This is a genomic window from Pseudomonas fluorescens (assembly GCF_002022275.1).
Lineage (GTDB): Bacteria > Pseudomonadota > Gammaproteobacteria > Pseudomonadales > Pseudomonadaceae > Aquipseudomonas > Aquipseudomonas fluorescens_AJ.
This window is the reverse complement of sequence record NZ_MSDF01000013.1, coordinates 205,332-317,977: the sequence shown is the minus strand read 5'-3', so window position 1 is coordinate 317,977 and position 112,646 is coordinate 205,332. Positions and strand designations below refer to the sequence as shown.

Below are 112,646 nucleotides of genomic sequence, written 5' to 3'. Positions count from 1 at the left end.
ATTGGAGTCCCACTGAATGGCCCGTATTGCAGGCGTTAACATTCCAGATAACAAGCACACTGTTATCTCGCTGACCTACATCTATGGTGTTGGTCGCACTACTGCGCAGAAAATTTGCGCAGACACTGGGGTAAACCCAGCCGCAAAGATCAAGGATCTGAGCGACGAGCAGATTGAAGCGTTGCGTGGCGAAGTGGCGAAGTTCACCACTGAAGGTGACCTGCGTCGCGAAATCAACATGAAAATCAAGCGTTTGATGGACCTCGGTTGCTACCGTGGTCTGCGTCATCGTCGTGGTCTTCCAGTACGCGGTCAGCGTACCAAGACTAACGCGCGTACCCGTAAAGGTCCGCGTAAGCCGATCCGCAAGTAATCGCCCACGCGAATCGACAGGAAAATTATCATGGCAAAACCTGCTGCTCGTCCTCGTAAAAAAGTTAAAAAGACAGTGGTTGATGGCATCGCCCACATCCATGCATCTTTTAACAACACAATCGTGACCATCACCGACCGTCAAGGTAACGCGCTTTCTTGGGCTACCTCCGGTGGTTCGGGTTTCCGCGGTTCCCGCAAGTCCACCCCGTTTGCTGCTCAAGTAGCTGCTGAACGTGCTGGTCAAGCTGCGCTGGAATACGGCCTGAAAAACCTCGACGTCAACGTCAAAGGTCCAGGTCCAGGTCGTGAGTCTGCTGTCCGTGCTTTGAACGGCTGTGGCTATAAGATCGCCAGCATCACCGACGTGACGCCAATCCCGCACAACGGGTGCCGTCCGCCGAAGAAGCGCCGCGTGTAATCCAGGAGATTGTAAAGAATGGCTCGTTACATTGGTCCAAAATGCAAACTCGCTCGTCGTGAAGGCACCGATCTCTTCTTGAAGAGCGGCGTGCGCGCGATCGAATCGAAGTGCAACATTGAAGCAGCACCTGGTATCCACGGCCAACGCCGCGGTCGCCAGTCCGATTACGGCACCCAACTGCGTGAAAAGCAGAAGGTCCGTCGTATCTACGGCGTTCTCGAGCGTCAGTTCAGCGGCTACTACAAAGAAGCTGCTGGCAAAAAAGGTGCAACCGGTGAAAACCTGCTGCAACTGCTCGAATGCCGTCTGGACAACGTTGTATACCGTATGGGCTTTGGTTCGACTCGTGCCGAATCCCGTCAGCTGGTATCGCACAAATCCGTCAGCGTAAACGGCCAAACCGTTAACGTCCCGTCTTACCAGGTTCGTGCTGGTGACGTGGTCGCGATTCGCGAGAAAGCAAAAAACCAACTTCGCATTGTCCAAGCTCTCGATCTGTGTGCCCAACGTGGCCGCGTAGAATGGGTAGAAGTAGACACTGAGAAGAAGTCGGGCGTTTTCAAGAACGTTCCTGCTCGCAGTGATCTGTCCGCCGACATCAACGAAAGCCTGATTGTCGAGCTCTACTCCAAGTAAGGGCTAGAAAATAGGTGCATCCATGCAGATTTCGGTAAATGAGTTCCTGACACCCCGCCACATTGATGTGCAGGTTGTCAGTCCAACCCGCGCCAAGATCACTCTCGAGCCTCTCGAGCGTGGTTTTGGCCACACCCTGGGCAACGCGCTGCGCCGCATCCTGTTGTCCTCAATGCCCGGCTGTGCAGTAGTCGAGGCCGAGATTGACGGTGTGCTCCACGAGTACAGCGCCATCGAAGGTGTACAGGAAGACGTAATTGAAATCCTGTTGAACCTTAAAGGTCTGGCTATCAAGCTGCACGGCCGTGACGAAGTTACGCTGACCTTGTCGAAGAAGGGTTCGGGGGTGGTTACCGCTGCCGATATTCAGCTGGATCATGATGTCGAGATCGTTAACCCCGATCACGTAATCGCTAACCTGGCGTCTAACGGCGCCCTGAACATGAAGCTCACCGTAGCTCGTGGTCGTGGTTATGAACCGGCCGACTCGCGTCAGAGCGATGAAGACGAAAGCCGCAGCATTGGTCGCTTGCAGCTTGACTCTTCGTTCAGCCCGGTTCGCCGTATCGCATACGTGGTGGAAAACGCCCGTGTCGAGCAGCGTACTAACCTGGACAAGCTGGTTATTGATCTGGAAACCAACGGTACTCTGGATCCTGAAGAGGCTATCCGCCGCGCTGCAACCATTCTGCAACAGCAGTTGGCTGCGTTCGTCGACCTCAAAGGTGACAGCGAACCAGTGGTAATCGAGCAGGAAGACGAGATCGATCCGATCCTGCTTCGCCCGGTTGACGATCTGGAACTGACTGTACGTTCGGCTAACTGCCTTAAGGCGGAAAACATTTACTACATCGGCGATCTGATTCAGCGCACCGAAGTAGAACTGTTGAAGACTCCGAACCTGGGCAAGAAATCCTTGACTGAAATCAAGGACGTTCTGGCCTCCCGCGGTCTGTCCCTCGGCATGCGCCTCGACAACTGGCCGCCTGCAAGTCTTAAGAAGGACGACAAGGCGACTGCCTGATCGTCGTAATCACCGAACGTGAGTTTGGTAAGGAATGAACCATGCGTCATCGTAAAAGTGGTCGTCACCTGAGCCGTACCAGCTCGCACCGTAAGGCCATGTTTCAAAACATGGCGGTGTCGCTGTTCGAGCACGAGCTGATCAAAACTACACTGCCGAAAGCTAAAGAACTGCGTCGCGTTGCTGAGCCGCTGATCACTTTGGCCAAGACAGACAGCCTGGCTAACCGCCGTCTGGCTTTCGACCGTACTCGTTCGAAAGCTATCGTTGGTAAGCTCTTCAACGACCTGGGCAAGCGTTACGCTACCCGTGAGGGTGGCTACCTGCGCATCCTCAAGTGCGGTTTCCGCACTGGCGACAACGCGCCTATGGCGTACGTCGAGTTGGTTGATCGTGCTACTGCCGGCGAAGCTGTAAGCGCCGAGTAAGACGACAAGCTGCAACGAAGAACCGGGCCTAGTGCCCGGTTTTTTGTGGGCGCAATAAAAGCCGTCTATTCTCTTCACGTCACTGCCGGTCGTGATTAAACCAATAGCTATTTGCTCTGGTGGTTCGTTAGTTATTCTCTATCAATGTCCATGATTTAATGAATTTGATGGTGTCATCTTGATGGTCAATACTCCCTCCAAGCCGATTAGCCGGCAGTTCCTAGACTGATTTGAGGAAGATTGAGCATGAGCCAGAAAATCCTTACCACCGCCAGTGGCGCTCCCGTCGCTGACAACCAAAACTCCCGCTCTGCCGGCCCGCGCGGTCCTTTGCTGCTTGACGATTTCCACCTGATCGAGAAGCTCGCGCACTTCAACCGGGAAAACATCCCGGAGCGTCGTGTGCACGCCAAGGGGTCGGGCGCCTACGGTACTTTCACGGTTACCAAAGACATCACCGAATACACGCGTGCCAAGTTGTTCGAGACCGTTGGTAAGCAGACCCCGACTTTCCTGCGATTTTCTACTGTAGGTGGTGAGCGTGGCTCTGCGGATACTGCACGTGATCCACGTGGCTTTGCTTTGAAGTTTTATACTGAAGAGGGTAATTGGGACATCGTCGGCAATAACACTCCGGTGTTTTTCATCCGTGACCCGCTTAAATTCCCGGATTTTATCCATACCCAGAAACGTGACTCGCAGAGCAATGTCCCCACCAATCAGCGGAAATGGGACTTCTGGTCGAAATCACCTGAGTCTCTGCATCAGGTCACCATTCTGTTTTCGGATCGCGGCATTCCGGACGGCTATCGCCACATGCACGGCTTCGGTAGCCATACCTATAGCTTGATCAACGCTAAGGGTGAGCGCCACTGGGTTAAATGGCACTACAAGACCAAGCAAGGTATCAAGAACCTGGCTCCCGATGTGGCTGCACGCCTGGCCGGCACCGATCCTGATTACGCCCAAAGTGACCTGTTTGGCGCGATTGAACGGGGTGATTTCCCGAAATGGCGCGTTTGCATTCAGATCATGACCGAAGCCCAAGCGTCGGCTCACTATGAAAACCCTTTCGACGTCACCAAAACGTGGTCGCAAAAGGAGTTTCCGTTGATCGAGGTGGGTGAGCTGGAGCTTAACCGCAATCCGCTGAACTACTTTGCTGAAGTGGAGCAGGCTGCCTTCGGCCCTAGCAACATGGTCCCAGGCGTGGGCCTTTCGCCCGATCGCATGCTGCAAGGTCGCGTGTTTGCCTACGCCGATGCGCACCGCTATCGCGTAGGCACCAATCACCAGCAGTTGCCGGTAAACGCCCCGCTTAGCCCAGTGAACAGCTATCAACGTGACGGTTCCATGGCTTTCGGTAGTAATGGTGGAGCCTCACCTAACTATGAGCCTAACGGTTTCGCTGATGCCCCGAAGCAAGCGCCTCAGTACGCAGAGCCAGCTCTGGCCTTGAATGGTTCGGCTGATCGTTATGATCACCGTGAAGATACTGACTACTACAGCCATGCAGGTGCACTGTTCCGTTTGATGGATGACGCTCAAAAAGCTCTGCTGGTTAATAACATCGCAGGTGCAATGGCCGGCGTTACCAGCGACATTGTCCAGGTCCAACTGCAGCACTTCTTCAAAGCTGACCCTGCTTATGGCGAAGCAATCGCAAGGGCACTGGGCGTAACGCTTAGCTGACTCTAAACGAGAAGCAGAACCGCCCTCATTTGGGCGGTTTTTGCGTTATTTCAGCTACTTTTCTCAGAATATCTTCGCTTTTCTGCCGTTGGTCCCGTGACCTTCGAGTCATCATGGTTCAAACTACAGACTTTCAAGCAGGGAGATGTAGGGCGATGCAAGGTCACCCCGACGTAATCGATTACCTCAACACGTTGCTGACGGGCGAACTGGCAGCTCGTGACCAATATTTCATCCATTCGCGCATGTACGAAGACTGGGGCTTTACCGAGCTCTACGAACGTATTAACCACGAAATGGAAGAAGAGGCACAGCACGCCGACGCACTGATGCGCCGTATCCTGATGCTCGAAGGCACGCCGCGTATGCGTCCCGACGACCTGGACACCGGCACCACGGTGCCTGAGATGCTCGCCAGTGACTTGCGCCTCGAATACAAGGTGCGTGCCGCACTCTGCAAGGGCATTGAGCTCTGCGAGCAGCACAACGACTATGTCACCCGCGAGATTCTGCGCGTGCAGTTGGCAGACACCGAAGAAGATCATACCTACTGGCTTGAAAAGCAGTTGGGCCTGATCAAGCTGATCGGTCTTGAGAATTACCTGCAATCGCAGTTCTGATTCCCGGCCACAAAAAAGCCCCTGTCACCGCAAAGTGACAGGGGCTTTTTCATGCGCCCGATAAATCAGGCTTTGTCACGGGCCAGCAACGGCTTCAGGTAGTAGCCGGTATGCGATTGCGGCATTTCGGAAACCTGCTCCGGCGTACCCACCGCAATGATCTGACCACCTTTCGAGCCGCCTTCCGGCCCCAGGTCGACCAGCCAGTCGGCGGTCTTGATCACGTCCAGGTTGTGCTCGATCACCACCACGGTGTTGCCGTGGTCACGCAGGCGATGCAGTACGTCCAGCAATTGTTGAATATCCGCGAAGTGCAGGCCGGTGGTCGGTTCATCAAGGATATACAAGGTCTTGCCGGTGTCGCGCTTGGACAGCTCACGGGAAAGCTTCACCCGCTGCGCCTCGCCACCGGACAGCGTGGTCGCCGATTGCCCCAGCTTGATATACGACAAGCCTACATCCATCAACGTCTGCAGCTTGCGCGCCAATGCCGGAACCGCGTCGAAGAACACCCGCGCCTCTTCGATGGTCATCTCCAGAGTTTCGTGGATGTTCTTGCCCTTGTACTTGATTTCAAGGGTTTCACGGTTATAGCGCTTGCTCTTGCACACATCGCAAGGCACGTAGATGTCCGGCAGGAAGTGCATCTCAACCTTGATCAGGCCGTCGCCCTGGCACGCTTCACAGCGACCGCCCTTGACGTTGAACGAGAACCGGCCCGGCCCGTAACCCCGCGAGCGAGACTCCGGGACGCCCGCAAACAGCTCACGAATCGGCGTGAACAACCCTGTGTAGGTCGCCGGGTTGGAGCGCGGTGTGCGGCCAATAGGGCTTTGGTCAATGTCGACCACCTTGTCCAGAAGCTCCAGGCCCTTGATGCTGTCGTGTGCAGCGGCTTCAAGGGTGGTCGCGCCGTTCAGCGCAGTGGCACTTAGCGGGAACAGTGTGTTGTTGATCAGCGTCGATTTGCCCGAACCGGAAACGCCAGTCACGCACGTCAGCAGGCCCAGGGGGATTTCCAGGTCGACATTGCGCAAATTGTTGCCGCGCGCACCTTTCAAATGCAGCGCCTGCTTCTTGTTGCGCGGCGTTCGTTTGGCCGGCACTTCAATCTTCACACGACCGGACAAGTACTTGCCGGTTAGCGAATCCGGGTGAGCCATGACTTCGGCGGGCGTGCCCTGGGCAACAATATGCCCGCCATGCACGCCAGCACCCGGGCCGATATCGACGACGTAATCGGCCAGACGAATTGCATCCTCGTCATGCTCGACCACAATCACCGTATTGCCGATATCCCGCAGGTGTTTCAGCGTGCCCAGCAGCCGGTCGTTGTCTCGTTGGTGCAACCCGATCGACGGCTCATCAAGGATGTACAGCACACCCACGAGCCCTGCACCGATCTGGCTGGCCAGACGAATACGTTGAGCTTCACCGCCAGACAACGTATCGGCACTGCGGTCCAGAGACAGGTAGTCCAAGCCAACGTTGACCAGGAACTGCAACCGCTCACGGATTTCCTTGAGGATCTTGTCGGCGATCTCACCGCGACGTCCTGTCAGCTTGAGCACGCCAAAGTATTCACAGGCGTCGCCGATCGGCAGGTTGGTCACCGCCGGCAGGGTTTTCTCGCCGACCCACACATGCCGTGCTTCGCGACGCAGGCGAGTGCCACGGCAATCCGGGCACGGTTGAGTGCTGAGGAACTTGGCCAGCTCTTCGCGCACGCTCGCCGATTCTGTCTCGCGATAGCGACGCTCCAGGTTCGGCACAATGCCTTCGAACGGGTGAGAGCGCTTAACGATGTCGCCTCGGTCATTCAGGTACTTGAAGTCGACGTTCTGCGAACCACTGCCATGCAGAATGACTTTCTGCTGCTCGGCCGGCAGTTCGTTGAAGGGCACTTCCAGGCTGAATTTATAGTGAGACGCCAACGACCCGAGCATCTGGAAGTAGTAGACGTTACGCCTGTCCCAGCCGCGTATCGCACCCTCCGCCAGCGTCAGGTCGCCATTGACCAGGCGCTTGATGTCGAAGAACTGTTTCACCCCCAGGCCGTCACAGGTCGGGCAAGCGCCGGCCGGGTTATTGAAGGAAAACAGCTTGGGCTCCAGCTCGCTGATGGCGTGGCCGCAGATCGGGCAAGCGAAACGCGCCGAGAAGATGATTTCTTCGCCCGGCTCATCGTCCATCGGTGCGACCAGCGCAATGCCGTCTGCCAGTTTCAGTGCGGTTTCGAAGGATTCCGCCAGGCGCTGCTGCAAGTCGGCGCGCACTTTGAAGCGGTCGACCACAACGTCGATGGAATGCTTCTTCTGCTTGTCGAGTTTCGGTGCTTCATCCAGCTCGTACAGTTTGCCGTTGATGCGCGCGCGTACAAAACCTTGCGCACGCAGCTCTTCGAAGACGGAAAGGTGTTCGCCCTTGCGCTCACGAATCACCGGCGCCAGCAGCATCAGCTTGGCGCCTTCCGGTTGGGCCAGCACCAGGTCGACCATCTGGCTGACGGTCTGGGCTTCCAGCGGAATGTCGTGGTCCGGGCAACGCGGAATACCCACGCGGGCATACAGCAGGCGCAGGTAATCGTAGATTTCGGTAATGGTGCCCACGGTGGAGCGCGGGTTGTGGGAGGTCGACTTTTGCTCGATGGAAATGGCCGGCGACAAGCCTTCAATGGTGTCGACGTCGGGCTTTTCCATCATCGACAGGAATTGCCGGGCATAGGCCGACAGCGATTCCACATAACGGCGCTGGCCTTCGGCGTACAGCGTGTCGAATGCCAGGGACGATTTGCCGGACCCCGACAAACCGGTGATGACGATCAATTTGTCCCGGGGCAGGGTCAGGTCGATGTTCTTCAGGTTGTGGGTTCTAGCCCCACGAATCAGGATCTTGTCCAAGATGGCCTCGCACGGCGGGCGTAAATAATGCAGGAGTATACGGCTAAAGACTGGATGAATATACACTGTCAAAGTGCCGGGTGCAGCCTTACATGAAAGCTGCGCGGCAAAGCGCCGCATATACCCTCTCAATCGATGGGACTGGTAGAATCGCCGCCGGTTCACACGAGGTTTTTCCATGCACGATCCCCACAGCGAACGCATGAGTAGCGGCGAGACCCGAGCAGCAAGCGGTCTGGCCCTGGTGTTCGCCTTCCGTATGCTTGGCATGTTTATGGTGTTGCCGGTACTGGCGACCTATGGCATGGATCTCGCGGGCGCAACCCCCGCCCTGATCGGCCTCGCCATTGGCGCCTATGGCCTGACCCAGGCACTTTTCCAGATTCCATTCGGGATCATTTCCGACCGCATCGGCCGTCGTCCGGTGATCTACCTTGGGCTGATCGTGTTCGCTCTCGGCAGCGTACTCGCTGCGCAGTCCGACTCGATCTGGGGCGTGATCGCCGGGCGCGTCCTGCAAGGCGCGGGCGCGATTTCCGCCGCCGTGATGGCGCTGCTCTCGGACCTGACCCGCGAACAACATCGCACCAAGGCCATGGCCATGATCGGCATGACCATCGGCCTGTCGTTTGCCGTGGCCATGGTGGTCGGCCCCTTGCTGACCCGCGCGTTTGGTTTGCACGGCTTGTTCCTGGCCACCGGCGGCATGGCGCTGTTCGGTATCGTGATCGTTGCTTTTATGGTGCCGCGTTCGACCGGCACGTTGCAGCACCGCGAGTCCGGCGTCGCACGCAAAGCCTTGCTGCCGACGCTCAAGCATCCGGACCTGCTGCGCCTGGATTTAGGTATCTTCGTATTACACGCGATGCTGATGTGCAGCTTCGTCGCCTTGCCCCTGGCCCTGGTACAAAAAGCCGGCCTGCCCAAGGAACAGCACTGGTGGGTCTATCTGACCGCGCTGCTGGTTTCGTTCTTCGCCATGATCCCGTTCATCATCTACGGCGAGAAGAAACGCAAAATGAAACGAGTTCTGCTCGGCGCCGTCGCGACATTGATGCTCACTGAGCTATTCTTCTGGCAGTTCGGCGACACCCTGCGGGCACTGGTAATCGGCACGGTGGTGTTCTTCACCGCGTTCAACCTGCTGGAGGCTTCACTGCCGTCGCTGATCAGTAAAGTTTCACCGGCCGGCGGCAAGGGCACGGCGATGGGGGTGTATTCCACCAGCCAGTTCCTCGGTTCGGCGCTTGGCGGCATCATGGGCGGCTGGATGTTCCAGCATGGCGGTTTGTCGGTTGTCTTCCTCGGATGCGCCGGGCTGGCTGCACTTTGGCTGGCCTTTGCTGTTACCATGCGCGAACCTCCGTACGTCACAAGCCTGCGCCTGCCATTGTCGCCCGAAGCCATTCGCGAAGCTGGCTTGGTCGAGCGCCTGAAGGCCGTCGTTGGAGTAACGGACGCTGTAGTGATCGCAGAAGAAGCTGCGATTTACATCAAATTGGACACCGAATTATTGGATCGCGCGACGCTTGAGCAACTGGTCAACCCAGTGCCGACAGCGCGCCCAGCCTAGGAGAACGTTATGGCCCGTGGGGTTAACAAAGTCATATTGGTCGGTACATGCGGCCAGGATCCCGAAGTTCGCTACTTGCCTAACGGTAACGCCGTGACCAACCTGAGTCTGGCGACCAGCGAACAGTGGACCGACAAGCAAACCGGCCAGAAGGTCGAGAAAACCGAATGGCACCGTGTGTCGATGTTCGGCAAGGTTGCAGAAATCGCCGGTGAGTACCTGCGCAAAGGTTCGCAGGTCTACATCGAAGGCAAGCTGCAAACCCGCGAGTGGGAAAAAGACGGCATCAAGCGTTACACCACTGAAATCGTGGTCGACATGCAAGGCACCATGCAGCTGCTGGGCGGCCGTCCACAGCAGGGCGACCAACAAGGCGGGGGCAACAACTACCAGCAGTCCGCTCCGGCTCCACGCCAGCAGGCTCCGCGTCCGCAGCAATCGGCACCGCAACAGTCGCGTCAGGCGCCGGCTCCGCAACAGGCTGCTCCACAGCCGGCTCCGGATTTCGACAGCTTTGATGACGATATCCCGTTCTAAGGTCTCACCCCCGGAACGTGCAAACCCCCGATGGCTCAAGCCTCGGGGGTTTTTTATTGCCTGGATTCAGGCCTCCGTCGACGCCGCCGTTATCACCATCTCCTTGAACCGGCGCAATACTGCAGAGCTGTCGCCGGCACGCGTCGCCAAATGCAACGGCGCGACCAGGCTGCGGCACTCCGTCAGCTCGCGATAGACGATGCCGTCTCCCCGCAAGCGCTGCATGGACGCCGGCACAATTGACACGCCGAGGCCCGCCGCCACCAGGCTCAACGTTGCTGTCATGCGCGGTGCTTCCTGGACGACCTGCGGGCTGAACCCGGCTTCACGGCAGCCCACCAGAATCGCGTCATACAACCCCAGCCCCACGCGGCGGCGGTAAAGCACAAAGGATTCGTTCGCCAGCGCGGCCAGGGGCAGCGCGCCCGTGTCTGTCGCCAGCGGATGGTCAGTGGGCAATGCCAATAACATGGGCTCCACCAAAATCGGTTCGTCGTGCAGCGACTGGGTACCGCTGAGTGGGGAACGGATAAACGCCGCGTCGAGTTTCTCATGCACCAGAGCGTCGAGCAGTTCGCCGGTACCGGCTTCCTCCAGCACCACCGACACGCCTGCAAACGTTTCGCGAAACAGCCGCAGTACACCTGGCACGAACGGATGCAGCGCGGCGGAACTGGTAAAGCCGATCGCCAGGCGCCCGCGCTCCCCCCGGGCGGCGCGGCGCACCACATCGGCCAAGCCCTCAGCCTGAGCAAGTAATGCCCGCGCTTCCTCCAACAAGGCCAGCCCCGCCGTAGTAGGGCGCACGCCACGGGGCAGGCGCTCCATCAAGACCACCCCCAGCTGCGCCTCAAGGCTTTGCAACAGCCGCGTCAACGGTGGTTGTTGCATGCCCAAACGCTCGGCCGCACGAGTGATGTAGCCTTCTTCGGCGATCGCGACAAAGGCTTTAAGCTGGCGAAGCTCCAACATAGGAATACTTTTGAGGTATGGGAGGGTTCCAATCCTGGCATTTGTTCTCATGGCTCACAAGATTTAGGCTGTGCCCAACCTCAAAAAGAAGGAAAGCCGTGATGACCTGGTCCGCCAAGCAATACACGATGTTTGAACAACAGCGCACTCGTCCCGTCCGTGACCTGGTGGCGGCGATTCCAAACAGCGAAGTAAAAACGGCAGTGGATCTGGGCTGCGGCCCGGGCAATTCCACTGAGGTATTGGCTGAGCGCTTTCCTCACGCGCACGTCACGGGCATGGACAGCTCGGACGACATGTTGGTGGACGCGCGCAAACGGCTACCGGCGCTGAATTTTGAGCTGGCGGATATTGGCGCCTGGAATCCCGCACAGTCTTTCGATGTGATTCTGGCCAACGCGTCCCTGCAATGGCTGCCGGACCACGCCACGCTGTACCCGCACTTGGTCAACCAGCTGACGCCTGGCGGTACGCTGGCCGTGCAAACCCCGGACAACCTCGATGAGCCCGCCCACCGGCTCGCTCGCGAAGTCGCGGCCGATGGCCCTTGGTCGGCCAAAATCGGTGCGGTGAAACACAACGAACGGCACACCGCGAGCTACTACTTCGAGCTGTTGAGCAAACACTGCAGCACCGTGGACGTGTGGCGCACGACCTACCAGCACCCACTGGCGGATCATGCGGCGGTCGTCGAGTGGTTCAAGGCTTCGGCACTCAGGCCTTTCCTCGCTCCTTTGTCCGATGACGAAAAAGCTGCGTTCCTGCGCGACTATCAGGCGCGGATCAGCCAGGCCTACCCGGCTCTGGCTGATGGCACGGTCCTGCTGCCATTCCCGCGCCTGTTCATTATTGCTACCCGCTAAAGCCAGCCGAGCAAGTGGCGGTCAAGCCGCCGCCGCTTGCGTCGTCAGGTATTCATCCGCCGACACCACTTCAGCGTACCCAAACCCCAGCGATGCCATATAAGCCGCATGCGCCTGCGCGGCCGGGATTACCTGCCCGTTGAATTCCAGGTCGCGCGTTGCGCAGGCGTCATGGATGACGGTGACCTTGTACCCCAGGTCCGCCGCCGCCCGCACCACGGCATCGATACACATATGGCTCATGCTGCCGACCACCACCACGTCGGTGATTGCGCGCTGTTCCAGCAACTCACGCAGATTTGTTTCGCGAAACGCGTTTACGAAATGTTTAAGCACAACCGGCTCACTGCCTTCATTCAGCACCTTGTGATGCAGGTGCGCGCCTTCAGAGCCCGGCGTAAAAAACGGTGCGTCCTCGGAGGTGAACTCATGGCGCACATGAATCACCGGCTTGCCCGCCTGACGAAAGGCCTGCAACACCTGCGCGGCTTTGTCTGCCGCCGCTTCCACACCGTTAAGTGGCCATTTGCCCTGAGGGAAGTAGTCGTTCTGGATATCGATTAGGATGAGCGCTTGCTTGGCCATGTGTGTTGCCTCGTGATGGGTTGATGGGTCCAGTATGTTAGCTGGCGTTAACACCGGGGATTGGCTGCACCGACAATAACAGGGGGAAAACTGACAATGGCGGTTGTTGAGCTGGGGGTATTGATCTATCAGGGGGCGCAATTGGCCGCCGTGCATGGCTTGACCGACCTGTTCGGCGTGGCCAACCGGATCGCCGCCGAGCATCAATCTGCGCAACTGCCTATGCTGCGGGTCAGCCACTGGCAGGTGGATGGTCAGGGTATTCCAACGCGCGTATTCGACAGCCACCCTGGCCCGGAACAGCCCATGATGGCGCTGCTGGTGCCACCCTCCATTGGCGAGTTCACCGAAGATCAGGCGCCGCCTGCTTTGCTTGAATGGATCCGCGAGAAACACGCAGCGGGCACGGTGCTCGGCGGCGTATGCATCGGCTCGATCATGCTGGCGCGCAGCGGCCTGCTGGATGGGCGCAGCGCCACGACGCACTGGTCGTCCGCCGACTATTTCGCCGCGCGCTACCCGGCCGTGCGCCTGGAGGCAGATAAACCGATTGTTGATGACGGCGACCTGATCACCACTGCCGGGCTGATGGCCTGGTCCGAATTGGGCCTGCGGCTGGTCGACCGCCTGATGGGGCCGAGCCTCGCCGCCGACACCGCGCGTTTTCTGGTGATTGAGCACAGCGGCAGCGCGAGCCGGTGCGGCAGCAACTTTGCGCCAATCCTCGGGCATGGCGATGGCGCGATTCTAAAGGTGCAGCATTGGTTACAGGCCAGCGGCGCGGTGGATGTTTCTGTGGCGGCGATGGCGCAAGAGGCGGGCCTGGAAGAGCGCACGTTTCTGCGGCGCTTTCGGAGTGCAACCGGCTTGAAGCCCACCGAGTACTGCCAACATCTGCGGGTGGGCAAGGCGCGACAAATGCTGGAGTTCACCAACGGCACTATCGACCACATTGCCTGGACAGTCGGTTACCAGGACCCCAGTGCCTTTCGCGCCACCTTCAAAAAAATCACGGGCCTGGCACCCAGTGATTATCGCAGTCGCTTTGGCGTGTAAATCGTGCAGAACGCCGCGCGTTTACAGCGGCGTCGTGCAGAATAAAGCAGGCTAACTGCCATCGTTTTTATCGCAACCGGTTGATTTTAAAACCATCCTCTGCAGACGTGTGCTGGCCTGATCCCTGCAACCTTCGGTCTACACTCATGGCAGGAAAGCCAAGGGGGACGTATGACCCCGACTCAACGCAAGAAACTGGTCGTCGCTCACTCCACCCGCGAGGGCGCGCCGCAACATGAAGTCGAAACCAACCGCGCACTCGCGCGCTGGCTGGCGCAGATCCTCGGCCTGAAGTTCGGCGGCAGTTACGACCCGCAAAAGCATGCCGGGCGCGACCTGTACCTGCTCCCCACCCAAACACTGGTCGGCTTGCACCAGGCCCGTGAACTTAATATCAATGGCCCGCAAGACCTGTGGGGCGGCTATGTCGATCACGACTTTATCTGCACCAAAGCCATCAGCCATGGCCTGCTGAGCCCTGAAGCGACAGCGCCCGAAGGTTGGTCGCCGCTGTTCGGCGAGCGCGTACGCAGCGTGGTGCTCGACGGTCTGAGCGTATTCGCCCTTGAAGACGCGTTGCCCGCTGCCACGCGTCTGCTCTACAGCGGGCCAATCCGCCTGAAACCCGTGCACGCCTGCGCCGGGCGTGGCCAGCAAGTTATCCACAGCCTCGACGAATTCGAAGCCGTACTGGCGCGCCCGGACGCGGCGCAGTTGTTCAGTGACGGCGTGGTGCTGGAGCAGGACCTGCACGACGTGATCACCCACAGCGTCGGCCAGAGTTTTATCGGCGATCACGTGTTCAGTTACTGCGGCGAGCAATACCTGACAAAAGACGGGCAGGGCGAAGACGTCTACGGCGGCTCAGACCTGCTGGTGGTACCCGGCGGCTACGCAAACCTGTTGAAGCTCGATTTGCCTGACGATGTGCGCGAAGCCATTGAGCAAGCCCAAGTCTTCGACACGGCGGCCGATGAAGCCTACCCCGGTTTCTACGCGTCGCGGCGCAACTACGACATTGCCCAGGGCCTGGACAGCAACGGCCAGCGCCGCAGCGGTGTGCTCGAGCAGTCCTGGCGCATGGGCGGGGCCAGCAGCGCGGAAGTCGCGGCGCTGCAAAGTTTTATCAACCACCCGGGGCTGCGTGCGATCCATGTGTCTTCGGTGGAAACCTACGTAGACCAGGCGCTGCCGGCGGATGCCATTGAGGTGTATCGCGGCCCCGCGGAAAACAGCGACTTTCTTCTCAAGTACGTGACGGTTAAATCTTATGACGGCTAGAAGCGAAAGCATTGCGATCGACATAGACGACGAGCAAATGAGTGGCACCTTTCTGAGCCCCAAATCCAAAGTACCCGGGGTGTTATTTGTGCACGGCTGGGGCGGCAGCCAGGAGCGCGACCTGGAACGCGCCAAAGGCATCGCCGGGCTCGGTTGCGTGTGCCTGACCTTCGACCTGCGCGGCCACGCCGGCACCGGTATTCCGCTCAACCGTGTGACCCGCGAAGACAACCTGCGTGACCTGTTGGCCGCCTACGATCGCTTGCTGTCGCACCCGGCCATCGACACCTCGGCGGTGGCGGTGGTGGGCACCAGTTACGGCGGCTATCTGGCGGCGATTCTCACCTCATTGCGCCCGGTGCGCTGGCTGGCGCTGCGTGTGCCGGCGTTGTACCGCGATCAGGAATGGCTCAAGCCCAAGCGCGACCTGGATAAAGCTGACTTGATGGATTACCGCGGCACACTGGTGCACGCCGAGACCAACCGCGCGTTGCACGCTTGCTCGGCGTTTACGGGTGATGTGCTGATCGTCGAATCGGAGACTGACGACCACGTGCCCCATGCCACGATCATGAGCTACCGCGCGGCGTGCCAGCAGACGCATTCGCTGACTCACCGGATTATCGATGGGGCGGACCATTCATTGAGTGACCCGGTGTCGCAGCAGGCATACACCTCGATTTTGGTGGACTGGATTACCGAGATGGTGGTGGGTGAGCGGTTGAGCATTATCCAGTCTCAATAATGTGCAGCTCTCTAGACCGCTATCGCGGGCAAGCCCGCTCCCACATTTGAATGGCATTTCCCTGTTGAAACGCATTCCCCCTGTGGGAGCGGGCTTGCCCGCGATAGCGCCAGTCCCTTCAACATCTGATCAAGCCGGCGCCTTCTTCACCCGCAACGCCTTGGCCTTGGCTTCCACCGCGAGGTACATCACCAGCGCAATCAACAACGGCAAAATAAAGTAAATCGCCCGATACGCAATCAACCCCGCCAGCAAACTCCCCCGCGACGCCTCATGCTGCAACAGCGCCACAAACACCGCCTCCAGCACCCCAAGGCCCGCCGGAATATGCGTGACCACCCCGGCAATCGCGCTGATCAGCAACACCCCCAGCACCAGCGGGTAATCCAGTTTGGCCGGCAACAAGGTAAAGATCACCGCCGCCATCAGCGACCAATTCAACGCCCCCAATGCCAACTGCAAACACGCCATGCGCAACGACGGCAGGTTGATCTCGATGCCCTTGATCGACCACGCGCGCTTCCTCGAAAACTGGCACGCCGCCAGATACCCCAGGCTCGCCAGGATCAACAGCGCGCCAATCCCCTGCAACGCCGTGCTGCTGACCTTCCAGCCCGGCGGCATCGTCACCAACCCGCTACTGAACACCACTCCGGCCAACGCCATGTAGCCAAACCAATTGGTCGCCAGGCTCAGGCCCAGAATCTTGGCGATGTTGCTGGTGCTTACGCCAAGCCGCGAATACAGCCGGTAGCGCATGGCAATCCCGCCGACCCACGCGCTCAGGTTGAGGTTGAACGCATAACTGATGATCCCCACCGGCAAGATCTGCTTCCAGCCCAGCGGCTGGCGAATGTAGGTGCGGCCGATCAGGTCGAAGCTGGCGTAGACGAGGAAACTGCACAGCGTCACCGCGCCGGCGATCAGCAATGTGCGTATCTTGAAATCGCCCAGCGTCTGCACCACCTCGCTCCAGTCGATACGCCGGGCGAGCAGGGTGAACAGCACGATCAGCAGCAGGAAGAACACGATGGTCAGTGGTTTCTTCCAGCGTTTGAAGCGTGAACCGCCAGCTTCAGAGGTCATGGGCCTGGCGCTCGAAGGGTTTCAGTCGCGGCTTGTGCGCGGGCAGCCAACCGGTCAGCGCAGGGAAATGGCGCATCACATGAAACACCAGAAAACCCACGGTTAAACGCCATAGCCAAAGGCGTGGCTTGCGGTTTTCCGGCATGGTCTGGCAGTGGTTTTTTGCAAGCAGGTCCAGGCGCTCATACAGCTGCTGATTGAACGCGCGGTCGCGAATCAGCACGTTGGCTTCCAGGTTCAGCGACAGGCTCAACGGGTCCAGGTTGCTGGACCCCACGGTGCTCCAGGTGTCATCCACCAACGCGACTTTGCCGTGCAGCGGGCGCTGGCAATACTCGTGAATCACCACGCCGTCCTTGAGCAGATAATCGTAAAGCATGCGCGCCGCCAGTTTGGCCAGCAGCACATCGGGCTGGCCTTGCATGATCAGTTGCACCTGCACGCCACGGCGCGCGGCGTTGCGGATTTCACGCAACAGGCGGTAGCCGGGGAAGAAGTAGGCGTTGGCGATCACCACGCGTGTTTGTGCTTTGCTCAGGGCGTGGATGTAGGCTTCTTCGATATCATCGCGATGCTGCACGTTGTCGCGATAAATCAGGCGCACCAGGCCTTCGTCGTTGTCGGTTGACCACAGCGACGGGCGTTGCTGGCGCCGCCGCCAACCGCGCCGGGTGCGCACCTGGCGGCCGCTTTGCGCCAGGGCGAAATGGTGCAAATCGGCCACTGCCGGGCCCACCACCTGCACCGCATAATCCTGTTTGGCCTCGGGGCCGAAATCGCCGAGGTGGTCGGCGGAAAAATTGATCCCGCCGATAAACGCGACCGTCGCGTCCACCACCACAATCTTGCGGTGCAGGCGGCGGAACCAGTTGGTGCGGATCCCCAGCATTTTTGACGCCGGGTCAAACATCTGCACCGTCACCCCGGCTTCTGCCAACTCGCCAAGAAACCCCGGGCTCAGTTCGCCGCAGCCAAAGCCGTCGAGGCTGGCGACCACCTTCACACCACGCTGCGCCGCTTCGATCAGGATGCCTTGCAGCTCATGACCGACCTTGTCTTCAAACAGAATAAAGGTCTCCAGCAGGATCTCGCGCTTGGCCTCGCGCATCGCCGCAAACACCTTGGGAAAGTACGCCTCACCATTCTCCAGCAACTCAACGCGGTTGCCCGGCTGCCAGCCGTAATCCAGATCACGGGCCTTGGCGTCATCCGGCGGCTGGTCGGTGGAAATATGCTCGACCGCAACGTTCATAGCTCAATCTCCACCGACAGCGGCACATGGTCTGACAGATGCGACCAGGGGCGAGTGGTCAGCACCCGGGGGTTGTGGATCTTCACGTTGCGCACGTAGATGCGGTCCAGCGGCAGCAGTGGCAGGCGCGCCGGGAAGGTACGCGGCAGCTTGCCGTGGGTTTCGATAAACACTTCCCGCAGGCCGCTGCGGCTGAGGTCGGCACGCTGGCGCCAGTCGTTGAAGTCGCCGGCCACCACTAAAGGCGCATCCGCCGGGATCTCGCTGACGCGCTGCTCCAGCAAGCGCAACTGTTGCTGGCGATGTACCTCACGCAAGCCCAGATGGATACAGATCGCATGCACTTCCTGACCACTGCCCGGCAGGCGTAACACGCAATGCAGCAGGCCACGGTTCTCATGGCCGCTTTGGGAAATATCGAGGTTGTCGTAGCGCACAATCTGGAATTTGGAGAGCAACGCGTTGCCATGGTCGCCATGAGGGTAAACCGCGTTGCGCCCATAGGCGTACTGCGGCCAGATGCTGTCGGCGAGAAACTCGTACTGCGGCATGTCCGGCCATTCGCTGTAGCGCTGCGGATGGCGTTCGTGGGTGCCGTGGATTTCCTGCAGGAACACCATATCGGCGCCCACACTGCGCACCGCTTCGCGCAGCTCGGGCAGGATGAAGCGCCGGTTCAGGGCGGTGAAGCCCTTGTGGATATTGACCGTCAACACCGTGAAGCGGGTGATGGCGACGCTGGGAGTCGTGGGCACCCAGTCGGGGTTCGCAGCCATAAAGAGTCCTGTGAAGAATAAGCCAAGGCTTCATTGAATGGCTGACTGCGGGCGACTGAATAAAGTTTCGGGCGTTCTACGGACGGTGCCGACAAGGAAGCGGCGCATTGCGCGGCTAACAAAGAGTTACAAATAGTATTGAAATGCCATCACTGCCGTGATCAAATTCCGCGCGATCTGTTCAACTCAATGATTTTGCAGGGCCTGTTCATGGATGATGCCGCTGGCGCTTTTGGCGTTGGCAGTGGGGTCGGCGGCTCTTTTTCAAGGCCGGAACCCGCCCAATGACTACCTCCCTTGCTCGAAATATCAGCCTGCTCGCGGGTGCAATAGCGCTCAGTGGCTGCGCGACACTTAATGACGCCGGCAAAAACTACGGCACGGCGCTCGGCTGTGCAGGTGGCGCGATACTCGGCGCCGGTTTGACCTACGCGATCACCGGCGATGCCAAAAAGGCCATCATCGGTGGTGGTGTTGGTGGCGCCGCCGGCTGTGTGGCCGGCAACCTGTGGCAGAACCGTTTGCAGGAACTGGAGCGCGTCGCCCGCGAAGAACACCTGAATATCCAGGTGCAAACGTTGCAGAGCCAGGACGTTGCCACCGGCACTGCGCGAGCGCCTGCGCCGACAGACGCGGGGATCGTCGCTCAGGTTCAGGACGAAGGCATGTTCGCCACCGGCAGCGCGCAGTTGAGCGTCGATGGCCAGCGGCAGGTGCGCAAGCTGGCGGCGGCCTTTGCGCCAAAACCGGGGCAGAATTCTCAGGCTGCGATTCTCGTCGTGGGTCACACCGATGGCACCGGCAGCGCGGCGACCAATCAGCGGTTGTCCGAGCAGCGTGCGCGTGCGATCGCGTCGATCCTTGCCGAACAGGGTATTGCCGCGCAGCGCATGTTTTTCCAGGGCGCGGGCGCTTCCCGGCCGATCGCCGACAACAGCGACAGCCAGCAGCGCGGCAAGAACCGCCGGGTTGAAATCGTTGAGGTCACCGACCGCAACATGCTGGTCAAGCGTGTCAACGCAGAACAGAACAACACCAAATACTTGGCGCACGGCACCTCCACCGAGCCTGCGCGCACGGTTACCACCACCTCCAAAAGCAAACCTGCCGTCGCGTCCAAAGCCGCGAGCGAGAGCAAACCCACCGACTCGGGCACCGCCCTGGTGGATTTCGGCGGCCAATCGGCCAGTGACACCGCCTGGACACTCGGCCAGGCCATCGCGCCGAAAAAGGCCGGCTTTGCCCTCGTGTCCAGTGCTCACGCCAGCGACCTGCCGTCCAGCAGTTGCGAGGCAGACCGCCCGCGTGAAAGCGGCAAGGTGTTCAACCTCGCCAGCGGGCAAGCGCTGGAGACACAAACCACCACCGAGTACCTGCCGGGGTACAACAACCGCGTGTGGGCCAACCTGGTCAACGGCCACTTGGTGACGCTGTCGCCGGTCTCGATCCTGCGCGATGGCGCGAGCGTCGATCGCCAACCCTTCATTGAAGTGGTCAAGGGCTACGACCAGGGCAATCGCAAGTCGATCAAAAGCAAAGCCGTGGCCAACACCTATGAAGGTGAGGACCTGGTGCTTTATCGCGTATTCACCCAGGACCCCAAGGCACCGGTGTCGTGTATCGACGTGGTGTTCAGCAAGAAAAATTCCGAAGCCACTGACGGTGCGTTGTTCTACCCGCGCAGCCGTGAAGCCTTCACCACCCGTTTCGTGCCGATTCGCGCGTAAGCCTCAAGGAAATACACCATGGAAGAGTTCAGCTTCAATGCGCTGACGGCCCTGCTTTGGGCCAACAAACTGATCACCGGGCTTGTGCTCTCCACGCTGCTGGCGGCCATTTTGATTCAAGCGTATTGGGACAAGGTCGGGTATTTCGTCATGCGTGTGTGGCATGGCGTTCCGCTGATCGGCAAGGTCGCGCGCCTGTCCAGGCAGAGCCTGATGCTCGACTCCCACGGCTGGCCGAAATCGGAAAGCGAGCTGTGCGACGCCTACTATTCGCGCTATGAAAAGATCGGCGCGAAAAACGTCGAGTTCTTCAACAAGAGCGAGTCCTACCTGCGCACCATCGGCGAGCGCGGGCGCCGCGAACGGCCGTTCTGGGTGTTTGCGCTGATCTTCATGCTCATCATGTTCGAGGCCGTGGGTTTTGCTTACGTGCTGGTGCCGTTCATCAACCAGAACCTGTCGGCCAACGATCAAAGCTGGATGGGTTGGCTGTTCGCATTCCTGCTGGCCGTCGCCTCGGCGATCCTGGCCGAAGTGACCGGCCGCGCCGCCCACAAGAATGCGCTGATCAGCAAAGCGCGCCACTGGTGGGAAAACGACGCCGACAGCAATCGTCCGTCCCAGCTCAAAGAGCTGCCGGGCATTGGCATCAAAGACACCGACAGTGACAAAGGCGGCAAGGATTACGACCGCATCCTGGCGCGCATCAATACCAACCACACGGTGACCCCGAGCCGTGGCTGGATGATCACCACCGGCATCTGGATTGCGATCATTGCGATTGCGGCGTTCGGCATCCGCACCATGCAGCTCAAAAGCATCGAGACCGAAATGGTCGGCAGCCCGCATGCGTTTGCCCAGCAGAATTACGATTCGGCCAGCCCGTTTGAATTGCCAGCCGATTCCGCGGCGATCAACGATCAGGCCGACAAGCAAACCCTCACCGACAAGATGGACGCGATCCGCAAGGCTTCGCTGATTACCTTCATCGTACTGTCGGTGATCTATATCGCGATTCAGATCACCAGCATCTGGCTGGCGTCGATCTTCGGCTTTGCCGGTGTCGAGTCCAAGACCGCCTGGGAGCACACTCACAAGTTCTCCAGCGGTGAAGCCCTGGAAAACTCGATGCAAAGCGAGCGTGTGGACATTGCGTCCCATGCCGATCACAAGTTGAGCAAGTTGCAACTCAAGCTGGCCGGGCGGTCGACCACCAACGCTCAGCAACAGGCGGCGTTGACCAGTGCGCATAACCGCAACTTCGAGACCTACCTGGCCCGCAAGCAGGCGTTGCCGGCAACTCCGGACGTTGCGGCCAAGCCGGTCAGTGCAGCTGCCGCGACCATTTCGCCTGAAGTGGCGGCGCCGGTTCAGCCTGTGGTGTCGTCGACAAACCTCGATGCCCTGCGCGGCAAGGACCTGACCGCCTACAGCGAAGAACAACTGGCAACCATCAGCCGCGTCAAAGGCCATGCGCTGGAAGACCTGCTGGCGCTGCGTGCCGAGCAGCAGTTGCTCAAAGACTTTGATGCGACAGGTGCCTGAATGACCAAGCCAGGCTTTTTTTGTGCCCTGTTGCTGGCGCCTCTGATGGCGGTGGCCGGTGAGCGCAACGACGTTCCGGACTGCTACGCCTTCGCCAAGGTCGGGGAGTTTCGTCCGGTTGAGACGGGCCGCGAGCTGACGGTGATCATCGATCAGACGATCCCCATGCCCGAGGTCATTCAGAAAGCAACTTGGGCGCAGGTGCAACGTTTCGTCCAGCCGGGTGACAAGGTGCGGCTGTACAGTTTCTCGGCCTTTGTGCCGGGGCAGTACATGCAGCTGCGCTTTGCCGGCGCGCTCAATCGAGGGATCGATGAGAAGGTTCGCAACGGCGTCGGCATGCAATCGCTGCGCACCTTCGATACCTGCCTGGGCGAGCAGCGCAGCTTTTTCAACAAGACCCTGGGCAAGGTGTTTGTGACCACGCTGCGCGAAGCGTCCGAAGATATTGCGCGTAGCGAAATCTTCCATTCATTGCGCGAGATCGGCAAAGACCTGGGCCAGCAGCCCGCCCAGGAACGCGTGGTGTTATTGGTCTCCGACATGCTGGAAAACAGTGATTTCGGCAGCTTCTACGCCAACAACCGCATCCGTGACCTGCAGCCCGCGGCTGAACTGAAACGCGTCGCCGACAAAGGCTTGTTCGCTGACCTGCAAGGTGCGCGGGTGTATGTGACGGGGGCTGCGCTGCTGACAGAGGACGTCAAGCAGGCCTATCGCTCCGGCAAGACCATTCAGGCGCTCGAGGACTTCTGGAAAGGCTGGTTTGCCGGTTCCAACGCGCAATTGGTGGCATTTGGAGCGCCAAGCCTGAATGTTGACTTGAAGTGAACCATCGAAGCTCAAACCCGTCAGTTCCTTACAGACCTTCTGAAGGAGCCCGGTGTTTTGCTGAACTCAAAGACCGCATTACTGCTCGGCGCGCTGCTGTTGTTCGGCAACGGCGCCTTGCACGCCGCGACTGCACCGGCAGCTGCGGCACCGGCACCGGCTGCCACGCCAGCGCCCGCCGCCAAGCCTGAGTTGCTGGTGGAAGGCGGCCTGCTCGGCGCCATCAGTTCCAGCATCGACGACGTCCAGGACAAACTCGACCTCAATCAAAACCTGATCGATGCCTGGCGCTTGCGTGCCGATCGTGCGGCGGATGAGGTGGGGCGGCTGGTGGACCAGACCGCCGAGCGCTCGCCGTGGAGCGTGGCCGGTGACTTCCTGTTGCTGTCGGGGGTGTGGATCGGCGCCTTTGCAGTGTTGACCTTGCTCGGGCGCTTTCTTGTTCAGCGTCTGAGTCGACGCACCTTTGTCGAACAGCGCAGGCGCTTGCAAGGGGTACTCGGCTATGTGGTGCCCTACACGATTCCTGCGCTGATCTGCCTGCCGCTGACGCTGTATGTCAGCCATTTCCTGCCCACCTCGGTGGGCCGCGCGCTGGCGCTGTGTTTCGCTTATGCGACCAGCAGTGGCATCTTTTCCACCTCAATGCTGTTGTGCGTCATCGTGATGTTCAACGTGGGCCACAAGCGCCCGGCCGTGCAGATTATTCGCGACTACTGCCCCAAGCCGCTGTTCCTGATCGGCTTTCTCGCGGCCCTCAGTGACGCCCTGACCAGCCCGCAAATCGCCCGCCAACTGGGTGGCAACATCACCAGCAGCATCGCCGTCTTTACCGGGCTGTTCGCAGCAGTGATTTTCGGCATGCTGGTGATTCGCCTGCGGCGTCCGGTCGCGCACCTGATCCGCAACCGGCCACTGAATCAGCGCCTTAAACACCCGGCATTGCAGCAATCGCTGCGAATCTTTTCCGGCCTGTGGTACTGGCCGATTTTGTTGATGGTACTGGTCTCGGCCATCAACCTGATTGGCGCCGGCGACGATAACCAGAAGGCCCTGCGCTGCGCGTTGTTCACCACTATTCTGTTGATCGGCACGGTGTTTCTCAGCACGGTGTTGCAACACCTGTTCAAGTCCCGCAGCCAGGTGGCGATGCAACGCAGCAGCGCCTACAAGGAACGTTTCCTCAGCTTGCTGCACGCGATTCTGCGGATTGTGATGGCCGTTGCGTTTATCGAGGTCCTGGGCCGTATCTGGGGGGTGTCGCTGTTCGAGTTCGCCCAGCGCAACTCGGTGGGCCGCGCCATCAGCGATTCCCTGAGCAGCATCGGCCTGATCCTGTTGATGACCTGGCTGTTCTGGGTGGTGCTCGACACGGCGATCCAGGAAGCGCTGAAACCGCCAGTGAATAAACGCTCCAGCCGCCAGCCGAGCACCCGCGTCAAAACCATCCTGCCACTGCTGCGCAATGCGGTGAAAATTATCCTGGTGGTGATCTGCGCGATCACCACCATGGCCAACCTCGGCATCAACGTCGCGCCCCTGCTCGCCGGTGCCGGTGTGGTCGGCCTGGCCATTGGTTTCGGCTCGCAGCAACTGGTGCAGGACGTGATCACCGGCCTGTTCATCATCATTGAAGACACGCTGTCGATTGGCGACTGGGTGGTGCTCGACTCCGGCCATGCCGGCACCGTTGAAGGCCTGACCATTCGCACCCTGCGCCTGCGTGACGGCAAGGGCTTTGTGCATTCGGTGCCGTTCGGGCAGATCAAGGCGGTCACCAACCAGTCGCGGCAATTTGCCTACGCATTTTTCTCGGTGCAGTTCACGTATGACACCGATGTGGACAAGGCCGTGGAGCTGATCCGTGACGCGGGCCAGTCGATCCGCGATGACGTATTCCTCAAGTACAACCTGCAAGGGCCGCTGGAGGTGTTTGGCGTCGACAAGATGGACCTCAACGGCGTCGTACTCACGGCGCAGTTCCGTACCGTGTCGGGCGGGCAATACGCCGTAAGTCGTGCGTTTAACCAGCGTTTGAAAAAGCTTGTGGATAACTGTGACGAGGTGCACTTCGCGCAGACTTATCCACAGCAGGTGTTGCTGCCCAAGCGCACCGCGCAGGTGGATGAGCCGGATGAAGAGGTGCCGGCGTCGGTGGTGTTGACCGAACAGCCCAGGCCTCAATAATCAGGGGGCTGTACGGGCGTCATCGCAGGCAAGCCAGCTCTCACAGTGGGAATGCGTTCCATGTGGGAGCCGGGCTTGCCCGCGATGAGGCCGGTGAGGTCAATACAAATTTCAGTGCCTGATCAACTTCTCCTGCACCGCCAACTGATCCACCTCCACCCAAATCTGCTGCTTGCCTGCGACCATCACCGCCGCCAGCAATCCATCCCGATACACCACCCGGTTCCCGCTTACCGCCGGCACTTTGTCCCCTGGCAACAGCGTACCCACCAGATTCAACGGATCCGCCCCACACACCGCAACCAGACTGCCGTCATGGGGCCGCCGCCGAACTTCACGCAGCAACGGAATCGCCTCTGGCAGCGCAAACTGTTCTCCCGCCAGCCCACTCACAAACCGCCCGCCGCGAATCTCCCCGCGCGCCTCCAGCCGATGGAACGTGCGCAACAATTCACGCCAGCTCGGCAACCAGTCCGCCTCACGCGCAAGCAAGCGCCAGAACACCACGCCGTAGCGGCGCAGCAAGGTCATTGCGACATGCTCCAGGGTCTCGGCCGAGTGCGGGCCGGCGGCGGTGGGTGAACGCCGAACCAGCGCCCAACGCCCGGCATCGTCCATGCCGCCGATAAACGCGCCGCGCCCACGTCGGCTGCTGCGTGCCTGGCGTTTGCTGGCAGGCGTGGTCAGGGCGCGCAGGCCGGCGAAGCTGTCGGCATTCACCAACCCGGCGCCAACCAATTCCTGCAGGGCGGTTTCCAATTCGCTGCGCAGCAGATGCGCCTCGTGCATCAACTCATCGAAAAACAGCGCACCCTGATCGCGCAGGGCCTGGTGGACTTTCTGCGCCTTGGGCGACAGTGTCGAGCTGTCCGTGAGTTCAGTCAGCCCGCTCCACAACGCCACCTGGCTGCGCGGCAGTAACACCACCGGCGTGCTGCGCAAGGCCATTGCGCTGGCCTTGTGGCTCAGGCGCGTCCACACCAGCTTGCCGCTGCGGCACAGCTCGTCGAGCCAGGTGGATGAGTAATCCTTGACCCGCGCGCCAAGCAGGTCGCTGTCCCAGGCCGAAGTGGCGGCGGCATAGCCTTCGAATTGCGCAACGATCTGCGCCAACATGCCGCTGCCCTGGCCGCGCGTGCCGGCGGACAGGTGCTGCCAATCAAACAGAAAGCGCATGAAGTCCTGCAGCACCACCGGCTCGATTTCCCGACGCAGACGCTTCACCGTGTAGCGATGAATGCGCGCCAGCAGGTGTCGCTCGCACCATTCTTCAGTGCTGGCGCCAGGTGTGAAATAGCCGCGCATCACGTAGCCTTCCTGCTCCAGGCGGGCGAGGGCCTGGGTCACGTCCGCCACCGGCAGGGCCAGCGGCGCAGCAATCTCGATCAAGGTCAGCGGGCCGAAGCCACCGAGGCGCGCGCGCAACACTTCTGTGATCGCCTCATCAAAAGTCCACGGCTCATCGAAGCCGGGCAGCAGCGGCAAGCCGTTGGGGTAGATCGCCTGCAAGCAACTCAAACGTTCCACGGCGACCCACAGGCCGCTGCTCAATTGATAGGCGCGGCCACCCTTGGCCAGCACGTGCAGCCATTGCGCCCATTGCGGCGTGACTTCACTGGCGGCGATACACGCCAGGCTCATCAGCGCTTCGTGCATTTCATCCAGGCCATGGGGTGCCGGCCAGGCTTCTTCGCGCACCCCGGCGATGGCGTCGAGGTCCAGTGCGCCGAGGTCGTCAGTGCTTTGCGGGTCGCTCCAGCGGCGGTTGAGCACGGCCTGGGTGCGGCGTTCTTCCAGCGGTGCGTCGTCGAGAAAGGTGTAGGGGCGCGCGCTGAGAATTTCCGCGGCCATGGGTGAGGGCGCGGGCAGGTCGCGGCTGATCAGGCGCACCTCGCCGCGCTCGATGCGTCGCAGCAGGGCCAGCCAGCCGTCGCTGTCCATGGCTTCGTGCAGGCAATCGTCGAGGGTCTGTTCCACCAGCGGGTGCTCGGGCACTTCGCGTTCGCCGGCGAGGTTTTCCAGGCAGGCGATCTGGTCGGGAAAGACGCTGGCGATCAGGTCTTCGCTTTTCATGCGCTGGACCTGCGGCGCTACTTTGCGCCCGCCGGTAAAGCGCGGCAATGCCAGCGCCACACCGGCGTTCCAGCGCCAGCGCACACCGAACAGCGGCGCATCGAGTACGGCCTGGATCAGGAGGTGTTCGGCGCTGTGGCTGTTGAGGTAACGCCAGACTTCATCGAGCTCAAAACTGTGGCTGGTCGACAGCGACAACACGATTGCATTTTCGCTGGCCGCCGCCTGCAATTCAAAGTTGAACGTGCGGCAAAAACGCTTGCGCAGCGCCAGGCCCCAGGCACGATTGATACGGCTGCCGAACGGCGTGTGAATGATCAGTTGAGTGCCACCGGAGGCGTCGAAAAACCGCTCCATGATCAACGTGTCCCAAGACGGCAAAGCGCTGAGAGCCAGGCGGGTACGGGCCAGGTAATCGAGGATTTGCTCAGCGCTGGCGCGGTTCAGGCCGAGGGTTTCGGTGAGCCAGTCTTGCGCGCCTTGCAGGTCGCCGGGCGTGGCGCCCAGCAGTGCGTCCAACTGCCCCTGAAACCGCGCCAACGCCGCCGACAATTCGTTGCTGCGCCCCGGCGCTTCGCCGAGCCAGAACGGGATGGTCGGCGGCTGGCCATGGGCGTCTTCAACCCGCACTTTGCCGGCCTCCACGCGCAAGATCCGGTAGGAGGTATTGCCGAGCTGGAAGATATCCCCGGCGATGCTCTCTACCGCGAAGTCTTCGTTGACGCTGCCGATGTTCAGGCTCTGAGGTTCGAGCAGCACGCTGTAGTCGGCGTTGTCAGGGATGGTGCCGCCGCTGGTCACGGCGGTCAGCCTGGCACCCCGGCGGCCGCGCAGGGTGTGGGTCACGGCGTCGCGGTGCAAGTAGGCGCTGCGGATGCCCTGGCGACCGTTGTAGCCGTCCGAGAGCATTCGCAGCAGCGCCTGATAGTGCCGTTCATCCAGATCGGCGTAAGGTGAAGCGCGGCGGATGAGCGCGAGCAGCGCCTGTTCCGGCCATTCCCGGGTGCTGACCTCGGCAATGATCTGCTGGGCCAGCACGTCCAGCGGCGCGACGGGGATGTGCAGGGTGTCGAGTTCACCCCGGCGCACGCAATCGAGCAGGGCGGCGCATTCGATCAAGTCATCGCGGGTGGTGGCGAACAAGCGCCCCTTGGGCGTGCCGCCGACCTGGTGGCCGGAGCGTCCGACCCGTTGCAGAAAGCCGTTGATGGAGCCCGGCGAGCCGATCTGACAGACCAGGTCCACCTCGCCGATATCAATCCCCAGCTCCAGCGACGCGGTGGCGATCAACACTTGCAACTCGCCGGCCTTGAGGCGTTGCTCGGCGTCCAGGCGCATTTCCTTGGCGAGGCTGCCGTGGTGGGCGGCGACACAGGGTTTGCCCAGGCGTTCGCTCAAGTGCCGCGCCAGGCGCTCGGCCAGCCGCCGCGTGTTGACGAACACCAACGTGGTGCGATGTTCGCGTGCCAGGGCCGCGAGGCGGTCGTAGACCAATTCCCATACGTCGTTGGCCATCACCGCGGAGAGCGGCACCGGCGGCACTTCGATGTCCAGGTCGCGCGGGCGGGCGTGGCCGATATCAACAATCGCGCAGTCACGGCCGGTGCCCACCAGAAAGCGCGATACCGCATGGATGGGCTTTTGCGTGGCCGAGAGGCCGATGCGCGTCAACGGCTCGGCACACAGGCCTTGCAGGCGCTCCAGGCTCAGCGCCAGGTGACTGCCGCGCTTGCCCGCTGCGATGGCGTGGATTTCATCGACGATCACCGTGCGCACGCTGGCGAGCATCTGCCGGCCGGAGTCTGAACCCAGCAGCACATAGAGTGATTCCGGGGTCGTCACAAGGATATGCGGCGGGCGTTTGCGCATCAGCGCACGGTCTTTTTGCGGGGTGTCGCCAGTGCGCACAGCGGTGCGGATGACCAGCGGCGGCAACCCTTGGCGTTGCAACTGCTCGGTGATCCCGGCCAGCGGGTTTTGCAGGTTGATCTGGATATCGTTCGAGAGCGCCTTGAGCGGCGACACGTAGACCACCAGCGTCTCATCCGGCAGTTGCCCGCCGTGGGCCAGGCCTTGGTGGACCAGGTCATCGAGCACCGCGAGAAAGGCCGTCAGCGTTTTACCGGAGCCGGTGGGCGCGGCGATCAGGGTTGAGCGGCGCTGACGGATCAACGGCCACGCCCGGGCCTGTGCGCCGGTCACCGCAGGGAATGTACTGCCGAACCAGGCGCTGACGGCAGGGTGGAAACCGTTCAAGGCCGTGTCGGTGGATTCAGGAAGGTTCATCCAGTGATTGATAACCCCAGCTTCAACAAGTTGCAATCGCGCACTTTATCCGTGACGGTTGCGCTACAAACCCGCAAAATGCAACGATTCTGGCAACTACCTACGGCTGGCTTCACTCGCCTGCCGACAATAACCATCGTTCCAAACAGACCGGGCCTGCTCAATCTATGCGAATGCGCCTTATGTTACTGGGCGGCGGGAATGCCCTCGGGCAGGCGCTGATTCGCCTCGGTGCAGAGGAAGACATCGGTTTCCTCGCACCCAAACCGCCCCAAGACGGCTGGGATGCCGCGAGCCTCACCCAATTGCTCGACGACACCCGTCCCGATGCGTTGATCAACCTCGCCTACTATTTCGACTGGTTTCAGGCCGAAGCTGTCAGCGAAACTCGCCTGGCAAGCCAGGAATACGCCATCGAGCGCTTGGCCGAACTGTGCCAGCACCACAACATCACCCTGGTGCAACCGTCCAGCTACCGTGTGTTCGACGGCTCCCGTGCCACCGCCTACAGCGAGAAAGACGAGCCCGTCCCCCTCGGCCTGCGCGGCCAGGCGTTGTGGCGCATCGAACAGAGCGTGCGCGCTACTTGCCCGCAACATGTGTTGCTGCGCTTTGGCTGGTTGCTCGATGACAGTGTCGACGGCACCCTTGGGCGCTTTCTGGCCCGGGCGGAAAAACCCGATGAATTGCTGATGGCGGATGACCGTCGCGGTAATCCGACGCCGGTGGACGATGCGGCGCGGGTGATCATTTCGGTGCTCAAGCAGCTCGATTGCGCGGCGCCGTTGTGGGGCACCTACCACTACGCCGGGCATGAGGCGACCACGCCTGTCGCGTTGGGCCAGGCGATCCTCACCGAAGCGCGCAACTTCCACCCGCTGGCGATCGAATCGCCCACCGCCCAAGCCCACGCTGCCCGGCCGGATGCGGCGGATGAACCGCAACATGCGGTGCTGGCCTGCAAGAAAATCCTGCACACCTTTGGCATCAAGCCACGGGCGTGGCGGGCCGGGTTGCCGGCGTTGCTGGATCGGTTTTACCGTCATAGTTAAATCGCCACTTTTTTCAACGGTGGGCGGCAACGCCCATCTTTGAATCTATCCCCGCACTTGTCGCTCACTGCGTTTATTTAGCTGCGCTTACCAATAAGTCAGCTGCACTGATTTATAACGTGTGGGCGGTTCGTATTCCATGAAGGCATGCCAAACTCACTCAAATGTCATTTGCACTTAACAGCTGCGCTTAATAGATTGCCTGCATACCAAAAACCTGTATGCCTATGGACACTATCAATGACACTTGCACACAATAACTTGTCATCCCAAGGTTCTCTAAGTACAGAAAGTTTGCCTGCGGTATTGACCCACAAAGTTGCGGGTGGCGAAACCGGTCCGGATATTTTGATCGCCACCATGCACGGCAAGGAAGTGGTACTGGGCCCGGTATTGGCCGCACTTGGTTTTCAGGTATTACTGCCGATTGGTTATGACACCGACGCACTTGGTACTTTCTCTGGCGATGTTCGCCGCCCTGGCACCGCCTTTGACGCTGCGTTGGAAAAAGCCCGTCGCGCCTGCGATGCCACCGGGGTCGCGCGCGCGGTCTCCAGTGAAGGTACCTACCGGCCATCCCAGTTACTGTTCCCGGGTGCGCGCAACGCAGAATTGCTCGCCTTTGTTGACCGTGAGACGGGTTTTGAATGTGTTGAATACGTAACAGACACTCCGACACGTTTTGACAACGGCCGTGTTCCACCCGATATAAATGCCCCCGAGGTGCGCGCGTTGCTGGCGTTGATTGGCTGGCCGCAGACCAAAGTGCTGGTGGTGCCCCATGATCCAGGTGTCGGCGTGGTCATGCCGGAGTGGGTGTACAAGGGCATCGGCGACGAGCAGGCCCTGGCCGAAGCTTTTGAGGTCTGCGCCAGGCACTCCACGGATGGCTGGGTCCACCTGGAAACCGACCTGCGCGCCCATATGAACCCGTCCCGCATGATTTCGATCGCACAGGTAGCCGAGCGCCTGAGCGCTCGCCTGGCGAAGGAAGGTTACCGGGCCCGCGTGGCGTGATTACACCGCTGGCGAGAAGCCTTGCGCGTTCACCACCAGTTGGTAGGGCAAGGCTTCGCGCGGTACCAAGGGCTCATCGGGCGAATTGAACGCGTTCATCATCCACTGCACCAACAAGTTCGTGGCCTCGTTAGGGCGCGCGCCCTGGCAGATATAGAACGAGCGCGGGCTTTTTACACGAGTCGCCAAAGGCGCCACCAGCAACCCCTCGTCCAGCAAGTGATTGACGAGCGGCGAAGTGCCCAGCGCCACGCCATGGCCCATGCTGGCCGCGTGAATCATCTGGTCGAAATGGCTGAAGCGAAGGCCGACATCGGCCACCGGCACCGAGGGCCTTGAGGCGTTGAGCCAGTTGGCCCACTGCAACCAGGGCCAGGCATTTTGCGAATCACTCAAATGCAGCAGGGTGTGATGTTGCAAGTCCTCGATGCAATTAATCGTTCGCCCACTTCGGCGTAATAACAGAGGGCTGCACACCGCAAACACCTCCTCGGTCGACAGGCACACATCCGTCTGCGGGTTTATCTGGTCTGACGAGCAGTAGCGAATAGCGAGGTCAACAGAGCCCTGCTTGAGGTCCACCACCCGATTGTCCGCTTCAAGGTGGATGGCAATCTCCGGGTGCAGCTCCCGAAAACGCGCCAGGCGCGGCACCAGCCACAATGAGGCGAAAGAGGTTGTGGTGGAGATCTTGATGCTCTGGTGGCTGGGCTCTTTGCGCAGGTTGTAAACCGTCTGTGACAGGCGCGCCAGCGTTTCACTGACCACCTCAAACAGCTCACGCCCCGTTTCCGTAAGCTCCAGCGAGCGATGCCTGCGCTCGAAAAGCGCACTGCCTACAAACTCTTCAAGTTTCTTGACCTGCCGACTGATTGCCGACTGCGTCACAAAAACTTCATTGCCCGCCTTGGAAAAACTAAGTTGCCGCGCCGCGGCTTCAAATCCAATCAACAAGTCCAACGGTGGTAGCGGTCTAGACATCTGACATCATCCCTTTTCACCACGAACCATGAAGTTAAATGTCCCTATATATGGGAAGTAGCGCCGTCAATATCACTGCCGAAATTTGAGTCTAAATGTTTCGCAAGGGAAAGTAATGTGAATTGATGTGAAGTGTTTTACAAAGTGGATCCAAACTTACGCATTCCCTGGCTGCATGCATCACCTGCCAAAAGGTTGTTTGAGCGCCCGCAACTCTCCGATCACTATTTATTACCCCGCCGTGTTTCATGCACAGGAGTGACGATGTGAACTTTCAGCGCAGTGCCAGGTTTTTGATGAGTCAGGGTGAAGTTATATGCTTGAGTCATCCAATGGGTTACACGATTAAAACCATTATTGGGCGTCTTCAGGTTATCCAGGAGGAAGTTATTGGCAACTTAATATTAAGCGCCGGGCAAGTCTCGACCGTCGATACTTCCAGCGCCCTGACACTTAAGGCAATGAGCCATACATTTGTTTCAGTGACACATTCAAACTATGCCTCATTGCCGGACATGTGGCCCGGCCTGCGGCTGCAGGAGTGCAAGGCATGAAGCTACCAGGTCACTTGACCAGCCCTTCGGTACAACTGGGTATCAGTATCGGCGTGCTGATGTATGCCAGCTATGGCCTGGCCCATGCGGCCTTTGCCAATAGCGTGCTGATCGTACTCTGTGCGTTTATCGGGCTGTTCATTCCTTATTATTCAAAGTTGAGCAACAAGCTCGAAGAAGTCATTAATTTGCGCACAGCGCTGGTCAGCCTGGGGCGTTTGGGGCGTTTTATCCCTCAGCTTGCCTTCAACATTGGCGTGTTCGTCGCGCTGGTGGAAGGCGGCGTGTTCCCGCCCGGCAACCTGTCGGACCTTGGCGGCGTACCGGGGATTGCGCTGCTGACCACCTGTGCTTCCCAAGGCATGCAATACATCGCGCTGGCGCTGGCTAACCGGGAAATCGGCGATAGAAACCGCAATGTGTTGATCGCGCTGTCCGCCAACATAGTGGTGACCTCGCTCGCGACCCTTGGCCTGCCCTGGCTCAAGATGGCCTTCCTGGTCTTTGGCCTGGCGTTTGGCGTGGCGTTGTTTGCCATCGGCCTGCTGTCGGATTTGCGCGGCAAGCTGCCCAAGCGCGGCGGCGTGGGGGTGTTCTTCGGAACATTCAACCCGATTCACCGAACCCACCTGGCGTTGATCCGTGACGCCATCGAGTCCAGGGGCCTGGAAAAGGTCTACCTGCACAGCACCATCGTGCCCAAGCTCCATGCCCAGGCGCTGGAGCGCGGCGAAATCCAGATTGGCCGCTACGAACACGGCATGCGGGTGTATGAAAAAACCCGACGCGCCGACGTGCACCTGAACTACTTCCCGACCGGCTCGCGGTTTTACGAATACGAAACCCGTGAGGCCATGATGCGTGTGGCGGTCGAGGAGGCCGGCCTCACGGGCAAGGTCGAAGTGCTGTCGCTGCCCGAAGCCTATGCTGGCGGCGGTTTTTACGCGGTACTCAAACACATCAAGGGCCTGGCTCAAGGTCAGCCGATTCACGGTATCCATGGCAGTGACCTGGGTGGCATGTGGGTGCGCGGTATTTATGACGAGTCGGGCTGGCTCTACCCCTATCCGGTGGTGCGGCGCGACAAGGTGTCGGCCACCGCCATCCGCAACGGCGCCAAGGGCCAGACCACCCAGACCGTCCAAAGCATGATCGAGTCGCTTCGCGATACCACTTCCCTGCAGGGCCATTGAGGAATTCGCCGTGTCCGTTTCCATTCACAGCTCACAGTCCGACGTCAAAACCACCGCACGCCCACCGCTGACCATCAAGATTGTTGAAAGCGAAGATGAGCGAATCAAAGCCATGCTCGTGCGGGCCATCGTCTACATGCATGAGCAGCAGTGCCCGTTCAGCGAAGAATTCGACCTCAATGACCATGCCGCCACGCAGGTGGTAGGGCTGATTGCCGACGAGCCGGTGCTGACCGCGCGCATCCGTTACTTCAACGGTTTCGCCAAGCTTGAACGCCTGGCCATCCGCGCTGAATTCCGTGGTCGTGGTTATGCCCATCAACTGCTGGCGTTCTTGCTGAACATCTGCCGGCAGAAGGGGTTCTCGCGTTTTTACCTGCACGCTCAAGTCCAGCTGGAGTCGTTTTACGCCGGCTACGGGTTCAGCAGGACGGGCACGCAGTTCGCCTTTTCAGACCACGGCTACACCGAAATGCTGATGGAGGAAGAAAGCCCTCAAGCTCAGCCGTCGGCCTGGATCGGCTACCAGCCCATGCTGCTCAATCGCCCGGAGAACAACGTCTACGCTGCCGGCCCCCTGGAGCAACGCCCGATCAATGTGCTGCCGCAATTGATCCGCACCGGAGCCGTGGCATGAAGCAATGGTCATCCGCAGTTCTGTGTGCGCTGGCACTCACTATGGGCAATGCCTACGCCGATGAGCCCATCCCGCCACGGTCGCTGCAATTGCTGCAGGAAGTGGTGAACATCAATACCGACTCCAAAAACGCCGAAGGCCTGACGCAAGTCAGGAACATCCTGATTCCCTACTTCGAAGCCCTCGGGCTGGTGGTCACGCATCACCCCCTGGCCGATGGCCGCGACGTGCTCAGTTTTGAAACCGCCAACGCCACGCCGAGCATTTTGCTGATTGGCCACCTGGACACGGTATTCCCACCGGCGAGCCCGTTTCAAAGCCTGTCCCAACAGGATGATCGCCTGATGGGCCCCGGTGTGATCGATATGAAAGGCGGTGTGGTGCTGATGCTTGACGCCCTGGAGCAACTCAAGAGGTCCGGGCACCTGGGCAACGTGCGCGTGGCGCTTAACGACGACGAAGAAATCGGCTCGAGCGTTTCCAAACCTGTGCTGCAGCAGCTCGCGCAAGGCCTGGCCTATGGCCTGGTATTTGAGCCGGGTCTTGAGGATGGCGCTTACGTGAACAGCCAATCAGGCATCCGCTGGATGAAGCTGACGACTTCGGGCAAGGCATCCCACGCCGGGCTTGAGCCCGAAAACGGCATCGACGCGTGCCTGGACCTGGCGATCAAGGTGAAAAAACTCGCCGAACTGGCCCGGCCCGCAGACGGCCTGCTGATCAACCCCGGCGTCATCGAAGGCGGCACAAAACCCAACGTGGTGTGCGACCACGCCAGCGTGACGGTTGACGTGCGCTTCCAGAAAATGGCGGATTGGGAGCAGACCTTCACGGCCCTGAAAAACATCAGCGACCACAGCGACGTCTACAACGAAAAACTCCAGCAAGGCACCCACACCGAGCTGACCAAGCTCGCTGAAATGCCGTTGTTGGCCGCCACCAATACCCAAGCGGTGGTCACCCAGGCCCAGGCAGTCGCCGACGCATTGGGCCAACCGTTCAAGGCCCGCGCCGTGGGTTACGGCAGCGACGGCAACAACGTCGCCAACCCCACGATTCAGATTCTGGTGGGCCTGGGCCCCTATGGCGGCGGCATGCACTCGGAGAAAGAGTTCATGCAGATGTCGTCCTATGGCCAACGGCTCGCCTTTGCAACAGCCCTTATAAGAAAACTGAACCCCACTGTCAGGAGCACCCCATGAAAGCACTCGTCGTGATTGATATTCAGCGTGAATACATAGCCGCAGGGCGCAAGTTTCATATCGAGTCCATCGGCCCGTCGCTGCAAAACGCCTATGCGATGCTGCAACATGCTCGCGATGAAGGCTGGCCGATTGTGCATGTCCAGCATCTGCAGGACGGCGATCTGTTCAACCGCGACTCAGACACGTCAGACTTTATCGACGGGTTCGCTCCTGAAGCCGGCGAAGCGCACGCGACCAAGGGCAACTACTCGTCGTTCTCTTCACCGGCGTTCGTTGATTTCGTCAACCGGCACGCGGACCACGAATTCCTGGTGACAGGCTACGGCACCACCATGTGCTGCCTCTCCACCATTGTGGAGGGCTACCACCGGGGTTACCGCTTTGCGCTGGTTGAAGATGCCACTGCAGCGCTGGCTTCCAATGGCCTGTCGGAAGCCTCCTTGCAACAGCATGCAACGACCATCCTGAAAACCTTCGCGCGGGTGACCACCCTGGCGCAGGAAACGCTGGTGCTTGAAGCCGCAAGCTGATTACAGCTTTGCCAAGGGCATAAAAAATGTGGGAGCCAGTTTGCTCCCACATTTTTTTATGCAGTGTGGCTGGAATCGGGCTTAGAACTTGTAGCCGATACCCACCATGTACACCATCGGGTCAACGTCCACATTGACCTTGGCGCGGGTGCCCTGGCCGAGCGCATTGTTATCGACCGTGGCCTTGGTGCTGATGTCGATGTAGCGCGCCTGGGCGTTGATCATCCACTTGTCGTTGATCATGTAGTCGGCGCCGATCTGCGCGGCCCAGCCCCAGGAATTCTCGGCCTTGAAGTTGGTGAAACCGGCTTGCTCGGCGCGGCTGCCCACGTGTTCGTCGTAGATCCAGGTGTAGTTGATACCCGCGCCCACGTACGGCTGGAAGGCGGACTTGTGGTCCAGCGGGTAGTACACGACGCTCAGGGTCGGCGGCAGGTGTTTCAGGGTGCCGAGCTTGCCGTTGGCGGCGCCGAGGGCGGTGTTCTTGATCTTTACGTCGTGCTCGAACGGTGTGGCCGCAAGCAGTTCGATACCGACGTGGTCGGTGATCATGTAGGCGAAGTTGAGGCCCAGTTGGGTGTCGCTGCTCATGGTCGCCTTGCCGCCCAGGTTGGTGCCGGCCAGCGGGCCCTGGTCAACCTTGACGCTGCTGCTGTCAGCCTTCGGATTCACGGTGATTGCACCGGCGCGAATCAGAATGTCGCCGGCTTCGTGAGCCTGTACAACGGGGGCGGCGAGGGCGAGCGCGAAGAGAGACGCGCCGAGCAGGGACTTGTTCATGGGAGCTCCAAAAGGACGTTAAAAGTTGTACGTCCAATGGTAAAGATCGTTCCGGGCGATCTTTTGACTCAGCTCAATGAAAGGGTGATCACTGCCTTGCACCGCTGATCAAAACTGTGGGAGCGGGCTTGCCCGCGAAGGCGTTGGGCCAGCCAACTTATCTTTTGCTGACAGACCGCTTTCGCGGGCAAGCCCGCTCCCACATGGGATTTCGGTGTTCTTGAGTAGGGCTTATTCCTGCAATTCGTACATGTAAATCTTCTCGGCATCCATCTGGTAACCGGCATCCGCCAATTCACTGGTCGACGCTTTGACCTGCATCGCACCCTCGACCCAATAAGGCTGATACAGCTCATCAAGCTTCACGCCGACTTCGCTTTTCACATGCACGATCTGGTTCGACGGTGGTGGCGGCACGTGGATGCACGCGCCGAAATACGGCACCAGCAAAAACTCGGTGGTGCGGCCTTCTTCGCTGACTTCCAGCGGCACGATATAGCCCGGCAAGCGGATGTGTTTACCGTCGAGGCTCTGCACCACCGGCGCGTTGGGCAAATCCTGTTTGGCCGCTGGCGCCGCCTCGACCGACAAGGCATCGGCCATGTTCGACAGGTCGTGCAGCGGCTTCATGTTGGGGATTTCCGGCGGCGCGTCCGGCGGGATCATTTCCTGCCACGACAAATCCTTGGGCTGCTCTTCGGCCCAGGCGGGCACGGCCACCAGCAGCAACAGCGCAAACAGGGCACGACGCATCAACACCTCTTTCATAAACGAATCGACAGGCCGTCGGCCAGGGATTGCCGATAGGCGCGCCACGCAGGCACGGCGCCCATCAACAGCGCTGCGGCGAGGATACCGGCGAGCAGTGTCCATTCATATTCGCTCGGCCACGACATTGGCAAGTCCAGGCCGTAGTTGGCCTGCAAATACCCGCGCGAGGCGGCGATGCACACGTAGAGCAAACCCACGCCCGCCACCACGCCGGACAGCGCCAGGGCGAAGGCTTCAAAAATCAGCAACGTCGCGATATGCCAGGGCCGTGCGCCCACCGAACGCAAGATCGCCATCTCGCGGCGGCGCTCGTTGAGGCTGGTGAGGATCGCCGTGAGCATGCCGATCAAGCCGGTCAGCACCACGAACAGCGAGATCACGAACAGCGCTTTTTCGGCGGTGCCCATCATGCTCCACAGCTCCTGCAGCGCCACGCCGGGCAGGATCGCCAGCATCGGCTCGCCACGGAATTCATTGATTTCGCGCTGCAACGCGAAGGTGGAAATCTTGTTGTTCAGGCCGAGCATGAACGCAGTGATCGCCTGGGGCGTCAGGTCCATGTTACGTGCCTGATCGGCGCTGATGCGGCCTTTGCCCTGGGCCGGCACGCCGTTGTGCCAGTCGATATGGATCGCTTCCATACCGCCGAGGCTGATGTGTAACGTGCGGTCCATCGGGGTGCCGGTGCGCTTGAGAATGCCGACCACAGTGAAGGGTTTGTCGTCGTGTTTGACCAGGCTGACCACTGCCACACCGTGGGCGAGCACCAGCTTGTCACCGAGTTTGTAATGCAATGCGTCGGCGACTTCGGCACCGAGTACCACCTCGAACGGATCGGTGGCGAAAGCGCGGCCACTCGCCAGTTCCAGGTTCTGTTTGCGGCCGTACTGGTAATGCTCGAAGTAGGATTCGTTGGTGCCCATCACACGGTAGCCGCGGTGGGAGTCGCCGAGGGAAATCGGGATCGCCCATTTCACCTGAGGGCTGGCGGCGAAGTGTTCGAAGCTGTCCCAGCGAATGTTGTTGGTGGCGTTGCCGATACGGAACACCGAGTACAGCAGCAGATTCACCGAGCCCGAGCGCGCGCCGACGATCAGGTCGGTGCCGCTGATGGTGCTGGCGAAACTGTTGCGTGCTTCAACGCGCACGCGCTCCACCGCGAGCAACAAGCAGACTGACAGCGCAATGGCGAAGGCGGTGAGGATCGCGGTAAAGCGGCGGTTAGCCAGGCTGGCCATGGCTAGACGAAACAAATACATCTCAAACCTCTGCGGGCGTGGCGGCGCGATTGAGTTCGGCCAGCGACAGGTGGCGGTCAAACAGCGGCGCGAGGCTCTGGTCATGGCTGACGAACAACAGGCTGGCGCCCGCGTCGCGGCATTCGGCAAAGAGCAAACGGATGAAGGCTTCGCGAGCGTCGTAGTCGAGGGCCGAGGTGGGCTCGTCGGCGATCACCAATTCCGGCTGGCCGATCAACGCGCGGGCGGCGGCGACCCGTTGCTGTTGGCCGATGGACAGCGAATCGGCGCGGCGCTCGAGCAAATCCTTGTCCTTCAAGCCCAAGTGCGCGAGCAAGGTCGCGGCGGCTTGATCGACGCTGCCATGGCGCTGCTTCGCCCGCTGCGCGCGCAGCTTGGAGAAGTGGCACGGCAGTTCGACGTTCTCGCGCACCGACAGAAACGGCAGCAGGTTGAACTGCTGGAAAATGTAGCCGGTGTGATCCACGCGAAAGCGATCGCGGGCGCCGGCGCTGAGTTCAGTCAGCTCCTGGCCGAGCAGGCGGATGCTGCCGCGACTGGGTTTTTGCACGCCGCCGAGCAGGCCGAGCAGGGTGGTTTTGCCACTGCCGCTGGGGCCTTTGAGAAACAGGGTTTCACCCGCTTCCAGACGGAATGCGGGGATGTCCAGCAACTGCGGATGACCGGGCCAGTTGAAGCCCAGGTCGTGCAGTTCGATTAACGCTTGAGTCATGGGAAATCACAGGTCTCAAAAAATGGCGCAAAACCCTGTGGGAGCTGGCTTGCCTGCGATGCAGGCGGCGCGGTGCGTCAGGTAACACCGCGGCGATGCCATCGCAGGCAAGCCAGCTCCCACATTGACCGGATTGTCAGATCAGAATTTCAGGGTGGCTGCGCTGGCCGTCGCTTCAACGCCTTGCTGGCCACTCGGGCCGATCAGTTGTACCTGAATTTTCTGGGTGGCGGGGAAGGTCTTGAACACCTGGGTCAGGTCCAGGTTGCTCAGTGCCGTCGGCGTGGCGCAGTTGAACTGGTAGTGGGCGTGGATTTCGCTGTGGTCGTGATGATGCTCGTGGGCGGCCGCGCCTTTGCCGTCGGTGGCGTGGTCGTCATCGTCGTCGTCATGGTCGGCTTCAGGTTTGTCGCCGAACAGCGGGCTGTTGAGCTCCTGGGTGCTGATTACGCAACCCGCGCCCTTGGGCAGGTTGAACAGGGCCAGCGGGTTTTCCAGCTGCTTGCGTGCGGCGGCGACCTTGGCTTTGTCCGCTGGCGTGGTTGCCTGGTGTTCAAAACCCACGAGGTTCATGGCCGGGCTGTCGAATTCCAGTTCCAGTGCCTGGCCGTCGAGTACCGCGTTGAGGCGGCCGACGCCGTGCTCGTGCGCACCGAGGCTGGCGTGTTCGTGGTCGTGATCGTGCTCATCGGCAGCCTGGGCAATGGCGAGTGGCAGCAGGGCAAACGGCAAAGCGAGCAGCAGACGGCGCATGAGAAGGCTCCAGAATATGAAAGTTTTGTTATGTGATCTTATAACAATAATGACAGGAGTTTGAACGCCCGCTTGGCGTTGCGCAAGTCGCGTGGGAGCATGCTTGTCGGAAAAGCGCGGGAGTAAATGTGATGTTACGAATTCGTGGAACCGTCGGCGACCTGCCGGTGGACCTGACCCTGGAGCTGGACGACGGCGATTGGGCGCGGCTGGGCGCGCAGTTACAGACGGCCCCTGTGCAAGCCGCGCCGGCTGCGGCACCGGTCAAACAAAATGATGACCTGTGGCAGAACGCCCAGGACCTGTTGCGCAACGCCGGGCAGCTCAGCGGGCTGGAGTTGATCGATCAACTGGAAGGCTTGGCCGGCGATGCCGCGTCCGGCAAGCGCCTGTTGGTGCGCCTGCGTCACAGCTCGAACGTAAAAGTGGCCAGCGGCGGGGATACGCCGCTGTACAGCTGGGTCGGCGACTAGTACAGCGCCGCGAACAGCTTGCGACGGTACACAGTCACCAGCGGGTGGTCGTTGCCCAGCAGTTCGAAGACTTGCAGCAAAGTCTTGTGCGGCAGACCTTCGCTGTAGCTGCGGTTACGGACAAACAGCTTGAGCAGGCCTTCCAGCGCCGCGTCGTATTGCTGGCGCGCCAGTTGCTGGATCGCCAGTTGATAGGCCGCTTCGTCGTCCTGCGGGTTTTGCCCCAGGCGGCTTTTCAGGTCGGCAGCGTCCGGCAGGTCGGCGGCCTGGCGCAGAAACGTGATCTGCGCCTTGGCCCCGGCGAGGGCGGCTTTGTGGTCGTCGCTTTTGACCGCGTCGAGCACGGTTTGGGCTTCGCCCAGCTCACCGCGTTCGGCCAGGCAGCGCGCGTACAGGATCAGCGCAGCAGCGTTGGTGTTGTCTTCGCCCAGCAACGCAACCAGCACGGCTTCGGCATCGCTGATGCGGCCTTCGGCAAACAGCGCTTGTGCCTGTTCCAGTGGATCAGCGGCCGGTGGCGGGGGCATTTTCACGTGAGGTTCCAACATCGCCCGCACCGCCGATTCCGGCTGCGCCCCGGCAAAGCCGTCCACCGGCTCGCCATCCTTGAACAGCACCACCGTCGGCAGGCTGCGAATGCCAAACCGCGCGACGATGTCCTGCTCGGCATCGCAATCGACCTTGGCCAGCAGCAGTTCTCCCTGATAGCTCTCGGCGATCTGCGCGAGCATCGGCATCAACGCCTTGCAGGGCGCGCACCACTCGGCCCAGAAATCCACCAGCACGGGTTTTTCGAATGAGTTCTGAATCACCGCCTGGTCGAAGGTGGCAGTGGTAGCGTCGAAGATGTAAGGCGTGGGCTCACTCATGGGGCGTCTCAAATAAAGCGGGAATGGGGCAACTATAAGGGCTGGCGCGGGCTATCGGAAGCAGCACGGCGCTCAGGTACCAGGCGTGTGCCAAAAAGAGTCTTGATACCAGTCGGCAGGGAACCCCATCGCTTTCAGGCTCACTTCAGGGAATTCATGGATGAGTTGATACAGGCGTTGGCTCCAGCGAGCGTGCGGACTCACTTGATGCATCAAGTGATTCAGAATGCAGAGCGCTGCAAAAATGCGCGTATGGGGCCCCGGCTGAAAGAGATGACCCGGCCAAGGAAAATTGGCTTTTTTCGGCAGTTCGGGGCGAATACCCAGCTCTCGGTTCCACATCCGCGAATGGTGGGCGCAGAGGTTTCGGATGGTAGTCAGAGTGTGCAGCCAGGATTGCATCAAGGGAGCCGCCAGTCCCAAGCGCTTGGCAATGGCCTTTTTGTCTGAATCTCTGGCCAGGCCTTTGTAGAGGTGAGACAAATCGCCCAGCGTCAACTCCTCCAACATGGCCCAGCCGGGCATCAAAGGCGGATGGCTGTAAGTTGTCGGGTAATGGCGGGCATAGCTTTCTTTCGCTCTCTGGCGTTTAAGAATGGCTTTTCTTCCTTCATCAGCCTGCAGCCTGTCGATGCGTTCGCATTCGCGCTGGTAGTCACGGTTTGCATTGGACTGTTTGATCGCAAGGGTTGTGAGCAAGCGTTCATGATCAAACGCCGGATGAAACATCTGTGGGTTGATATACCAATGACAACCATGGGCAGGTCCCATGTGGTTACTGATAACGGCGCGCGATGCGATTTCGACTCTTTCGATGGCATCCATCGTCAGTAAGCGAAGCCGCCGGTCAAAATCGTAGAGTCGGGTCAATTGACGAAACTGGATACCCTTGCGAAAGCGATGATCTCTGTCTTCTGGGTGTTGAAAGGGCCGCATGTAGGGGCTTAATCGAAAGAAACTGACGGACTGCAAAAAAGAGGCGGCGCGAGTCTCATTTTGAATCAGCAAGCCGCGGTGCTTGAGCAGTTCCAACTGAGAAGGAACGTCGATGGCAGGCTTGCTGAATAACCTCATACCCAAAAAGTACCGGGCATAAAAAACCCGCACAATTTGTGCTTGGCTACTGACGTAGCTAGAGGCATGGCGGGTGTATTGCCGCGAAGATTAGGCAGCTGCCCGGCGCTTTGCAAGGTTTTTATAGGAGGGTTAACACGCGAAATTGTAAGGCGAAGCATGCTGGTCAATTACCCGGGTCGAGTGCGAAAGGAGCGTATTGTTCACCGCGCTCCCTGGCCTGTCTCAACCAAGCTATTGCCAGAAATTTGTAACGTGCGCACTTATCGCCGCGAGTGGTACAGGCTCACCTTGCGAAATTCCCAAGGCTCGGCCAGATCCGGCAGCGTCAAGGCATCCAGAATTTCCAAGCGTCGGTAAGCCGGGTGCTGGAAGTCTCTTACCCGCGAATCCGCCACCAACGCTTCACGGCCACGGCTTAGGAAGTGATCCAGCAACGGCAGGTTGGCGCGGTCGTAGAGCACATCGGCGACCAGGATCAGGTCGAAGCGATCGGCTTCGGCGAAAAAATCTGCTGAGTATTTCAGCTCGACACCATTGAGTTCAGCATTCGCCCGGCAAGACGCCAGCGCCAGCGGGTCAAGGTCGCAGGCCACCACTTCCAGCGCGCCCGCCTTGACGGCGGCAATCGCCGCCACACCAGAACCCGCGCCGAAATCCAGCACACGCTTGCCCGCGACCCACTCGGGGTTTACCGCCAGGTAGCGCGCCAGCGCGAGGCCGCTGGCCCAGCAAAAGCTCCAGTAGGGCGGTTCATGCAGGATGCGTCGGGTTTCTTCCTGGCTGAAGGCGCGGTCCATGTTGTCGGCATCCAGCAACCACAACGACAGCTCGGTGCCCGGCAGCGGGCAGGGCACCAGGTGGGCGTCGCCGATCAACTCGCTTAAGGCCGCTTGCAAGTGCAGCGGTGGCGTCATGGCGCCGGGACGAGTTGCAGGGGGCCGGTGGTTTGGGTGATCGCCTGGGTGATACGCACGGCGGGCAAGTGCAGGATCAACTGGCCGGACTGGCTGGCGCGGCCGCGCAATTCAACGCGCGCACCGGCCGGGAAGGCTTCAGGATTGAAACGCAGGCGGAAGGCAATGGGCTTGCCGTTGCCGGTCAACACGCTGCTGGCCAGCAGTTGTTCTGGGCGGTTGCGCTCGTCGATCACCAACAACGCCAGTTCGACTTCTGCATTGGCAGGCACGCCATTGAGGATGCCGCTGATTTCACGCTGAAACGCCGGCAACGGGCCGAGGTCTTCGATGCCGGGCACTTTTTTCTCTTGTGCCGGTGTCGGTTGGGGGGCGGCTGGCTTGGGGGCTTCGCTGCTGCAGGCGACCAGAAAACTGAACAGGGTGAGTAAAACAAGTGGTCGTAGCTGCATGTACGGCTCCAGAAAGGGCAAAATCCGTGACTTTGAAATAAACAAACATAGTAAGCCTGCCTATATACCGCAAAGGCTATGGCTTGTCTTGCCACGGGGATGCGCTACCATGGCCCTCCCTTTATTTGTTGCCTGCCAACCATGCACTGTCCCTTCTGCGGTGCCAACGACACCAAGGTCATTGACTCGCGTCTGGTCGCCGAGGGCGATCAAGTGCGTCGCCGGCGCGAATGCCTGGCCTGCGGTGAGCGTTTCACCACCTTCGAAACCGCCGAACTGGTATTGCCACGTCTGATCAAGTCCGACGGCAGCCGCCAGCCTTTCGACGAAGACAAACTGCGCGCCGGTATGCAGCGCGCCCTTGAAAAACGCCCGGTGAGTGTCGAGCGGCTGGAGGCGGCGCTGGTGCATATCAAGCACAAGCTGCGGGCGACCGGCGAGCGCGAGGTCAAGAGCCTGGTGGTGGGAGAACTGGTGATGGGCGAGCTGCAAAAGCTCGACGAAGTCGCCTATATCCGTTTCGCCTCGGTGTATCGACGCTTCCAGGACCTCAACGAGTTCCGCGAAGAGATCGACCGCCTGGCCCGTGAGCCTGCCAAAGAATGAATTCTTCGTCTGCCGAACAAGCTGTGCTCGACGCCCATTACATGGCCCGTGCCCTGGAACTGGCGCGCAAGGGCCGCTACACCACCCACCCCAACCCACGGGTCGGCTGCGTGATTGTGCGGGACGGGCAGATTGTCGGCGAAGGCTGGCACGTGCGCACCGGCGAACCGCATGCCGAGCCCAATGCCCTGCGCGCCGCGGGCGACAAGGCGCGTGGCGCCACGGTGTACGTGACCCTCGAACCCTGCAGCCACCACGGCCGCACGCCGCCTTGCGCGGATGCGCTGGTGAGTGCCGGTGTGGCGCGCGTGGTTGCGGGGATGCAGGACCCGAACCCGGAAGTGGCGGGGCGCGGCATGCAGCGCCTGGCCCAGGCCGGCATCGAGATCCGCAGCGGTGTGCTGGAAAAAGAAGCGCGCGCACTCAATCCGGGTTTTCTCAAGCGCATGGAACACGGCCTGCCGTTTGTGCGGGTCAAGCTGGCGATGAGTCTGGATGGCCGCACCGCCATGGCCAGCGGCGAAAGCCAATGGATCACCGGCCCGGCTGCCCGCGCCGCCGTGCAGCGCTTGCGCGCCGAGGCCAGCGTGGTGCTGACCGGCGCCGACACGGTGCTGGCCGACGGCGCGCGCCTGACCGTGCGGGCCGCCGAACTCGGTTTGGATGAAGAAACCACCGCGCTCGCCATGTCGCGCCCGCCCTTGCGTGTGCTGATCGACGGCCGCCTGCGTGTGCCGCTCAATGCGCCGTTCTTCAAGGCGGGCCCGGCATTGGTGATCACCTGCGTTACCCCGGAAAACCAATTTCCCCGTGGCCCCGAGTGCCTGGTAGTGCCGGGCGTTGAAGGTCAGGTCGACCTGCGTTCGGCGCTGGTGGCGCTGGCCGCTCGTGGCGTCAACGAAGTGCTGGTCGAAGCCGGCCCAAGTCTCGCCGGCGCGTTTGCTCAGCAAGGGCTGGTGGACGAATACGTGATATTCGTCGCCGGCAAGTTCCTCGGCTCCGCCGCGCGGCCTTTGCTCGACTGGCCGCTTGAGAAACTGGCCGACGCCCCCCAACTCAAGATCATTGAAATGCGCGCTGTAGGCGACGACTGGCGAGTCACTGCCATCCCGGTGCCAGCAGCGAGCGTATAATTCTGACCGGGCGCCCAAGCGCCCGTCCCGTTTTCCAGGAGAAGGCCATGTTCACCGGCATTATCGAATCCATCGGCAGCATCCGCGCCATGACCCCCAAAGGCGGCGACGTGCGCCTGCTGGTTGAAACCGGCAAGCTCGACCTCGGCGACGTCAAACTGGGCGACAGCATCGCCGTCAGCGGCGTGTGCCTGACCGTCATCGAGTTGCCAGGCGACGGCTTTGCCGCCGACGTCAGCCGGGAAACCCTCGACTGCACCGCGATGAACGATCTTGCGGCCGGCAGCCCGGTCAACCTGGAAAAAGCCCTGACGCCGACCACCCGCCTGGGCGGCCACCTGGTCAGCGGCCACGTTGATGGCGTTGGCGAAGTGGTTGCTCGCAGCGAAAACGCGCGTGCCGTGGAATTCCGCATCCGCGCGCCGAAAGAGCTGGCCAAGTACATCGCCCACAAAGGCTCGATCACCGTCGACGGCACCAGCCTGACCGTGAACGCCGTGAATGGCGCCGAATTTGAACTGACCATCATTCCTCACACCCTCAGCGAAACCATCATGGCGTCTTACCAGCCAGGTCGCCGGGTGAACCTGGAAGTGGACTTGCTGGCCCGTTACCTGGAGCGCCTGTTGTTGGGCGAAAAGGCCGCAGAGCCTGCTGCCGGGAACATCACTGAAAGCTTTCTGGCCGCTAACGGCTACCTGAAATCCTGACCCAAGGGGGTGCCGCGTGGCGCTCAATAGCATCGAAGAACTGGTTGAAGACATCCGCCAAGGCAAGATGGTCATCCTGATGGATGACGAAGACCGCGAGAACGAAGGCGACATCATCATGGCCGCCGAGGCGTGCAAGCCTGAGCACATCAACTTCATGGCCAAGCACGCCCGCGGGCTGATCTGCATGCCCATGAGCCGCGAGCGCTGCGAACTGCTCAAGCTGCCGTTGATGGCGCCGCGCAACGGGTCGGGTTTTGGTACCAAGTTCACCGTGTCCATTGAAGCGACCACCGGCGTCACCACCGGTATTTCCGCCGCCGACCGCGCGCGCACTGTGCAAGCTGCCGCCGCGAAAGACGCCAAGGCCGAAGACATCGTCAGCCCGGGCCACATTTTCCCGCTGATGGCCCAACCGGGCGGCACGCTCGCGCGCGCGGGCCACACCGAAGCCGCCTGCGACCTGGCGCGCATGGCCGGTTTCGAGCCGAGCGGTGTGATCTGCGAAGTGATGAACGACGACGGCACCATGGCCCGTCGCGCTGAACTCGAAGCCTTTGCCGCCGAACACGGCATCAAGATCGGCACCATTGCCGACCTGATCCACTACCGCATGATCCACGAACGTACCGTTCAGCGGATTGCCGAGCAGCCACTGGACAGCGAACTGGGCCAATTCAATTTGGTGACCTACCGTGATTCAGTGGAAGGCGACGTGCACATGGCGCTGACCCTGGGCAGCATTTGTGCCGAAGAGCCGACCCTGGTGCGCGTGCACAATATGGACCCTTTGCGTGACCTGCTGATGGTCAAGCAACCCGGCCGCTGGAGCCTGCGCGCCGCCATGGCTGCGGTTTCCGCGGCAGGTAGCGGTGTGGTGTTGTTGCTCGGTAACCCGGTGGATGGCGACGTGTTGCTCGCGCATATTCGCGAAACGGCCGAGCACACTCAGGTCAAAACACCGACCACCTACAGCATCGTCGGTGCCGGTTCGCAGATCCTGCGTGACCTCGGCGTGCGCAAAATGCGCCTGATGAGTGCGCCAATGAAATTTAATGCGATATCCGGTTTCGATCTGGAAGTTGTAGAATACGTGCCCTCCGAATAAAGGCTGGCGATTGTTGCGCCTTGTTCGCGGTAAAAACATCACTGAGGGACGCACTTTTCGCGTCCCTGCTCTTTAAGAGATTTGTCGAATGACCCTGAAGACCATCGAAGGTACCTTCATCGCCCCCAAAGGCCGCTACGCCCTCGTAGTTGGCCGCTTCAACAGTTTCGTGGTTGAAAGCCTGGTGAGCGGTGCCGTGGACGCCCTGGTTCGCCACGGTGTGAGCGAAAGCGATATCACCCTGATCCGTGCCCCTGGCGCCTTCGAAATTCCACTGGTTGCGCAAAAAGTTGCACAGCAGGGTGAATACGCAGCAATCATCGCCCTCGGCGCGGTCATTCGTGGCGGCACTCCGCACTTCGAATACGTGGCGGGCGAATGCACCAAGGGCCTGGCCCAGGTGTCCATGGAGTTTGGCGTGCCGGTCGCTTTCGGCGTACTGACCGTGGATTCCATCGAGCAAGCCATCGAGCGTTCCGGCACCAAGGCCGGTAACAAAGGCGCTGAAGCCGCCTTGTCCGCCCTGGAAATGGTTAGCCTGCTGTCGCAACTGGAGGCCAAATGATTTCCGACGAGAGCGATCGTTTCAACCCGCGCGACGAGCGTCCAGCCGACGCCGGCAAACCGTCCAAGAACGAGAAGCGTCGCGCTGCCCGCCAATTGGCGACTCAGGCGCTGTATCAGCGTCAGATGGCCGGTGCATCGCTGAACGAAATCGAAGCACAGTTTCGCGTCGATAACGACTTTACCTTCGCCGACCTGCCGTACTTCCACGACATCCTGCACGGTGTGTATGCGCACCTGAGCGAGATCGACACGGCTCTGGCGCCTTGGCTGGACCTGACCATCGAAGAGTTGGACCCGGTTGAACTGTGCGTCATGCGCCTGTCTACCTGGGAACTGCTGTATCGCGTCGACGTGCCGTACCGCGTGGTGATCAACGAAGGCATCGAACTGGCGAAAGTCTACGGTTCGACCGACGGCCACAAGTTCGTCAACGGCGTGCTCGACAAACTGGCCCCGCGCCTGCGTGAAGCTGAAGTGAAAGCGTACAAGCGCTGAATGGGCGAGTTTGAGCTGATCCGCCAGTTCTTCGCCGCCGCGCCCTGTGCGCAAGGCGGCGAGGGCATTGCACTGGGGATCGGCGACGACTGCGCCTTGCTGGCACTCCCCGCCGGGGAGCAGCTGGCCATTTCTACCGATACTCTGGTGGCCGGCGTGCATTTCGCCGACCCCTGCGATCCCTTTCTGCTCGGCCAGCGCTCGCTGGCGGTGGCAGTCAGCGACTTGGCCGCCATGGGCGCCAACCCCCTCGCATTTACCCTTGCACTCACCACCCCGACGGTCGATGCCGATTGGCTGCAACGCTATGCCCAGGGTTTGAACGCCATGGCGCAAAGCTGCGGCGTAGGCTTGATCGGCGGCGACACCACGCGCGGGCCGTTGAGCCTGACCCTGACCGTGTTTGGCCGCGTGCCCGCCGGGCAGGCGTTGACGCGCAGCGGCGCACAGCCGGGTGATTTGCTGTGTGTGGGCGGTGAACTGGGCGATGCCGCCGGCGCCTTGCCGTTGGTGTTGGGCCAGCGCAGCGCTGACGCCGCAATCGCCGAGCCGTTGCTGGCGCATTACTGGTCGCCGCAACCGCAGTTGGCGTTGGGCCTGGCGTTGCGGGGCAAGGCAACGGCTGCGCTGGATATCTCCGACGGGCTGTTGGCTGATTGCGGGCATATCGCCAAGGCATCGGCTGTCAGCCTGTTTGTCGAGCGGCAGAAATTGCCCCTGTCAGCGGCATTGCTGGCGTTTGTCGGCGATGACGAGGCCCGTGTGGCCGCGTTGAGCGGGGGCGACGACTACGTGTTGGCGTTCACCTTGCCGCCTGCCGAACTGGCGCCGTTGCTGGCTGCTGGCTGGCCAATCCATGTGATCGGCCGGGTGGAGGCCGGGCAGGGCGTGACGCTGCTCGATGCCGACGGGCAGGACATCACCCCGGCCGTGCGCGGCTATCAGCATTTTCGCGAGACGCCCTGATTCGCAGAGCTGCGCTACCCTCTATAGGTTCTTGTGCTGTAGGAGGTTGCCGCTATGGATGTGCGCCGCTGGCTGCTGGTCGGGTTGTGTGCAGTCGTTTCGCTGGTGCAGGCGGAAGAAACCCAAGTCCCTGGCAAGGTCATGCTGGCCAGTGAGGAGTGGAACGACTACACCAACAAAGACGGCAGCGGCCTGGCCTGGGATGTATTGCGCCAGGTGTTCGAGCCGGCGGGTATCACCGTGCAAACCCGCAGCGTGCCGTATACCCGCTCGGTCGGCCTGGCCCAGCGCGGTGAGGTGGACGGCTGGGTTGGTTCCTACCGCGACGAAGCCAGCGACGTGCTGTACCCGCGCTGGAATTTCGATTCCGACCACATCTACGCCCTTGGCCTTGCAACAGGCCCGACGCCGAGCATCGCCACGTTGGGCAACTACCGCCTGGCCTGGGTGCGCGGCTACAAGTACGAGGAGTACTTGCCAAATGTGCGCCGCTTTAACCAGGTCGAGCGCCGCGATGGAATTCTGCCGATGCTGCAGCACGGCCGGGCGGACTTCTACATCGATGCGCTGACCGAAGCCAACTACGTATTGAGCCAGTCGGACGACCCCGCGCAATTCAAGCTCACTCACATCGCCGAGCTGCCGCTGTACGTGGGTTTTGCCGACACCGATCGCGGGCGTGCATTGATGGCGGTGTACGACCAGCGTTTGGCGGCCCTGATCAAAAGTGGCGAACTCAAACCCATTTTCGAGCACTGGAAACAGCCGTATCCGTTCTGACCTGCATAGAACCGGGACGAAGGCCAATCGAACCTATTGATCTTTATCAGCGATAATTCAGCTTAAGCGTCTGTAGGAACCTGCTGTTACAATGACGCCCTCTGTGAAATCTGAAATCAGGAGCACACGGTGCCCGTCGTTTTCGTCGCCGCTTCCAAGCTGCCTACCCCTTTTGCCACGTTCACCATGAACGGCTTTCTCGAAGAAGCCACCGGCCGCGAGCACGTTGTGCTCAGCCTGGGCGACATCGCTGATGGCGCGCCGGTGCTGGGCCGCGTGCATTCCGAGTGCCTGACTGGCGACGCACTGTTCAGCCAGCGCTGTGACTGCGGTTCGCAGCTGGAAGCCGCCATGCGCGCCATCGCCCGTGAAGGCCGAGGCGTGTTGCTGTACTTGCGTCAGGAAGGCCGTGGCATTGGCCTGATGAACAAGATCCGCGCCTACGAGCTGCAAGACGGCGGCGCCGACACCGTGGAAGCCAACGAGCGTCTGGGTTTCGCTGCCGACCAGCGCGATTACGCGATCTGCCTGCCGATGCTGGAGCACCTGGGGGTTAAATCCCTGCGCCTGATGACCAACAACCCGCGCAAGGTCAAAGCCTTGACCGAAATGGGCATCACCGTGGCCGAGCGTGTGCCGTTGCACACCGGGCACAACCCGCACAACAAACTGTACCTGGCCACCAAAGCCAGCAAGCTCGACCATATGATGGGCAACGAGCATCAGGGCGAGGTCGACCGCGCGTGACCCGTGGCCAGGTGAAACGGCGACTGTCCTTCAACTGGTGGCAGTACCTGGCCCTGGCATTGCTCCCGCTGTTCGTGCTCAACCTGGTGTTTGGCCAGGCTGAGCCGCTGCTTCCCGTATTGGCCATGCCGTTCTTTATCGCCGGCGTGGCCTCGATGTTTTTGAGCCTGCGCTATTTTCACGGCTATAAACACGCGCTGATCGCCACTTCAAAAGCCCTCGATACCCCTGAAGAACCGGCTGCCTGGATTACTCTGGCGGCCCGTCGGCGCACGGCGCTGCTGGTGGCCGCGCTGCCGGCCTGGATCGGCGCGCTGGCGGTGTTTGTCGGCCTCGAGGCAGTGCCTCTGTTTCTGCTGGCGCTGTCGACGCTGGTGCTGTTTTACCTCTACCGCATCCCGCGTCAGTTGGGATGATGCGTCACTGGCGGGCGATTCTGCTGCTGGCATTCAGCGCTCATGCCTTAGCGGCGGAACGCGTGGTCAGCCTGGCGCCGTCGCTGTCTGAAATCGTGGTGGAACTGGGTGCTACCGACAGGCTCGTGGGCGTGCTCGATGGCGGCGATCGGCCGGCGGCATTGGCGAACGTCCCATCGGTGGGCCATTACGGCCAGTTGAACATGGAACGCCTGCTCAGCCTCAAGCCCGACCTCATACTGCTGTGGCCCGGCAGCGTCGGCCCGGCCCAGCGCGAACAGTTACAGCGTCTGAATATCCCGGTTTACGTCGCCGAACCCCATAGCCTTGAGCAGCTCACTACTCAGGTGCAGGCTATTGCCGAGCAATTGGGGCGCCAGGAAGCTGGCCGGCAATTGGCTGCGCAGTTGCGCCAACGCCTGGCCGAACTGCGCCAGCGTTATCAGCGCGCTGAGCCGTTGCGGGTGTTTTACCAAGTGTGGAACCAGCCGCTGTACACCGTGGGTGGTGGGCAAATCATCAGCGATGCGCTGACGGTGTGCGGGGCGCGCAATGTGTTCGATGACCTTGAGTTGCCTGCGCCGCAGGTCAGCATTGAGTCGGTGCTGCAGCGGGATCCCGAGGTGATTCTGGTGGGCGACCAGGCCCAGAAGGAGGACTGGAAGGTCTGGCCAGCGATGGCGGCGCGGGTGCGGCTGGTGCCCGACAAAGGTCTGGAGCGGCCCAGTGGGCAGATGGTGGAGGCGGTGGCGCGGTTGTGTCAGGTGATATCGCCTGACCTGTGAGACCGCTTTCGCAGGCAAGCCAGCTCCCACCTTTTTGAATGTATTCACAGATCAAATGTGGGAGCTGGCTTGCCTGCGATGAGGCCGGTACTGCCCATTCAGATTTCGGGTGTCCAAGTGACCCCAAACATCCACACCCGACCCTCTTCGCGGTAGTTCTGATTGTTCTGGAAGTTCGGATCCTGATAGTTATACATCGCGCGGGAGTAAGTCTTGTCCAGCAGATTATCGACCTTAACCGACAGCAAAACCTCCCGGTTCAACGCCCAACTGCTGCGCAGCCCCAACACGGCATAACCGCCCAGGCGATTGCGATTGTCCTCAGCGTCATAGCTGCTGCTGATTGCCTGCCAGCTTGCACCTACCCCCAGCTTGTTGAATTGCCGGTCGAGGTCGAGGCTCAAGGTGCGCCGCGCGCGGCGGGCCAGGGTGTGGCCGGTATCACGGTCGCGCGGGTCAATCAGCGATAAGCCCAGGTTGCCCTGCCAACCGAACAGTTCCTGTTTGAGCGCCGCCTCAAAGCCGTTGATGCGCGCCGACGCCACGTTTTGCGGTTTGCTGGTGCTGTCGAGGATGATCGCGTCGCTCAAGTTCGTGCGATACAGAGAAGCTTCCAGGCGCGTGCTGTCACTCAACTGGCTGCGCCACTGCAGCTCGTAGCTCTTGGATGTCTCAGGTTTCAGGTTCGGGTTGCTGTACTGCGTGTCCGGGTAATAAAGGTCGTTGAAGGTGGGCGCGCGGAAGCCTTCGCTGTAGCTCAGCAACAGGTCATTGTCCGGGTTGATCGGCAACGTGAGCGTGCCGCTCCAACTGTTTTGGCTGCCGAACTGCTGATTCTGATCGCGGCGCAGGCCCAGTTCTGTGGAGAACCATTCACCATGGAAGCGATGCTGTACAAAGGCAGCGCGGTTCCAGCGGCTGTTTTCGGTAAAGGCGGTAGAGCCGTGGAAGCGGTCTTCATACCAGTCGCCGCCGAGGATCAGGCTGTTCTGGTCATTCAGCGTCAGGTCGTTTTGCCAGTTGACCGAGTCGCGGTAGGTGTTGAACACGCTGAAGTCATCACTGAGCGTGTCGCGCTTGGTGTCGCGGTTCTCGCTGTGGCCCAGTTCCAGACGCGACTGCCAGCGCTCATTGAGCTTGGCGTCGACATAACCACTGGCGCTACTGACGGTGTAGTCGGTGTAGGGTTTTTGCCCAACACTTTGCTCCGTGGCGAAGTCGTAGCGGCCGAAGCTGTTGTCGTACTCCGACTTGCCGCGGTTATCCAACAAATTGAAACCCGCCTCCAGTTCATCGCTGAAGGCATGGCTGAGGTTCAAGCTGATCGATTGATTGCGGTAGGCGTCATGGTCGCCGTCGCTGGGAAATGATTCGTGCGTGGAGTTGATGCCGGCCGTGTCATCCAGGCTGGCACCCAGGTTGAAGCGGGTGCGCTCATCGCCGCCTGATACGCCCAGGCTGCGTTCCCAGGTCTGGTTGCTGCCAAAGCCCAGGTGCAGGCGCGGGTGAATACCCGCCTGTGCATTACGCCGAGTGAAAATCTGGATCACCCCGCCAATCGCATCACTGCCGTAGATGACCGAGCGTGAGCCGCGCAGCACTTCAACCCGCTCAATCTGATCGACGCTCAAATACTGCAACCCGCTGTCGCCCGAGGTGGCATTGGCGATGCGCTGGCCATCCACCAGCACCAAGCTCTGGGCGGTCTTGGTGCCACGGATGAAGATCCCCGGCAAACTGCCGCGCCCGCCGGTTTGCGCCACTTGAACGCCGGGGACGCGGCTGAGCAGGTCGGTCACGCTGGTGGGTTGCAGGCGGTCGATGTCGTCGCGGGTGAACACGGTGCTGGCGGCACTGCTGTCGTTGCGTGCCTGGACCTGGCGGTTGGCGCTGATGACCACGTCGGGAAGCTTCAGGGCGTCGTCGCGCTCGAAGGTGTCGGCCAGCAGGTCGGCGGCGGGGAGTAACAGCAGGGGCAGGGCGAGGCGCAGGCGGGGCATGGGCTGTCCATAGCATTTAGCAGCAATACAAAACATATGTGGGAGCTGGCTTGCCTGCGATGCAGCCACCTCGGTGTTTCAGTAACACCGAGGTGATGCTATCGCAGGCAAGCCAGCTCCCACAGGTTGATCCAGTTTCTACCGGGAGGCCGGGTTACAGGCCCAGCAGCGTCATGCGCTCGCGCACCGAAGCCTCAATCCCGGCTTCATCCAGCCCGCACTCAGCCAGCATCTGCGCCGGCTTGGCGTGTTCGACGTACACATCCGGCAAGCCCAGGTGCAGCACTGACTTGAGGATGTTCTCCCGCGCCAGGAACTCACTGACTGCCGCGCCGGCGCCGCCCATGATGGCGTTTTCTTCGACGGTCACCAGCAGCTCGTGGCTAGCGGCGATTTCGCGTGCCAGCGCTTCATCCAGCGGTTTGACGAAACGCATGTCGACCACGGTGGCGTCGATCTTTTCGGCGACTTTCAGCGCTTCGGCCAGTTGCACGCCGAATACCAGGAATGCAGTTTTGCTGCCTTGGCGACGCACGATGCCCTTGCCAATCTCGATAGGCTCAAGGTCCTTCTCGATCACTGCATTCGGGCCATTGCCACGCGGGTAGCGCACGGCGGCCGGGCCGTTATAGAGGTGGCCGGTGCTGAGCATCTTGCGCAGTTCGTTTTCGTCGCTCGGCGTCATCACCAGCATGCCGGGGATGCAACGCAGGTAGGACAAGTCGAAACTGCCAGCATGCGTCGGGCCGTCTTCACCGACCAAACCGGCGCGGTCGATGGCGAACAGCACGTCGAGGTTCTGCACCGCCACGTCATGCACCAGTTGGTCATAGCCGCGCTGCAGGAAGGTGGAGTAGATCGCCACCACCGGCTTGGCGCCTTCGCAGGCCATGCCGGCAGCGAATGTGACGGCGTGCTGCTCGGCAATCGCCACGTCGAAGTAGCGCAGCGGGAAACGCTCGCTGAACGCCACCAGGTCCGAACCTTCCTTCATCGCCGGGGTAATGCCCACCAGGCGCGGGTCGGCGGCGGCCATGTCGCACAGCCATTCGCCAAATACGCCGGAATACTTCGGCCCGCTGGCTTTTTTCGGCGCGGCGGCAGGAGCGTCCACAGGTTCAAGCTTGGTGATGGCGTGGTAACCGATCGGGTCGACTTCTGCCGGGGCGAAGCCTTTGCCTTTCTTGGTGACGATGTGCAGGAACTGCGGGCCTTTGAGGTCACGCATGTTGCGCAGCGTGGCGATCAGGGTGGGCAGGTCGTGGCCGTCGATCGGGCCGATGTAGTTCCAGCCCAACTCTTCAAACAGGGTGCCGGGTACCAGCATGCCCTTGGCATATTCTTCGGTACGCCGGGCAATTTCCCACGCGCCGGGCAGACGCGAGAGCACCTTCTTGCTGCCTTCACGCATGCTGGCATACGTGCGGCTGGAGAGGATTTTGGCCAGGTAATTGGACAAACCGCCCACGTTGCGCGAAATCGACATGTCGTTGTCGTTAAGGATCACCAACATGTTGGCGTCCACTTCCGGCGCATGGTTCAGCGCTTCGAAGGCCATACCGGCAGTCAGCGCGCCGTCCCCGATCACCGCAATCGCCTTGCGCTCGCTGCCTTGCAGACGGGCGGCAATCGCCATGCCCAGTGCGGCACTGATGGAGGTGCTGGAGTGGCCGACGCCAAAGGTGTCGTACTCACTCTCGGAACGACGCGGGAAGGCGGCCAGGCCGTCCTTCTGGCGCAGGGTGCCCATGCGCTCGCGGCGGCCCGTGAGGATTTTATGCGGATACGCCTGATGGCCCACGTCCCACACCAGCCGGTCGTCCGGGGTGTCGAACACGTAATGCAGGGCGATAGTCAGCTCGATGACGCCCAAGCCGGCACCGAAATGCCCACCGGTCTGGCCGACCGTGTAGAGCAATTCCAGGCGCAACTCATCGGCCAGGGTTTCCAGCTCGGCTTCACCCAGTCGACGCAGGCCGTCCGGCGTGGCAGCACGGTCGAGCAGGGGCGTGGACGGGCGTTTGCGGGGAATCTCTTGAAACGTCGTGGGCATCAGGCGAATCGTTATAGGTATAGAAGAGGCGGCAGTTTACCTCAAGCATTGCAAACTGCCCACGCAGAGCGCCGAACTTGGCCGATATGCGGCTGTAATAGCCGCCGTGATCAGTGGCGACGTTCGACGATATACCGCGCCAGGTCACGCAATGGCTCGGCCGCTGCGTCGAAAAGTCGCAGCGCGTCCAGCGCTTGATCACGCAATTGCAGCGCATAGGCCTTGGCGGCGTCCAGCCCGAGCAACGCAGGATAAGTCGGTTTGTCCCGTGCGATATCGGCGCCCTGGCGTTTGCCCAGGGTGGCGGTGTCACTTTCTACGTCGAGAATGTCGTCTTGCACCTGAAACGCCAGGCCGACGGCCCGGGAGTAGGTCTGCAAGGCCGCCAATTGCGCGGCGGTAGCGCGGCCGCTGGCCAGTGCGCCCAGTTCCACCGAGGCTTCAATCAGTGCGCCGGTCTTGTGGCGATGCATGTGTTCGAGGGCGGGCTGATCCAGCTTGAGGCTGACCGAACCCATGTCGATCGCTTGGCCGCCGACCATACCCGCCGGGCCCGCCGCGTGAGCCAGTTTGGTCAGCATGCGCAGGCGAGTGTCGGCGTTGACGCTGCTCAGGCTCGGGTCCAGCAATGCGCTGAACGCCAGGCTTTGCAGGCCGTCGCCGGCCAGAATCGCATAGGCTTCATCAAAGGCTTTATGGGTGGTGGGCTGGCCGCGACGCAGATCGTCATCGTCCATGGCCGGCAAATCGTCATGTACCAGGGAATAGGCGTGAATCAGCTCCACAGCACAGGCAGCGCCATTCGCCTCTTCGGCCGGCGCACCGAGGGCTTCGCACGCGGCATACGCCAGCAATGGACGCACGCGTTTGCCGCCATTCATCACGCTGTAGCGCATGGCCGCGTAGAGGCGATTCATTTCCGGGCTCGGCGCAACAAACAAGGGTTCCAACGCCGCATTGACCCGGGCTTGGCTACTGGCCTGATACGCGTCGATCATTCCGGCTGTTCCGCATCGAAAGGCTCTTCGGCTAACTCCCCGTCACGTTCCAGCAGCACTTGCACCTTCTGCTCTGCCTGCGCGAGCGCGCTCTGGCAGTCGCGGGTCAGGCCGATGCCCTGCTCAAACGCTGTCAACGAGTCTTCCAGCGATAACTCGCCGTTCTCCAGACGCTCGACCAGAGTTTGCAGGTCGGCGAGGGATTGTTCGAAATCGAGTGCAACTTTTTTGCGGGCCATGGCGGCTATTCCGGTAGACGGTAAACCGGCGCGACACTAGCAGACATGGGGGATTGGGGCAAATGAGCGGGGTGGTTTCGCAAGGACGTGAGCCGAATGGAATAGTTATTCGGCTCACCGAATGAGCCGATTAACCATTCCATTCGGCTCACTGGTCTTTCAGGCTAAAGGGGACGTATACGTGCGTCGACAAGAACGTCACGCTGGCTATCGCGTCGCCGCAGCCCGCAAATAGTTGTAAACACTGGCACGGGAAATCTTGAAGTAGTCGCCAACGTAGTCGACAAAATTACGCACATCCAGCAGCCCATGCTCGCGCGCCTGCACCAGCACCTGGATGATTTCTGCACGGCCAAAATCGTTCGGCTTCAGGCTGTTGGAGGCTGCGATGGCATCAACAATCTCATTGAGCTTTTCCCGCCAATCGCCGCTGAACAACGACTCGGGGCGTGCCTGGGACTGCTGGCCGATGGCAAAACCGCTGATCAGTTTCTGCACCTGGGCCAGCGCGGTCACGTCGAAATTCAGGCACAGCAGCGTGTGCGGCTCCGCGTTTTCACCCCGCGCCACCAGGGTGATCGAGCGCAGTTTGCGGCTGTTGGGGCCGGTCTTTTCATAGGGGCCGACCACGTCCGGCCCGGCGGCCAGTTCCGGCAGATCGGTGATCAGCGATTCATCGCCGACCTGGCGCCTTGAGAAGCCGTTGGCGATGTGGGCAATGCGCCCGCTGCGCAGGTCATGCACCACGGCTTCCAGGTCGGGATAGAGCAGGGCGGCGATGCCGTCGGCGGTTGCCTTGATAAACGCGATATCGACCATGGGGTAACCGGGCGCCGGAAAAAGGAAAGGCGATTGTACGCAAGCGCCTAAACGGTTGTCAGTGTGCGGCCTGCATCCGTTCTACTGCGAGTGTTGCCAACGCGACGTCCTGGGCGGCGAGGCCGGTCAGGTCGGCAATGGTCAGGTCGTCGTCGCTGAAACGCCCGCAGGCTTTGCCGGCCAGCACGTCACCGAGGGAAACGTCGGCGTGGTCGGTAATCAAACCGGCTTTTACTGCGTGGCTCATTTCGCCATGGTCCAGGCATTGGGCGCGGTCGTCGGTCATCAATACGCGCGCCCGTTGCAGCAAGGCGGGGTCGAGCTCCTGTTTGCCCGGGCTGTCGGCACCGAGGGCGACGATATGCGTGCCGGCGCGGACCACGGCGGACGGGACCAGCGCTTCCGATGAGGGTGTGCAGGTAATCACCAGATTGCACTGTGCGAAAACGCCTTCGACGCTGTCGGCGGCTTGTGCTTTCAGGCCGTGATGCGCAAGGCTCCTGGCCAGGTGCTGCGCCTTTTCTGCGCTGCGCCCCCAGATCACCACGCGCTCGATCCCGAGCAACTCACAGGCCCAGCGCGCTTGCAGTTCAGCCTGGTGGCCGCTGCCGATAATCCCCAATGCGCTTACCCGTGAAGGCGCGCCCGCTCGCGCCGCCAGGGCGCCGGCTGCGGCGGTGCGCCAACTGGTCAGCCAGCCTTCGTCATTGAGTATGGCCAGGGTCTTGCCGGTGTGGGAATCAAACACCAGCACCAGTCCGTTATTGGTCTCGAGGCCGCGTGACGGGTTGTTGTAAAACCCCATGGCCAGTTTGACCACAAACACCGAACCGTCCTTCGCGTAACCGGCCTTGATATGACAGTCCCCCGGCGGGTTTTCAAACAGCAACACCCCCGGCGGCGGTGCGACGATGCGCCCGTCGGCGTGGCTGATCAGTGCCTGTTCCACGGCTTGCAGCATCTCTTTGCGCAGCATCGCGGTGCGCAACTCGCTGAGCCCGTAAACCGCCAGTGGCACCGGGCTCATCAACTGCGCTCCCGCAGGTAATCGGCGAACACGCCCAGGCCTTCTTCCATGTGTGCGCGGCCGTAGCCGATACGGAATCGGTCCTGCGGCACCGGCCCCAACTCCGAGTGATAAATACTCGACGGCAGCAACAGCACGCCAGTGCGTTCAACCAGCTCATTGCAGAACACCTCGACCCCTTCCGCGCCCAGGTAGCGCGGGTAGGCGATGCAACCGCCATCCGGGTGGGACCACTCAAACTGCTCGGCGAACTCGGCGAAAAAGCCGTCGAGCAAGCCCAGGTTGTGGCGCATCAATTGATGAATGCGCGCAAGGATCTTCTCCCGCGCCTTCAGCGCAATGATCGACAGCACCTCGCTCGGCCCCGAATTGCAGATCGACAGGTAATGTTTCATACGCTCCATGCGCTGCAGCAGCTCACGATCCTGACAGGCGATCCAGCCAATTCGCAGGCCCGGCAAGCCGTACGGCTTGGACATCACCGCCAGCGACACCCCGCGTTCATACACATCCGCCACCGCCGGCAACTGCTCGCCAAGACCCAGCAGGCGATACGCCTCATCGCTGAACAGATAAATCCCGTGTTGGCGACACAGCGCCACCAATTGATCGAAGCGCTCGCGCTCCAGGATCTTGCCGGTAGGGTTATGGGGGAAGTTGATGGAAATCAGCCTGGTGTTCGGCCGAATCGCAGCGGCCACCGCATCAATGTCCAGCGTCCAGTTGTGCGCCGGGTCCAGTGCCACGCCGGACACTTCGCAAATGCTCAGCGGGATGGTTTCCGCCGACTGATAATTGGGCGTCACCACAATCGCGTGGTCGCCCGCATCGAGCAGCGCGTGCATGGCCACGTACAGGCCTTCCTCGGCGCCGGCAAAACACAGCAGGTCCTTGGGTTTAAGGCGCTCGTACGTCGAGGCAATCACCTCCAGCAACGCGGGCGGGCCCCAGGTTTGTGTGTAGCCCAGGGACAGATTCTCGAATGCCTCCCGGTCATCCGCGTCCGCCATCGCCAGCAACTCCTTGATCGTCAGGCTTTGGGCATCGGAAGCGGTCATGTGATAACGCGCAGAAAACTCCCACTTGGAAAAGTAGGTTTCAAGCTTGAAATCGGGAAGGGTGGCCATGGCGCGTTCCTGAAAGTGGACGGGGCAGAAGCACGACACTAGTTGGATATGGAATTTATGTCCAATTTATATTTTTTGTGCAATTTGAAATTCCGGGGGAAGGTTTCAAGTGCCAGCAGGACGATTCCGTAAGTCGTGGAAGGCTATTCCTGGAGCGCTTGTAGCGCCTTGTGGCCGCAAAGGTACGTGACTAGCCTGCCCCTTCAATGATCGGGTTTTGCGGTGTGTAGAGCGAAGCCCACGCCACGAACTCAAGAGTGAAACTGGCATGAGTGAAACCTCCATCGGCTTGAGCGCGCCTCCTGCGGGGTACAGCGATTGGCTGAGTGACCTTAAATTCCGCATCCACACAGCCCAGCAGCGTGCGACGCTGGCGGTTAACCGTGAGCTGGTGTTGCTCTACTGGCAAATTGGCAACGATATTTTGACCCGCCAGGGTGAGCAGGGTTGGGGTAGCAAGGTTATTGATCGTCTCTCTCAGGATCTACGTGCAGCGTTTCCCAAAATGAAAGGCTTCTCGCCACGTAACCTCAAATACATGAGGTCTTTTGCCGAGGCGTGGCCGGCCTCGGAATTTGTGCAAGGGGTGCTTGCACAATTGCCGTGGTACCACCAGCTAGCTCTCCTGGACAAACTCCCCGGCCCGGAAACCCGGCGTTGGTACATTGCTCAGGCGATCGAACACAACTGGTCCCGTAACACACTTGTGATGCACATCGAAAGCCGCCTCTTGGAACGCAGTGGCAAGGCAGTCAGCAACTTTGAAAGTCATCTTCCCAAACCCCAATCAGACCTGGCGCGGGAGTCGCTGAAAGACCCTTATCGCTTTGACTTTCTCAGCCTCGCCCTGGATGCGCAGGAGCGCGACATAGAAAACGCGCTGATCAAACACGTCACCGACTTTCTGTTGGAATTGGGCGCCGGGTTCGCCTTCGTCGGCCGGCAGGTGCTGCTGAATGTGGGCGGTGATGAGTTCTTCGTTGACCTGCTGTTCTATCACTTGAAGCTGCGTTGCTATGTCGTCATCGAACTCAAGGCAGGAAAATTCAAGCCAGAACACTTGGGCAAGTTGGGTTTCTACCTTGCAGCTGTGGATGCCCAGCTCAAACATCCGCAGGATGGGCCGACGATTGGCCTGCTGCTGTGCAAGGGCAAAAATGAAGTGGTCGCTGAATACGCATTGCGCGATAACAATCGACCTATCGGCGTTGCGGAATATCAGTTGGTGGAGTCTTTGCCTGCGGAGCTGCAAACAAGTTTGCCAAGCATTGAACAGATTGAACGGGAGTTGGCGGGTTAGCGAAGGTCAAAGCGATACCTGTGGCGAGGGAGCTTGCTCCCGCTGGGCCGCGAAGCGGCCCCAAAGATGGGACTGCTACGCAGTCCAACGGGAGCAAGCTCCTTCGCCACAGGTACGGCGTTTACACGCAACTCACGATATGCGCATCAAGCCGGTTTCTTGCTCCCCGTATCCATATCCGTACTGCCCCAAGGCCGCCAGTCATCGGTGTGGCGTTCACTGCCATGCGGGCCGCTGGAGCTGGTGCCGCCTGCGAGGAATTTCTCCCACAGGTTTTTGCTCTCGGGGTCGCCGTCTTTGTGCAGGTGAGGCGCCAGGCGTGCCAGCGAGCTGCCTTTTTTGTCTTCGGACTCCTTGAAGTGTTTCCACTCGTCCGACTGATATTCGAACATCGACTTGTCGTCCGGCGTGTCCCGGCCGCCGTACATGTAGCTGGCGTAGCGGGCGTATTCGAGCTTGTCGCCCCAGTCGTCCTTGGTCACGCCGGCGGCAGCGAGGTCCTTGAAGAACTGGCCTTGGGAATCGGTGAGCTTTTGCATTTTGGCGTGCTCGACCGCCTCGGCAATCAGGGTGCCTGCAATCCCGAAGATCACACCTGCCACGGCGAAAACCGGCCCAGCAATACGGGCGCCCATGGCGAGCCCGCGTATAACGGTCGAGGCAACATCACCGGCCAGTTTCCCTGCCAGGTGGGCGCCTTTGGGGGCGAACATCGAGATCGTGTTGGAAATGGCCATACCGGTACCGGATGCACCCCCACCCAGTGTGAAGGCGGCGTCGGTTTTTTCCAGTGCGGTCTTGGCATTTTTCAGTTTGCGCGCGCCGGAAACGATGTCCATCACGCCGCCGGTCAAATCCAGGCCGGAGCCCCCCATAAAACGCAGGAACGAGCGCCCGGAAGCGATTGCAATTTCGGATTTTGAAGCCGGGGTTCCTTTGCCGGGGATGTCCTTGACGCCCATCTGTTCACCTAAGGACTTGGCAGCGTTGTCGTACTCCTTAACCTCATCGGCCGACAGGTTGCCCACGTCGAGTTTCTTGAGGGTTTCGGAAGATTCCTTCACTTGGGTACTGATGGAAGCGGCCAGTGCGTCAGATTTTTCAGTGGCTTTCTTGCCCCAGATATCCGGCAGGTTCTCATCGATCAGGCCGAGCCATTCAGTGGCTTTGATTTTGGGCGGGCCTTTACCGTCTGTGTCCACGGCAGGGTCATAGGTTTTTGTGCCACCCAGGGTTTCCACAATGTTCGAACCGAACTTGAGGAAGTCATTGGTAAAGCTCAAACCGGAAACCAGGTCTTTCGCGGCAGCGATTTTCTGGTCGTCGGTCATGTTGCCGCCGCCATTGGCGAGCTGCAGGGCGCCGCTGACCAGGCTCATCGTGCCGGCCATGGCACTCAGCCCGCCGGTGGAGCTGGCGGTGTGCAGCATCGTCTTCAAGGAACCGGCGGCCGCTTCGCGGTTGGCACCCAGGCCTTTCAGTTGAGTATCGACGATCTTGTCGATGGCTTTCGGGTCGCCGCTGGCCGCCGCGATCCGAATGGCCGCGGAGATCTGTTTGTTTTCCCCCGGGGTCAGCCCTTTGATATGGCCATCAAGGATGTCGATTTCATCCTTCATCTTTTTGTACATGTCGTACGCTTTGTCGCCCTTGTCCAGGGCGCCCAGCGTGGCGTTGATACCGCCCTTGACCATGGTGAACGTGGCTTTCAGCCCGCTTTCGGCATTTTCCGGCGACACCTTGTCGGGGTTTTCCATGTAGGTGTTGAGTTGGTGCGTCATCATGTTCTGGTCGAACGTCTGACGGCGCGCCGTGTAGCTGTCCGGTTCCAGGATGCGCAGCGACTCGAAATACCGGTCTACGTCCAACTCCGCCGTTTCGGACTTTTTCGGATCACCTGAATCGTTCATGGCAATCACGTACTCTTCAAAGTTCAAGTTGGCATCACGGGTACCGTCCTTGAACAGTGCAGGGAATACTTGCTCGCGGACTTCACTCAAACGCTCTTCGGACAAGCTGCCGACACTTTTCTTTAGTTCAGCGTCGTAACGGTCCTTAATGCCTTCTTTGCCCATAAGAGTGGAAATTTCTTTGGCGAGTTTGTCCTCATCGACCATTTCCTTGACGTCTTTGCCATTCAGTTTGGTCGGGCTCTTATCGGTCTCACGGTAAGTGCCGCTGCCCAGGTTAATGCTCTCTGCATAACCGTAAAGATCGTAACCAGTGTCGAGCGCCGCCTGGGCGTCCATCAACTTGACGATCTTCGCTTCGTCCGAGTCTTCGGTCAGCTTGCCGCTCTTGATGTCATCACGGATGGCCTGCACGAAGTTCTCGGCAGTTTGGCCACCCACGGTCTTGTCGTTGGGCAGCTCCATGTCCATCAAGCCTTCGGCGCCAAAGGTCGGGATGTTGTATTTGTCACGCAAGGCCTGCACGTCCTGAGGCTCATCCGGCGGCGCGGCCTTGTCGGTATGGGTTTTGTCTTTGACGTGAACCAGGTCGCCCTTGAGGCTGGAATAACCGTATTTGCCGAAGTCCTGCAAGCGCCCGGCCTCGGTGCCGTGGCGGGCTTGTTTTTTGGAGGTGAAGCCATCGATCTTGTCGTTGTCTTTGTCCCGGGCGTCGTAGCCGGTCAGCATCTTGCCGTTTTCATCAAGGCTGACCACATGTTCCAGCACCTGGGTGGCGCGGTAGGCGGCGTCGGCATCGTTCTCGAAATCACCGACCTGTTTCTTCAGGTTTTCCTTCACATCGCTTTGGTTGCCGAGGTTTTTCAGCAGGGGGGTAGCGTCGATAATTTCCTTGGCCGAGCGCGTGTCGCCGTCGGGGCGTTTTTGTTGGTCGCCCAGGTCCGACTTCACCACCTCGCCGCGCAGGCTGGAGTAACCGTACTTGCCGAAGTCCTGCAGGCGGCCGGCCTCGGTGCCATGCCGGGCTTCGCCGTCCTTGGTAAACCCGTCGATGCTGTTGTTGCCGACATTCTCGCCATCAGTGAGCTTGCCGTTTTCGTCGATGTATTCGACGTGCTCCACTACCTTGGAGGCGCGATAGGCCGCGTCGGCGTCTTTTTCATAATCACCGACTTGTTTCTTCAGGTTGTCCTTCACTCCGCTTTGATTGCCCAGTTGGGCGAGCAGCGGCGTGTCCTTGATGATTTGCTCTGCCGAGCGGGTATCCCCTTCGGGGCGTTTCTGGCCTTTGCCCAGCTCATCCGTCGGCTTGGTTTTGGGCGTCGTGGCGGCGTTTTTAACGGACTTTTCCCAGGCAGCGACCGTGGTTTTATCAGTGCCCGTGGCGTCCTTTGGGGTGGGTTCTACCTTCGCTACCATGGTCATTCTCCTGAGTTAATTGTCGCGCCGAAAGCGCCGCCAGCACGCGTCTAAACGTGTTTATTCTTTTAATGCGAACAGGGCTCTACAACTTCCCGGGCAAGTGCCCGGAACTAATTAGTCAATAACAAGAACCTGCCGCTAGTTGCTCAGCGGCTGTAGGTGAACGCTGTGAATCAAGGTGATTTGGAACTTAGCACGGGGCATTCACCAATTCGCAAAGCCTTCACAACAATTCACAACGGCGGTCACCATTTTAGAACGTTGATGGAGTAATACCGGCCCACGCAAAAAAGCCCGCGCATCAGCGCAGGCTTGTTGTAGAGCGGGGTGTGGCTTAGTTCTGACGTGCGGTCAGCGCCGCGTAACCGTTCATCAGGTTGCGATAGTTCGGGATACGCTGGGACAACAGATTGCCCAAGCCTTCCATATCGTTGCGCCAGTCGCCTTGCAACTCACACGCCACCGAAAACCAGTTCATCAGTTGCGCACCGGCCTGCGTCATCCGGCTCCACGCCGCTTGTTGCACCGTGGTGTTGAAGGTGCCCGAGGCGTCGGTCACCACAAAGACTTCAAACCCTTCCGCCAGTGCTGACAGCGTCGGAAACGCCACGCACACGTCCGTGACCACGCCGGCAATGATGATCTGCTTGCGCCCGGTGGCCTTGACCGCCTTGACGAAGTCTTCGTTGTCCCAGGCATTGATCTGGCCAGGGCGAGCGATGTACGGCGCGTCCGGGAATATTTCCTTCAGCTCCGGTACCAGCGGGCCATTGGGGCCTTGCTCGAAACTGGTGGTGAGGATGGTCGGCAGGTTGAAGAACTTGGCCAGGTCAGCCAGGGCCAATACGTTGTTCTTGAACTCGTTGGGCGAGAAGTCCTGCACCAGGGAAATCAGGCCGGTCTGGTGGTCGACCAGCAACACGATGGCGTCGTCTTTGTTCAGGCGGCTGTTGGTTGGAGTGCTCATGGTTGAATCCTTTTTTGTTTAAGTGGGTTTGGCGTTGCTTTCAACATGGGCACAGATTAATGGGTGGGCTCAGGAGGATAAATCGGCTCTGATGAGTAATACCGTCAACTCATAGGAGACAATCAGAATAAAAGTAAGACAAAAAATCTCACGCGTGAGCTATTGAGCCTTTCCAGAATTGCCTGTAGATTTTCTCACGCGTGAGTTTTTCACAACGAGGTCAGTACATGAAAAGCAGCTCTCCATCGAGCCCGTCGGAAGGGCCCGAGACCGATTCAGCAAGCCTTCAGGGAGAGCGCTTGAAGCCGTCCGCGAAAAAACCGTCGAGCTTTTATATGAAGCAGATGCGCGCGGGCCTGGCGGCTGCCGGTTATGTGAAACACGAGACTTGGGTGCTTCCCGAAAACCGAAGCCTGCTCAAGCAGATGGAGAAACAGCTTCGCCAGCCGATTCTGGCTGGCTCATTCATGTCGGAGAATTTCATGAGCGCAGGTACCAACTGGAATATCGATCGCCTCTTCAGCGCGCTGCAGGCCCTGGACGACGTGGTCTCCAATGACATTACGCTTTCTCTGGTTCAAGGCTCCGAGTCCAGCATCAAGCTGGAAATGAACGACTTCGGTGGCTTGCCGATTTACATCGCCGTGGTGGGCGAGCAAATCATCGTCGACACCGTGCTGGTGGACGTCGAGTCGATCAACGACGTAACGGCGTTCAACGACGCCGTGCTGCGCAGCCGGGAAATGTTCCCGCTGTCATCGATCGGCATCGAGTCCATGCCAAACGGGCAAGTGGTTTACAACATGTTCGGCGCATTGAGCTCCGACTCCAGCCTGACCAACATCGTGACCGAGGTGAAAACCCTGGTCGACAACGTGCAGCGCGCGAGCGAAGCCTTCGAACGTTTCTTCAATTAAGTATTCGGGAGTATCCAATGACTCAGTCCATCTGGAGCAAATTGTTCACCGCGCTGCGTGGCGGTGCCAGCGAAGTCGGCGAATCAATCGTTGATCAACAGGCCCTGCGCATCCTTGACCAGGAAATTCGTGACGCCGACACCGCGCTGGCCAATGCCAAGCGTGAGCTGGTCAGCATCATGGCCAAGCACAAACTGGCCAATGATCGCGTTGGCGAGTACGACGCCAAAATCAAGGACCTCGAGTCCAAGGCGATGGCCGCCATCCAGGCCAATCGAGAAGACCTCGCACTGGAAGTCGCCGAAGCCATTTCGACCCTGACCAACGAGCGCGACACCGAGCAAAAGCAGACCACCGAATTCGGTGGTTACGCTGAGAGCATGCGCAAGGACATCACCAAGGCCGAAAGCCGGATCAAAAGCCTGCGTCAGCAAGTGGACATGGCCAAGGCGCGCGAAAGCGTACAAAAGGCTCAGGTCAGCGCGTCCATCGCCAGTGGCGGTGCCAACGGCAAGCTGGAAACCGCCGTCGGTACGCTCAACCGTTTGCAAGCCAAGCAACAGCAGCGCGCCGCTGAGCTGCAAGCCCAGGACGAATTGGCTGAGGCTTCGACGGGTACTGATCTGGAGCGCAAACTGCGCGAGGCCGGCATCACGCCGGACACCGGCAGCGCCAATGCGATTCTGGAACGCCTGAAGCAAAAGTCGGCTGAGTAAATAAAGCCGCAACAGGAGGGGCCTATTCTCGGCCCTTCCTTTTTTATATCGAGGTCAGGATGGACGCCCTCAAGGGTTTCAAGACAATCGCAGGCCTGGCCCTGTTGATGGTTGCACTGCAACTGTTCAACGTGGCGACCGGCTACAGCCTGATGGCCTTCGGCCTGATCCCGAGAACGGTGCAAGGGCTGTTCGGCATTCTTACCTCGCCGTTTTTGCATGGGTCTTTTGCTCACCTGAGCGCGAACCTGATTGCCTTTCTGGTACTGGGCACCCTGGTGATTATCGAAGGGTTCAACCGGTTCGTTACCGTCAGCACGATCATCATTCTGCTGGGCGGCTCGCTGGTCTGGCTGTTTGGTTTTTCCGGCGTACACATCGGTGCCAGCGGCTGGGTGTTCGGGCTGTGGGCCTACTTGTTGTCGCGCGCCTGGTTTCACAGGAGCTGGGGCAACCTGATCACGGCCGGTGTGGTGGCGCTGTTGTATGGCGGCCTGGTCTTCGGTTTCCTGCCGCGTCAGGGTGTTTCCTTCGAAGGCCATCTTTTTGGGGCGTTCGCCGGATTTATTGCAGCCAAGGTACTTCTCTCCACGCCGCGCAGCAGGTTTAATGCCGGCTGAACGCACTTGAGCCTCCCGACGTTGAGGTGACGGCGTCAGGAACCAGGTACCCAGGGAGTCAGGGGCGAAATGTCGATTTTCCTTTTGTTGCGCATGTATGCCTCCTCTCTCTTTCACCGTTTCGGTTGGGCAGGGCTGGTCATCGCCTTGGGTGTTCACCTGAGCACGGCGTACCTGGGCCTGATACTTCTGGGCGAGCAACACCTCACCGCAGCCGCCACGTTTATTTACTTCTACCTCACCACCACGCTCACTGTCGGCTATGGCGACCTCGCGCCGCAGACTTCCGCCGGGCGAATTTTCGTGGCCACCTGGATCATGCTCGGGGGCATTGCGCTGCTCACGGCAGCCATCGGAAAAACCACCACCAGCGTTATCGATGCATGGAGAAAAGGCATGAAGGGCAAAGGTGATTTCACCGGCAAGGTCGGCCACACGGTGCTCATTGGCTGGGAGGGCGCGTCCAGCGAGCGAGTCATCGAGTTGTTGCTTCAGGACGAAACCTCGAACGACAACCTGATCGTCATCTGTGACTGCACCCTCGAAGAAAACCCGATGCCAGGCAAAGCGGCATTTATCCGCGGTGAAAGCCTGTCCTCCACCGCGTTATTACTGCGCGCAGGTGTGCCCGGTGCCGAGCGCGTGCTGGTGCGAACCCCGTCCGACGACCTGACGCTGGCCACCGTGCTGGCGGTGAATCAATTGAACCCTGTGGGGCACGTCGTCGCCCACTTCAATGAAAGTGAAATTGCCGCACTCGCCAGCTCCTATGCGCCCCGCCTGGAATGCACTTCAAGCATGGCCATCGAGATGCTGGTGCGCGCCTCTCAGGACCCGGGCTCGTCCGTGGTTATCAATGAACTGCTGTGCGTGGGCCAGGGCGCCACCCAATACTTGATGAGATTGCCCGAGGCATTTGAAGCCACGTTCGGCGATCTGTACACGCAGATGAAAGAACGCCACAACGCCACCCTCATCGGCTATCGCGCCAAAGGTGCCCAGCAACCGTCGATCAACCCGCCCAGCGCCACACGCGTTGAAGGCGGCGAACTCTTCTATATCGCCTCCACCCGCCTCAAGGAAATCTCCCATGGGATGGCTTAAACAGTTGATGGGGCTTGAAGCCCCGAATGCGAATACCGAATCGAAACTGGCCGTGCCGGTCACCGGCCCGCTGGGCCTGGCGCCGGGCAAAGGCGTGATATTCGACGCGACCCTGAAATTGTTGCTCGATGAGAAAACCTCGGTGGTCATCCCCGGCGCCCAGGAAATCTGGAGCAACGGCACCGTTGACCTCGGCCAGTCCACCTGGCTGTCTCGCTACTACATGAATGACGAGGATTACTGGCTGCAGGTGCACACCACGGGCGACATCGCCGGTCAGGTCGAGTCGGTGATCCTGTTCAACTACTTGAGTTACGTCACCATCAGCAGCGAAGCGGAACTGCGACGGCTGGCCGGGCCACAGAGCCCTATCGGCTTGCCGACCTACACCCACAACGGCGTTGAATACGCGCGCGTGTGGGGCAGCGAGGCTGGCCAGACAGAACTGGTGGCGATGACTGAACAGGTGATCAATCCCGAAGAGTCCTACAGCGTCGAGCACCGTTCGATGCTGTACGCCCGCGACACCGGCCTCACCGATCGTCGAGAGTTTCTGCTGTTTTCCGTCGAAGAGGACGCCGAGGGCACTGTCAGCCTTAGCACGTCACTGGGTATTTCGCTGTACACAACCGACTTGAATGCGCTCTAAAAAAGGAAGAAACACATGCTAGAAGCTCTCTCCATTTCCCTGAACAAAGCCGCCGTGCTCGGGTTTGTCACCTACCTGCTGGGCGCCGCCGTACTGTTCGGCCTGTTCCAGTTCATCTACACCCGCGTCACCCCGCACAAGGAGTTCGAACTGATTCGCGCGGGCAACGTCTCGGCGGCGGTTGCCCTGGGTGGCGCCATCATCGGTTTCGCGATTCCGGCCAGCAACGTGATTGCCTACTCCATCAGCATCCTCGACTTCGTCGTGTGGGCCGTCATCGCCGCCGTCGTCCAGTTGTTGGCGTTTCTGGTGACCAGCCTGGTGCTCAAAGGCACTTCCGAGCGCATCAAGAACGGCGAGCTCGCCGCCGGCATCTACGTGGCCGCCGTGGCCATCAGCGTCGGCATGCTGAACGCCGCCTGCATGACGCCTTCCCAGAACTGATCCCGTACGGAGCTCCCGATGAAACGAAGCAAGTACGTTCAGCTGTCGCTGGCAGCGTCGGTCGCCATGGCGATATCCGGCTGTGGGCCGACGGAAAAAACCTACGATGTGCAGAAGAAATACAACTTCCAGTCCGTGCAGCAATGCGCCGATGAAAAGCTCCCGGTAGACGTCTGCTCGGACGCCTACATGACCGCCATGGCCGAGCACCGCCGCATCGCCCCGGTGTACGACAGCCAGGCCGAGTGCGATGCCGACTTCGTCGCCGACTGGTGCCAGCAAGACTCCACCGGCAAGTTCATCCCCAAACTCGGCGGTTTCGAACTGACCGCTCAAGGCCAGGTGACCCAATCCCAGGTCGACGCGGCCAACGCTCAAGTGGCTGGCGCGCAAGCCAATGGTGGCGGCTCAGGCTTCTCCACCACCAGCCTGCTGACCGGGCTGCTGATCGGCAACATGCTGAGCAACAATCGCAACAGCTACCGCTCCGAGCCGGTGTATCGCTACCGCGATGATCGCGGCAATTACGGCTCCTCAACGCTCAACCAGCGTGCCTCGAACGGCGCGACCTTCGGCCGCTCGAACCAGGCCCGTTACGGCAGCAGCAATTACTCGAACACGCTGCGCTCCTCCAATACGTCGAGCACCGTCTCCTCGGCCACCTCCCGTGGCGGCTTCGGCAGCAAAGCCAGCGCCCGCAGCGGCTGGGGCGGCGGCGGGTCGAGCAGTTAAGGAAGGGCCATGAAGAAAATCCACTGCGCAGAACGTCACGACTGGAAACAGACCGCCGACAGCCTCGGCTTTCTGTTCCACACCATCGACGACGAACCCTACTGGGACGAAAGCGCGTACTACCAGTTCACGCTCCAGCAAATCGAGCGCGACCTCGAAGACCCGACGACCGAGATCCATGCCATGTGCATGGACCTCGTCGCCCGCGTGGTCCACAACGAAGAACTGCTGGAACGCCTGAGCATCCCCGCGCCGTTCTACGACATGATCCGCACCTCCTGGCTCGAAGGCCACCCGCACCTCTACGGGCGCATGGACTTCTCCTACAACGGCACCGGCCCCGCCAAACTGCTCGAACTCAACTACGACACCCCCACCAGCCTCTACGAAGCCGCCGCGTTCCAATGGGGCTGGCTGGAACAATGCATCGAGCGCGGCCTGCTGCCCAAACACGCCGACCAATTCAACAGCATCGACACCAAACTGCACCAGGCCTTCGCCCAGTTGCAGGTCAACCAACCGTTCTACTTCGCCTCGATGAAAGACTCCATCGAAGACAAAGGCACCACCGACTACCTGCGCCTCGTCGCGGAAAAAGTCGGCATCGAATCGCGCCACATTGACATTGAAGACATCGGCCTCACCGCCGAAGGCCGCTTTGTCGACCTCGAAGATCGCTGGATTCCCCACCTATTCAAACTGCACGCCTGGGAGTTCATCTTCCACGAACCCTTTGGCGCCGCGATTGCCGAGAGCGATACGCAGTTTTTTGAGCCCGCGTGGAAATCCATCATCTCCAACAAAGGCATCCTGCCGCTGTTGTGGGAGTTCAACAAAGGCCACCCGAATCTACTCGCGGCACACCTGGATACCGACCCGGGCAAAGCCGTGCCGAAAGGTTGGGTGCGCAAGCCGTTCTTCTCGCGGGAAGGAGCGAATATCGAGCTGCAAACCGCCGACGGGCTGATCGTGAAAGAGGACGGGCCCTACACGGACGCGCCGTTTATCCTTCAGGAGTTTGCGCCGCTGCCACGGTTTGGGGACAGCTACACGCTGATTGGGTCGTGGGTGATTGGTGATCAGGCGGCGGGGATTGGCGTGCGGGAAGATAATAGTTTGATTACCAAGGATTCGAGTCGGTTTTTGCCGCATTTGATATTGGATTGAGGCCTGAGTGTTAAGGGCCAGCAGGGCTGATCCCTTTCATTTGCAGGACGTTTCCGAGAGAATCCCAAGTGCATTGCGCCAGCGAAATTCCGGGACTAGGCTGCGGTCCGTCACTGACTATTCAGTGATCGGGTTTAGTCGCCCGGATTCGATTGGCGCATTAGCACTCATGAGTCAGGCACCCCTTCGCCTGCATCTTATGGTGGCTGTGCGCAGGGCACCTCCGGGTGCGCCGGGTTCCCAATCGACCGGTCGACTAACCTGCGTACAGCTGCCGCCTTTCGTTTAGTCGCGTGTCGTGGCAGCTCCAAATTATCGATTGGAGTTTGGCTATGGATAATGTTGTTTCGGATTCGCCTGCGAACCCATTTACCGTCAATGAAGAACTGAGCTTCGAAGACGCGTGGGTACGTGTGGCTGAGTTGCTGCAGTGTGCGGTGGCGACATCGCAAGCGCTTGGCGAACCGCTGGGTGCGCCGCATAGGGCGGTGATGCATTTGGTGGAGATGGCGAAGATGGTGGCGGATCGGGCGGTGGAGTGTTTGCAACCCACGTAAGGCGAGCCGCTTTTAATTGGCCACTTGTCCAACAGGCTGTTGGACAAGTAGGCCACACTTCTTGCAGACATTAAAAAGCCGGCTTGTGGCCGGCTTCTCGGGGACTGCTTCAGCTTGTTTTTGACAAACCTCACCAGCCTTCAAATCGCTCAGCCTACGTCACGTCGGGCTGAATAGTAGGGGCATCCGCGGGAACTCCTCCGCTTCGCCAGGCAGGGTGGATAGCCTTGAGCCACCCCCTGCCAAATGTGGGCCGCATGATACCCGCATTCACCTCAGTTGCCCACCTCCGGATCCGGTTTAGAGCCTTCCCAGCCCAATAAATGCTCATCCAGCGGCACCGGTGGGCGGCGGTTGTTGAGGGTGGACCACCAGAACACCCAGCCGACGATCTGGAAGTCCTCTTCGAAGCGTTGTTCGTGGGTGAGGTATTCGTCGGGGTGTTCGCCGGTGTTGTGGCTGCGCATGCGCAGGCCGCCGCCGGGGCGGTTGTAGAGGTATTTGATGCGTAGCATGCCGCCGTGTTCGACGGCGTAGATTTCGCCGTCGATGATTTGGGTACGGCCAGTGTCGATGCCGAGGGTGGCGCCTTGCTGGATGATGTCGGTCATGCTGTTGTCGACCATGTAGGCGCCTACTGCGCGGTCGGGGTTGATGTTGAGGGTTTTGAACGTGTGCAGGGTGACGCGGATGCGTTCGACGGAGGTGAAGGTAGGGTGGAGGGGGATTTCCACGTCGGTGCTTTCTGGGCGGTTGATTGGGCCTGTGAGGTATTTGCCCGCGTCTTCGCGGATGGGGATCACGTTCCTTGTGTCGTGGCCTTCGAGCAGGAAGTTGGCCGGTGGGTGTTTGGGGCCTTCGCCGGTGCGTAGCCAACGGCTGGAGATGCACAGCAGTTCTGCGATCTCGTTGAGTCGGCCCATGGGCACGCCGCGTTTGAACCAGTTGTTCACGTGTTGAGGCGTGACACCACGGTTCTTGGCGAAGTCGGAGGCGGAAAGATGAACTTCCCGAAGTAGTGCTTTTAGTCGATCACCTGATGTATTCATAAACGCAGAGTTTACCGGCCGGAAAACTCCATCAAATAAACCATGCGTTGAATTGCGCGCGTAGGAGTTTGCTTAGTTGTAGCCTGATTTATCAGTTATAAAACTTAGTTGAACGTTGGGTGTTAAACATTGAACCGGGTGTTTAATTTTTCCCACAAAAAAAGCCCCGAATGATCGGGGCTTTTTTGATTGCCGGGGCAATGAGTAGCGGTATCAGCCTTTGTAGGCAGCGACCGACTTCATGATCTCGGCGCGGGCGGCTTCTGCGTCGCCCCAACCGTCGATCTTCACCCATTTGCCTTTTTCGAGGTCTTTGTAGTTCTCGAAGAAGTGTTTGATCTGCTCCAGCAACAGTGGCGGCAGGTCGGTGTATTCCTTCACGTCCACGTACAGCTGGGACAGCTTGTCGTGTGGTACCGCGATAACTTTGGCATCGCCGCCGCCGTCGTCGGTCATGTTCAGGATGCCGACCGGGCGTGCGCGGATAACCGAGCCTGGGGTCACCGGGTAAGGGGTTACCACCAGCACGTCGAGGGGGTCACCGTCGTCGGCCAGGGTGTTCGGGATGAAACCGTAGTTGGCCGGGTAGAACATCGGGGTGGCCATGAAACGGTCAACGAACAGGCAATCGCTGTCTTTGTCGATTTCGTATTTGATCGGCGCGTGGTTGGCCGGAATTTCGATGGCGACGTAGATGTCGTTCGGCAGGTCTTTGCCAGCCGGAATCTTGCTGTAGCTCATTGGGCGATGCCCCCGTAGTTGGCCATGAAACATGGCCGGATTGGCCTAAAAGTGGCGGCGATTATAGGCATATTCTGACGCCGATGCCATGCGTCAGACGTCGTACGGCGCGTGGCGTTCCGTCTGATACCGCACGTCGCTGGCCTGCAGTCGGGTGAGGCGGGCCAGGGGATCCTGGCGATAAAACTGACTCAGTTGCGCGTACACCTGTGGATAAGTGCTGACCAGCAAATCCGGGGCACTGAAAAAATACTCGCTGGTGACGGCAAAGAACTCCGCCGGGTTTTCGGCGGCGTAGGGGTCTATGTCGGTATCGGCGTCCGGGTTGGCGTCGAGCTGACGGTTGAGGTCGTCAAACGCGCTCTGCATCACGCTGGCCCAGTCTTGCACGCGCATGTCGCTGTGCAGCGGCGGCAGGCCGTTGGCATCGCCGTTGAGCATGTCGAGCTTGTGCGCGAGTTCGTGGATCACCAGGTTGTAACCTTCCCAATTGCCACTGGCGAGCACGCCGGGCCAGGCGAGGATCACCGGGCCTTGCTGCCACGCTTCGCCACTGTGTTCGCCTTCCCACTCATGTTCCACGCCACTGGCGTCGCGATGGCGCTGGGGGCTGAGGAAGTCGTCGGGGTACAGCACTATTTCGTGGAAACCCTGATACCAGTCGAGGTCGCCGAGGTTCATCAGCGGCAGTTGTGCCTGGGCGGCGAGCAGCAGGTGTTGTTCCTGGTGCAGGTCGACGCCGGGCAGGGCGGTGAGGTGTTTTTCGTCGAGGAAGACTACGCAGGCTTCGCGCAGCCATTGGTCTTGCTCGGCGCTGATGCCATCGAGAAAGGTCAGGTGCTCGCGCACCCGCTGCCAGGTGTCATCGGCAATCGGGTGCTTGGCCAGCAGGCGCCGGCGACGCCAGGCGCTGAGGGACCACACGGGCAGTGCTTACGACTTGGCTTCGGAGGACGTGCGACCGAAGCGGCTGCGGACCACACCGATGATCATCGGCACCAGCGACAGCAGGATGATAAACACCACGAGCAGCGACAGGTTCTTCTTGATAAACGGCACGTTGCCGAAGAAGTAGCCCAGGGTCACGAGGCCGCCGACCCACAGGATGGTGCCAAACACGCTGAACCCGAAGAAGCGCGGGTAAGGCATTTTGGCGATACCGGCGACGAACGGCGCAAACGTGCGCAGGATCGGCAGGAAGCGCGCCAGGGTCACGGTTTTGCCGCCGTGTTTGTCGTAGAAATCGTGGGTTTTTTGCAGGTAGTCGCGGCGGAAGATTTTCGAGTTCGGGTTGCTGAACAAGCGTTCCCCGGCTGTTCGTCCTATGACGTAGTTGGTGCTGTCGCCGAGAATCGCCGCCAACATCAACAAACCGCCCAGCAACACCGGGTCCATGCCGCCGCCGGCTGCGATGGCGCCAGCGATGAACAGCAAAGAGTCACCCGGCAGGAAGGGCATGACCACCAGCCCGGTCTCGCAAAAAATGACCAGGAACAGAATGGCGTAAATCCACACTCCATAGTTTCTCACCAGCATGTCGAGGTAAACATCGAGATGCAGGATAAGGTCGAGCGGGTTGAAATCCATGTAGGGCACCTGTGTGAATGGCCCGGCTCAGCAGGCCTGTGCGGGGGCGTCGGGTAATAAGGCTACAAGTGTATGCCCAATTTCTTACAAGACTGAAAGGTCCGCATTATACGGATTGAGTCGTGAAAAGCGTGTTGGTTTTGTAGCGGGGGATGTCGCGTTTATCAAGGATGTACACGGAACAAAATGTGGGAGCTGGCTTGCCTGCGATGGCGGCGTGTCTGTGACATGGGCGCTGACTGGTCCACCGCTATCGCAGGCAAGCCAGCTCCCACAGGGATTTGTGGTGATTGTGGTGTGGGGTCAATCTTCGCTGATCGGCAACGTATAGTTCTTGAACTCCGTGTCCTCACGGAACCCGATCGACTCATACGTCTTCTGCGCCACTTCATTGTCACTGCTGGTCGACACCCGCAACCGCACGGCCTGGGTGTCCTTGGCCATTTTTTTCGCGGTGCGCATCAGGTTATCCGCCACCAACTGCCGCCGGGCGTCTTCAGCCACGTAGATGTCATTCAGAATCCAGACGCGTTTGAGCGATAAAGACGAAAAACTCGGATACAGCTGACAAAACCCCAGCAACTTCTTGTCATCATCATCCGCCAGCGCCAGGTAAATCACCGATTCCTTGCGTCGCAGGCGCTTTTCCAAAAAGTCCCGCGACGAGTCCGGGAATGGCAACGCCCCATAGAACTCGCGGTATTTGACGAAGAGCGGGGTCAACAGGTCCAGGTGTTCCAGGGTCGCTTGAGTAATCCGCATGCCAGGCCTCAACTTCCAAAGGGGGGGATGACCACACAAGCGGCCGTGACTCGATGCTGCCTAACGTCGCGAAAAAGCGCAATCGTGCAGCGATCAGTCATCCGGTGAGCTGAGCAGGAAATTGCCCTTCATCAGGTCAGGATCATCCGACTCAATCGTCTGAACCTGCGCCTCGTCCTTGAGATTGACCCCCGACAGCTGCCGGCGACACGCCTCCTTCATCAAGTAAAGCAGGCGATGCGCTGCCATGCCGTAGCTCAAGCCTTCCAGGCGCACGTTGGAGATGCAGTTACGGTAGGCGTCGGTGAGGCCGACCTTGGGGTTGTAGGTGAAATACAGGCCCAGGCTGTCCGGCGAGCTGAGCCCAGGCCGTTCGCCGATCAGGATCACTACCATCTTGGCACCGAGCAATTGGCCGACTTCATCCGCCACCGCTACGCGGCCCTGTTCCACCAAAATCACCGGCGAAAGGGACCACCCTTCGGCGTGGGTCTGTTCTTCCATGCGTGTCAGAAATGGCAGCGTGTGTTTATGCACGGCCAGTGCCGATAAACCATCGGCGACCACCACGGCCAGGTCCACGCCGCCGGGGTTGGCGGCGGCGTAATTGCGCAGGCTCTGGGCGGATTCATCACTCAACCGCCGCCCGAGGTCCGGGCGCTGCAAATACATATGACGGTCGACGGCCGCGCTGTGCAGCAACACGCTTTCGCGCCCGCGTTCGGCCATCTGGCTGCTCAGGCCGGCGTGGTCGAAGGGCAGGTGCACCGCGTCGCGTGCCTGGGCGTGGGCGAACTGAAAATCCAGCTGTGCGCTGGTGGGGATGCTGGTGCCGGTGCGGCCCAGGGCGATGCGCGCCGGGGTCAGGCGGCGCAGTTCCAGCCACGGGTTTTCAGGCGTGGTTTCAAGAGGTTCGACGTGCACGGGCGGCTCCTTCATCCCAATTGCGCCAAGGCTTGGCGAAACGCTGGTGGCAGGCTGTTGCCGAAATGCACCTTGCCGTCGGCTTGCGTGAAGATGCCCATTTTCGCCAGCCACTGTTCAAACTCCGGCGCCGGTTTTAAACCCAATGTTTGCCGGGCGTACAAGGCGTCGTGGAACGAGGTGGTCTGGTAGTTGAGCATGATGTCGTCGGAACCGGGGATGCCCATGATGAAGTTGATCCCGGCCACGCCGAGCAGGGTCAGCAGGGTGTCCATATCATCCTGGTCGGCTTCGGCGTGGTTGGTGTAGCAGATGTCGCAGCCCATCGGCACACCGAGCAGCTTGCCGCAGAAGTGGTCTTCAAGGCCCGCGCGGATGATCTGTTTGCCGTTGTACAGGTACTCCGGGCCGATAAATCCTACAACCGTATTCACCAGAAACGGTTTGAAATGCCGGGCCACGGCGTAGGCGCGGGTTTCGCAGGTTTGCTGGTCGACGCCAAAGTGCGCGTTGGCCGACAAGGCGCTGCCCTGGCCGGTTTCGAAATACATCAGGTTGTTGCCCAGCGTGCCGCGATTCAGGCTCAAACCCGCCTCGTAACCTTCCTGCAGCACGCTCAGGCTGATGCCGAAACTGGCGTTGGCGGCCTCGGTGCCGGCGATCGACTGAAACACCAGGTCCAACGGCACGCCCCGGTTGATGGCTTCGATGGAGGTGGTGACGTGGGTCAGCACGCAGGCCTGGGTCGGGATTTCGTAGCGCTGGATGATTGCGTCGAGCATTTCCAGCATGGCGCAGATCGAGGCGATGCTGTCGGTGGCCGGGTTGATGCCGATCATGGCGTCGCCGTTGCCATACAACAGCCCATCGAGAATGCTGGCGGCAATGCCTGCCGGTTCATCGGTGGGGTGGTTGGGTTGCAGGCGGGTCGACAGGCGCCCGCGCAGGCCCATGGTGCCGCGAAACTGCGTGACCACGCGGATCTTCTGGGCCACCAGCACCAAATCCTGCACGCGCATGATTTTCGAGACGGCCGCCGCCATTTCCGGTGTAAGACCCGGCGCCAATGTGCGTAGGGAGTGTTCGTCGGCCGCGTCACTGAGCAGCCAGTCACGCAGGCCGCCGACGGTCAGGTGGCTGACCACGCCAAACGCCTGTTTATCGTGGGTATCGATGATCAGTCGGGTAACTTCATCGCTTTCGTAGGGAATCAGCACTTCTTCGAGAAAATGTTTCAGCGGGATATTCGCCAGCGCCATCTGCGCCGCCACGCGCTCGCCGTCGTTTTGCGCGGCTACGCCAGCGAGAAAGTCACCGGAGCGCGCAGGGCTGGCCTTGGCCATCACGTCCTTGAGGCTGTCAAAGCGGTAGGTCTGTGCACCCACCGCGTGGGAAAAGCTTGCCATACAGTGTCTCCTGGGCGACGCAGGCCAAGGCCTGCGTCGAGGTTTTCGGCAGTTAGTGCAAGGCGGCCTCTGCGGCCTGGATCGCCGCGAATTCCTCTTCCGGCGTGCCTGCTACCAAGTGATGCCGGCTGTAGAAAGCAAAGTAAGCAATTAATACTCCATAGATGATCGCCGCGCCAATAACCACGCGCGGGTCCACCAGAAAGCCCGCCACCACGGCCACGCAGGCCAGTACCAGCGCGACGCCCGAAGTAAAAATGCCACCCGGCGTGCGATACGGACGGTCCATTTTGGGGCGGCGGATGCGCAGGGTGATGTGCGCGGCCATCATCAGTACGTAGGAAATGGTCGCGCCAAACACAGCCACGAGAATCAGCAAGTCGCCCTGGCCGGTCAGTGACAGGCCGAAACCGATAATGCCGGGGATCACCAGTGCCAGCACTGGCGCCTTGCTCTTGTTGGTTTGCGACAGCTTGCGCGGCAGGTAACCGGCGCGGGACAAGGCGAAAATCTGCCGCGAATAGGCGTAGATAATCGAGAAAAAGCTCGCGATCAATCCAGCCAAGCCCACCAGGTTGACGAAGCTGCCCATCCAGGTTGAACCGCCGTAGGACAGCGCCAGCGCTTCAACCAGCGGGTTGCCGGATTTGATCAGCGCGTAAGTGCCCGCGCCGCCCGGTGCAATCACCAGAATCAACAGGGCAAAACTGGTCAGCACCACAATGGCGCCGATCAGGCCGCGTGGCAGGTCGCGTTTCGGGTTCTTGGTTTCTTCGGCGGCCAGTGGCACACCTTCGACGGCGAGGAAGAACCAGATGGCGTAAGGAATTGCCGCCCACACGCCAACGTAGCCGAACGGCAGGAACGTGCTGGCGCCCTTGGCCTCGGTCACCGGAATATCCAGCAAGTTGGCCACATTGAAGTGCGGCATCATCGCTACCAGGAACACGCCCAAGGCAATGGCGGCGATCGCGGTGATCACAAACATCAACTTCAAGGCTTCGCCGACGCCGAAGATGTGGATGCCGATAAAGATGATGTAGAACGCCAGGTAAATCATCCAGCCGCCGATGCCGAACAGCGACTCGCAATACGCGCCGATAAACACCGCGATGGCGGCGGGGGCGATGGCGTATTCAATCAGGATGGCGGTGCCGGTGAGGAACCCGCCCCAAGGCCCGAACGCGCTGCGGGCAAAGCCGTAGCCGCCGCCCGCGGTGGGGATCATGGAAGACAGTTCGGCCAGGGAAAAACACATGCACAAATACATGGTGGCCATCAGGAGCGTGGCGAGGAACATGCCGCCCCAGCCACCTTGGGCCAGGCCGAAGTTCCAGCCGGCATAGTCGCCGGAGATCACGTAAGCAACGCCGAGGCCGACCAACAGCACCCAGCCGGCGGCGCCTTTTTTCAGTTCGCGTTGTTGGAAATATTGAGAATCGACTTTTTCGAAGTCGACGGAAGAGCCAGTGGGTTCGCTAGGCATGGGAAAGTACCGTCCGTTCTTATTGTTTTTAATTCGGCCTCTGCGTGCCGGATGAGGTAGCAACGACTTGCGAAGTTCAACTGTGGGAGCTGGCTTGCCGGCGATGGGGCCAGCAGATCCAGCACCTTTGTTGAATGACACACCGCTATCGCAGGCAAGCCAGCTCCCACACTTGATTGCATTTCAAGTTGGGGGCTGGCTTGCCTGCTTGGGGGTTTAGTTAGAAGAAGCCCAGCGGATTAATGTCGTAGCTCACCAGCAGGTTCTTGGTCTGCTGGTAATGGTCCAACATCATCTTGTGCGTCTCACGGCCCACGCCGGATTTCTTGTAACCGCCAAACGCGGCGTGCGCCGGGTACAGGTGGTAGCAGTTGGTCCACACGCGGCCTGCCTTGATCGCGCGGCCCATGCGGTAGGCGCGGTTGATGTCGCGGGTCCACACGCCGGCGCCGAGGCCGAACTCGGTGTCGTTGGCAATCGCCAGGGCTTCGGCTTCGTCCTTGAAGGTGGTGATGCTCACCACCGGGCCGAAGATTTCTTCCTGGAACACGCGCATTTCGTTGGTGCCCTTGAGCAGGGTCGGCTGGATGTAATAACCGCCGGCCATGTCGCCTTCGAGCTTCTCGACCTTGCCGCCGGTCAGCAGTTGCGCGCCTTCGCCCTTGGCGATTTCCAGGTAAGACAGGATCTTGTCGAACTGCTGCTCGGACGCCTGGGCGCCGACCATGGTGTCGGTGTCCAGCGGGTCGCCGCGTTTGATCTGCTCGACCTTTTTCATCACCACTTTCATGAAGTCGTCGTAGATCGACTCTTCCACCAACGCGCGGGATGGGCAGGTGCACACTTCGCCCTGGTTAAAGAACGCCAGCACCAGGCCTTCTGCGGCTTTCTCGATGAACGAAGGCTCGGCTTTCATGATGTCGGCAAAGAAGATGTTCGGCGACTTGCCGCCCAGCTCAACGGTGGACGGAATAATGTTTTCGGCCGCCGCGTGCATGATGTGCGAGCCCACTGGCGTGGAACCGGTGAAGGCGATTTTGGCGATGCGCTTGCTGGTGGCCAGGGCTTCGCCGGCTTCTTTGCCGTAACCGTGCACCACGTTCAGCACGCCCGGTGGCAGCAGGTCGCCGATCAATTCCATCAGCACGTTGATGCCCAGCGGCGTCTGCTCGGCTGGCTTGAGCACCACACAGTTACCGGCCGCCAGGGCGGGCGCGAGTTTCCAGGCGGCCATCAGCAGCGGGAAGTTCCACGGGATGATCTGACCGACTACGCCCAGCGGCTCGTGGAAGTGATAGGACGCGGTGAGTTCGTTGATTTCGGCGCTGGTGCCTTCCTGGGCGCGGATGCACCCGGCGAAGTAACGGAAGTGGTCGGCGGCCAGCGGGATGTCGGCGTTGAGGGTTTCACGCACGGCCTTGCCGTTGTCCCAGGTTTCGGTGATGGCCAGCAGTTCGAGGTTCTGTTCGATGCGGTCGGCGATTTTCAGCAGTACCAGCGAGCGGTCCTGGGCAGAGGTTTTGCCCCAGGCGTCAGCCGCGGCGTGGGCGGCGTCGAGGGCTTTGTCGATGTCTTTGGCGTTGGAGCGCGGGAATTCGGCGATGGCCTTGCCGTTGACCGGCGAGGTGTTGGTGAAATAGTTGCCATCGACCGGCGCAACGAACTCGCCGCCGATGAAGTTGCCGTACTTGGCCTTGAACGAAACGATCGCGCCTTCAGTACCGGGGTGTGCGTAACGCATGGTGGGTATCTCCTGACTTTTATGTTTATTGGAGTACAGCGGAATTGCGCTTGATAAAGCGTAGAGCAAAGGTCGGGCCACCGCGTGCGGGCCTGCTAAATCAGGGGGGGCAGCTGTGTTGCAACGCGTTGCTGTGGCAGGGGTGGCACAGTGTGAGTGACAGTTTGTGCCATAAACGGTACAGCCCATGGCCAACGGGTCGGCCCGGGGTTGCAATGGTCGGGATGCCGGGGGATGCTGGCCGTTCTCATGCAGGGAGAATAATAAGAAATGCACAACGATCATTTCAGCCGTCATGCCCAGCAAGTCCTGACCGTGGCGCATGGCCGCGACCCGTCCAGCGACCCCTCTATCGCCCGCTCCTGGCTGCGTTGCCTTGAGGACTATCACCTCGACCCTGCGGTGAGCATCGCCCCCACCGTGCTTGAACACGGCCGCCTGCTGGAAAGCCGCGAACGCCTGCAGCAAGTGCTGCACATTGCCGGCGGCGAGATGAACAGCCTGCATCAACAGCTCTCGGGCGCGGGCCACGCGGTGCTATTGACCGACGCACGCGGGGTGATCCTCAACTGCGTGACCGCGCCGTCCGAGCGCAAGGTTTTCGAGCGCGCCGGGCTGTGGCTGGGTGCCGATTGGAGCGAAGCCTGCGAAGGCACCAACGGCATCGGCACCTGCCTGGTGGAGCGCCAGTCCCTGACTATTCACCGTGATGAGCATTTTCGCGGCCGCCACACCGGGCTGACCTGTTCGGCGAGCCCGGTGTTTGATCCCCATGGCGAATTGCTGGCGGTGCTCGACGTCTCCTCGGCGCGCGAAGCGGTGTCGCGCCAGAGCCAGTTCCATACGATGGCGCTGGTGAACCTGTCGGCGAAGATGATCGAGAGCTGTTACTTCCTGCGTCATTTTGAAAATCACTGGCTGCTGCGCTTTCACCTGCAGGCCGAATCCGTGGGCCTGTTCAGCGAGGGGTTGCTGGCGTTTGATGGCGAAGGGCGTATCTGCGCGGTAAACCAAAGCGCGCTGAACCTGCTGGGGCAGGCGCGCGACGGTTTGCTGGGCCAGCCGGTGGAAGCATTTTTCGATTGTTCGCTTGACCAACTGCTCGGCCGCGCCAGTGCCAATGCCACGGCCAGCTGGCCGCTGCGTACCCGTGATGGGCGCTCGTTGTTCGCCGCGTTGCGTGGTCAGTCGCGCAGTGTGCCGCCGCCGTTGGCCAAGCCTGAAACTTCGCGTTTGCCGGGCATCTGCCTGGGCGATCCGGCCCTGCAGAATGATTTTCGCAAGGCGCTGAAAGTCTTTGAGCGCGACGTGCCATTGCTGATCAACGGTGAGACCGGCTGCGGCAAAGAGGCATTCGCCAAGGCCGTGCACCAGGCCAGCCAGCGCGCCGACAAACCTTTCGTGGCCCTCAATTGCGCCGCCATCCCTGAAAACCTGATTGAGAGCGAGTTGTTCGGCTATCGCGGCGGCAGTTTTACCGGCGCGCTCAAGGAAGGCATGCGCGGCAAGCTGCAACAGGCCGATGGCGGCACGCTGTTCCTCGACGAGATCGGCGACATGCCTTTTGGGTTGCAAACCCGTCTTTTAAGGGTGTTGGAGGACCGCATGGTCGTGCCTATCGGTGGTGCTGCACAGGCAATAGATGTGCGGATCATCAGCGCAACCCACCGAATTTTGTTTGAGCGCGTTCAGGCCGGCAGCTTTCGGGAAGACTTGTATTACCGGCTCAATGGGTTGGAGGTGGCGTTGCCCGCATTGCGTGAGCGCACGGATAAAGCGCAGCTGTTGGACTTTCTATTGGCACAAGAAACCGCAGGGCAGGCGCTCACGCTGGACGTGGCGGCACGGCAGGCGCTGCTCGCTTACGCCTGGCCGGGCAACGTGCGGCAATTGCGCATGGTCTTGCGCACGCTGGTGGCGTTGGCTGAGGACGGCCGAGTTGCGTTGGATGATCTGCCGGCAAATGTACGTATGCCGAGTTTCGCGCCTTCTATTCCTGTTGATGTTTCGCCCCTGGACGAGGCGGAACGTAAAACCCTGCTGAGTGCACTTGAACAGCAGCGCTGGCATATAACCCGTACGGCGCAACTGTTGGCGGTCAGCCGTAATACGCTGTACCGCAAGTTACGCAAGTATGGGATTGTTGCGTCTGAGCATCATCACTAGCGGGTATATAGGAAAGTGCTTAAACGTTGATCTGGCTTCAATAGGCGTTTGCTATGGGGTTGTTAGTTATATTCAATCGATATAACGCCTTCATGGCTTAGCTGCTCTGGAACTACTCGAGCGGCGAAGGCCACGTAATAGTTGAACGTCGGAGGACGTCTTTCTTTAATGTCGGACATTGTCTGGTTAGTTTACTGGTCAGCTGGTTCGTGCTCATTTTATAAGGGAATTGATTTAGCTCGCCAGTTTGGGGTGTTCGAGAAATGGTCGTGGAGTTTGGTGCTCGTGTTTGTTAACTGAGCATTAAATTTAATCGGCTCTATATAACGTTTCCCGCTTTTTGCGCTGTGCACTTCGTGCGATGGCGGGCCGTTCATCGAAACCGTGATAGAGATAAAATATGACTCTGAATACTATAAACGTGGCGGGCTTTGGCTCGGCAAAAAATGCTGCTCCTCAAACGAACGATAACGTGAACAGTGCTCCGCCCGCGAGGAGCGAGAGTGTTTCGTCGGCTGATGCACGATTGAAGCAAACTTATTTGAAGCAGCCTTCACCAGGCGCACGCCTGCCGGTTCCGGCAGAGTCTACGCTGGGGCGCTGGATTGAAGCGTTGCAGACGGTTTTTACCTCATCGGCGTTCACGCAGTTGGAGCAATCTGTTTCGGGAGAGGGGAGCAGCATCACTCACATCGATCCCAATAAAGGCATCCTCTATTTTGGCGGGCACGCACGGCTAACCGCGCAGTCAGCCCAACTCAACGATATTCCCGGCGCTCGCGACCTGTTTGATCGCTTGATGACACTCGCAAAACGTTTCACCCCTTACGATGTTTTGCACTTGCCTACCCAGATCGAAACCGACGTGTCCGGGCAGCGCACGGTTGATTCAAGCATTGTTGGGCAGTTTCTTTACGGTCCGGATTCAAAAGCATCGTCGGACCATCACGTGCCTGCCGATATTTTAAGCAAAACGGGCGAATCCGAAACGCGGCATAACCTACTCGCCGCGTTGAAAAAGCAGACTGAGACCCCTGGCACCAAGCCGGACATGGAATCCATCGTCGTAGAGATCGCACCACACTCCGCCTATTGGCTCAAAGATCAGCCGCAACCCTTCACGATGAGCCTCAAGCAGCTGCTGACGGCTTATGGTTTGCAAGTTCCAACCACACCGCAAGCATTGGCCAATTTGGAGCGCGTATTGTTCGCTCCGCCGTTAACGGCGCCCACTGCAGGCGACTATGGTGGGCTGCTGAGTAAAAGCGTGCCACTGAGCGAGGACTCTCAGAAAAAAATAATCGAAACAGTCAGCACCTGGAAGGCTGGTCAAATGCAGGTCTCGCCAGACGCAAAGGGTCAGGTTGCGAATCTTTTCGAGTATCTGAAACGTGCGGTTCCAGAGGCGCTGAGGCCGCTGGTCGACACAAATCCAGAGGCGTTTCTCAACGCGTTGATCGACACCCCTCAAAGCCGGGCACTGGGTAAGCAGCTGCAGGAGGCGATGGGCGCCTTGCCCACAGCGACCAGTGCTCAGGAAGCATTGCTGGCGGCACTCGTGTTGGAGGCGGACCCTGCAGGGAGGCTGGAGCGCAATAATCTTGCCGGGTACAACCTGCATCAGCCAGACAACAAGGGGCGGCCGCCCGCCGAGATTGTCAAACGTTTTGAAGCGCACCTTAAGAGTCGAGTCGGCCCAGAGATGGCGAAAGCTGTGGCCTATCAATTGCTGGCCATGGCGGCTCCGGAGTTTCTGGTCAAGGACCTGCCCCAGCCCATGGTATATGGCTCTCTGCAATGGGCCTCTTTTAGCGCAGCGGTATCACGGCGCGAACTAAATACCACTGGCTCATCGGCCGGGCAGAGCTATGAGCAAATCATGCAGCGTAACGCTCTGGCACCTGTCACGGAGGTCGAGTTGCACGCGTCGCAGATTGGCTCCATTCAATCAGTAGTGGAGTGGGGTATAACCAATGGCGTCATTGAAGAAAGCCGTGAGGGTCACTACAGCCCAGAGGCCATTCAGCGCGCATCGAACGCCATGCAAAAGCAGGCTGAAGGCCTGATGAGCTCCACGCAAGCCTTGTCCGCATCGATACCGACTCGCCGTGATCTAGCAATGGCTGAATTAAAACGGGTATACGGCGAAGAAAATGCGGATCTTTTTGAGCAGGAGATTTTCAAGCCGTCCGGCCAACCAACGCGCAATAAAAGCCGATATTCTCTGGTGGATATTTACATGTCGGGAGAGTTGCGCTCGTACCATTGGGACTCCAAGAGCGACAAACTTTATATGAGCGCCCTTAGTGACCAATTCGATAAGTTGTCCAATATAGAGACGCTGTTCAATAAGCAGTTTGATCAATATTCCAGTACCTTGGGCAAGGCGGCGGGTGAGAACTTCCAATATCAGTTGTCACTGTTGCCGGCTGAGGATCGAGAGCGGTTTGAGCGTGGTGGGGTCGATTTTCATCACTTGAGCGCTTCTGCTCTTACGCCTTTTCCCGACGGTAACGAGGATCATCCTCTCTTCAAGCTATTTGGAGACGGCGCGGTTTTTATCGACACCGTGCTGGATGGAAAGGTGCAGACCTATATCTACTCACCCACGCTGGGCAAGATCATCAGGCCAGGCGAACCGCTTCCTGGCGTTCCTGAGGGCTGGAGCCTGGACGCTCTTGTCCGTACGCGTGAGGGAGGGGAAGGGTTGCGAAGGACGCGTTATGGCCTGACAGTAGGGGATAAAACTTACGAACTGAATGATGATAATAAACTCACGAAATCAGTGGCTGCATTACCCGCGTCGCAGGCAGTGGTTCCGCCAACCAGATCCGCTAGTTTGGCTGATGCGATCAGTGCTGTGTACGACGGTGCTGTGGGTAAGTTGAAAGAATCCGCTTATGGAACGACCGAGCGAGAAAAGGTAGAGGCTAAACGCAAGTTTTTTAATAAAACGCTGCTGAGTTTTCTCCCCTTCCATGACTTTATTAAAAGTATCAAAGAAGGTAATAAACATGATGCGGTCATCTATGGGTTGTTTGACTTCATCGGATTAGTGGTGCCCGCCTTTAAAGGGGGCTATCAGGCTGCCAAAACCGGCGCTACTGGAATACGCGCAACCATGAGTTTTCTCAAGGGTTTTGCAAAGGCCGGCCTCAAGGGTGCCAACCCCTTTGGGAGTATTTATGATGCGGGGACTGGTTTATTCAAATTGAGCAAAACCGCCATTAAAGCGTTGCCCTCCTTAAAATTGCCGTCACTCGATTTTGACAGCCTGCGCCATATGTCTGGCCGCAGCGGCAGTTGGAATATCCCCCATAACGGCTACAAGCAGACGATCGCCGATGGCACCTACCGGGCATTAGGCGAAAATGGCACGAGCCTTCCTGCAGTGGCCACACAACAAAATGGCAAGTGGTATGCCCTCGATACCAAGACCATGACTCACTATGGTCCTGAGTTGAAGAACTTCACGCCCGTTACCGTGAAGGAGTTGAGAGACCTTCGCCTGGATACGGGGTCTGCCATAAAAACGGTGAATGATAACATTGACGTCATAAAGGGCTATCAAGAAACCCGCTTGGGTCAGGCATCGCTAAATCAGCGTGTTTATCTGCCGAATAGCGAGGGAGGAAAGCAAAGTAACGTTGCCTAGGTGGCCTAAAGGTTGGCCATCATCAGGACGCATGTTCAATCACCACTGTAGGCAAGAGGCAGTTCAAGCAGTCGGTTGAAACGCTCGCCTATTATGAGTGTGAACGTGTCATACAGCGCGCAGTGGATTGTTCCGGCGGAACCACTCGTAAGCGGTTGCTCACTCAAATAGGGCAACTGCTTACGGTGTTTTCAAATAAAAACAATCACGCGGGTGAACACTATGATCATTACACCTTCAACAGTACCTTTCATTCCTCAACAGCCTGCACATTTCGAGCCGCCTTTACCTGCCGAGTCGCACAACGCGGATCCTGCGCAACAGTCTCTGGTGCGCAACAAAAGGGGCCTCTTCGGCAAGGGCAGGGGGTCGTCTTCCTGGTTTTCAAGCAAACCTCCCGCCGTTATTCCTTCTGCTCCAAAGCCCAAACCCGGTCCTTCATTCAAACCTGGCTCGTCATTGACGCCTCCGGGCAGCAAGTTCAAGGACGTTGGGCAAACCGTTATTCATGCCAATAAGGTCAAAGTGAATGACGAAGCGATGATGGCCAACTTGCGCAAGCATTCGCCGATCAGCGTTGCTGAAGCCACCAAGCGGCTTATCGATGCTGAAAGCCTGGTCAAAGCCGGGGTGATCGCGACGGGGCCCAATGCCAGCCGTGTGGCCCGTGATGCGTTTATCAGTGCCGGGATTACCGGTTTGGTAAGTGCGCCGATCAATGTGGCGGCCTATGCCGGGTCTGTGGCTACGGGTGAAACTATCAAGGCGCACTACGCGCCGGGGGTGCTGCCACCGCCGTTTCTGCCGGGCGCTGCCGCCCAGACATCCAAGCCTCAAACGGAATCCGTGGCAACGTCGGAGGGCTCGATCAGCACGCGCCTGGGGGAGGTTGAAAGCAAGCTGCTCGGTATGGCCTCTGCCGTGATGTTTGTGTTGGGCGATACCAGCAGTGTGTTCACCAAGAGTGAAAGCTGGCCAAAAGATGAGTCCGGGCGTTTGAGCAATCTGGAAAAGCTGCTGCACCTCTCGGAACAGCACCTGAAAAAAGCCACTCGGCAGAACGGGATTGTGTTCAAACCCTATAAGCCTGGCGAAACCATTCCCGGGGAGGCGAAAGGGCGCCTTGAACTGATGGAAAAGAAACTGGAGCGAATGACTGAGTCTTACGAAAAGTTACGAATCTTCGCGGCGATCAAACAAAGCGAGCAAGAGGAAAAGGCCTCAATCACTGCCTGACACAACCTGTGGCCGAACGGCATGCACCGGTGCATGTCGCTCGGCCGCTGGCCGCATAAAGAGTGCGATTTCCCCCTCCCTGCGCTAACCTGCCTCGATGTTTTACGAGGTCAACCATGCACATTCATATTCTCGGTATTTGCGGTACTTTCATGGGCTCGATGGCGGTTCTGGCCAAAGAACTGGGCCATCACGTTACCGGCTCCGACGCCAACGTTTACCCGCCCATGAGCACGCAACTGCAAGCCCAGGGCATTGAGTTGACCCAAGGCTACGACCCGGCGCAATTCGACCCCGTCCCGGACCTGGTGGTGATCGGCAATGCCATGTCCCGTGGCAACCCGGCGGTGGAATACGTACTCAATAAAGGTTTGCCTTATGTGTCCGGCCCGCAGTGGCTGGCGGACCATGTGCTGCAAGGCCGCTGGGTACTGGCCGTCGCTGGCACTCACGGCAAGACCACCACCAGCAGCATGCTCGCCTGGGTGCTGGAGCATGCGGGCATGAGCCCGGGCTTCCTGATTGGCGGCGTGCCGCAGAATTTCTCGGTGTCGGCGCGTTTGGGCGATACGCCATTCTTCGTGATTGAGGCGGATGAATACGACAGCGCCTTTTTCGACAAGCGCTCCAAGTTCGTTCACTACCGTCCGCGCACGGCGATTCTGAATAACCTTGAGTACGATCACGCGGATATCTTCCCCGATCTGCCAGCCATCGAACGCCAGTTCCACCACTTGGTGCGTACCATTCCGAGCGAAGGCCTGGTGATTCACCCGACCACCGAGCCGGCCTTGCAGCGTGTGATCGACATGGGCTGCTGGACTCCGGTGCAAACCACCGGCGAGGGCGGGCAGTGGCAGGTCAAGCTGCTGAGCGAAGACGGCTCCCGGTTTGAAGTGCTGTTTGAAGGTGAAGCCCAAGGCATTGTCGAGTGGGACATGACCGGCCAGCACAACGTCGCCAACGCCTTGGTGACCCTGGCAGCGGCGCGGCATGTTGGGGTGGTGCCCTCCATGGGCATTGCGGCATTAAGTGCGTTCAAAAGTGTGAAGCGCCGGATGGAAAAAGTCGCCGACGTGAACGGGATTACCATCTACGACGACTTTGCCCACCACCCGACGGCCATCGCTACCACTTTGGATGGCCTGCGCAAGCGGGTTGGCGATGCGCCGATCATTGCGATTGTCGAGCCGCGTTCCAACTCCATGAAGCTCGGCGCGCACCGTGATGGCTTGCCGGAAAGCGTCAATGATGCCGACCAGGTGGTGTGGTACGCGCCCGCCAACCTCGGCTGGGACCTGCCGGCGATTGCGGCGCTGTGTACCGTGCCGTCAACGGTGTGCGACTCCATCGAGGGCATCATTCAACTCGTCAAACACCACGCCAAGCCTGGCACTCACGTGGTGGTCATGAGTAACGGCGGCTTTGGTGGCCTGCACGGCAAACTGGCCGAGGCGTTGAAATGAGCGGCCCGGAACGCGTCACCCTGGCGATGACCGGCGCATCGGGTGCGCCGTATGGCTTGCGCCTGCTGGACTGCCTGGTGCGTGAAGACCGCGAGGTGCACTTTTTGATTTCCAAGGCCGCGCAATTGGTAATGGCCACCGAGACGGATGTTGCGTTGCCGCCCAAGGTGCAGATGATGCAAGCCTTCCTCACCGAATACACCGGTGCGGCGGCGGGGCAGATCAAGGTATATGGCAAAGAGGATTGGATGTCGCCTGTGGCCTCCGGCTCCGGCGCACCGGCGGCGATGGTGGTGGTGCCATGCTCCACCGGCACCTTGTCGGCGATTGCCACAGGTGCCTGCAACAACCTGATCGAGCGTGCCGCCGATGTGACCTTGAAGGAGCGCCGCCAGCTTATTCTGGTGCCGCGCGAGGCGCCGTATTCGAGTATTCACCTGGAACACATGCTTAAGCTGTCGAACATGGGCGTGACCATCCTGCCTGCGTCGCCCGGCTTTTATCATCAGCCGCAGACCATCGATGACCTGGTGGATTTTGTGGTGGCGCGGATTCTCAATCTGCTGAATATCCCTCAAGACATGTTGCCGCGCTGGGGCGAGCACCATTTGAGCAGCGATGAATAGGGCGCTACTGGTGGTGTTGGCGTTGCAACTGGGGGGTTGCGCCACGGCGCGCACATTGGACGCGGCACAACCCGGCGCGCCGGTGGTGTATGCCGGTACGCGCCTGGATTTGTATGCGATTAACGGCGGTTGTTGCGCCAAGGACAGGTTCGGCGCTGAGGCCCCGAGTTATCCCCATGTCGATTTGCCGGCCAGTGCGCTGCTCGACACGCTGCTGTTGCCGCTGTCGGTGTTGACGGTGTTGGGGGTTGGGTTTAACGCAACCGGCGGTCTTTAGCTTGATGGTGCCTGCACTGGCGCCATTGCAGGCGGGCGAGCCCCTACAAAGGAAATGCATTCCAAAGGTGGGAGCTGGCTTGCCTGCGATGAGGTCAGTACAGGCGCTGTAAATTTATTTGCCGAGCTTGCGCAGCTCATCCGACTCCACCACCCGCACCCCATCCTGTTCTTCCAGCGCCAGGCGCCACATCGCGCGGGCCAGTTCGCAGACTTCAATGCCGTGGTATTTGCCCGGAATCAGGCGCGACAACGGCCCGGCGATTTTCTCGGCCAGGCGTGTTTCCAGGCGTTCCCCCAGCAGCAACGAAGGTCGCACGATGGTCAGTTGCGGCCAGTCCTGGGCCTTGAGCGCCTGTTCCATCTCGCCTTTGACACGGTTGTAAAAGATCGAGGATTTCGCGTCGGCGCCGATCGCGCTGATCACGATCAGGTGGCGCGCGCCCATTTCCCGTGCACGCTTGGCGAAGGCCACCACCAGGTCCAGGTCGACGGCGCGAAACGCAGCTTCAGAACCGGCCTGCTTGATGGTGGTGCCCAGGCAGCAGAAGGCGATATCGACCTGGCCGCTCAATTGCGGCAGGAACACCGCCGGGTCGCCCACCGGGTTTTCCAGATGAGGGTGTTCGGCCAGCGGCTTGCGGCTGGGCGCCAGTACGCGGGTTACGGTGGGTTCGTTGAGCAGGCGGTCGAGCAGGTGTTCGCCGGTCAGGCCAGAGGCGCCGGCAAGCAGAATATGCTGAGGTGTCAGGTACATGGTGTTTCCCCCTTGTTACACGTTACAGCTTAGTTGCCTTTGGCTTCCTTGCTATTCATAGAGACGCTTTCGAGCGCCTTTCGTGCCTGCTGTTTACGTAATAATTGCCAATGAGCGATTACACCCTTGGGGGCCCAGATCTGCGGTTCGGAGGCTTCGAAGTTGTCCGCCTGTTCGCGCTCGGCCACATGGACTTGTGCCAGTTTGAAGGCCTGCTGTAAATCGTCGGTCTGGTTGAAAGCTTGTGCGAAAAGGGCATCGCCGAAGTAGGTGAAGTCCGCTTCCTCGGAACAGCCAAACGACACGCGGTCGGCGCGGGAGGCCGTCATGATCAGGGTGCGGTCATCTTTGAGGGCTGGAATAAACCCGCCGGAATAGCAGGCGGAAATCACAATGATCTTGTCGCGGTTTTTCAGCGGGGCGAGTACGTTCGCCAGCTCATCGGCGGGCAAGTCGGCCAGTTCCATGCGCGGCTGGTCGAGCACCAGTTCGTGTTCGTGGGTGCCGTGGCTGGTCATGTAGATAAACACCAGGTCTTCCGGGCCAGTGCGCTCGGCCAGGGTTTGCACGGCGCGGCGCAGGCTTTCACGGGTAGCGAGCGGGCGGTCGGCGATATGGTCGCGGTGGTTGACCAGGCGGATCTGCCCGCGCGCGCCGAAGCGGGTGGCGAGCATGTTGCTGACGTAATCGGCTTCGCGCAGGAACACGCTTTGCTTGCCATCACCCGCCAGCACCAGGGTGTACAGCTCGACGGCTGGCGTGGATGCAGGCACGGCGGCGAGGGCCGCATCGAGCAAGCGGCCTTGGGCCAGAATGCCGGTTTCCAGCGGGTCGGGCAGCAATTTGCCATCGGCGTCACGCACACGCATGCCGTTGACCCAGGTGCCAGCCTGCACGGAGCCGTCGGTGAGTACCAGGGTGCCTTTACCTTGATAGCTGTCGCTGTCGAAGCCGCCTATATAGAAGCTGCCGTCGGTGAGGTTCAGGCGACCGTCGCCGGTAAAACGCCAGTCGCTGAACTGGCCCACATAGTGGCTGCCGTCGATGCCGATCAACTCGCCCTTGCCGCTCAGGGCGCCTTCCTTGAACTGGCCGATCCACACGTCGCCATCGGCGTTTTCGTAGCGGCCTTTGCCATTGAGCTGGTTCTGCTTGAATTGGCCGACATAGATGTCGCCGTCAGCACTGTTAAAGGTGCCGTTGCCTTCCAGCTGGCCATCCACAAAGTGGCCGCTGAACTGGTTGCCGCTGTCGTCGTTGCGCTGGCCTTCGCCATTCGGCTTGCCGTGGGCGAACTGGCCTTGATATTGACTGCCGTCGGCCAATTCCAGGCGGCCGAGGCCGGAATACTGGTCGTCCTTGAATTCGCCGCGATAGGTCATTTGCCCCTCTTTGAGGGTGCCTTCGCCGTTGCGTCGACCATTCTTGAAACCGCCGACATAGCTGCTGCCCGCGGTGGTCAGGCTGCCCTGGCCGTCGAACAGGCCTTGCTGGAACTGGCCTTTATAGACCTCGCTATTGCTGCCATGCCATTCGCCCTGGCCGTGCCACTGGCCTTTGTCGAACTGGCCGGCGTACCAACTGCCGTTGGGGTAGTCCACACGGCCGTGGCCTTGCAGCAAGCCATTGACCACATCGCCCCGGTAGCGGCCGCCATCGGGCAGGCGCGCATCGGGCGGCAACAGCGATTCGCCGTCTCCGCAAGCGGTGAGCAACAGGGCAAGGGCAAGGGGAGCGAGTGGGCGCATAGCGGGATCCGGATAATTGAGCGCCGAGTATGCCGCAGCTGCGAGATTCATACATAAATTTACATACACTGTGGCAAGGTTTGTCGCCTTACCACAGGCACGGCCTTACACGAAGCAGAGTGACAACGACTCGGCGATGTAAGCGGGTTTTTCCTGACCTTCGATTTCCAGGGTGGCGGTGGCCTTAAATAGCCATTGGCCAGGTTTTTTCTCGGTCACGTCGGTAAGGGTGACGTTCAGACGCACCTTGGAATTGACTTTTACCGGCTGGATAAAACGCACGCTGTCCAGGCCGTAGTTGACCGCCATCTTCAAGCCTTCGGGCATGATCAGGATATCTTCCATCAGCTTGGGCATCAGCGACAGCGACAGGAAACCGTGGGCAATCGTGCTGCCAAACGGCGTTTGCGCGGCCTTGACCGGGTCGACGTGGATGAACTGATGATCGCCGGTGGCTTCTGCGAACAGGTTGATACGCGCCTGGTCGATGGTGAGCCATTCGGAACGTCCCAGTTCCTTGCCGACATAATCTTTGAGCTGCGCTACAGGTACATAGGGCATTGCGACTCTCCTTAATTCATCGTTTTTATAGGTGTGCGAAATCCATGGTAGATCATCATGGGCGACAGGCACGGTCAAGCCACCATGCTTTTGGCGAATGCCGGAGCATAGGGCGGGCGTGCTTATAATGCGGGCGAGCGTTGAGGGGGGAGAAAACGGATGCTGTTACGAGGCCTGACATGGCTGGTGCTGTTTCAATTGATCGGCACCGCGATCAACCACTTGCTGTTGCCGGTGCTGCCGGGGCCGATCATCGGCTTGCTGCTGATGCTGGGGTTTCTGATCTGGCGCGGCGAAGTCGGCGAGCCCCTGAGCCTGGCCGCCAGCAGTTTATTGCGTTACTTGCCGTTACTGCTGGTGCCGCCGGCGGTGGGGGTGATGGTGTACGCGAAGGACATCGCCGCGGACTTCTGGGCCATCGTCGGTGCGCTGGTGTTGTCGCTGGTGATAGCCATGGGCTTTGTCGGCGTGCTGATGCAGCAGATGGTCAAGCGCAAGGAAAGGGATCAATGACCGTCGACTGGCAGGGCGCGTGGACGGCCGTGGTTCATCATCCCTTATTCGGCATCGGCATCACGCTGGGTGCCTATCAGTTGGTGCTGGCCGCCTTCGAGAAAACCCGCTGGGTCTTCCTGCAGCCGGTGCTGGTGTCGATGCTGTTGGTGATCGGCGTGCTGCTCACGTGTGGCCTCACCTACGCCGAGTACCGCAAGAGCACCGAGATCATGGGCATCCTTCTCGGCCCGGCGACGGTAGCCCTGGCGGTGCCTTTGTATTTGAACCTGCGGCGGATTCGCCAATTGTTCTGGCCGATTTTTACTACGCTGGTGATAGGTGGCGTATTGGCCACAGGCCTGTGTGTGTTGCTGGGCTGGTGGTTCGGCGCCGAACACCGGATGCTGATGACCATGGCGCCCAAGTCGGTGACCTCGCCGATTGCCATGCTCGTGGCTGAACAGATCGGTGGCGTGGCGGCCTTGGCGGCGGTGTTTGTGCTGATCACCGGGGTGATCGGCGCGATGATCGGCCCGACGTACTTGTCACGCCTGGGCGTGCACAGCCCCGAAGCGCGCGGCATGGCGCTGGGCATGACCGCCCATGCGGTCGGCACGTCGGTGGCGCTGCAGGAAAGTGAAGAGTGCGGCGCCTTTGCGGCGCTGGCCATGAGTTTGATGGGCGTGGCCACGGCGGTGTTTCTGCCGCTGGCCGTGTCGGTGATTGTTTAAACCCGGGTTTGAAGGAAACCTTATATGAGTCTGGCGCTGTTCCCGCTCAATACCGTGCTGTTCCCAGGCTGCACCCTCGATTTGCAACTGTTCGAGGCGCGCTACCTGGACATGATCAGCCGCTGCATGAAAAAGGGCGAAAGCTTTGGTGTGGTGTGCATCCTCGACGGCAGGGAAGTGGGCATGGCCCCGGACGGCTATGCGCTGGTCGGCTGTGAAGCGCTGATTCGCGACTTCAAGCAGCAAGACAACGGCCTGCTCGGGATTCGTGTCGAAGGCGGGCGGCGCTTTCGCGTACGCGACGCCGGGGTGCAAAAAGACCAGTTGCTGGTGGCCGAGGTGCAATGGCTGGAGGAACTGCCGGACCAGGCGCTGGAAGAAGAGGATGCCGACTTGCTGGCTTTGCTTCACGCCCTGGCCGAACACCCGATGGTTGCCTCACTGGACATGGGCACCCACGCCGATGGCCAGCAAGCCCTGGGCAATCAGTTGGCCTACCTGCTGCCGTTCACCGAGGCCGACAAAATCGACCTGCTGCAACTCGATGACCCGCAGCAACGGTTGGACGCGATCCAGATGTTGCTTGATGAGTTGCAGGGCGAACTCTTCACTCAGTAGGCGTAGCGCAGCAGGGCGTGTGGCGTGCCGGTGAGCGCGATAAAGCTCAACACCGCGACCAGCGCCGGTAGCAACAGCCACCAGGTTTTCTGCGACATGGCCGGCAGCGGGCTCCGATACTGGATGAAGGTCAGGCTGAACGCGCACACCGTCATCGCCAGCAATGTGCCCGCGAGGATGTCGGTGGGCCAATGGGCGCCCAGGTAAACCCGTGACAGCGCGATAAACGCGGCGGGGATGCAGCCCATCAGCATCCAGGTCAGGCGTAACCGAGTGGGTTGGCCGCGTCCCGCCAGCACCGCGAGCGCCAGGAAAAACGCAAAGGCGCCGGACGCGTGGCCGCTGGGCATGCTGAAACTGGTGAGCGGGTCTGTAAGAATTTCCGGGCGGCCACGGGCGAAAAACAGCTTTGTTCCGGTGTTGATCACCGCAGCGCCGGCCAGCGTGGCGCCGACAAACACGGCATGCCGCCATTGTCGCGCCAGTAACAGCAAGCCAGTAAACACAGCGCTGGCGAAGAACATCTTCTTGAACTCACCCAACTGGGTGATCCGCACCATCACTTCATCCAGCCACGGGCTGCGGTGCTCTTGCACCAGTGCGCTCAGGCCTGTGTCGAAGTTATTCAGGGAGTGATAACCGATAAACAGCGCGATCAGCAGCGTCAAGCTGGCGCAGCCAATCCACAAGGTGGCGCGACGATGGCCGCGCAGGCTGCTGTTCAAACTCAAGCCCAGCAGCACCGCTAAACAGGCCGCGACAATGGCCGCTTCCGGCCAGAAACCTTCCGGCAAGGGCAGGCGGAAGGCGGCGCCGGTGGCCCAGCCCGGCAGCAAATACGCCACCGACCAACCCGCCGCCGCCACGATGCTGACGGCCGCGAAGCGCGGGAAGGGCATGTCGCACATCCCGGCCACCATCGGCAGCATGGGCCGCAATGGGCCGATGAAACGTCCTACGAGCAGGCTGGCGATACCGTACTTGTGGAAGTAGGTTTCTGCGCCGTTCATCCATTCGGGGTGGTGGCGCAAACCTGGCAAGCGCCGGATGTTCTGGTGGAAATGTCGGCCGAGGAAGTAGGAAACCCCGTCACCCAGTAACCCGCCGAGAAAGCCCAACAGCAGGGTTTCACTCAGGGACAACGCGCCACTGCCCGCCAGCGCGGCGATTGCAAACAGCAATACCGTGCCGGGCACGATTAACCCGGCAATCGCCAGGCATTCCACGCATGCGACGATAAAGACCGCCACCGCCAGCCATTCAGGGTTCAGGGTCAGCCAGCCGGTAATGCTATCGAGCCATTGGCTCATACACTCAACTCCATTTATGTAATCCGTAGTCCCAGACACTTGAGATCAAACTGTGGGAGCTGGCTTGCCTGCGATGACGGTGTTTGGGCAAACATTTCAGCTGCCTGATCCACCGCTATCGCAGGCAAGCCAGCTCCCACATGGAATCTCCTGTGCTGCCGGTTTTTGTGTTCAATCAATCAAAAAGTAATCGCGGCCTTCGACCTGGCCCCGACGTAGCGGGTTCCGTGTGCAATACGGCGCATAGCCAGCATCCACAAAGCGATACATCAGGTGTTCATCGCGCCCGCTGGGAATGCCCAGGCGCGTGGTCTGGATGATGGATGAGGGCGTCTGGCCCACGTCTTCGACGTAGAGCAATTCCTGATCGAAGCGCTTGGCGTCCCACATTGGCACCTTCAAACCCAATGCCTTACACAGCAACGTCTGGCCCGCGCACAACTTTTGCGCGGCGCGCGGGCTGCCATCGGCATTCGGATTGTTCAGCAGCATCTGCGCCAGGCTGGCCGGGCCGGAAATTTCATCGACCCACGGATAGGCCGATTTGATCAGCACGGCATTACCCGGGCCTTGGGCGCTGAAGTTCAGCGAATCGCCGCCTCGCGCGTAATACATGTAGATATGGCCGCCATCCAGAAACAAAGCCTTACGCTTTTCTGTGTAGCCGAGTGAGGCATGGCTGCCTTTTTCGGCCACGTAATAGGCTTCGGTTTCAATAATTCGCGCCGAAAGCCAGGTTTCGCCAACGCGATGGCGTATGACTTTTCCAAGCAATTCGCGCGCAAGAAGTTGCGCATCTCGGTCGAAGAAGCCGTCGGGCAGGGCGCTGGCGAGGAGCGTTGGGGCAAAACTGGACATGGCGATCAAGGGTTAATACGGCTAAATGTGACGGAATAATAACAACTCCCACCTTAATTACCGCTGAACCCCCTGTTTTTGCAGTTCATTTCGACCATCCGCCCCTCACCGCTGTCAGTCGGGCGGCGTCACAGCTATAATCTGCCGCTTTCCTCCCTGCCAAGACTCCCTGACCATGACTGAGTCCGTTCTTGACTACATGACCCGCCTGGGTCGCGCTGCCCGTCAGGCCTCGCGGTTGATCGCCCGTGCGAGCACCGCGCAGAAGAACCGCGCCCTGTTGGCCGCCGCCGACGCTCTGGATGCTTCGCGCTCCGAGCTCACCGCCGCCAATGAACTGGACCTGGCCAACGGCCTCGCCAATGGCCTGGAGCCAGCACTGCTGGACCGCCTGGCGCTGACCCCGGCACGTATCGACGACATGATCGAAGGCCTGCGTCAGGTGGCCAAACTGCCTGACCCCATCGGTGAAATCCGCGACATGCGTTACCTGCCGTCCGGTATTCAAGTCGGCAAGATGCGCGTGCCGCTGGGCGTGATCGGCATTATTTATGAGTCGCGCCCGAACGTGACCATCGACGCCGCGAGCCTGTGCCTCAAGTCCGGCAATGCCACCATCCTGCGTGGCGGTTCCGAGGCCATCAATTCCAACCGTGCCATCGCGGCGTGCATTCAGCAGGGCCTGGCCGTGGCCGAGTTGCCGGCCGAAGTGGTGCAAGTGGTGGAAACCACCGACCGCGCCGCCGTTGGCGCGCTGATCACCATGCCGGAATTCGTCGACGTGATTGTGCCGCGCGGTGGCAAGAGTCTGATCGAACGCGTCAGCCGCGATGCCAAGGTGCCAGTTATCAAGCACCTCGACGGCGTGTGCCATGTGTACATCGACATCGCCGCCGACATCGACAAGGCGATCCGCATCGCCGACAACGCCAAGACGCACCGCTACGCACCCTGCAACACCATGGAAACCCTGCTGGTGCACGTCGGCATTGCCGAGCGCGTGCTGCCGCCGCTGGCTGCCATCTACCGTGACAAGGGCGTGGAACTGCGCGGTTGCGAGCGCACCCGTGCGCTGCTGGGCGCGGACGTGATCGAAGCGACCGAGCTCGACTGGTACACCGAATACACGGCACCCATCCTGTCGATCAAGATTGTTGATGACCTGGACGAGGCCATTGAACACATCAATACCTACGGCTCCAAGCACACTGACGCCATTGTTTCCGAGCATTTCAGCGATGCCCGGCGTTTCCTCAACGAAGTGGATTCCGCTTCGGTGATGATCAACGCCTCGACGCGGTTTGCCGACGGCTTCGAGTACGGTTTGGGGGCGGAGATCGGCATCTCCACCGATAAGCTCCACGCACGCGGCCCGGTTGGCCTGGAAGGCCTGACCAGCGAGAAGTACGTGGTGTTCGGCGATGGTCATGTGCGCACTTGATGGCTAAACGCATCGGGCTGCTCGGCGGTACCTTCGACCCCGTGCACATTGGCCATTTGCGCAGTGCCCTGGAAGTCGCGGATGCCCTCGCGCTGGATGAGTTGCGCGTGATGCCCAACGCGCGGCCGCCGCATCGCGATACGCCGCAGGTGTCGGCGCAGCAACGCCTGGAAATGGTGCGCCTTGCGGTGGAGGGCATAGCGCCGTTGGTGGTGGACGACCACGAACTCAAGCGTGATAAACCGTCCTACACTGTCGATACCCTGGAAGTGATGCGCGCTGAAATGGCCGCGGACGACCAATTGTTTCTGCTTTTGGGCTGGGACGCATTTTGCGGCCTGCCCTCTTGGCATCGCTGGGAGGAACTCCTCCAGCACTGCCACATCCTGGTTTTGCAACGCCCGGATGCCGACAGCGAACCGCCGGATGCCTTGCGCAACCTGCTGGCCGCGCGGTCGGTAAGTGACCCCTTGGCCCTGACCGGGCCGAACGGGAATATTGCATTCGTCTGGCAGACCCCGCTTGCGGTGTCCGCCACCCAGATCCGTCAACTGCTGGCCAGCGGTAAGTCGGTACGTTTCCTGGTGCCTGACGCGGTCCTGGCCTACATCGATGCGCACGGGCTTTACCGTGCGTCGAACTGAAAAGGCGCGCTTGAACGTACGCACTGTCGTACAGCGAGCGCCCGAACATACGAGCAAAACGAGTTTTATATGACGAACAAAGACGTAAGCAAAGTTAAGCGCAAAGGCACCTTCAAAAGCGCCCCGCTGCCGGTAGAAGCCCACGTTGGCCCGGAACTGGCTGGCGAAGAGCTGGTGAAAGTGGCAGTGGCTGCCCTGGAAGACGTTAAGGCCCAGGACATCCAGGTGCTGGACGTACGCGACAAGCAGAGCATCACCGACTTCATGATCATCGCCACCGGTACCTCGAACCGCCAGATCGGCGCGATGCTCGACAAGGTCCGCGAAGCCGTCAAAGCCCAAGGCGTGAAGCCGCTGGGTGAAGAAGGCAAGGGCGACAGCGACTGGGTGCTGCTGGACATGGACGACGTGATCGTTCACATGATGACCTCCAACGCTCGTCAGTTCTACGACCTGGAGCGTCTGTGGAAAGGCGCCGAGCAGAGCCGTGCTGCCGATGGCAAGCACCACAGCCCGGAAGTGGGCCACGCGCACTTCGACAAGCTCAACAAAGACCAGGAATAAGGAACGGCTGTGCGCCTGCGTCTGATCGCTGTCGGTTCACGCATGCCCAAGTGGGTGGAAGAAGGCTGGCACGAGTATGCCAAGCGTCTGCCCGCTGAGCTGTCGCTGGAACTGGTGGAAATACCGCTCAACACCCGGGGCAAGAATGCCGACGTGGCGCGCTTTATCCGTCAGGAAGGCGAAGCCATGCTGGCCAAGGTCGGCCCCAACGAGCGCATCGTTACTCTTGAAGTGCACGGCAAACCCTGGAGCACCGAGCAACTGGCGGTGGAACTGGATCGCTGGCGCCTGGATTCGCGCACGGTCAACTTCATGGTCGGCGGCCCCGAAGGGCTGGCGCCGGAAGTCTGTGCGCGGGCGGACCAGCGCTGGTCGCTGTCGGCGCTGACGCTGCCGCACCCGTTGGTAAGGATCCTGATCGGTGAACAGCTGTATCGCGCCTGGACAGTTCTGTCCGGGCACCCTTACCACAAATAATCTGCGCCCCTCCCGATGACTCAGCCGATCCGTATCAAGGACCACGAGAAAGACGCACGTCTGGTACGCGCCCGGGTCGTGTTCGGCGCGTTTTTGGTGGTGGGGTTGATCGCGGTGTTGATCGCGCGCCTGTATTTCCTGCAGGTGATCCAGTACGACTATCACTCCACGCTGTCGGAAAACAACCGGGTGCATGTGCAGCCGATTCCGCCGACCCGTGGGCTGATTTTCGACCGCAATGGCGTGGTGGTCGCGGATAACCGGCCCAGCTTCAGCCTGAGCATGACCCGCGAACGCTCCGGCGACTGGCAGCAAGTCCTCGATGTCATCGTCGACGTGCTGCAGTTGACGCCGGAAGACCGGGTGATTTTCGAAAAGCGCATGAAGCAGGGGCGCCGGCCGTTCGAGCCGGTGCCCATTCTGTTTGAGCTGAACGAAGAGCAGATCGCCCGCATTGCGGTGAACCAGTTCCGCCTGCCTGGTGTAGAAGTGGTGGCGCAACTGGTGCGGCATTATCCACAAGGGCCGCACTTTGCCCACTCCGTTGGGTACATGGGGCGGATCAACGAGAAAGAGCTGAAAAGCCTCGATCCGGTGAATTACAGCGGCACCCACCATATCGGCAAAACCGGCATCGAGCGTTTCTACGAGCCCGAGCTGCATGGCCAGGTGGGTTACGAAGAAGTCGAGACCAACGCCCGAGGCCGTGTGCTACGGGTGCTCAAACGTACCGACCCGGTGCCGGGCAAGGACATTGTCCTGAGCCTGGACATCAAGCTGCAGGAAGCGGCCGAGATGGCGCTGGGCGGGCGACGTGGCGCGGTAGTGGCACTGGACCCGACGACCGGCGAAGTGCTGGCGATGGTCAGCCAGCCGAGCTTCGACCCCAACCTGTTTGTGACCGGCATCAGCTTCAAGGCGTACGCCGAGCTGCGTGATTCCATCGACCGGCCGCTGTTCAACCGCGTGCTGCGCGGGCTGTATCCGCCCGGTTCGACGATCAAGCCGGCGGTAGCGATTGCCGGTCTGGATTCGGGCGTGGTCACCGCGTCGAGCCGCGTCTACGACCCGGGCTACTACATGCTGCCCAATTACGACCACAAATACCGAAACTGGAACCGCACCGGTGACGGCTATGTCGATCTGGACACCGCGATCATGCGCTCCAACGACACCTATTTTTACGACCTGGCCCACAAGCTCGGGATCGATCGCTTGTCCGCCTACATGGGCAAGTTTGGCCTCGGCCAGAAAGTCTCCCTGGACATGTTCGAAGAATCCCCCGGCCTGATGCCGTCGCGGGAATGGAAGCGCGCGACCCGTCGTCAGGCGTGGTTCCCGGGTGAAACCCTGATTCTCGGGATCGGCCAGGGCTATATGCAGGCAACGCCTTTGCAACTGGCCCAGGCCACGGCGCTGGTGGCCAACAAAGGTATCTGGAACCGTCCGCACCTGGCCAAGACCATCGAAGGCGAGAAGCCGGTGGACGAAAATCCGATCCCCGACATCGTGCTGCGCGACCCGTCCGACTGGACCAAGGTCAACCACGGCATGCAGCAAGTGATGCACGGTGCCCGCGGCACCGCGCGTAAAGCGGCGGTCGGTGCGCAGTATCGAATTGCCGGCAAGAGCGGTACCGCCCAGGTGGTCGCGATCAAGCAGGGCGAGAAATATGACCGCTCCAAAGTACAAGAGCGCCATCGCGACCACGCCTTGTTTGTCGGCTTCGCCCCGGCGGACGCACCGAAAATCGTGGTAGCGGTGATGGTCGAAAACGGCGAGTCCGGTTCCGGCGTCGCGGCGCCTGTGGTGCGTCAGATCATGGACGCCTGGCTGCTGGCCGACGACGGCAGGCTCAAATCCGAATATGGCGGCCCCCCTTCAAGCACCGAGGTTACGGCCCGTGAAGAGTAATTTTGACCGCATCCTCTCCAGCGAAGATGTGATGCGTCGCCGCGCGACGTTGCTGCAGCGCATGCACATTGATGGCCCGTTGCTGATCCTGCTGCTGACCCTCGCGGCTGGCAGCCTGTTCGTGTTGTATTCGGCCAGCGGCAAGAACTGGGACCTGCTGATCAAGCAAGCGTCCTCGTTTGGTCTGGGCTTGCTGTCGATGGTGGTAATCGCCCAGCTGGAGCCCCGTTTCATGGCGCGTTGGGTGCCCTTGGGTTACGTCGTCGGGGTGTTGCTGCTGGTGGTGGTGGACGTGATGGGCCACAACGCCATGGGTGCGACCCGCTGGATCAACATTCCCGGGGTGATTCGTTTCCAGCCCTCGGAATTCCTCAAGATCCTGATGCCTGCGACCATCGCCTGGTACCTGTCCAAGCGCACCTTGCCGCCGCAGCTCAAGCATGTAGGTGTCAGTCTGATCCTGATCGGCGTGCCGTTTATCCTGATCGTGCGCCAGCCGGATCTGGGTACCTCGCTGCTGATCCTCGCCGGCGGTGCGTTCGTACTGTTTATGGGCGGGTTGCGCTGGCGCTGGATTCTCAGCGTGCTGGCGGCCGCGATCCCGGTGGCGGTGGCGATGTGGTTCTTCTTTATGCACGACTACCAGAAGCAGCGGATCCTGACCTTCCTCGACCCGGAAAGCGACCCGCTGGGCACCGGCTGGAACATCATCCAGTCCAAGGCCGCGATCGGTTCCGGTGGAGTATTTGGTAAGGGCTGGTTACTGGGCACCCAGTCGCATTTGGACTTTTTGCCCGAGAGCCACACCGACTTCATCATTGCGGTATTGGGCGAAGAGTTCGGCCTGGTAGGCATTTGCGCCCTGTTGTTGATCTATGTGCTGCTGATCGGTCGCGGCCTGGTGATCACCGCTCAGGCGCAAACGCTGTTCGGCAAGTTGCTCGCCGGCAGCCTGACCATGACGTTTTTTGTTTACGTTTTCGTCAACATCGGTATGGTCAGTGGCCTGCTGCCGGTGGTGGGGGTGCCGTTGCCATTCATTAGCTACGGCGGAACTTCGCTGGTGACATTGATGTCAGCGTTTGGGGTTTTGATGTCGATTCATACGCATCGCAAGTGGATCGCACAGGTTTGAATAAGGTGAAGATGTCAATGCAAGTAATGCGCGGCTGGGCGACTCGGCATGCGTCCCTGATGGGCCTGATCGGGCTGTTGGGCGTGACGCAAGAGGCGCAGGCCGGTGACTACGATGGCTCACCTCAGGTCGCCGAATTTGTCGGTGAGATGACCCGCGACTACGGTTTCGCCGGTGAACAGCTGATGGGTGTGTTTCGCGAGGCCCAGAAGAAGCAGGCGATCCTTGACGCCATCTCGCGCCCCGCCGAGCGGGTTAAGCAATGGAAAGAATACCGCCCGATGTTCCTCACCGACGCCCGTGTGGCGCGCGGCGTGGACTTCTGGCGCCAGCACGAAGCCGTGCTGGCCCGCGCCGAGCAGGAGTACGGCGTGCCGGCCCAGGTGATCGTTTCGATCATCGGCATTGAAACCTTTTACGGGCGCAACACCGGCAGTTACCGGGTGATCGACGCCTTGTCGACCCTGGGCTTCGATTACCCGCCGCGCGCCGAGTTCTTCCGCAAGGAGCTGCGCGAATTCCTGTTGCTGGCCCGCGAAGAACAGGTCGACCCGCTGACCCTCAAAGGCTCCTACGCCGGTGCAATGGGCTTGCCGCAGTTCATGCCGAGCAGCTTCCGAGCTTACGCGGTGGATTTTGACGGCGACGGTCACATCAACATCTGGAGCAACCCCGACGACGCCATTGGCAGCGTGGCCAGCTACTTCAAGCGCCATGGCTGGGTGGCGGGCGAGCCGGTAGTGATTCGCGCCGATGTCACGGGCGATCGCGCCGATGAAGGTCTGACCCAGGGCATTGAGCCCGTCAAGACGGTCGGGGAGTTGCGGGCGCTGGGCTGGTCGAGTCAGAATGCGCCACGCGATGACATGCCGGTGACGGCGTTCCGCCTGGAAGGCGAAAATGGCCCGGAATACTGGATGGGCCTGAAGAATTTTTACGCAATCACGCGTTATAACCGCAGTGTGATGTACGCCATGGCCGTGCATCAGCTGTCAGACATGCTGGTCCAAGCACGGGGCAACAAGTAATGCGGGTATTGCCGTTCAAAAAACCGCTCAAGCTGGTGGCGTTTGCCGCGTTGTCCTTGCTGGTTGTCAGTTGTTCCACCACTAACAGCCGTGGTCCGGTGCCCAAATCCGGTGGCGCTGTGGTTCGTTCCCAGCCTGGCCTGGACATCAACCGTGCGCACAAGGATGGCGCGCCGTGGTGGGATGTCGATGTGTCGAAAATCCCGGATGCCACGCCCACCCTGCACACCGGCCCGTACAAGGCTAACCCCTATACCGTGCTGGGCAAAAACTACTTCCCGTTGCAGGAATCCAAGACTTACGTGCAATCGGGCACGGCGTCCTGGTACGGCACCAAATTCCATGGCCAGAACACCGCCAACGGCGAAGTGTATGACCTCTATGGCATGAGCGCCGCGCACAAAACCCTGCCGCTGCCCAGCTATGTACGGGTGACCAACCTGGACAACAACCGCACGGTGATTCTGCGGGTCAATGACCGTGGGCCGTTCTATTCGGACCGCATTATCGACTTGTCCTACGCTGCCGCGAAGAAACTCGGCTACGCCGAAATCGGCACCGCGCGTGTGAAAGTTGAAGGTATCGACCCCGCGCAATACTGGGCCCAGCGTGGCAAACCGGCGCCGCTGATGCTCAACGAGCCGCAGACACCGCAGCCACAAGTGACGGCGTCGGCCGGCAAGATCGAACAATGGACGCCACCGCCGGCGCAGCACGCGCCCGACACGGTCGTCGTGCCTCACGCAGCACCCGGGGCCTCGATGGCCGGTGGGCAATACCTGCAAGTGGGCGCTTTCGCCAACCCGGATGCGGCAGAACTGTTAAGGTCCAAGCTCAGCGGCATGGTCAACGCGCCGGTCTTCATCAGCTCTATCGTGCGTAACCAGCAGACTCTGCACCGGGTGCGCATGGGCCCGATCGGTTCGCCCGGTGAAGTGGCGCAAGTACAGAACAGCGTGCGTTCGGCCAACCTGGGGCAACCCAGCGTGGTCACCGCCGAGTAAGAAAGGGATTGATGGTTCAGGCTCGCGTGCGGGCTTGGGCTTTGGTTGTTGGCTCGTTGAACAATAAAAACCCGGGGGCAGGGGTGAGCAGGCAACCGAACACGCGACAGTCTGGCAACGGCCTGTCTGAATAAGTTTTGCCCGCGAGGGCAAGTTTCCATAAGCAATTTCGAGAGACGGATGAACATCACCACCTTAGCCAAACGCACGTGCCTGCTTCTTTCGCTGATCATCACCCCGGCCGCCTGGGCGGTTGAAATGGTGCCGGCTTCCCCGCAACTGGCCGCCAAGGCCTGGGTCCTCATGGATGCCGCCAGCGGCAACGTGCTGGTCGAGAACAATGGTGACCAGCGCCTGCCCCCAGCCAGCTTGACCAAGCTGATGACGGCGTACATCGCGACCCTGGAAATCCGTCGCGGCCAGATCGGCGAGAATGATCCGGTGACCGTCAGCGAAAACGCCTGGCGCACCGGCGGTTCGCGGATGTTCATCAAGGTCGGCTCGCAAGTGACCGTGAGCGACCTGTTGCACGGCATCATCATCCAGTCGGGTAACGACGCCAGCGTCGCTCTGTCCGAGCACATCGCCGGCAGCGAAGACGCGTTCGCCGACATGATGAACAAAACCGTGACTGACCTGGGCATGACCAACAGCCACTTCATGAACCCGACCGGTCTGCCGAACCCGGAGCACTACTCGTCGGCTCACGACATGGCGATCCTGGCGCGCGCGATCATTCGTGTCGACCCGGTGCACTACGCGATCTACTCCCAGAAAGAGTTCTACTGGAACAACATCAAGCAGCCTAACCGCAACCTGCTGCTGTGGCGCGACAAGACCGTTGACGGTCTGAAAACCGGCCACACCGAAGAAGCCGGCTACTGCATGGTGTCGTCTGCTGTACGTGACGGCCAGCGCTTGATCGCCGTGGTTTTCGGCACCAACAGCGAACAAGCCCGTGCGGCCGAAACGCAAAAGTTGCTGACCTACGGTTTCCGCTTCTTCGAAACCCAGACCTTCTATCAGAAGGGTGCTGAGCTGGCGACTGCGCCGGTTTGGAAAGGCGCGACCTCGCAAGTCAAGGCCGGCCTGGCGGACGACCTGACCTTGACCATGCCTAAAGGCCAGCTGAAAAAGCTCGCGGCCAGCATGACCATGAACCCGCAATTGGTTGCCCCGATTGCCAAGGGCCAGGTCATCGGTAAAGTCGAAGTGAAACTGGACGACAAAGTCGTGCACAGTGCCGATCTGATCGCGCTGGACGCCGTCGACGAGGGTGGTATCTTCCGCCGCGTCTGGGATAGCATCCGTCTATTCTTCTACAGCTTGTTCAACTGATAAGTGTGCACCTGCAAAGCCCCGTGTTAATCCGACACGGGGCTTTGCCCGTCGCCACGGCTTACGCTTACGAGGCCGTTACGCCATGACCGATAAAGAAGTAGAAGTAAAGGCGCCAAAGATCGAATTCCCTAACGTGGACTATCCCGTCAAGGTGATCAGCGATACCGGCGTGGGCAACAAAGACAAGATTCTGGAGATCGTGCGTAAACACGCAACGATCAACGACAACCGGGTGGACGAGCGTTTGAGCTCCAACGGTAAGTACACAACGATCCAGTTGCACATTGTTGCGACCGGTCAAGACCAGCTCTACGACATCAACAGCGAATTGCGGGCTACCGGCTTCGTGCACATGGTGCTGTGATGTCACAGGTTCTGGGCTTTCGCGAGCTCGGCCAGATGGCCTATGAACCCGTCTGGCACGCCATGCAGCGCTTCACCAACGAGCGCGGTACCTCGGCCCCCGATGAAATCTGGCTGGTGGAGCACCCGCCGGTGTTCACCCAGGGCCAGGCCGGCAAGGCTGAGCATCTGTTGCTGCCGGGGGATATTCCGGTGGTGCAGGTCGACCGAGGTGGCCAAGTGACTTACCATGGCCCCGGTCAGTTGGTGGCGTATTTGCTGCTGGACGTGCGTAAGCTGGGTTTCGGCGTACGCGACCTGGTAAGCCGCATGGAGGCTTGCCTGATCGAGCTGTTGGCCAGTTACGGCGTGACCGCCGCGGCCAAGCCCGATGCACCCGGTGTGTACGTGGACGGCGCGAAAATCGCCTCCCTGGGGTTGCGCATTCGCCACGGCTGTTCCTTTCATGGCCTGGCCCTGAACGTGGACATGGACCTGGCGCCGTTTCGACGGATCAACCCGTGCGGTTATGCCGGGTTGGCGATGACCCAACTGAGCGACCACGCCACACCGATTAAATTTGCCGAGGTAAGTGCCCGGCTGCGTGCGCAGCTCGTCAAACACCTCGACTATGCTGAGCAGACGACCCTCACGGGCGGAATCGACTGATTATGACTACTGATGCAGTGCAAACCATGATCCCGACGCTGGACGTTACCGAACGTCCGGCCCCGGCCCCGCGTGCCAAGGTGGAAGCCGGCGTCAAGCTGCGCGGCGCCGAGAAGGTTGCACGCATCCCGGTGAAGATCATTCCGACCACCGAACTGCCGAAAAAACCTGACTGGATCCGCGTGCGCATCCCGGTTTCGCCGGAAGTCGACCGTATCAAGGCCCTGCTGCGCAAACACAAGCTGCACAGCGTGTGCGAAGAAGCGTCCTGCCCGAACCTGGGCGAGTGCTTCTCCGGCGGCACCGCCACCTTCATGATCATGGGTGACATCTGCACCCGTCGTTGCCCGTTCTGCGACGTGGGCCACGGCCGACCAAAACCGCTGGACGTCAACGAACCGGAAAGCCTGGCCATCGCCATCGCCGACCTGAAACTCAAATACGTGGTGATCACCTCGGTTGACCGCGACGACCTGCGCGACGGCGGTGCCCAGCACTTTGCCGACTGCATCCGAGAGATCCGCAAGCTGTCGCCGAACGTGATGCTTGAAACCCTGGTCCCGGACTACCGTGGCCGTATGGACGTGGCGCTGGAAATCACCGCCGCCGAGCCGCCGGATGTGTTCAACCACAACCTGGAAACCGTGCCACGCCTGTACAAGGCTGCGCGTCCGGGTTCGGACTATCAGTGGTCGCTGACCCTGCTGCAGAAATTCAAGCAGATGATGCCGCACATCCCGACCAAATCCGGCTTGATGCTGGGCCTGGGCGAGACCGACGAAGAAGTCATCGAAGTCATGAAGCGCATGCGCGAGCACGACATCGACATGCTGACCCTGGGCCAGTACCTGCAGCCATCCCGCAGCCACTTGCCGGTACAGCGTTTTGTGCACCCGGACGTGTTTGCCTGGTTCGCCGAGGAAGGTTACAAAATGGGCTTCAAGAACGTCGCGTCGGGCCCGTTGGTGCGTTCCTCGTACCACGCCGACGAGCAGGCCAAGCTGGTCAAGGCTAGCCTGGTTTCTTAATACAGATTTGGACAATGCCGCTTATCCAATGTGGGAGCGGGCTTGCTCGCGAAGGCGGTGTTTCAGTCACTTGATTAATTGACTGACACTCCGCATTCGCGAGCAAGCCCGCTCCCACATTTGGTTTTGTGCTGTTAGAGGGAATTGTGTATGACTGCCCCTGTACCCGCCCTGCGCTCTGAAGGCACCATCGCCCTCATTGCCCCCGCCGGCCCCGCTGCTTTGGACGTCGAAAAAGCCGGACAATGGATGCGTGCCCGTGGCTATGAATTGCGCATCTTCACCGGCGTGTACGAGCGCGACGGCTACCTTGCCGGCAGCGATGATGTGCGCCTGCGTGACCTGCACGCCGCCTTCGCCGACCCCAACATCGATGCCATCTTCTGCCTGCGCGGCGGCTACGGCACGCCACGCTTGCTCGATCGCCTGGACTTCGATCTGTTGCGCGCCAACCCCAAGCCCCTTGTGGGCTATAGCGACATCACCGCTTTGCACCTGGCTATCAGCCGCTACGCCGGTTTTGTGACCTTCCATGGGCCAATGCTCAACGCCGACCTGCTGGGCGACAAGCAGCCGCCCACCGAGTCATCGCTGTTCAGCATGCTGCGCGGCGACCTCGGCGCCGGTAGCGTGTTGGCGCACCCGGTGGCCTACCCGTTGACCACGATCGAGCCTGGCATCGCCCGGGGGCGCTTGTTGGGTGGCAACCTGTCGATGATCGCAGCGGTGATGGGCACGGCCTACGAAATAGACGCTGAAGGCATCATCCTGTTGATCGAAGACGTCAACGAGCCGATCTACCGCATTGACCGCTTGCTGACTCACCTGCGCTTGGCGGGCAAGTTGGCTCAGGTGGCGGGTGTGCTGGTGGGGGATGTGGCGGGGGTGGATAAGGTGGCGCTGGAGCGGCTGCTCAAGCAGACCTTCGAGCCGTTGCGTATTCCGGTGCTGTCCGGCTGGCGCAGCGGGCATTGTGATCCGAACTTGACGCTGCCGACGGGGGCGTTGGTGCGGCTGGATGCGGGGGAGCAGCGGGTGGTGTTGGAGCAGGATGTGGTCTTTAAATAGTTGTTGCCTGC

The 112,646-nt window shown here is 60.1% G+C and carries 108 protein-coding genes; 68 read left to right on the top strand and 40 right to left on the bottom strand.

Features of this window, described 5'->3' with window-relative positions; all coding sequences use genetic code 11:
• Window positions 1-16: 16 nt before the first annotated feature.
• The 7 genes from rpsM (at window position 17) to bfr (ending at window position 5,196) form a co-directional block, all read left to right on the top strand.
• Complete coding sequence (rpsM, locus tag BFW87_RS07965; protein ID WP_057724827.1) at window positions 17-373, top strand: 30S ribosomal protein S13; 357 nt, start codon at window positions 17-19, stop codon at window positions 371-373.
• Between the two features lie 30 nt (window positions 374-403).
• Window positions 404-793: a 30S ribosomal protein S11 gene (rpsK, locus tag BFW87_RS07960; RefSeq protein ID WP_002555466.1), complete on the top strand. Its 390-nt coding sequence runs from the start codon at window positions 404-406 to the stop codon at window positions 791-793.
• 18 nt (window positions 794-811) lie between these two features.
• Window positions 812-1,432, top strand: coding sequence for a 30S ribosomal protein S4 (rpsD, locus tag BFW87_RS07955; RefSeq protein ID WP_003210056.1), 621 nt, complete (start codon window positions 812-814; stop codon window positions 1,430-1,432).
• A gap of 22 nt (window positions 1,433-1,454) precedes the next feature.
• Entirely contained in the window at window positions 1,455-2,456 is a 1,002-nt protein-coding gene (locus BFW87_RS07950) for a DNA-directed RNA polymerase subunit alpha (RefSeq protein ID WP_003176403.1), read from the top strand.
• A 41-nt stretch (window positions 2,457-2,497) separates the two neighbouring features.
• The gene (gene rplQ, locus BFW87_RS07945; protein ID WP_007918448.1) at window positions 2,498-2,884 is read left to right on the top strand and encodes a 50S ribosomal protein L17; all 387 of its coding nucleotides are present in this window, start codon (window positions 2,498-2,500) and stop codon (window positions 2,882-2,884) included.
• A 246-nt stretch (window positions 2,885-3,130) separates the two neighbouring features.
• Window positions 3,131-4,576, top strand: a complete 1,446-nt coding sequence (locus BFW87_RS07940; protein ID WP_078739359.1) for a catalase — start codon at window positions 3,131-3,133, stop codon at window positions 4,574-4,576.
• Window positions 4,577-4,731: 155 nt separating this feature from the next.
• Complete coding sequence (bfr, locus tag BFW87_RS07935; RefSeq protein WP_071485373.1) at window positions 4,732-5,196, top strand: bacterioferritin; 465 nt, start codon at window positions 4,732-4,734, stop codon at window positions 5,194-5,196.
• Between the two features lie 65 nt (window positions 5,197-5,261).
• On the opposite strand, the gene uvrA is transcribed toward bfr, so the two are convergent.
• Window positions 5,262-8,096, bottom strand: coding sequence for an excinuclease ABC subunit UvrA (uvrA, locus tag BFW87_RS07930; RefSeq protein ID WP_078739358.1), 2,835 nt, complete (start codon window positions 8,094-8,096; stop codon window positions 5,262-5,264).
• A gap of 178 nt (window positions 8,097-8,274) precedes the next feature.
• On the opposite strand from uvrA, the gene BFW87_RS07925 reads away from it, so the two are divergent.
• Both BFW87_RS07925 and BFW87_RS07920 read left to right on the top strand, forming a co-directional pair.
• Window positions 8,275-9,669 (top strand): MFS transporter, encoded by a 1,395-nt coding sequence (locus tag BFW87_RS07925; protein WP_078739357.1) that lies wholly within the window; start codon window positions 8,275-8,277, stop codon window positions 9,667-9,669.
• A 9-nt stretch (window positions 9,670-9,678) separates the two neighbouring features.
• The gene (locus BFW87_RS07920) at window positions 9,679-10,206 is read left to right on the top strand and encodes a single-stranded DNA-binding protein (protein WP_016969466.1); all 528 of its coding nucleotides are present in this window, start codon (window positions 9,679-9,681) and stop codon (window positions 10,204-10,206) included.
• Between the two features lie 66 nt (window positions 10,207-10,272).
• Here the strand turns inward: BFW87_RS07920 and BFW87_RS07915 are convergent, their stop codons facing one another.
• A complete protein-coding gene (locus BFW87_RS07915) occupies window positions 10,273-11,178 on the bottom strand; it encodes a LysR family transcriptional regulator (protein ID WP_139372408.1) in 906 nt (301 codons plus the stop codon).
• 101 nt (window positions 11,179-11,279) lie between these two features.
• On the opposite strand from BFW87_RS07915, the gene tam reads away from it, so the two are divergent.
• Complete coding sequence (gene tam / locus BFW87_RS07910; RefSeq protein ID WP_078739355.1) at window positions 11,280-12,041, top strand: trans-aconitate 2-methyltransferase; 762 nt, start codon at window positions 11,280-11,282, stop codon at window positions 12,039-12,041.
• Between the two features lie 21 nt (window positions 12,042-12,062).
• On the opposite strand, the gene BFW87_RS07905 is transcribed toward tam, so the two are convergent.
• Complete coding sequence (locus BFW87_RS07905; protein WP_078739354.1) at window positions 12,063-12,626, bottom strand: cysteine hydrolase family protein; 564 nt, start codon at window positions 12,624-12,626, stop codon at window positions 12,063-12,065.
• Between the two features lie 96 nt (window positions 12,627-12,722).
• Here BFW87_RS07905 and BFW87_RS07900 point away from each other — a divergent pair, with 96 nt between their 5' ends.
• The 3 genes from BFW87_RS07900 to BFW87_RS07890 all read left to right on the top strand — a co-directional run bounded on the left by BFW87_RS07900 (window position 12,723) and on the right by BFW87_RS07890 (window position 15,708).
• Complete coding sequence (locus BFW87_RS07900; protein ID WP_078739353.1) at window positions 12,723-13,682, top strand: GlxA family transcriptional regulator; 960 nt, start codon at window positions 12,723-12,725, stop codon at window positions 13,680-13,682.
• 171 nt (window positions 13,683-13,853) lie between these two features.
• Window positions 13,854-14,963, top strand: coding sequence for a DUF3182 family protein (locus BFW87_RS07895; protein ID WP_078739352.1), 1,110 nt, complete (start codon window positions 13,854-13,856; stop codon window positions 14,961-14,963).
• Window positions 14,953-15,708 carry an alpha/beta hydrolase family protein gene (locus BFW87_RS07890; RefSeq protein ID WP_078739351.1) on the top strand — a complete coding sequence of 252 codons (756 nt, stop codon included), beginning with the start codon at window positions 14,953-14,955 and terminating at the stop codon, window positions 15,706-15,708. The genes BFW87_RS07895 and BFW87_RS07890 overlap by 11 nt, the downstream gene beginning before the upstream one ends.
• A 129-nt stretch (window positions 15,709-15,837) precedes the next feature.
• Here the strand turns inward: BFW87_RS07890 and BFW87_RS07885 are convergent, their stop codons facing one another.
• Genes BFW87_RS07885 through BFW87_RS07875 form a run of 3 tightly spaced genes read right to left on the bottom strand, consistent with a single transcriptional unit; the run spans window position 15,838 to window position 18,822 of the window.
• A complete protein-coding gene (locus BFW87_RS07885; RefSeq protein WP_078739350.1) occupies window positions 15,838-16,794 on the bottom strand; it encodes a lysylphosphatidylglycerol synthase domain-containing protein in 957 nt (318 codons plus the stop codon).
• Complete coding sequence (gene clsB, locus BFW87_RS07880) at window positions 16,784-18,046, bottom strand: cardiolipin synthase ClsB (protein ID WP_078739349.1); 1,263 nt, start codon at window positions 18,044-18,046, stop codon at window positions 16,784-16,786. Before clsB ends, BFW87_RS07885 begins: the two co-directional genes overlap by 11 nt.
• The gene (locus tag BFW87_RS07875; RefSeq protein ID WP_078739348.1) at window positions 18,043-18,822 is read right to left on the bottom strand and encodes an endonuclease/exonuclease/phosphatase family protein; all 780 of its coding nucleotides are present in this window, start codon (window positions 18,820-18,822) and stop codon (window positions 18,043-18,045) included. The genes clsB and BFW87_RS07875 overlap by 4 nt, the downstream gene beginning before the upstream one ends.
• 284 nt (window positions 18,823-19,106) lie before the next feature.
• On the opposite strand from BFW87_RS07875, the gene BFW87_RS07870 reads away from it, so the two are divergent.
• From BFW87_RS07870 to BFW87_RS07855, 4 genes are read left to right on the top strand one after another with little or no spacing between them, the layout of a single operon-like run.
• On the top strand, window positions 19,107-20,549 hold the full coding sequence (locus tag BFW87_RS07870) for an OmpA family protein (protein WP_078739347.1): 1,443 nt from the start codon (window positions 19,107-19,109) through the stop codon (window positions 20,547-20,549).
• Between the two features lie 18 nt (window positions 20,550-20,567).
• Window positions 20,568-22,094, top strand: a complete 1,527-nt coding sequence (locus BFW87_RS07865) for a hypothetical protein (RefSeq protein ID WP_078739346.1) — start codon at window positions 20,568-20,570, stop codon at window positions 22,092-22,094.
• Window positions 22,095-22,925 (top strand): hypothetical protein, encoded by an 831-nt coding sequence (locus tag BFW87_RS07860; protein ID WP_078739345.1) that lies wholly within the window; start codon window positions 22,095-22,097, stop codon window positions 22,923-22,925.
• Between the two features lie 57 nt (window positions 22,926-22,982).
• Window positions 22,983-25,112, top strand: a complete 2,130-nt coding sequence (locus tag BFW87_RS07855) for a mechanosensitive ion channel family protein (RefSeq protein WP_078739344.1) — start codon at window positions 22,983-22,985, stop codon at window positions 25,110-25,112.
• 111 nt (window positions 25,113-25,223) lie between these two features.
• Here BFW87_RS07855 and BFW87_RS07850 read toward each other — a convergent pair whose 3' ends face one another.
• Window positions 25,224-29,471 (bottom strand): DEAD/DEAH box helicase, encoded by a 4,248-nt coding sequence (locus BFW87_RS07850; RefSeq protein ID WP_078739343.1) that lies wholly within the window; start codon window positions 29,469-29,471, stop codon window positions 25,224-25,226.
• 167 nt (window positions 29,472-29,638) lie between these two features.
• Here BFW87_RS07850 and BFW87_RS07845 point away from each other — a divergent pair, with 167 nt between their 5' ends.
• Window positions 29,639-30,523, top strand: a complete 885-nt coding sequence (locus BFW87_RS07845) for a sugar nucleotide-binding protein (RefSeq protein WP_078739342.1) — start codon at window positions 29,639-29,641, stop codon at window positions 30,521-30,523.
• 306 nt (window positions 30,524-30,829) lie between these two features.
• Window positions 30,830-31,540: a DUF6671 family protein gene (locus tag BFW87_RS07840; protein ID WP_139372407.1), complete on the top strand. Its 711-nt coding sequence runs from the start codon at window positions 30,830-30,832 to the stop codon at window positions 31,538-31,540.
• Here BFW87_RS07840 and BFW87_RS07835 read toward each other — a convergent pair whose 3' ends face one another.
• Window positions 31,541-32,521 (bottom strand): LysR substrate-binding domain-containing protein, encoded by a 981-nt coding sequence (locus tag BFW87_RS07835; RefSeq protein ID WP_078739340.1) that lies wholly within the window; start codon window positions 32,519-32,521, stop codon window positions 31,541-31,543.
• A gap of 266 nt (window positions 32,522-32,787) precedes the next feature.
• Here BFW87_RS07835 and BFW87_RS07830 point away from each other — a divergent pair, with 266 nt between their 5' ends.
• Genes BFW87_RS07830 through BFW87_RS07810 form a run of 5 tightly spaced genes read left to right on the top strand, consistent with a single transcriptional unit; the run spans window position 32,788 to window position 36,640 of the window.
• The gene (locus BFW87_RS07830; RefSeq protein ID WP_139372406.1) at window positions 32,788-33,075 is read left to right on the top strand and encodes a hypothetical protein; all 288 of its coding nucleotides are present in this window, start codon (window positions 32,788-32,790) and stop codon (window positions 33,073-33,075) included.
• A complete protein-coding gene (locus tag BFW87_RS07825) occupies window positions 33,072-34,268 on the top strand; it encodes a hypothetical protein (protein WP_217699413.1) in 1,197 nt (398 codons plus the stop codon). The genes BFW87_RS07830 and BFW87_RS07825 overlap by 4 nt, the downstream gene beginning before the upstream one ends.
• A gap of 10 nt (window positions 34,269-34,278) precedes the next feature.
• A complete protein-coding gene (locus tag BFW87_RS07820) occupies window positions 34,279-34,905 on the top strand; it encodes a GNAT family N-acetyltransferase (RefSeq protein WP_217699412.1) in 627 nt (208 codons plus the stop codon).
• A complete protein-coding gene (locus BFW87_RS07815) occupies window positions 34,902-36,107 on the top strand; it encodes a M20/M25/M40 family metallo-hydrolase (protein WP_078739338.1) in 1,206 nt (401 codons plus the stop codon). The genes BFW87_RS07820 and BFW87_RS07815 overlap by 4 nt, the downstream gene beginning before the upstream one ends.
• On the top strand, window positions 36,104-36,640 hold the full coding sequence (locus tag BFW87_RS07810) for a cysteine hydrolase (RefSeq protein ID WP_078739337.1): 537 nt from the start codon (window positions 36,104-36,106) through the stop codon (window positions 36,638-36,640). Before BFW87_RS07815 ends, BFW87_RS07810 begins: the two co-directional genes overlap by 4 nt.
• Before the next feature lie 81 nt (window positions 36,641-36,721).
• Here the strand turns inward: BFW87_RS07810 and BFW87_RS07805 are convergent, their stop codons facing one another.
• From BFW87_RS07805 to BFW87_RS07785, 5 genes are all read right to left on the bottom strand, one after another.
• The gene (locus BFW87_RS07805; protein ID WP_078739336.1) at window positions 36,722-37,420 is read right to left on the bottom strand and encodes an OmpW/AlkL family protein; all 699 of its coding nucleotides are present in this window, start codon (window positions 37,418-37,420) and stop codon (window positions 36,722-36,724) included.
• Window positions 37,421-37,651: 231 nt separating this feature from the next.
• Window positions 37,652-38,173: a DUF3299 domain-containing protein gene (locus tag BFW87_RS07800; RefSeq protein WP_078739373.1), complete on the bottom strand. Its 522-nt coding sequence runs from the start codon at window positions 38,171-38,173 to the stop codon at window positions 37,652-37,654.
• A gap of 11 nt (window positions 38,174-38,184) precedes the next feature.
• A complete protein-coding gene (locus BFW87_RS07795) occupies window positions 38,185-39,450 on the bottom strand; it encodes an ABC transporter permease (protein WP_078739335.1) in 1,266 nt (421 codons plus the stop codon).
• A 1-nt stretch (window position 39,451) separates the two neighbouring features.
• On the bottom strand, window positions 39,452-40,162 hold the full coding sequence (locus BFW87_RS07790) for an ABC transporter ATP-binding protein (RefSeq protein WP_078739334.1): 711 nt from the start codon (window positions 40,160-40,162) through the stop codon (window positions 39,452-39,454).
• Between the two features lie 141 nt (window positions 40,163-40,303).
• Window positions 40,304-40,915, bottom strand: a complete 612-nt coding sequence (locus BFW87_RS07785) for a DUF2796 domain-containing protein (protein ID WP_078739333.1) — start codon at window positions 40,913-40,915, stop codon at window positions 40,304-40,306.
• A 131-nt stretch (window positions 40,916-41,046) separates the two neighbouring features.
• Between BFW87_RS07785 and BFW87_RS07780 the strand changes: the two genes are divergently transcribed.
• Entirely contained in the window at window positions 41,047-41,388 is a 342-nt protein-coding gene (locus BFW87_RS07780; RefSeq protein ID WP_078739332.1) for a hypothetical protein, read from the top strand.
• Here BFW87_RS07780 and trxA read toward each other — a convergent pair.
• From trxA to BFW87_RS07760, 4 genes are all read right to left on the bottom strand, one after another.
• A complete protein-coding gene (gene trxA / locus BFW87_RS07775) occupies window positions 41,385-42,257 on the bottom strand; it encodes a thioredoxin (protein ID WP_078739331.1) in 873 nt (290 codons plus the stop codon). The two genes, BFW87_RS07780 and trxA, sit on opposite strands and share 4 nt — an antisense overlap.
• 72 nt (window positions 42,258-42,329) lie before the next feature.
• Entirely contained in the window at window positions 42,330-43,331 is a 1,002-nt protein-coding gene (locus BFW87_RS07770; RefSeq protein WP_078739330.1) for an Abi family protein, read from the bottom strand.
• Between the two features lie 263 nt (window positions 43,332-43,594).
• Entirely contained in the window at window positions 43,595-44,248 is a 654-nt protein-coding gene (locus BFW87_RS07765; RefSeq protein ID WP_078739329.1) for a class I SAM-dependent methyltransferase, read from the bottom strand.
• Complete coding sequence (locus tag BFW87_RS07760) at window positions 44,245-44,700, bottom strand: YbaY family lipoprotein (RefSeq protein ID WP_078739328.1); 456 nt, start codon at window positions 44,698-44,700, stop codon at window positions 44,245-44,247. The genes BFW87_RS07765 and BFW87_RS07760 overlap by 4 nt, the downstream gene beginning before the upstream one ends.
• 141 nt (window positions 44,701-44,841) lie before the next feature.
• Here BFW87_RS07760 and nrdR point away from each other — a divergent pair, with 141 nt between their 5' ends.
• The 11 genes from nrdR (at window position 44,842) to BFW87_RS07705 (ending at window position 53,013) form a co-directional block, all read left to right on the top strand.
• Entirely contained in the window at window positions 44,842-45,306 is a 465-nt protein-coding gene (nrdR, locus tag BFW87_RS07755) for a transcriptional regulator NrdR (protein WP_071485595.1), read from the top strand.
• A complete protein-coding gene (ribD, locus tag BFW87_RS07750; protein ID WP_078739327.1) occupies window positions 45,303-46,439 on the top strand; it encodes a bifunctional diaminohydroxyphosphoribosylaminopyrimidine deaminase/5-amino-6-(5-phosphoribosylamino)uracil reductase RibD in 1,137 nt (378 codons plus the stop codon). Before nrdR ends, ribD begins: the two co-directional genes overlap by 4 nt.
• Window positions 46,440-46,486: 47 nt before the next feature.
• Entirely contained in the window at window positions 46,487-47,149 is a 663-nt protein-coding gene (locus BFW87_RS07745) for a riboflavin synthase (RefSeq protein WP_078739326.1), read from the top strand.
• A 16-nt stretch (window positions 47,150-47,165) separates the two neighbouring features.
• Entirely contained in the window at window positions 47,166-48,257 is a 1,092-nt protein-coding gene (gene ribBA, locus BFW87_RS07740; RefSeq protein ID WP_078739325.1) for a bifunctional 3,4-dihydroxy-2-butanone-4-phosphate synthase/GTP cyclohydrolase II, read from the top strand.
• An 88-nt stretch (window positions 48,258-48,345) separates the two neighbouring features.
• Window positions 48,346-48,822 (top strand): 6,7-dimethyl-8-ribityllumazine synthase, encoded by a 477-nt coding sequence (gene ribH, locus BFW87_RS07735; RefSeq protein WP_003194576.1) that lies wholly within the window; start codon window positions 48,346-48,348, stop codon window positions 48,820-48,822.
• Window positions 48,819-49,319: a transcription antitermination factor NusB gene (gene nusB, locus BFW87_RS07730; RefSeq protein ID WP_078739324.1), complete on the top strand. Its 501-nt coding sequence runs from the start codon at window positions 48,819-48,821 to the stop codon at window positions 49,317-49,319. The genes ribH and nusB overlap by 4 nt, the downstream gene beginning before the upstream one ends.
• Window positions 49,320-50,285 (top strand): thiamine-phosphate kinase, encoded by a 966-nt coding sequence (gene thiL / locus BFW87_RS07725; RefSeq protein WP_078739323.1) that lies wholly within the window; start codon window positions 49,320-49,322, stop codon window positions 50,283-50,285.
• 54 nt (window positions 50,286-50,339) lie between these two features.
• Window positions 50,340-51,065, top strand: a complete 726-nt coding sequence (locus BFW87_RS07720) for a substrate-binding periplasmic protein (protein WP_078739322.1) — start codon at window positions 50,340-50,342, stop codon at window positions 51,063-51,065.
• 129 nt (window positions 51,066-51,194) lie between these two features.
• Window positions 51,195-51,812 (top strand): GTP cyclohydrolase II, encoded by a 618-nt coding sequence (ribA, locus tag BFW87_RS07715; RefSeq protein ID WP_016978544.1) that lies wholly within the window; start codon window positions 51,195-51,197, stop codon window positions 51,810-51,812.
• Window positions 51,809-52,228 (top strand): nuclear FMR1 interacting 1 family protein, encoded by a 420-nt coding sequence (locus BFW87_RS07710; protein WP_078739321.1) that lies wholly within the window; start codon window positions 51,809-51,811, stop codon window positions 52,226-52,228. The genes ribA and BFW87_RS07710 overlap by 4 nt, the downstream gene beginning before the upstream one ends.
• The gene (locus BFW87_RS07705) at window positions 52,225-53,013 is read left to right on the top strand and encodes a cobalamin-binding protein (RefSeq protein ID WP_078739320.1); all 789 of its coding nucleotides are present in this window, start codon (window positions 52,225-52,227) and stop codon (window positions 53,011-53,013) included. Before BFW87_RS07710 ends, BFW87_RS07705 begins: the two co-directional genes overlap by 4 nt.
• Before the next feature lie 98 nt (window positions 53,014-53,111).
• Here BFW87_RS07705 and BFW87_RS07700 read toward each other — a convergent pair whose 3' ends face one another.
• The 7 genes from BFW87_RS07700 to BFW87_RS07670 all read right to left on the bottom strand — a co-directional run bounded on the left by BFW87_RS07700 (window position 53,112) and on the right by BFW87_RS07670 (window position 61,276).
• The gene (locus BFW87_RS07700; protein ID WP_078739319.1) at window positions 53,112-55,013 is read right to left on the bottom strand and encodes a TonB-dependent receptor domain-containing protein; all 1,902 of its coding nucleotides are present in this window, start codon (window positions 55,011-55,013) and stop codon (window positions 53,112-53,114) included.
• 154 nt (window positions 55,014-55,167) lie between these two features.
• Window positions 55,168-57,066 carry a 1-deoxy-D-xylulose-5-phosphate synthase gene (gene dxs, locus BFW87_RS07695; protein ID WP_078739318.1) on the bottom strand — a complete coding sequence of 633 codons (1,899 nt, stop codon included), beginning with the start codon at window positions 57,064-57,066 and terminating at the stop codon, window positions 55,168-55,170.
• A gap of 110 nt (window positions 57,067-57,176) precedes the next feature.
• Complete coding sequence (locus BFW87_RS07690) at window positions 57,177-58,064, bottom strand: polyprenyl synthetase family protein (RefSeq protein ID WP_078739317.1); 888 nt, start codon at window positions 58,062-58,064, stop codon at window positions 57,177-57,179.
• Window positions 58,061-58,303: an exodeoxyribonuclease VII small subunit gene (locus BFW87_RS07685; RefSeq protein ID WP_003176346.1), complete on the bottom strand. Its 243-nt coding sequence runs from the start codon at window positions 58,301-58,303 to the stop codon at window positions 58,061-58,063. The genes BFW87_RS07690 and BFW87_RS07685 overlap by 4 nt, the downstream gene beginning before the upstream one ends.
• Before the next feature lie 207 nt (window positions 58,304-58,510).
• Window positions 58,511-59,122 (bottom strand): helix-turn-helix transcriptional regulator, encoded by a 612-nt coding sequence (locus tag BFW87_RS07680; protein WP_078739316.1) that lies wholly within the window; start codon window positions 59,120-59,122, stop codon window positions 58,511-58,513.
• 58 nt (window positions 59,123-59,180) lie between these two features.
• The gene (locus tag BFW87_RS07675; RefSeq protein ID WP_078739315.1) at window positions 59,181-60,149 is read right to left on the bottom strand and encodes an ornithine cyclodeaminase family protein; all 969 of its coding nucleotides are present in this window, start codon (window positions 60,147-60,149) and stop codon (window positions 59,181-59,183) included.
• The gene (locus BFW87_RS07670; protein ID WP_078739314.1) at window positions 60,149-61,276 is read right to left on the bottom strand and encodes an aminotransferase class I/II-fold pyridoxal phosphate-dependent enzyme; all 1,128 of its coding nucleotides are present in this window, start codon (window positions 61,274-61,276) and stop codon (window positions 60,149-60,151) included. The genes BFW87_RS07675 and BFW87_RS07670 overlap by 1 nt, the downstream gene beginning before the upstream one ends.
• A 268-nt stretch (window positions 61,277-61,544) precedes the next feature.
• On the opposite strand from BFW87_RS07670, the gene BFW87_RS07665 reads away from it, so the two are divergent.
• Window positions 61,545-62,576 (top strand): PDDEXK nuclease domain-containing protein, encoded by a 1,032-nt coding sequence (locus tag BFW87_RS07665; protein WP_078739313.1) that lies wholly within the window; start codon window positions 61,545-61,547, stop codon window positions 62,574-62,576.
• Window positions 62,577-62,722: 146 nt separating this feature from the next.
• Here the strand turns inward: BFW87_RS07665 and BFW87_RS07660 are convergent, their stop codons facing one another.
• Both BFW87_RS07660 and ycaC read right to left on the bottom strand, forming a co-directional pair.
• Complete coding sequence (locus BFW87_RS07660; protein ID WP_078739312.1) at window positions 62,723-65,905, bottom strand: hypothetical protein; 3,183 nt, start codon at window positions 65,903-65,905, stop codon at window positions 62,723-62,725.
• A gap of 337 nt (window positions 65,906-66,242) precedes the next feature.
• Window positions 66,243-66,875 (bottom strand): isochorismate family cysteine hydrolase YcaC, encoded by a 633-nt coding sequence (ycaC, locus tag BFW87_RS07655; RefSeq protein WP_078739311.1) that lies wholly within the window; start codon window positions 66,873-66,875, stop codon window positions 66,243-66,245.
• 335 nt (window positions 66,876-67,210) lie between these two features.
• Here ycaC and BFW87_RS07650 point away from each other — a divergent pair, with 335 nt between their 5' ends.
• The 9 genes from BFW87_RS07650 (at window position 67,211) to BFW87_RS07610 (ending at window position 73,781) form a co-directional block, all read left to right on the top strand.
• Window positions 67,211-67,792 (top strand): YjfI family protein, encoded by a 582-nt coding sequence (locus BFW87_RS07650; RefSeq protein ID WP_176159723.1) that lies wholly within the window; start codon window positions 67,211-67,213, stop codon window positions 67,790-67,792.
• Window positions 67,793-67,809: 17 nt separating this feature from the next.
• Window positions 67,810-68,508, top strand: a complete 699-nt coding sequence (locus tag BFW87_RS07645; RefSeq protein WP_078739309.1) for a PspA/IM30 family protein — start codon at window positions 67,810-67,812, stop codon at window positions 68,506-68,508.
• Window positions 68,509-68,567: 59 nt separating this feature from the next.
• A complete protein-coding gene (locus BFW87_RS07640) occupies window positions 68,568-69,128 on the top strand; it encodes a rhomboid family intramembrane serine protease (protein ID WP_078739308.1) in 561 nt (186 codons plus the stop codon).
• Window positions 69,129-69,197: 69 nt separating this feature from the next.
• Window positions 69,198-70,232, top strand: coding sequence for an ion channel (locus BFW87_RS07635; RefSeq protein ID WP_078739307.1), 1,035 nt, complete (start codon window positions 69,198-69,200; stop codon window positions 70,230-70,232).
• Window positions 70,219-70,881, top strand: a complete 663-nt coding sequence (locus BFW87_RS07630) for a DUF2491 family protein (protein ID WP_078739306.1) — start codon at window positions 70,219-70,221, stop codon at window positions 70,879-70,881. Before BFW87_RS07635 ends, BFW87_RS07630 begins: the two co-directional genes overlap by 14 nt.
• A gap of 15 nt (window positions 70,882-70,896) precedes the next feature.
• On the top strand, window positions 70,897-71,325 hold the full coding sequence (locus tag BFW87_RS07625; RefSeq protein WP_078739305.1) for a DUF350 domain-containing protein: 429 nt from the start codon (window positions 70,897-70,899) through the stop codon (window positions 71,323-71,325).
• A gap of 18 nt (window positions 71,326-71,343) precedes the next feature.
• Window positions 71,344-72,057, top strand: a complete 714-nt coding sequence (locus tag BFW87_RS07620; protein ID WP_078739304.1) for a DUF1190 domain-containing protein — start codon at window positions 71,344-71,346, stop codon at window positions 72,055-72,057.
• Window positions 72,058-72,066: 9 nt separating this feature from the next.
• Window positions 72,067-73,224: a glutathionylspermidine synthase family protein gene (locus BFW87_RS07615; protein WP_078739303.1), complete on the top strand. Its 1,158-nt coding sequence runs from the start codon at window positions 72,067-72,069 to the stop codon at window positions 73,222-73,224.
• A 332-nt stretch (window positions 73,225-73,556) separates the two neighbouring features.
• A complete protein-coding gene (locus tag BFW87_RS07610; RefSeq protein ID WP_078739302.1) occupies window positions 73,557-73,781 on the top strand; it encodes a DUF6124 family protein in 225 nt (74 codons plus the stop codon).
• 275 nt (window positions 73,782-74,056) lie between these two features.
• Here the strand turns inward: BFW87_RS07610 and BFW87_RS07600 are convergent, their stop codons facing one another.
• The 9 genes from BFW87_RS07600 to exaC form a co-directional block, all read right to left on the bottom strand.
• A complete protein-coding gene (locus tag BFW87_RS07600; RefSeq protein ID WP_078739301.1) occupies window positions 74,057-74,830 on the bottom strand; it encodes a LexA family transcriptional regulator in 774 nt (257 codons plus the stop codon).
• 213 nt (window positions 74,831-75,043) lie between these two features.
• Window positions 75,044-75,571 carry an inorganic diphosphatase gene (ppa, locus tag BFW87_RS07595; protein ID WP_049711351.1) on the bottom strand — a complete coding sequence of 176 codons (528 nt, stop codon included), beginning with the start codon at window positions 75,569-75,571 and terminating at the stop codon, window positions 75,044-75,046.
• Between the two features lie 93 nt (window positions 75,572-75,664).
• Complete coding sequence (locus BFW87_RS07590; RefSeq protein ID WP_078739300.1) at window positions 75,665-76,495, bottom strand: zinc-dependent peptidase; 831 nt, start codon at window positions 76,493-76,495, stop codon at window positions 75,665-75,667.
• 9 nt (window positions 76,496-76,504) lie between these two features.
• Complete coding sequence (locus BFW87_RS07585; RefSeq protein ID WP_078739299.1) at window positions 76,505-77,158, bottom strand: DedA family protein; 654 nt, start codon at window positions 77,156-77,158, stop codon at window positions 76,505-76,507.
• A 303-nt stretch (window positions 77,159-77,461) separates the two neighbouring features.
• Window positions 77,462-77,920: a GNAT family N-acetyltransferase gene (locus BFW87_RS07580; protein ID WP_078739298.1), complete on the bottom strand. Its 459-nt coding sequence runs from the start codon at window positions 77,918-77,920 to the stop codon at window positions 77,462-77,464.
• Between the two features lie 93 nt (window positions 77,921-78,013).
• Window positions 78,014-78,859, bottom strand: a complete 846-nt coding sequence (gene eutC / locus BFW87_RS07575; RefSeq protein WP_078739297.1) for an ethanolamine ammonia-lyase subunit EutC — start codon at window positions 78,857-78,859, stop codon at window positions 78,014-78,016.
• Window positions 78,856-80,250, bottom strand: coding sequence for an ethanolamine ammonia-lyase subunit EutB (locus BFW87_RS07570; protein WP_078739296.1), 1,395 nt, complete (start codon window positions 80,248-80,250; stop codon window positions 78,856-78,858). The genes eutC and BFW87_RS07570 overlap by 4 nt, the downstream gene beginning before the upstream one ends.
• Window positions 80,251-80,302: 52 nt before the next feature.
• Window positions 80,303-81,736 carry an ethanolamine permease gene (gene eat, locus BFW87_RS07565; protein ID WP_078739295.1) on the bottom strand — a complete coding sequence of 478 codons (1,434 nt, stop codon included), beginning with the start codon at window positions 81,734-81,736 and terminating at the stop codon, window positions 80,303-80,305.
• Between the two features lie 220 nt (window positions 81,737-81,956).
• Window positions 81,957-83,477, bottom strand: a complete 1,521-nt coding sequence (gene exaC, locus BFW87_RS07560; protein WP_078739294.1) for an acetaldehyde dehydrogenase ExaC — start codon at window positions 83,475-83,477, stop codon at window positions 81,957-81,959.
• Between the two features lie 270 nt (window positions 83,478-83,747).
• On the opposite strand from exaC, the gene BFW87_RS07555 reads away from it, so the two are divergent.
• The 6 genes from BFW87_RS07555 to BFW87_RS07530 all read left to right on the top strand — a co-directional run bounded on the left by BFW87_RS07555 (window position 83,748) and on the right by BFW87_RS07530 (window position 92,903).
• On the top strand, window positions 83,748-85,643 hold the full coding sequence (locus BFW87_RS07555) for a sigma-54-dependent Fis family transcriptional regulator (protein ID WP_078739293.1): 1,896 nt from the start codon (window positions 83,748-83,750) through the stop codon (window positions 85,641-85,643).
• A gap of 400 nt (window positions 85,644-86,043) precedes the next feature.
• Complete coding sequence (locus BFW87_RS07550; RefSeq protein WP_078739292.1) at window positions 86,044-89,298, top strand: hypothetical protein; 3,255 nt, start codon at window positions 86,044-86,046, stop codon at window positions 89,296-89,298.
• 222 nt (window positions 89,299-89,520) lie between these two features.
• Window positions 89,521-90,534, top strand: coding sequence for a hypothetical protein (locus tag BFW87_RS07545; RefSeq protein ID WP_254865858.1), 1,014 nt, complete (start codon window positions 89,521-89,523; stop codon window positions 90,532-90,534).
• 116 nt (window positions 90,535-90,650) lie between these two features.
• On the top strand, window positions 90,651-92,000 hold the full coding sequence (mpl, locus tag BFW87_RS07540; protein WP_078739290.1) for a UDP-N-acetylmuramate:L-alanyl-gamma-D-glutamyl-meso-diaminopimelate ligase: 1,350 nt from the start codon (window positions 90,651-90,653) through the stop codon (window positions 91,998-92,000).
• Window positions 91,997-92,626 carry a flavin prenyltransferase UbiX gene (ubiX, locus tag BFW87_RS07535; RefSeq protein ID WP_017735613.1) on the top strand — a complete coding sequence of 210 codons (630 nt, stop codon included), beginning with the start codon at window positions 91,997-91,999 and terminating at the stop codon, window positions 92,624-92,626. Before mpl ends, ubiX begins: the two co-directional genes overlap by 4 nt.
• Window positions 92,619-92,903 carry a YceK/YidQ family lipoprotein gene (locus tag BFW87_RS07530; RefSeq protein WP_078739289.1) on the top strand — a complete coding sequence of 95 codons (285 nt, stop codon included), beginning with the start codon at window positions 92,619-92,621 and terminating at the stop codon, window positions 92,901-92,903. The genes ubiX and BFW87_RS07530 overlap by 8 nt, the downstream gene beginning before the upstream one ends.
• Window positions 92,904-93,017: 114 nt before the next feature.
• Here BFW87_RS07530 and BFW87_RS07525 read toward each other — a convergent pair whose 3' ends face one another.
• The 3 genes from BFW87_RS07525 to BFW87_RS07515 all read right to left on the bottom strand — a co-directional run bounded on the left by BFW87_RS07525 (window position 93,018) and on the right by BFW87_RS07515 (window position 95,968).
• A complete protein-coding gene (locus tag BFW87_RS07525; protein ID WP_078739288.1) occupies window positions 93,018-93,659 on the bottom strand; it encodes an oxidoreductase in 642 nt (213 codons plus the stop codon).
• Between the two features lie 29 nt (window positions 93,660-93,688).
• Window positions 93,689-95,407: a C13 family peptidase gene (locus BFW87_RS07520; RefSeq protein WP_078739287.1), complete on the bottom strand. Its 1,719-nt coding sequence runs from the start codon at window positions 95,405-95,407 to the stop codon at window positions 93,689-93,691.
• 105 nt (window positions 95,408-95,512) lie between these two features.
• Window positions 95,513-95,968, bottom strand: coding sequence for a MaoC family dehydratase (locus BFW87_RS07515; RefSeq protein WP_003194496.1), 456 nt, complete (start codon window positions 95,966-95,968; stop codon window positions 95,513-95,515).
• 159 nt (window positions 95,969-96,127) lie between these two features.
• Here BFW87_RS07515 and BFW87_RS07510 point away from each other — a divergent pair, with 159 nt between their 5' ends.
• The 3 genes from BFW87_RS07510 to BFW87_RS07500 are packed head-to-tail and all read left to right on the top strand — an operon-like array spanning window position 96,128 to window position 97,812.
• Window positions 96,128-96,481 carry a CidA/LrgA family protein gene (locus tag BFW87_RS07510; protein ID WP_078739286.1) on the top strand — a complete coding sequence of 118 codons (354 nt, stop codon included), beginning with the start codon at window positions 96,128-96,130 and terminating at the stop codon, window positions 96,479-96,481.
• A complete protein-coding gene (locus BFW87_RS07505; protein WP_078739285.1) occupies window positions 96,478-97,194 on the top strand; it encodes an LrgB family protein in 717 nt (238 codons plus the stop codon). Before BFW87_RS07510 ends, BFW87_RS07505 begins: the two co-directional genes overlap by 4 nt.
• A 24-nt stretch (window positions 97,195-97,218) precedes the next feature.
• Window positions 97,219-97,812: an LON peptidase substrate-binding domain-containing protein gene (locus tag BFW87_RS07500; RefSeq protein WP_078739284.1), complete on the top strand. Its 594-nt coding sequence runs from the start codon at window positions 97,219-97,221 to the stop codon at window positions 97,810-97,812.
• On the opposite strand, the gene BFW87_RS07495 is transcribed toward BFW87_RS07500, so the two are convergent.
• Together BFW87_RS07495 and BFW87_RS07490 are read right to left on the bottom strand one after the other, a co-directional pair.
• Window positions 97,806-99,122, bottom strand: coding sequence for a bifunctional DedA family/phosphatase PAP2 family protein (locus BFW87_RS07495; protein WP_078739283.1), 1,317 nt, complete (start codon window positions 99,120-99,122; stop codon window positions 97,806-97,808). The two genes, BFW87_RS07500 and BFW87_RS07495, sit on opposite strands and share 7 nt — an antisense overlap.
• 171 nt (window positions 99,123-99,293) lie before the next feature.
• On the bottom strand, window positions 99,294-99,980 hold the full coding sequence (locus tag BFW87_RS07490; protein ID WP_078739282.1) for a DNA-3-methyladenine glycosylase: 687 nt from the start codon (window positions 99,978-99,980) through the stop codon (window positions 99,294-99,296).
• 175 nt (window positions 99,981-100,155) lie between these two features.
• Here BFW87_RS07490 and BFW87_RS07485 point away from each other — a divergent pair, with 175 nt between their 5' ends.
• The 13 genes from BFW87_RS07485 to BFW87_RS07425 all read left to right on the top strand — a co-directional run bounded on the left by BFW87_RS07485 (window position 100,156) and on the right by BFW87_RS07425 (window position 112,635).
• Entirely contained in the window at window positions 100,156-101,421 is a 1,266-nt protein-coding gene (locus tag BFW87_RS07485) for a glutamate-5-semialdehyde dehydrogenase (protein ID WP_078739281.1), read from the top strand.
• Window positions 101,421-102,065 (top strand): nicotinate-nucleotide adenylyltransferase, encoded by a 645-nt coding sequence (nadD, locus tag BFW87_RS07480; RefSeq protein ID WP_078739280.1) that lies wholly within the window; start codon window positions 101,421-101,423, stop codon window positions 102,063-102,065. Before BFW87_RS07485 ends, nadD begins: the two co-directional genes overlap by 1 nt.
• A gap of 69 nt (window positions 102,066-102,134) precedes the next feature.
• Window positions 102,135-102,629 (top strand): ribosome silencing factor, encoded by a 495-nt coding sequence (gene rsfS, locus BFW87_RS07475; RefSeq protein ID WP_003176298.1) that lies wholly within the window; start codon window positions 102,135-102,137, stop codon window positions 102,627-102,629.
• A 9-nt stretch (window positions 102,630-102,638) separates the two neighbouring features.
• The gene (gene rlmH / locus BFW87_RS07470) at window positions 102,639-103,106 is read left to right on the top strand and encodes a 23S rRNA (pseudouridine(1915)-N(3))-methyltransferase RlmH (RefSeq protein WP_003176297.1); all 468 of its coding nucleotides are present in this window, start codon (window positions 102,639-102,641) and stop codon (window positions 103,104-103,106) included.
• Between the two features lie 15 nt (window positions 103,107-103,121).
• The gene (gene mrdA / locus BFW87_RS07465) at window positions 103,122-105,020 is read left to right on the top strand and encodes a penicillin-binding protein 2 (RefSeq protein WP_078739279.1); all 1,899 of its coding nucleotides are present in this window, start codon (window positions 103,122-103,124) and stop codon (window positions 105,018-105,020) included.
• Between the two features lie 31 nt (window positions 105,021-105,051).
• The gene (gene rodA, locus BFW87_RS07460; protein WP_065911239.1) at window positions 105,052-106,155 is read left to right on the top strand and encodes a rod shape-determining protein RodA; all 1,104 of its coding nucleotides are present in this window, start codon (window positions 105,052-105,054) and stop codon (window positions 106,153-106,155) included.
• 17 nt (window positions 106,156-106,172) lie between these two features.
• Window positions 106,173-107,183, top strand: coding sequence for a lytic murein transglycosylase B (gene mltB, locus BFW87_RS07455; RefSeq protein ID WP_078739278.1), 1,011 nt, complete (start codon window positions 106,173-106,175; stop codon window positions 107,181-107,183).
• Window positions 107,183-108,187 (top strand): septal ring lytic transglycosylase RlpA family protein, encoded by a 1,005-nt coding sequence (locus BFW87_RS07450; protein ID WP_078739277.1) that lies wholly within the window; start codon window positions 107,183-107,185, stop codon window positions 108,185-108,187. The genes mltB and BFW87_RS07450 overlap by 1 nt, the downstream gene beginning before the upstream one ends.
• 180 nt (window positions 108,188-108,367) lie before the next feature.
• A complete protein-coding gene (locus BFW87_RS07445; protein ID WP_078739276.1) occupies window positions 108,368-109,525 on the top strand; it encodes a D-alanyl-D-alanine carboxypeptidase family protein in 1,158 nt (385 codons plus the stop codon).
• Between the two features lie 85 nt (window positions 109,526-109,610).
• Window positions 109,611-109,892 carry a DUF493 domain-containing protein gene (locus BFW87_RS07440; RefSeq protein ID WP_017136054.1) on the top strand — a complete coding sequence of 94 codons (282 nt, stop codon included), beginning with the start codon at window positions 109,611-109,613 and terminating at the stop codon, window positions 109,890-109,892.
• Entirely contained in the window at window positions 109,892-110,539 is a 648-nt protein-coding gene (gene lipB, locus BFW87_RS07435; RefSeq protein ID WP_017136055.1) for a lipoyl(octanoyl) transferase LipB, read from the top strand. Before BFW87_RS07440 ends, lipB begins: the two co-directional genes overlap by 1 nt.
• 26 nt (window positions 110,540-110,565) lie before the next feature.
• Complete coding sequence (gene lipA, locus BFW87_RS07430; RefSeq protein ID WP_160385010.1) at window positions 110,566-111,567, top strand: lipoyl synthase; 1,002 nt, start codon at window positions 110,566-110,568, stop codon at window positions 111,565-111,567.
• Between the two features lie 150 nt (window positions 111,568-111,717).
• Complete coding sequence (locus BFW87_RS07425) at window positions 111,718-112,635, top strand: S66 peptidase family protein (protein WP_078739274.1); 918 nt, start codon at window positions 111,718-111,720, stop codon at window positions 112,633-112,635.
• The last annotated feature ends 11 nt before the right edge of the window (window positions 112,636-112,646 follow it).

What these genes read in the sequence shown, in the direction of transcription:
- rpsM (WP_057724827.1), top strand. Translation starts at nt 17, where the DNA reads ATGGCCCGTATTGCAGGCGTTAACATTCCAGATAACAAGCACACTGTT.
- rpsK (WP_002555466.1), top strand. Translation starts at nt 404, where the DNA reads ATGGCAAAACCTGCTGCTCGTCCTCGTAAAAAAGTTAAAAAGACAGTG.
- rpsD (WP_003210056.1), top strand. Translation starts at nt 812, where the DNA reads ATGGCTCGTTACATTGGTCCAAAATGCAAACTCGCTCGTCGTGAAGGC.
- BFW87_RS07950 (WP_003176403.1), top strand. Translation starts at nt 1,455, where the DNA reads ATGCAGATTTCGGTAAATGAGTTCCTGACACCCCGCCACATTGATGTG.
- rplQ (WP_007918448.1), top strand. Translation starts at nt 2,498, where the DNA reads ATGCGTCATCGTAAAAGTGGTCGTCACCTGAGCCGTACCAGCTCGCAC.
- BFW87_RS07940 (WP_078739359.1), top strand. Translation starts at nt 3,131, where the DNA reads ATGAGCCAGAAAATCCTTACCACCGCCAGTGGCGCTCCCGTCGCTGAC.
- bfr (WP_071485373.1), top strand. Translation starts at nt 4,732, where the DNA reads ATGCAAGGTCACCCCGACGTAATCGATTACCTCAACACGTTGCTGACG.
- BFW87_RS07925 (WP_078739357.1), top strand. Translation starts at nt 8,275, where the DNA reads ATGCACGATCCCCACAGCGAACGCATGAGTAGCGGCGAGACCCGAGCA.
- BFW87_RS07920 (WP_016969466.1), top strand. Translation starts at nt 9,679, where the DNA reads ATGGCCCGTGGGGTTAACAAAGTCATATTGGTCGGTACATGCGGCCAG.
- BFW87_RS07915 (WP_139372408.1), bottom strand. Translation starts at nt 11,178, where the DNA reads ATGTTGGAGCTTCGCCAGCTTAAAGCCTTTGTCGCGATCGCCGAAGAA.
- tam (WP_078739355.1), top strand. Translation starts at nt 11,280, where the DNA reads ATGACCTGGTCCGCCAAGCAATACACGATGTTTGAACAACAGCGCACT.
- BFW87_RS07905 (WP_078739354.1), bottom strand. Translation starts at nt 12,626, where the DNA reads ATGGCCAAGCAAGCGCTCATCCTAATCGATATCCAGAACGACTACTTC.
- BFW87_RS07900 (WP_078739353.1), top strand. Translation starts at nt 12,723, where the DNA reads ATGGCGGTTGTTGAGCTGGGGGTATTGATCTATCAGGGGGCGCAATTG.
- BFW87_RS07895 (WP_078739352.1), top strand. Translation starts at nt 13,854, where the DNA reads ATGACCCCGACTCAACGCAAGAAACTGGTCGTCGCTCACTCCACCCGC.
- BFW87_RS07890 (WP_078739351.1), top strand. Translation starts at nt 14,953, where the DNA reads ATGACGGCTAGAAGCGAAAGCATTGCGATCGACATAGACGACGAGCAA.
- BFW87_RS07885 (WP_078739350.1), bottom strand. Translation starts at nt 16,794, where the DNA reads ATGACCTCTGAAGCTGGCGGTTCACGCTTCAAACGCTGGAAGAAACCA.
- clsB (WP_078739349.1), bottom strand. Translation starts at nt 18,046, where the DNA reads ATGAACGTTGCGGTCGAGCATATTTCCACCGACCAGCCGCCGGATGAC.
- BFW87_RS07875 (WP_078739348.1), bottom strand. Translation starts at nt 18,822, where the DNA reads ATGGCTGCGAACCCCGACTGGGTGCCCACGACTCCCAGCGTCGCCATC.
- BFW87_RS07870 (WP_078739347.1), top strand. Translation starts at nt 19,107, where the DNA reads ATGACTACCTCCCTTGCTCGAAATATCAGCCTGCTCGCGGGTGCAATA.
- BFW87_RS07865 (WP_078739346.1), top strand. Translation starts at nt 20,568, where the DNA reads ATGGAAGAGTTCAGCTTCAATGCGCTGACGGCCCTGCTTTGGGCCAAC.
- BFW87_RS07860 (WP_078739345.1), top strand. Translation starts at nt 22,095, where the DNA reads ATGACCAAGCCAGGCTTTTTTTGTGCCCTGTTGCTGGCGCCTCTGATG.
- BFW87_RS07850 (WP_078739343.1), bottom strand. Translation starts at nt 29,471, where the DNA reads ATGAACCTTCCTGAATCCACCGACACGGCCTTGAACGGTTTCCACCCT.
- BFW87_RS07845 (WP_078739342.1), top strand. Translation starts at nt 29,639, where the DNA reads ATGCGAATGCGCCTTATGTTACTGGGCGGCGGGAATGCCCTCGGGCAG.
- BFW87_RS07835 (WP_078739340.1), bottom strand. Translation starts at nt 32,521, where the DNA reads ATGTCTAGACCGCTACCACCGTTGGACTTGTTGATTGGATTTGAAGCC.
- BFW87_RS07825 (WP_217699413.1), top strand. Translation starts at nt 33,072, where the DNA reads ATGAAGCTACCAGGTCACTTGACCAGCCCTTCGGTACAACTGGGTATC.
- BFW87_RS07815 (WP_078739338.1), top strand. Translation starts at nt 34,902, where the DNA reads ATGAAGCAATGGTCATCCGCAGTTCTGTGTGCGCTGGCACTCACTATG.
- BFW87_RS07810 (WP_078739337.1), top strand. Translation starts at nt 36,104, where the DNA reads ATGAAAGCACTCGTCGTGATTGATATTCAGCGTGAATACATAGCCGCA.
- BFW87_RS07805 (WP_078739336.1), bottom strand. Translation starts at nt 37,420, where the DNA reads ATGAACAAGTCCCTGCTCGGCGCGTCTCTCTTCGCGCTCGCCCTCGCC.
- BFW87_RS07800 (WP_078739373.1), bottom strand. Translation starts at nt 38,173, where the DNA reads ATGCGTCGTGCCCTGTTTGCGCTGTTGCTGCTGGTGGCCGTGCCCGCC.
- BFW87_RS07795 (WP_078739335.1), bottom strand. Translation starts at nt 39,450, where the DNA reads ATGTATTTGTTTCGTCTAGCCATGGCCAGCCTGGCTAACCGCCGCTTT.
- BFW87_RS07790 (WP_078739334.1), bottom strand. Translation starts at nt 40,162, where the DNA reads ATGACTCAAGCGTTAATCGAACTGCACGACCTGGGCTTCAACTGGCCC.
- BFW87_RS07785 (WP_078739333.1), bottom strand. Translation starts at nt 40,915, where the DNA reads ATGCGCCGTCTGCTGCTCGCTTTGCCGTTTGCCCTGCTGCCACTCGCC.
- BFW87_RS07780 (WP_078739332.1), top strand. Translation starts at nt 41,047, where the DNA reads ATGTTACGAATTCGTGGAACCGTCGGCGACCTGCCGGTGGACCTGACC.
- trxA (WP_078739331.1), bottom strand. Translation starts at nt 42,257, where the DNA reads ATGAGTGAGCCCACGCCTTACATCTTCGACGCTACCACTGCCACCTTC.
- BFW87_RS07770 (WP_078739330.1), bottom strand. Translation starts at nt 43,331, where the DNA reads ATGAGGTTATTCAGCAAGCCTGCCATCGACGTTCCTTCTCAGTTGGAA.
- BFW87_RS07765 (WP_078739329.1), bottom strand. Translation starts at nt 44,248, where the DNA reads ATGACGCCACCGCTGCACTTGCAAGCGGCCTTAAGCGAGTTGATCGGC.
- BFW87_RS07760 (WP_078739328.1), bottom strand. Translation starts at nt 44,700, where the DNA reads ATGCAGCTACGACCACTTGTTTTACTCACCCTGTTCAGTTTTCTGGTC.
- nrdR (WP_071485595.1), top strand. Translation starts at nt 44,842, where the DNA reads ATGCACTGTCCCTTCTGCGGTGCCAACGACACCAAGGTCATTGACTCG.
- ribD (WP_078739327.1), top strand. Translation starts at nt 45,303, where the DNA reads ATGAATTCTTCGTCTGCCGAACAAGCTGTGCTCGACGCCCATTACATG.
- BFW87_RS07745 (WP_078739326.1), top strand. Translation starts at nt 46,487, where the DNA reads ATGTTCACCGGCATTATCGAATCCATCGGCAGCATCCGCGCCATGACC.
- ribH (WP_003194576.1), top strand. Translation starts at nt 48,346, where the DNA reads ATGACCCTGAAGACCATCGAAGGTACCTTCATCGCCCCCAAAGGCCGC.
- nusB (WP_078739324.1), top strand. Translation starts at nt 48,819, where the DNA reads ATGATTTCCGACGAGAGCGATCGTTTCAACCCGCGCGACGAGCGTCCA.
- thiL (WP_078739323.1), top strand. Translation starts at nt 49,320, where the DNA reads ATGGGCGAGTTTGAGCTGATCCGCCAGTTCTTCGCCGCCGCGCCCTGT.
- BFW87_RS07720 (WP_078739322.1), top strand. Translation starts at nt 50,340, where the DNA reads ATGGATGTGCGCCGCTGGCTGCTGGTCGGGTTGTGTGCAGTCGTTTCG.
- BFW87_RS07705 (WP_078739320.1), top strand. Translation starts at nt 52,225, where the DNA reads ATGATGCGTCACTGGCGGGCGATTCTGCTGCTGGCATTCAGCGCTCAT.
- BFW87_RS07700 (WP_078739319.1), bottom strand. Translation starts at nt 55,013, where the DNA reads ATGCCCCGCCTGCGCCTCGCCCTGCCCCTGCTGTTACTCCCCGCCGCC.
- dxs (WP_078739318.1), bottom strand. Translation starts at nt 57,066, where the DNA reads ATGCCCACGACGTTTCAAGAGATTCCCCGCAAACGCCCGTCCACGCCC.
- BFW87_RS07690 (WP_078739317.1), bottom strand. Translation starts at nt 58,064, where the DNA reads ATGATCGACGCGTATCAGGCCAGTAGCCAAGCCCGGGTCAATGCGGCG.
- BFW87_RS07685 (WP_003176346.1), bottom strand. Translation starts at nt 58,303, where the DNA reads ATGGCCCGCAAAAAAGTTGCACTCGATTTCGAACAATCCCTCGCCGAC.
- BFW87_RS07680 (WP_078739316.1), bottom strand. Translation starts at nt 59,122, where the DNA reads ATGGTCGATATCGCGTTTATCAAGGCAACCGCCGACGGCATCGCCGCC.
- BFW87_RS07675 (WP_078739315.1), bottom strand. Translation starts at nt 60,149, where the DNA reads ATGAGCCCGGTGCCACTGGCGGTTTACGGGCTCAGCGAGTTGCGCACC.
- BFW87_RS07670 (WP_078739314.1), bottom strand. Translation starts at nt 61,276, where the DNA reads ATGGCCACCCTTCCCGATTTCAAGCTTGAAACCTACTTTTCCAAGTGG.
- BFW87_RS07665 (WP_078739313.1), top strand. Translation starts at nt 61,545, where the DNA reads ATGAGTGAAACCTCCATCGGCTTGAGCGCGCCTCCTGCGGGGTACAGC.
- BFW87_RS07660 (WP_078739312.1), bottom strand. Translation starts at nt 65,905, where the DNA reads ATGGTAGCGAAGGTAGAACCCACCCCAAAGGACGCCACGGGCACTGAT.
- ycaC (WP_078739311.1), bottom strand. Translation starts at nt 66,875, where the DNA reads ATGAGCACTCCAACCAACAGCCGCCTGAACAAAGACGACGCCATCGTG.
- BFW87_RS07650 (WP_176159723.1), top strand. Translation starts at nt 67,211, where the DNA reads ATGAAGCAGATGCGCGCGGGCCTGGCGGCTGCCGGTTATGTGAAACAC.
- BFW87_RS07645 (WP_078739309.1), top strand. Translation starts at nt 67,810, where the DNA reads ATGACTCAGTCCATCTGGAGCAAATTGTTCACCGCGCTGCGTGGCGGT.
- BFW87_RS07640 (WP_078739308.1), top strand. Translation starts at nt 68,568, where the DNA reads ATGGACGCCCTCAAGGGTTTCAAGACAATCGCAGGCCTGGCCCTGTTG.
- BFW87_RS07635 (WP_078739307.1), top strand. Translation starts at nt 69,198, where the DNA reads ATGTCGATTTTCCTTTTGTTGCGCATGTATGCCTCCTCTCTCTTTCAC.
- BFW87_RS07630 (WP_078739306.1), top strand. Translation starts at nt 70,219, where the DNA reads ATGGGATGGCTTAAACAGTTGATGGGGCTTGAAGCCCCGAATGCGAAT.
- BFW87_RS07625 (WP_078739305.1), top strand. Translation starts at nt 70,897, where the DNA reads ATGCTAGAAGCTCTCTCCATTTCCCTGAACAAAGCCGCCGTGCTCGGG.
- BFW87_RS07620 (WP_078739304.1), top strand. Translation starts at nt 71,344, where the DNA reads ATGAAACGAAGCAAGTACGTTCAGCTGTCGCTGGCAGCGTCGGTCGCC.
- BFW87_RS07615 (WP_078739303.1), top strand. Translation starts at nt 72,067, where the DNA reads ATGAAGAAAATCCACTGCGCAGAACGTCACGACTGGAAACAGACCGCC.
- BFW87_RS07610 (WP_078739302.1), top strand. Translation starts at nt 73,557, where the DNA reads ATGGATAATGTTGTTTCGGATTCGCCTGCGAACCCATTTACCGTCAAT.
- BFW87_RS07600 (WP_078739301.1), bottom strand. Translation starts at nt 74,830, where the DNA reads ATGAATACATCAGGTGATCGACTAAAAGCACTACTTCGGGAAGTTCAT.
- ppa (WP_049711351.1), bottom strand. Translation starts at nt 75,571, where the DNA reads ATGAGCTACAGCAAGATTCCGGCTGGCAAAGACCTGCCGAACGACATC.
- BFW87_RS07585 (WP_078739299.1), bottom strand. Translation starts at nt 77,158, where the DNA reads ATGGATTTCAACCCGCTCGACCTTATCCTGCATCTCGATGTTTACCTC.
- BFW87_RS07580 (WP_078739298.1), bottom strand. Translation starts at nt 77,920, where the DNA reads ATGCGGATTACTCAAGCGACCCTGGAACACCTGGACCTGTTGACCCCG.
- eutC (WP_078739297.1), bottom strand. Translation starts at nt 78,859, where the DNA reads ATGAAGGAGCCGCCCGTGCACGTCGAACCTCTTGAAACCACGCCTGAA.
- BFW87_RS07570 (WP_078739296.1), bottom strand. Translation starts at nt 80,250, where the DNA reads ATGGCAAGCTTTTCCCACGCGGTGGGTGCACAGACCTACCGCTTTGAC.
- eat (WP_078739295.1), bottom strand. Translation starts at nt 81,736, where the DNA reads ATGCCTAGCGAACCCACTGGCTCTTCCGTCGACTTCGAAAAAGTCGAT.
- exaC (WP_078739294.1), bottom strand. Translation starts at nt 83,477, where the DNA reads ATGCGTTACGCACACCCCGGTACTGAAGGCGCGATCGTTTCGTTCAAG.
- BFW87_RS07555 (WP_078739293.1), top strand. Translation starts at nt 83,748, where the DNA reads ATGCACAACGATCATTTCAGCCGTCATGCCCAGCAAGTCCTGACCGTG.
- BFW87_RS07550 (WP_078739292.1), top strand. Translation starts at nt 86,044, where the DNA reads ATGACTCTGAATACTATAAACGTGGCGGGCTTTGGCTCGGCAAAAAAT.
- BFW87_RS07545 (WP_254865858.1), top strand. Translation starts at nt 89,521, where the DNA reads ATGATCATTACACCTTCAACAGTACCTTTCATTCCTCAACAGCCTGCA.
- mpl (WP_078739290.1), top strand. Translation starts at nt 90,651, where the DNA reads ATGCACATTCATATTCTCGGTATTTGCGGTACTTTCATGGGCTCGATG.
- ubiX (WP_017735613.1), top strand. Translation starts at nt 91,997, where the DNA reads ATGAGCGGCCCGGAACGCGTCACCCTGGCGATGACCGGCGCATCGGGT.
- BFW87_RS07530 (WP_078739289.1), top strand. Translation starts at nt 92,619, where the DNA reads ATGAATAGGGCGCTACTGGTGGTGTTGGCGTTGCAACTGGGGGGTTGC.
- BFW87_RS07525 (WP_078739288.1), bottom strand. Translation starts at nt 93,659, where the DNA reads ATGTACCTGACACCTCAGCATATTCTGCTTGCCGGCGCCTCTGGCCTG.
- BFW87_RS07520 (WP_078739287.1), bottom strand. Translation starts at nt 95,407, where the DNA reads ATGCGCCCACTCGCTCCCCTTGCCCTTGCCCTGTTGCTCACCGCTTGC.
- BFW87_RS07515 (WP_003194496.1), bottom strand. Translation starts at nt 95,968, where the DNA reads ATGCCCTATGTACCTGTAGCGCAGCTCAAAGATTATGTCGGCAAGGAA.
- BFW87_RS07510 (WP_078739286.1), top strand. Translation starts at nt 96,128, where the DNA reads ATGCTGTTACGAGGCCTGACATGGCTGGTGCTGTTTCAATTGATCGGC.
- BFW87_RS07505 (WP_078739285.1), top strand. Translation starts at nt 96,478, where the DNA reads ATGACCGTCGACTGGCAGGGCGCGTGGACGGCCGTGGTTCATCATCCC.
- BFW87_RS07500 (WP_078739284.1), top strand. Translation starts at nt 97,219, where the DNA reads ATGAGTCTGGCGCTGTTCCCGCTCAATACCGTGCTGTTCCCAGGCTGC.
- BFW87_RS07495 (WP_078739283.1), bottom strand. Translation starts at nt 99,122, where the DNA reads ATGAGCCAATGGCTCGATAGCATTACCGGCTGGCTGACCCTGAACCCT.
- BFW87_RS07490 (WP_078739282.1), bottom strand. Translation starts at nt 99,980, where the DNA reads ATGTCCAGTTTTGCCCCAACGCTCCTCGCCAGCGCCCTGCCCGACGGC.
- BFW87_RS07485 (WP_078739281.1), top strand. Translation starts at nt 100,156, where the DNA reads ATGACTGAGTCCGTTCTTGACTACATGACCCGCCTGGGTCGCGCTGCC.
- nadD (WP_078739280.1), top strand. Translation starts at nt 101,421, where the DNA reads ATGGCTAAACGCATCGGGCTGCTCGGCGGTACCTTCGACCCCGTGCAC.
- rsfS (WP_003176298.1), top strand. Translation starts at nt 102,135, where the DNA reads ATGACGAACAAAGACGTAAGCAAAGTTAAGCGCAAAGGCACCTTCAAA.
- mrdA (WP_078739279.1), top strand. Translation starts at nt 103,122, where the DNA reads ATGACTCAGCCGATCCGTATCAAGGACCACGAGAAAGACGCACGTCTG.
- rodA (WP_065911239.1), top strand. Translation starts at nt 105,052, where the DNA reads ATGCGTCGCCGCGCGACGTTGCTGCAGCGCATGCACATTGATGGCCCG.
- mltB (WP_078739278.1), top strand. Translation starts at nt 106,173, where the DNA reads ATGCAAGTAATGCGCGGCTGGGCGACTCGGCATGCGTCCCTGATGGGC.
- BFW87_RS07450 (WP_078739277.1), top strand. Translation starts at nt 107,183, where the DNA reads ATGCGGGTATTGCCGTTCAAAAAACCGCTCAAGCTGGTGGCGTTTGCC.
- BFW87_RS07445 (WP_078739276.1), top strand. Translation starts at nt 108,368, where the DNA reads ATGAACATCACCACCTTAGCCAAACGCACGTGCCTGCTTCTTTCGCTG.
- BFW87_RS07440 (WP_017136054.1), top strand. Translation starts at nt 109,611, where the DNA reads ATGACCGATAAAGAAGTAGAAGTAAAGGCGCCAAAGATCGAATTCCCT.
- lipB (WP_017136055.1), top strand. Translation starts at nt 109,892, where the DNA reads ATGTCACAGGTTCTGGGCTTTCGCGAGCTCGGCCAGATGGCCTATGAA.
- lipA (WP_160385010.1), top strand. Translation starts at nt 110,566, where the DNA reads ATGATCCCGACGCTGGACGTTACCGAACGTCCGGCCCCGGCCCCGCGT.
- BFW87_RS07425 (WP_078739274.1), top strand. Translation starts at nt 111,718, where the DNA reads ATGACTGCCCCTGTACCCGCCCTGCGCTCTGAAGGCACCATCGCCCTC.